At 53.3% G+C, this 114213-nt stretch carries 105 protein-coding genes and 1 pseudogene (1 of these 106 running past the window's edge); 45 read left to right on the plus strand and 61 right to left on the minus strand.

Features of this window, described 5'->3' with window-relative positions:
* The 7 genes from ampG to OGX94_RS10375 form a co-directional block, all read left to right on the plus strand.
* A protein-coding gene (ampG, locus tag OGX94_RS10345) for a muropeptide MFS transporter AmpG (protein ID WP_257661417.1) crosses the window boundary here: on the plus strand, positions 1–988 show its 3' portion. 488 nt of this gene lie to the left of the window's left edge; the window shows 988 of its 1476 coding nt (coding positions 489–1476); its start codon lies off the left edge, out of view; it ends in the stop codon at positions 986–988.
* A gap of 460 nt (positions 989–1448) precedes the next feature.
* Positions 1449–2396: a cytochrome o ubiquinol oxidase subunit II gene (gene cyoA / locus OGX94_RS10350; protein ID WP_003831009.1), complete on the plus strand. Its 948-nt coding sequence runs from the start codon at positions 1449–1451 to the stop codon at positions 2394–2396.
* 19 nt (positions 2397–2415) lie between these two features.
* Positions 2416–4407: a cytochrome o ubiquinol oxidase subunit I gene (gene cyoB / locus OGX94_RS10355; RefSeq protein ID WP_003831008.1), complete on the plus strand. Its 1992-nt coding sequence runs from the start codon at positions 2416–2418 to the stop codon at positions 4405–4407.
* Complete coding sequence (locus tag OGX94_RS10360; protein WP_003831007.1) at positions 4397–5011, plus strand: cytochrome o ubiquinol oxidase subunit III; 615 nt, start codon at positions 4397–4399, stop codon at positions 5009–5011. Before cyoB ends, OGX94_RS10360 begins: the two co-directional genes overlap by 11 nt.
* The gene (locus OGX94_RS10365; RefSeq protein ID WP_003831006.1) at positions 5011–5340 is read left to right on the plus strand and encodes a cytochrome o ubiquinol oxidase subunit IV; all 330 of its coding nucleotides are present in this window, start codon (positions 5011–5013) and stop codon (positions 5338–5340) included. The genes OGX94_RS10360 and OGX94_RS10365 overlap by 1 nt, the downstream gene beginning before the upstream one ends.
* Positions 5341–5351: 11 nt before the next feature.
* The gene (gene cyoE / locus OGX94_RS10370) at positions 5352–6242 is read left to right on the plus strand and encodes a heme o synthase (RefSeq protein ID WP_003831005.1); all 891 of its coding nucleotides are present in this window, start codon (positions 5352–5354) and stop codon (positions 6240–6242) included.
* 221 nt (positions 6243–6463) lie between these two features.
* Positions 6464–7828, plus strand: coding sequence for an MFS transporter (locus OGX94_RS10375; RefSeq protein ID WP_003831003.1), 1365 nt, complete (start codon positions 6464–6466; stop codon positions 7826–7828).
* 94 nt (positions 7829–7922) lie between these two features.
* On the opposite strand, the gene OGX94_RS10380 is transcribed toward OGX94_RS10375, so the two are convergent.
* On the minus strand, positions 7923–8414 hold the full coding sequence (locus OGX94_RS10380; protein ID WP_003831002.1) for a YajQ family cyclic di-GMP-binding protein: 492 nt from the start codon (positions 8412–8414) through the stop codon (positions 7923–7925).
* Between the two features lie 174 nt (positions 8415–8588).
* On the opposite strand from OGX94_RS10380, the gene panE reads away from it, so the two are divergent.
* From panE to OGX94_RS10395, 3 genes are read left to right on the plus strand one after another with little or no spacing between them, the layout of a single operon-like run.
* The gene (panE, locus tag OGX94_RS10385) at positions 8589–9500 is read left to right on the plus strand and encodes a 2-dehydropantoate 2-reductase (RefSeq protein ID WP_003831001.1); all 912 of its coding nucleotides are present in this window, start codon (positions 8589–8591) and stop codon (positions 9498–9500) included.
* On the plus strand, positions 9463–10053 hold the full coding sequence (yajL, locus tag OGX94_RS10390; RefSeq protein ID WP_257661416.1) for a protein deglycase YajL: 591 nt from the start codon (positions 9463–9465) through the stop codon (positions 10051–10053). The genes panE and yajL overlap by 38 nt, the downstream gene beginning before the upstream one ends.
* 32 nt (positions 10054–10085) lie before the next feature.
* Positions 10086–11168, plus strand: a complete 1083-nt coding sequence (locus OGX94_RS10395; RefSeq protein WP_257661415.1) for a hypothetical protein — start codon at positions 10086–10088, stop codon at positions 11166–11168.
* A gap of 65 nt (positions 11169–11233) precedes the next feature.
* Here OGX94_RS10395 and thiI read toward each other — a convergent pair whose 3' ends face one another.
* On the minus strand, positions 11234–12682 hold the full coding sequence (gene thiI / locus OGX94_RS10400) for a tRNA uracil 4-sulfurtransferase ThiI (protein WP_286569162.1): 1449 nt from the start codon (positions 12680–12682) through the stop codon (positions 11234–11236).
* Between the two features lie 196 nt (positions 12683–12878).
* Between thiI and xseB the strand changes: the two genes are divergently transcribed.
* From xseB to yajO, 4 genes are read left to right on the plus strand one after another with little or no spacing between them, the layout of a single operon-like run.
* Positions 12879–13121, plus strand: a complete 243-nt coding sequence (gene xseB, locus OGX94_RS10405; protein WP_003021586.1) for an exodeoxyribonuclease VII small subunit — start codon at positions 12879–12881, stop codon at positions 13119–13121.
* On the plus strand, positions 13122–14021 hold the full coding sequence (ispA, locus tag OGX94_RS10410; protein ID WP_003830997.1) for a (2E,6E)-farnesyl diphosphate synthase: 900 nt from the start codon (positions 13122–13124) through the stop codon (positions 14019–14021). It abuts the gene before it with no gap.
* A gap of 24 nt (positions 14022–14045) precedes the next feature.
* Positions 14046–15908: a 1-deoxy-D-xylulose-5-phosphate synthase gene (gene dxs, locus OGX94_RS10415; protein ID WP_079938385.1), complete on the plus strand. Its 1863-nt coding sequence runs from the start codon at positions 14046–14048 to the stop codon at positions 15906–15908.
* A 56-nt stretch (positions 15909–15964) separates the two neighbouring features.
* Positions 15965–16939, plus strand: a complete 975-nt coding sequence (yajO, locus tag OGX94_RS10420) for a 1-deoxyxylulose-5-phosphate synthase YajO (RefSeq protein WP_008783931.1) — start codon at positions 15965–15967, stop codon at positions 16937–16939.
* 99 nt (positions 16940–17038) lie between these two features.
* Here yajO and pgpA read toward each other — a convergent pair whose 3' ends face one another.
* The 6 genes from pgpA to nrdR form a co-directional block, all read right to left on the minus strand.
* Complete coding sequence (gene pgpA, locus OGX94_RS10425; RefSeq protein ID WP_003021578.1) at positions 17039–17557, minus strand: phosphatidylglycerophosphatase A; 519 nt, start codon at positions 17555–17557, stop codon at positions 17039–17041.
* Positions 17535–18512 (minus strand): thiamine-phosphate kinase, encoded by a 978-nt coding sequence (gene thiL, locus OGX94_RS10430; RefSeq protein WP_126319044.1) that lies wholly within the window; start codon positions 18510–18512, stop codon positions 17535–17537. The genes pgpA and thiL overlap by 23 nt, the downstream gene beginning before the upstream one ends.
* Before the next feature lie 77 nt (positions 18513–18589).
* Positions 18590–19009 carry a transcription antitermination factor NusB gene (gene nusB / locus OGX94_RS10435; RefSeq protein ID WP_000801129.1) on the minus strand — a complete coding sequence of 140 codons (420 nt, stop codon included), beginning with the start codon at positions 19007–19009 and terminating at the stop codon, positions 18590–18592.
* Positions 19010–19028: 19 nt separating this feature from the next.
* The gene (ribH, locus tag OGX94_RS10440; RefSeq protein WP_003021575.1) at positions 19029–19499 is read right to left on the minus strand and encodes a 6,7-dimethyl-8-ribityllumazine synthase; all 471 of its coding nucleotides are present in this window, start codon (positions 19497–19499) and stop codon (positions 19029–19031) included.
* A 90-nt stretch (positions 19500–19589) separates the two neighbouring features.
* Positions 19590–20693, minus strand: a complete 1104-nt coding sequence (gene ribD, locus OGX94_RS10445; RefSeq protein ID WP_149334986.1) for a bifunctional diaminohydroxyphosphoribosylaminopyrimidine deaminase/5-amino-6-(5-phosphoribosylamino)uracil reductase RibD — start codon at positions 20691–20693, stop codon at positions 19590–19592.
* A gap of 3 nt (positions 20694–20696) precedes the next feature.
* Positions 20697–21146 (minus strand): transcriptional regulator NrdR, encoded by a 450-nt coding sequence (gene nrdR / locus OGX94_RS10450; protein WP_003021571.1) that lies wholly within the window; start codon positions 21144–21146, stop codon positions 20697–20699.
* A 153-nt stretch (positions 21147–21299) separates the two neighbouring features.
* Here nrdR and OGX94_RS10455 point away from each other — a divergent pair, with 153 nt between their 5' ends.
* Positions 21300–21839 carry a SadB/YajI family lipoprotein gene (locus tag OGX94_RS10455; protein ID WP_003830983.1) on the plus strand — a complete coding sequence of 180 codons (540 nt, stop codon included), beginning with the start codon at positions 21300–21302 and terminating at the stop codon, positions 21837–21839.
* Between the two features lie 298 nt (positions 21840–22137).
* A complete protein-coding gene (locus tag OGX94_RS10460) occupies positions 22138–23001 on the plus strand; it encodes a nucleoside-specific channel-forming protein Tsx (RefSeq protein WP_003021561.1) in 864 nt (287 codons plus the stop codon).
* Between the two features lie 45 nt (positions 23002–23046).
* Here OGX94_RS10460 and OGX94_RS10465 read toward each other — a convergent pair whose 3' ends face one another.
* The 7 genes from OGX94_RS10465 to queA form a co-directional block, all read right to left on the minus strand.
* A complete protein-coding gene (locus OGX94_RS10465; RefSeq protein WP_126955927.1) occupies positions 23047–23739 on the minus strand; it encodes a helix-turn-helix transcriptional regulator in 693 nt (230 codons plus the stop codon).
* A 1-nt stretch (position 23740) separates the two neighbouring features.
* The gene (locus tag OGX94_RS10470; protein ID WP_257661414.1) at positions 23741–24127 is read right to left on the minus strand and encodes a VOC family protein; all 387 of its coding nucleotides are present in this window, start codon (positions 24125–24127) and stop codon (positions 23741–23743) included.
* A gap of 170 nt (positions 24128–24297) precedes the next feature.
* Positions 24298–25269 carry a protein translocase subunit SecF gene (secF, locus tag OGX94_RS10475; RefSeq protein ID WP_003021550.1) on the minus strand — a complete coding sequence of 324 codons (972 nt, stop codon included), beginning with the start codon at positions 25267–25269 and terminating at the stop codon, positions 24298–24300.
* Positions 25270–25279: 10 nt separating this feature from the next.
* The gene (gene secD, locus OGX94_RS10480) at positions 25280–27127 is read right to left on the minus strand and encodes a protein translocase subunit SecD (protein WP_003021547.1); all 1848 of its coding nucleotides are present in this window, start codon (positions 27125–27127) and stop codon (positions 25280–25282) included.
* A 27-nt stretch (positions 27128–27154) separates the two neighbouring features.
* A complete protein-coding gene (gene yajC / locus OGX94_RS10485; RefSeq protein WP_003021544.1) occupies positions 27155–27487 on the minus strand; it encodes a preprotein translocase subunit YajC in 333 nt (110 codons plus the stop codon).
* 22 nt (positions 27488–27509) lie between these two features.
* Positions 27510–28637: a tRNA guanosine(34) transglycosylase Tgt gene (tgt, locus tag OGX94_RS10490; RefSeq protein WP_003021535.1), complete on the minus strand. Its 1128-nt coding sequence runs from the start codon at positions 28635–28637 to the stop codon at positions 27510–27512.
* 208 nt (positions 28638–28845) lie between these two features.
* Positions 28846–29910, minus strand: coding sequence for a tRNA preQ1(34) S-adenosylmethionine ribosyltransferase-isomerase QueA (gene queA / locus OGX94_RS10495; protein WP_032942525.1), 1065 nt, complete (start codon positions 29908–29910; stop codon positions 28846–28848).
* Positions 29911–30000: 90 nt separating this feature from the next.
* Here queA and acpH point away from each other — a divergent pair, with 90 nt between their 5' ends.
* Both acpH and OGX94_RS10505 read left to right on the plus strand, forming a co-directional pair.
* The gene (acpH, locus tag OGX94_RS10500; RefSeq protein ID WP_003830978.1) at positions 30001–30582 is read left to right on the plus strand and encodes an ACP phosphodiesterase; all 582 of its coding nucleotides are present in this window, start codon (positions 30001–30003) and stop codon (positions 30580–30582) included.
* Between the two features lie 168 nt (positions 30583–30750).
* A complete protein-coding gene (locus OGX94_RS10505) occupies positions 30751–31353 on the plus strand; it encodes a peroxiredoxin (protein WP_003021524.1) in 603 nt (200 codons plus the stop codon).
* A gap of 121 nt (positions 31354–31474) precedes the next feature.
* Here the strand turns inward: OGX94_RS10505 and OGX94_RS10510 are convergent, their stop codons facing one another.
* The 3 genes from OGX94_RS10510 to OGX94_RS10520 all read right to left on the minus strand — a co-directional run bounded on the left by OGX94_RS10510 (position 31475) and on the right by OGX94_RS10520 (position 34725).
* On the minus strand, positions 31475–33343 hold the full coding sequence (locus tag OGX94_RS10510) for an amidohydrolase (RefSeq protein WP_257661413.1): 1869 nt from the start codon (positions 33341–33343) through the stop codon (positions 31475–31477).
* Between the two features lie 21 nt (positions 33344–33364).
* The gene (locus OGX94_RS10515) at positions 33365–33910 is read right to left on the minus strand and encodes an antibiotic biosynthesis monooxygenase (protein WP_003830975.1); all 546 of its coding nucleotides are present in this window, start codon (positions 33908–33910) and stop codon (positions 33365–33367) included.
* 173 nt (positions 33911–34083) lie between these two features.
* The gene (locus OGX94_RS10520; RefSeq protein WP_003830974.1) at positions 34084–34725 is read right to left on the minus strand and encodes a hydrolase; all 642 of its coding nucleotides are present in this window, start codon (positions 34723–34725) and stop codon (positions 34084–34086) included.
* Positions 34726–34998: 273 nt separating this feature from the next.
* Between OGX94_RS10520 and OGX94_RS10525 the strand changes: the two genes are divergently transcribed.
* Entirely contained in the window at positions 34999–35901 is a 903-nt protein-coding gene (locus tag OGX94_RS10525) for a LysR family transcriptional regulator (RefSeq protein WP_003830973.1), read from the plus strand.
* On the opposite strand, the gene malZ is transcribed toward OGX94_RS10525, so the two are convergent.
* The 5 genes from malZ to phoB all read right to left on the minus strand — a co-directional run bounded on the left by malZ (position 35895) and on the right by phoB (position 43066).
* Positions 35895–37712, minus strand: a complete 1818-nt coding sequence (malZ, locus tag OGX94_RS10530; RefSeq protein ID WP_257661411.1) for a maltodextrin glucosidase — start codon at positions 37710–37712, stop codon at positions 35895–35897. The two genes, OGX94_RS10525 and malZ, sit on opposite strands and share 7 nt — an antisense overlap.
* Before the next feature lie 138 nt (positions 37713–37850).
* Positions 37851–39224, minus strand: coding sequence for a proline-specific permease ProY (gene proY / locus OGX94_RS10535; protein ID WP_003021504.1), 1374 nt, complete (start codon positions 39222–39224; stop codon positions 37851–37853).
* A gap of 81 nt (positions 39225–39305) precedes the next feature.
* Positions 39306–40625 carry a branched-chain amino acid transporter carrier protein BrnQ gene (gene brnQ, locus OGX94_RS10540; protein ID WP_003021501.1) on the minus strand — a complete coding sequence of 440 codons (1320 nt, stop codon included), beginning with the start codon at positions 40623–40625 and terminating at the stop codon, positions 39306–39308.
* A 405-nt stretch (positions 40626–41030) separates the two neighbouring features.
* Positions 41031–42326, minus strand: coding sequence for a phosphate regulon sensor histidine kinase PhoR (phoR, locus tag OGX94_RS10545; RefSeq protein ID WP_003830971.1), 1296 nt, complete (start codon positions 42324–42326; stop codon positions 41031–41033).
* 50 nt (positions 42327–42376) lie between these two features.
* On the minus strand, positions 42377–43066 hold the full coding sequence (gene phoB, locus OGX94_RS10550; protein ID WP_003830970.1) for a phosphate response regulator transcription factor PhoB: 690 nt from the start codon (positions 43064–43066) through the stop codon (positions 42377–42379).
* A gap of 190 nt (positions 43067–43256) precedes the next feature.
* On the opposite strand from phoB, the gene sbcD reads away from it, so the two are divergent.
* The 3 genes from sbcD to araJ all read left to right on the plus strand — a co-directional run bounded on the left by sbcD (position 43257) and on the right by araJ (position 48964).
* On the plus strand, positions 43257–44459 hold the full coding sequence (gene sbcD, locus OGX94_RS10555; RefSeq protein ID WP_257661410.1) for an exonuclease subunit SbcD: 1203 nt from the start codon (positions 43257–43259) through the stop codon (positions 44457–44459).
* On the plus strand, positions 44456–47599 hold the full coding sequence (sbcC, locus tag OGX94_RS10560; protein WP_200920731.1) for an exonuclease subunit SbcC: 3144 nt from the start codon (positions 44456–44458) through the stop codon (positions 47597–47599). The genes sbcD and sbcC overlap by 4 nt, the downstream gene beginning before the upstream one ends.
* Before the next feature lie 192 nt (positions 47600–47791).
* Complete coding sequence (araJ, locus tag OGX94_RS10565) at positions 47792–48964, plus strand: MFS transporter AraJ (protein WP_257661730.1); 1173 nt, start codon at positions 47792–47794, stop codon at positions 48962–48964.
* 27 nt (positions 48965–48991) lie between these two features.
* On the opposite strand, the gene mak is transcribed toward araJ, so the two are convergent.
* Complete coding sequence (gene mak / locus OGX94_RS10570) at positions 48992–49900, minus strand: fructokinase (protein WP_257661409.1); 909 nt, start codon at positions 49898–49900, stop codon at positions 48992–48994.
* A 91-nt stretch (positions 49901–49991) separates the two neighbouring features.
* Here mak and rdgC point away from each other — a divergent pair, with 91 nt between their 5' ends.
* Positions 49992–50903, plus strand: a complete 912-nt coding sequence (rdgC, locus tag OGX94_RS10575) for a recombination-associated protein RdgC (protein WP_003021479.1) — start codon at positions 49992–49994, stop codon at positions 50901–50903.
* A gap of 50 nt (positions 50904–50953) precedes the next feature.
* Here rdgC and ppnP read toward each other — a convergent pair whose 3' ends face one another.
* The 5 genes from ppnP to OGX94_RS10600 all read right to left on the minus strand — a co-directional run bounded on the left by ppnP (position 50954) and on the right by OGX94_RS10600 (position 53639).
* Positions 50954–51238, minus strand: a complete 285-nt coding sequence (gene ppnP, locus OGX94_RS10580) for a pyrimidine/purine nucleoside phosphorylase (RefSeq protein ID WP_003021477.1) — start codon at positions 51236–51238, stop codon at positions 50954–50956.
* Positions 51239–51309: 71 nt separating this feature from the next.
* Entirely contained in the window at positions 51310–51987 is a 678-nt protein-coding gene (locus OGX94_RS10585; RefSeq protein ID WP_003830963.1) for an AroM family protein, read from the minus strand.
* A gap of 246 nt (positions 51988–52233) precedes the next feature.
* A complete protein-coding gene (gene yaiA / locus OGX94_RS10590; RefSeq protein WP_003021472.1) occupies positions 52234–52425 on the minus strand; it encodes a protein YaiA in 192 nt (63 codons plus the stop codon).
* Between the two features lie 26 nt (positions 52426–52451).
* Entirely contained in the window at positions 52452–52997 is a 546-nt protein-coding gene (gene aroL, locus OGX94_RS10595) for a shikimate kinase AroL (RefSeq protein WP_003830960.1), read from the minus strand.
* Between the two features lie 186 nt (positions 52998–53183).
* The gene (locus OGX94_RS10600; RefSeq protein ID WP_003830959.1) at positions 53184–53639 is read right to left on the minus strand and encodes a YaiI/YqxD family protein; all 456 of its coding nucleotides are present in this window, start codon (positions 53637–53639) and stop codon (positions 53184–53186) included.
* Between the two features lie 189 nt (positions 53640–53828).
* Between OGX94_RS10600 and proC the strand changes: the two genes are divergently transcribed.
* Entirely contained in the window at positions 53829–54638 is an 810-nt protein-coding gene (gene proC, locus OGX94_RS10605; RefSeq protein WP_003021462.1) for a pyrroline-5-carboxylate reductase, read from the plus strand.
* A gap of 17 nt (positions 54639–54655) precedes the next feature.
* Here the strand turns inward: proC and adrA are convergent, their stop codons facing one another.
* The 5 genes from adrA to OGX94_RS10630 all read right to left on the minus strand — a co-directional run bounded on the left by adrA (position 54656) and on the right by OGX94_RS10630 (position 59488).
* On the minus strand, positions 54656–55771 hold the full coding sequence (adrA, locus tag OGX94_RS10610; RefSeq protein WP_122973925.1) for a diguanylate cyclase AdrA: 1116 nt from the start codon (positions 55769–55771) through the stop codon (positions 54656–54658).
* 91 nt (positions 55772–55862) lie between these two features.
* Complete coding sequence (gene psiF / locus OGX94_RS10615; protein WP_003830956.1) at positions 55863–56183, minus strand: phosphate starvation-inducible protein PsiF; 321 nt, start codon at positions 56181–56183, stop codon at positions 55863–55865.
* A gap of 97 nt (positions 56184–56280) precedes the next feature.
* Positions 56281–57696, minus strand: coding sequence for an alkaline phosphatase (gene phoA / locus OGX94_RS10620; protein ID WP_286569169.1), 1416 nt, complete (start codon positions 57694–57696; stop codon positions 56281–56283).
* Between the two features lie 104 nt (positions 57697–57800).
* Positions 57801–58043, minus strand: coding sequence for a sigma-S stabilization anti-adapter protein IraP (locus OGX94_RS10625; protein ID WP_003830953.1), 243 nt, complete (start codon positions 58041–58043; stop codon positions 57801–57803).
* A 248-nt stretch (positions 58044–58291) separates the two neighbouring features.
* Entirely contained in the window at positions 58292–59488 is a 1197-nt protein-coding gene (locus OGX94_RS10630; RefSeq protein ID WP_003830951.1) for a multidrug efflux MFS transporter, read from the minus strand.
* A 301-nt stretch (positions 59489–59789) separates the two neighbouring features.
* Here OGX94_RS10630 and ddlA point away from each other — a divergent pair, with 301 nt between their 5' ends.
* Positions 59790–60884, plus strand: coding sequence for a D-alanine--D-alanine ligase (gene ddlA, locus OGX94_RS10635; RefSeq protein WP_032934537.1), 1095 nt, complete (start codon positions 59790–59792; stop codon positions 60882–60884).
* 23 nt (positions 60885–60907) lie between these two features.
* On the opposite strand, the gene OGX94_RS10640 is transcribed toward ddlA, so the two are convergent.
* Entirely contained in the window at positions 60908–61126 is a 219-nt protein-coding gene (locus OGX94_RS10640; protein ID WP_003830949.1) for a DUF2754 domain-containing protein, read from the minus strand.
* 264 nt (positions 61127–61390) lie between these two features.
* On the opposite strand from OGX94_RS10640, the gene OGX94_RS10645 reads away from it, so the two are divergent.
* On the plus strand, positions 61391–61714 hold the full coding sequence (locus tag OGX94_RS10645) for a DUF2755 family protein (protein WP_003830948.1): 324 nt from the start codon (positions 61391–61393) through the stop codon (positions 61712–61714).
* On the opposite strand, the gene OGX94_RS10650 is transcribed toward OGX94_RS10645, so the two are convergent.
* Together OGX94_RS10650 and sbmA are read right to left on the minus strand one after the other, a co-directional pair.
* Positions 61699–62802 carry a DUF1615 domain-containing protein gene (locus tag OGX94_RS10650; RefSeq protein ID WP_126955935.1) on the minus strand — a complete coding sequence of 368 codons (1104 nt, stop codon included), beginning with the start codon at positions 62800–62802 and terminating at the stop codon, positions 61699–61701. The two genes, OGX94_RS10645 and OGX94_RS10650, sit on opposite strands and share 16 nt — an antisense overlap.
* A 15-nt stretch (positions 62803–62817) precedes the next feature.
* Positions 62818–64038, minus strand: a complete 1221-nt coding sequence (gene sbmA / locus OGX94_RS10655; protein ID WP_003021430.1) for a peptide antibiotic transporter SbmA — start codon at positions 64036–64038, stop codon at positions 62818–62820.
* A 384-nt stretch (positions 64039–64422) separates the two neighbouring features.
* Here sbmA and ampH point away from each other — a divergent pair, with 384 nt between their 5' ends.
* Positions 64423–65580, plus strand: a complete 1158-nt coding sequence (gene ampH / locus OGX94_RS10660) for a D-alanyl-D-alanine-carboxypeptidase/endopeptidase AmpH (RefSeq protein WP_003830945.1) — start codon at positions 64423–64425, stop codon at positions 65578–65580.
* 1 nt (position 65581) lies between these two features.
* Here the strand turns inward: ampH and iprA are convergent, their stop codons facing one another.
* Together iprA and ehaB are read right to left on the minus strand one after the other, a co-directional pair.
* Positions 65582–66205 (minus strand): hydrogen peroxide resistance inhibitor IprA, encoded by a 624-nt coding sequence (iprA, locus tag OGX94_RS10665; RefSeq protein ID WP_003830944.1) that lies wholly within the window; start codon positions 66203–66205, stop codon positions 65582–65584.
* Between the two features lie 89 nt (positions 66206–66294).
* Entirely contained in the window at positions 66295–69219 is a 2925-nt protein-coding gene (ehaB, locus tag OGX94_RS10670; protein ID WP_257661408.1) for an autotransporter adhesin EhaB, read from the minus strand.
* 500 nt (positions 69220–69719) lie between these two features.
* Between ehaB and hemB the strand changes: the two genes are divergently transcribed.
* Positions 69720–70694: a porphobilinogen synthase gene (gene hemB, locus OGX94_RS10675; RefSeq protein ID WP_257661407.1), complete on the plus strand. Its 975-nt coding sequence runs from the start codon at positions 69720–69722 to the stop codon at positions 70692–70694.
* Between the two features lie 78 nt (positions 70695–70772).
* Here the strand turns inward: hemB and tauD are convergent, their stop codons facing one another.
* From tauD to tauA, 4 genes are read right to left on the minus strand one after another with little or no spacing between them, the layout of a single operon-like run.
* Positions 70773–71624, minus strand: coding sequence for a taurine dioxygenase (gene tauD / locus OGX94_RS10680; RefSeq protein WP_257661406.1), 852 nt, complete (start codon positions 71622–71624; stop codon positions 70773–70775).
* On the minus strand, positions 71621–72451 hold the full coding sequence (tauC, locus tag OGX94_RS10685) for a taurine ABC transporter permease TauC (RefSeq protein WP_257661405.1): 831 nt from the start codon (positions 72449–72451) through the stop codon (positions 71621–71623). Before tauC ends, tauD begins: the two co-directional genes overlap by 4 nt.
* On the minus strand, positions 72448–73215 hold the full coding sequence (gene tauB / locus OGX94_RS10690; RefSeq protein WP_003830938.1) for a taurine ABC transporter ATP-binding subunit: 768 nt from the start codon (positions 73213–73215) through the stop codon (positions 72448–72450). Before tauB ends, tauC begins: the two co-directional genes overlap by 4 nt.
* Positions 73216–73229: 14 nt before the next feature.
* Positions 73230–74192 carry a taurine ABC transporter substrate-binding protein gene (gene tauA, locus OGX94_RS10695; protein ID WP_003830936.1) on the minus strand — a complete coding sequence of 321 codons (963 nt, stop codon included), beginning with the start codon at positions 74190–74192 and terminating at the stop codon, positions 73230–73232.
* Between the two features lie 323 nt (positions 74193–74515).
* Between tauA and OGX94_RS10700 the strand changes: the two genes are divergently transcribed.
* The 6 genes from OGX94_RS10700 (at position 74516) to fbpC (ending at position 82309) form a co-directional block, all read left to right on the plus strand.
* Positions 74516–75145: a response regulator transcription factor gene (locus OGX94_RS10700; RefSeq protein ID WP_149384183.1), complete on the plus strand. Its 630-nt coding sequence runs from the start codon at positions 74516–74518 to the stop codon at positions 75143–75145.
* A complete protein-coding gene (locus OGX94_RS10705) occupies positions 75145–76686 on the plus strand; it encodes an MASE1 domain-containing sensor histidine kinase (RefSeq protein ID WP_003830934.1) in 1542 nt (513 codons plus the stop codon). The genes OGX94_RS10700 and OGX94_RS10705 overlap by 1 nt, the downstream gene beginning before the upstream one ends.
* Positions 76687–76771: 85 nt before the next feature.
* The gene (gene uhpC / locus OGX94_RS10710; RefSeq protein WP_286569175.1) at positions 76772–78076 is read left to right on the plus strand and encodes an MFS transporter family glucose-6-phosphate receptor UhpC; all 1305 of its coding nucleotides are present in this window, start codon (positions 76772–76774) and stop codon (positions 78074–78076) included.
* The gene (locus OGX94_RS10715) at positions 78073–79104 is read left to right on the plus strand and encodes an ABC transporter substrate-binding protein (RefSeq protein ID WP_003830932.1); all 1032 of its coding nucleotides are present in this window, start codon (positions 78073–78075) and stop codon (positions 79102–79104) included. Before uhpC ends, OGX94_RS10715 begins: the two co-directional genes overlap by 4 nt.
* A 68-nt stretch (positions 79105–79172) precedes the next feature.
* Positions 79173–81251: an ABC transporter permease gene (locus OGX94_RS10720; RefSeq protein WP_063941285.1), complete on the plus strand. Its 2079-nt coding sequence runs from the start codon at positions 79173–79175 to the stop codon at positions 81249–81251.
* Between the two features lie 11 nt (positions 81252–81262).
* Positions 81263–82309 carry a ferric ABC transporter ATP-binding protein gene (fbpC, locus tag OGX94_RS10725; RefSeq protein WP_003830930.1) on the plus strand — a complete coding sequence of 349 codons (1047 nt, stop codon included), beginning with the start codon at positions 81263–81265 and terminating at the stop codon, positions 82307–82309.
* Between the two features lie 108 nt (positions 82310–82417).
* Here fbpC and mmuM read toward each other — a convergent pair whose 3' ends face one another.
* The 9 genes from mmuM to OGX94_RS10770 form a co-directional block, all read right to left on the minus strand.
* Entirely contained in the window at positions 82418–83350 is a 933-nt protein-coding gene (gene mmuM, locus OGX94_RS10730; protein WP_257661403.1) for a homocysteine S-methyltransferase, read from the minus strand.
* On the minus strand, positions 83337–84740 hold the full coding sequence (gene mmuP / locus OGX94_RS10735) for an S-methylmethionine permease (RefSeq protein ID WP_001373486.1): 1404 nt from the start codon (positions 84738–84740) through the stop codon (positions 83337–83339). Before mmuP ends, mmuM begins: the two co-directional genes overlap by 14 nt.
* Before the next feature lie 274 nt (positions 84741–85014).
* The gene (gene mhpT / locus OGX94_RS10740; RefSeq protein ID WP_257661402.1) at positions 85015–86226 is read right to left on the minus strand and encodes a 3-(3-hydroxy-phenyl)propionate transporter MhpT; all 1212 of its coding nucleotides are present in this window, start codon (positions 86224–86226) and stop codon (positions 85015–85017) included.
* A 69-nt stretch (positions 86227–86295) separates the two neighbouring features.
* Complete coding sequence (mhpE, locus tag OGX94_RS10745; protein WP_286569180.1) at positions 86296–87309, minus strand: 4-hydroxy-2-oxovalerate aldolase; 1014 nt, start codon at positions 87307–87309, stop codon at positions 86296–86298.
* On the minus strand, positions 87306–88256 hold the full coding sequence (mhpF, locus tag OGX94_RS10750) for an acetaldehyde dehydrogenase (RefSeq protein ID WP_003830924.1): 951 nt from the start codon (positions 88254–88256) through the stop codon (positions 87306–87308). Before mhpF ends, mhpE begins: the two co-directional genes overlap by 4 nt.
* Positions 88253–89062 carry a 2-keto-4-pentenoate hydratase gene (mhpD, locus tag OGX94_RS10755; protein WP_164563065.1) on the minus strand — a complete coding sequence of 270 codons (810 nt, stop codon included), beginning with the start codon at positions 89060–89062 and terminating at the stop codon, positions 88253–88255. The genes mhpF and mhpD overlap by 4 nt, the downstream gene beginning before the upstream one ends.
* A 9-nt stretch (positions 89063–89071) precedes the next feature.
* The gene (mhpC, locus tag OGX94_RS10760; RefSeq protein WP_126955948.1) at positions 89072–89938 is read right to left on the minus strand and encodes a 2-hydroxy-6-oxonona-2,4-dienedioate hydrolase; all 867 of its coding nucleotides are present in this window, start codon (positions 89936–89938) and stop codon (positions 89072–89074) included.
* A gap of 17 nt (positions 89939–89955) precedes the next feature.
* Entirely contained in the window at positions 89956–90900 is a 945-nt protein-coding gene (gene mhpB, locus OGX94_RS10765; protein ID WP_063941281.1) for a 2,3-dihydroxyphenylpropionate/2,3-dihydroxicinnamic acid 1,2-dioxygenase, read from the minus strand.
* Between the two features lies 1 nt (position 90901).
* Positions 90902–92566: a bifunctional 3-(3-hydroxy-phenyl)propionate/3-hydroxycinnamic acid hydroxylase gene (locus tag OGX94_RS10770; RefSeq protein WP_257661401.1), complete on the minus strand. Its 1665-nt coding sequence runs from the start codon at positions 92564–92566 to the stop codon at positions 90902–90904.
* 191 nt (positions 92567–92757) lie between these two features.
* Here OGX94_RS10770 and OGX94_RS10775 point away from each other — a divergent pair, with 191 nt between their 5' ends.
* The gene (locus OGX94_RS10775) at positions 92758–93570 is read left to right on the plus strand and encodes a DNA-binding transcriptional regulator (protein WP_050542092.1); all 813 of its coding nucleotides are present in this window, start codon (positions 92758–92760) and stop codon (positions 93568–93570) included.
* 135 nt (positions 93571–93705) lie between these two features.
* Positions 93706–94008, plus strand: a complete 303-nt coding sequence (locus tag OGX94_RS10780; protein ID WP_003830918.1) for a putative quinol monooxygenase — start codon at positions 93706–93708, stop codon at positions 94006–94008.
* A gap of 191 nt (positions 94009–94199) precedes the next feature.
* Here OGX94_RS10780 and OGX94_RS10785 read toward each other — a convergent pair whose 3' ends face one another.
* From OGX94_RS10785 to OGX94_RS10795, 3 genes are all read right to left on the minus strand, one after another.
* Positions 94200–94757, minus strand: a complete 558-nt coding sequence (locus tag OGX94_RS10785) for a hypothetical protein (protein ID WP_257661400.1) — start codon at positions 94755–94757, stop codon at positions 94200–94202.
* A gap of 239 nt (positions 94758–94996) precedes the next feature.
* Positions 94997–95473 (minus strand): cold-shock protein, encoded by a 477-nt coding sequence (locus tag OGX94_RS10790; RefSeq protein WP_003830914.1) that lies wholly within the window; start codon positions 95471–95473, stop codon positions 94997–94999.
* Positions 95474–95559: 86 nt separating this feature from the next.
* Positions 95560–95805: a YmjA family protein gene (locus tag OGX94_RS10795; protein ID WP_003021350.1), complete on the minus strand. Its 246-nt coding sequence runs from the start codon at positions 95803–95805 to the stop codon at positions 95560–95562.
* Between the two features lie 376 nt (positions 95806–96181).
* Between OGX94_RS10795 and OGX94_RS10800 the strand changes: the two genes are divergently transcribed.
* Both OGX94_RS10800 and OGX94_RS10805 read left to right on the plus strand, forming a co-directional pair.
* Positions 96182–96958 carry an MBL fold metallo-hydrolase gene (locus OGX94_RS10800; protein WP_257661399.1) on the plus strand — a complete coding sequence of 259 codons (777 nt, stop codon included), beginning with the start codon at positions 96182–96184 and terminating at the stop codon, positions 96956–96958.
* Between the two features lie 18 nt (positions 96959–96976).
* Complete coding sequence (locus OGX94_RS10805; RefSeq protein WP_063941275.1) at positions 96977–97927, plus strand: GlxA family transcriptional regulator; 951 nt, start codon at positions 96977–96979, stop codon at positions 97925–97927.
* On the opposite strand, the gene OGX94_RS10810 is transcribed toward OGX94_RS10805, so the two are convergent.
* Complete coding sequence (locus OGX94_RS10810; protein WP_373371596.1) at positions 97924–98532, minus strand: class I SAM-dependent DNA methyltransferase; 609 nt, start codon at positions 98530–98532, stop codon at positions 97924–97926. The genes OGX94_RS10805 and OGX94_RS10810 overlap by 4 nt on opposite strands.
* 156 nt (positions 98533–98688) lie before the next feature.
* On the opposite strand from OGX94_RS10810, the gene OGX94_RS10815 reads away from it, so the two are divergent.
* The 4 genes from OGX94_RS10815 (at position 98689) to lacA (ending at position 104930) form a co-directional block, all read left to right on the plus strand.
* Positions 98689–99780, plus strand: coding sequence for a LacI family DNA-binding transcriptional regulator (locus OGX94_RS10815; protein ID WP_122973924.1), 1092 nt, complete (start codon positions 98689–98691; stop codon positions 99778–99780).
* A 121-nt stretch (positions 99781–99901) separates the two neighbouring features.
* A complete protein-coding gene (locus OGX94_RS10820; RefSeq protein ID WP_257661397.1) occupies positions 99902–102985 on the plus strand; it encodes a beta-galactosidase in 3084 nt (1027 codons plus the stop codon).
* 51 nt (positions 102986–103036) lie between these two features.
* Positions 103037–104290: an MFS transporter gene (locus tag OGX94_RS10825; RefSeq protein WP_111466016.1), complete on the plus strand. Its 1254-nt coding sequence runs from the start codon at positions 103037–103039 to the stop codon at positions 104288–104290.
* A 28-nt stretch (positions 104291–104318) separates the two neighbouring features.
* A complete protein-coding gene (gene lacA, locus OGX94_RS10830) occupies positions 104319–104930 on the plus strand; it encodes a galactoside O-acetyltransferase (protein WP_257661396.1) in 612 nt (203 codons plus the stop codon).
* Positions 104931–105022: 92 nt separating this feature from the next.
* On the opposite strand, the gene prpE is transcribed toward lacA, so the two are convergent.
* The 4 genes from prpE to prpB all read right to left on the minus strand — a co-directional run bounded on the left by prpE (position 105023) and on the right by prpB (position 110571).
* Complete coding sequence (gene prpE, locus OGX94_RS10835) at positions 105023–106909, minus strand: propionate--CoA ligase (protein ID WP_197385247.1); 1887 nt, start codon at positions 106907–106909, stop codon at positions 105023–105025.
* A gap of 39 nt (positions 106910–106948) precedes the next feature.
* A complete protein-coding gene (locus OGX94_RS10840) occupies positions 106949–108400 on the minus strand; it encodes a bifunctional 2-methylcitrate dehydratase/aconitate hydratase (protein WP_286569186.1) in 1452 nt (483 codons plus the stop codon).
* Between the two features lie 39 nt (positions 108401–108439).
* Positions 108440–109609 (minus strand): bifunctional 2-methylcitrate synthase/citrate synthase, encoded by a 1170-nt coding sequence (prpC, locus tag OGX94_RS10845; protein ID WP_003830904.1) that lies wholly within the window; start codon positions 109607–109609, stop codon positions 108440–108442.
* Positions 109610–109689: 80 nt separating this feature from the next.
* Positions 109690–110571 carry a methylisocitrate lyase gene (gene prpB, locus OGX94_RS10850; protein WP_003830903.1) on the minus strand — a complete coding sequence of 294 codons (882 nt, stop codon included), beginning with the start codon at positions 110569–110571 and terminating at the stop codon, positions 109690–109692.
* A gap of 253 nt (positions 110572–110824) precedes the next feature.
* Between prpB and prpR the strand changes: the two genes are divergently transcribed.
* Entirely contained in the window at positions 110825–112435 is a 1611-nt protein-coding gene (gene prpR, locus OGX94_RS10855) for a propionate catabolism operon regulatory protein PrpR (protein WP_063941270.1), read from the plus strand.
* A gap of 32 nt (positions 112436–112467) precedes the next feature.
* Here the strand turns inward: prpR and yahO are convergent, their stop codons facing one another.
* Entirely contained in the window at positions 112468–112743 is a 276-nt protein-coding gene (gene yahO / locus OGX94_RS10860; RefSeq protein WP_003830901.1) for a DUF1471 family periplasmic protein YahO, read from the minus strand.
* Positions 112744–113009: 266 nt separating this feature from the next.
* On the opposite strand from yahO, the pseudogene OGX94_RS10865 reads away from it, so the two are divergent.
* Positions 113010–113159, plus strand: a pseudogene (locus OGX94_RS10865) (LysE family transporter); the annotation flags it as partial.
* A gap of 30 nt (positions 113160–113189) precedes the next feature.
* Entirely contained in the window at positions 113190–114158 is a 969-nt protein-coding gene (locus OGX94_RS10870; protein WP_000654811.1) for an IS5 family transposase, read from the plus strand.
* Positions 114159–114213 lie beyond the last annotated feature (55 nt).

Here is a 114213-nt window from a genome sequence, read left to right on the forward strand (position 1 = left end):
CCTGTGGATGGCCGATCGCTGGCTGGGCTGGCAAGGGATGTACTGGCTGATGGCTGCGCTGTTGATTCCCTGTATCATCGCCACCCTGTTAGCGCCCGAACCGACTGACACCATTCCGGTGCCTAAAACGCTGGAACAAGCGGTTGCGGCTCCACTGCGCGACTTCTTTGGTCGTAATAACGCCTGGCTGATCCTACTGCTTATTGTGCTGTATAAGCTCGGGGATGCCTTCGCCATGAGCCTGACCACCACCTTTTTAATCCGTGGCGTTGGGTTTGATGCGGGTGAAGTTGGCGTGGTGAATAAGACACTGGGGCTACTGGCCACCATTGTTGGCGCGCTGTACGGTGGGATCCTGATGCAGCGCCTTTCTCTGTTCCGCGCATTGCTTATTTTCGGCATCCTGCAAGGGGCGTCGAATGCGGGCTACTGGCTACTGTCCATCACTGACAAACACATGTTCAGCATGGCGGCGGCCGTCTTCTTTGAAAACCTGTGCGGCGGAATGGGCACGGCGGCATTTGTCGCCTTATTAATGACGCTGTGCAATAAGTCCTTCTCAGCGACCCAGTTCGCCCTGCTCTCCGCGCTTTCAGCCGTTGGTCGCGTTTACGTTGGCCCGGTAGCGGGTTGGTTTGTCGAAGCACACGGCTGGCCGACGTTTTATCTGTTCTCCGTGTTTGCCGCGATCCCCGGTCTGATACTGCTGCTGGTATGTCGCAAGACCCTGGAACATAGCTGGCAAAATGAAAGCTTTATTCCGCGTACGGAATTTCGTGGAGCGTACAGTCTGGCATTAATGACGTTGGTAGTGGGCTGCTGCCTGCTGCTGGTTTGGCTGCTGCTGTTAACCATGAACGCGTTGGATTACACCAACTTCTCCTTCCTGCCAGAACTGCTTGAAGTCTCAGTGGTGGTCGCGGTCTGCGGGGTCGTTTTTGGTGGATTGCTGGATTATCTGGCACTGCGAAAAACACGTCTGGCGTAAAAAACCCGCATTAATATCGCCGTTGTAATCACCCTACGTAATTATAACGGCGAAATAAGCAACAACTGCTAAAAATAATATTTGTTATTTTGTGCGCCAAAGAATTTGGAAATTATTGACGCCTTTTATATATACTATTTTCCTTACTCGATTCAGCCACGAAAGATTTATTTTTTGTTCCTCAATTGTCCCTTTATTGATAATCAATTGTTAAACAATTGTTTTATTTTCGTATTGGTTATACCAATTGCCCTCAGTACGCCCCCCACCTGCCCGCTTTCGTTATAACGTGATGTTGCAACAGGTTCTTAAAGCCAAAGCGACATATATTGCAACATATGTGACATGCACGGCAGAACCCAGTAACACAGATCTAGAGATGTTTACAGTAATGTAACCTTCCCGTAAAATGCCCTCACACTTTAAACGCCACCCGGTCCCGTGGAATTGAGGTCGTTAAATGAGACTCAGGAAATACAATAAAAGTTTGGGATGGTTGTCATTAATTGCAGGCACTGCATTACTCAGTGGCTGTAATTCTGCGCTGCTTGACCCTAAAGGACAGATTGGACTGGAACAACGGTCATTGATACTGACGGCATTTGGCCTGATGTTGATTGTCGTTATTCCCGCCATCTTGATGGCTGTTGGTTTTGCCTGGAAGTATCGTGCAAGCAATAAAGATGCGAAGTACAGCCCGAACTGGTCACACTCCAATAAAGTGGAAGCTGTGGTCTGGACGGTGCCGATCTTAATCATCATTTTCCTTGCCGTCCTGACCTGGAAAACCACTCACGCTCTTGAGCCAAGCAAACCGCTGGCGCATGACGAGAAGCCCATTACCATCGAAGTGGTTTCCATGGACTGGAAATGGTTCTTCATCTATCCGGAACAGGGTATCGCTACCGTGAATGAAATCGCCTTCCCGGCGAATACTCCGGTTGAATTCAAAGTGACTTCCAACTCCGTGATGAACTCCTTCTTTATCCCGCGTCTGGGTAGCCAGATTTATGCCATGGCCGGTATGCAGACTCGACTGCATCTGATCGCCAACGAAGTCGGTACTTATGATGGTATCTCCGCAAGTTATAGCGGACCAGGCTTCTCCGGTATGAAGTTCAAGGCTATCGCAACAAAGGACCGCGCCGAATTCGACCAATGGGTTGCTAAAGCTAAACAGTCCACGAACACCATGAGCGACATGGCAGCGTTCGAGAAAGTGGCTGCGCCAAGCGAATACAACCAGGTGGAATACTTCTCCAACGTGAAACCGGATTTGTTTAAAGACGTTATTAACAAATTTATGGCTCACGGTAAGAGCATGGACATGTCCCAACCCGAAGGTGAGCACAGCGCACACGAAGGAATGGAAGGCATGGACATGAGCCACGCGGAATCCGCTCACTAAGGGGCCGAGGAAGAATACGATGTTCGGAAAATTGACGCTGGATGCAGTTCCGTTCCATGAACCTATTGTCATGGTTACGATTGCTGCCATTATCATCGGTGGTGCGGCCTTACTGGGCCTTATCACTTACTTCGGTAAGTGGACCTACCTGTGGAAAGAGTGGCTAACCTCGGTTGACCACAAACGCCTTGGCATCATGTATGTCATCGTCGCAATCGTCATGTTGATTCGTGGCTTTGCCGACGCCATCATGATGCGTAGTCAGCAAGCGCTGGCTTCTGCAGGTGAAGCGGGCTTCCTGCCTCCTCACCACTACGACCAGATCTTCACGGCTCACGGCGTGATTATGATCTTCTTCGTGGCAATGCCATTTGTTATCGGTCTGATGAACCTGGTGGTTCCGCTGCAGATCGGCGCACGTGACGTTGCATTCCCGTTCCTGAACAACCTGAGCTTCTGGTTCACCGTTGTCGGCGTAATCCTGGTTAACCTTTCTCTGGGCGTGGGTGAATTCGCGCAGACCGGTTGGCTGGCGTATCCGCCACTTTCGGGAATAGAGTACAGTCCAAGCGTCGGGGTCGACTATTGGATATGGGCAGTCCAGTTGTCCGGTATTGGTACAACCCTGACCGGTATCAACTTCTTTGTGACCATCATTAAGATGCGTGCACCAGGAATGACCATGTTCAAGATGCCGGTGTTTAGCTGGGCATCTCTGTGTGCAAACATCCTGATTATCGCTTCTTTCCCAATCCTGACGGTTACCGTCGCGTTGCTAACCCTGGATCGCTATCTGGGCACCCATTTCTTTACCAACGATATGGGCGGCAACATGATGATGTACATCAACCTGATTTGGGCCTGGGGCCATCCGGAAGTGTACATTCTGGTTCTGCCAGTCTTCGGTGTGTTCTCCGAAATCGCGGCAACCTTCTCGCGTAAACGTCTGTTTGGTTACACCTCGCTGGTGTGGGCAACCGTGTGTATCACCGTTCTGTCGTTCGTTGTTTGGCTGCACCACTTCTTCACCATGGGTGCAGGCGCTAACGTAAACGCCTTCTTCGGTATCACCACCATGATTATCGCCATCCCGACCGGGGTGAAGATCTTCAACTGGCTGTTCACCATGTATCAGGGCCGTATCGTATTCCACTCAGCAATGCTGTGGACGATTGGCTTTATCGTCACCTTCTCAGTCGGCGGCATGACCGGTGTACTGCTGGCGGTGCCGGGTGCGGACTTCGTTCTGCACAACAGTCTGTTCCTGATCGCGCACTTCCATAACGTTATCATCGGCGGTGTCGTATTTGGATGCTTCGCTGGTATGACCTACTGGTGGCCAAAAGCGTTTGGCTTCACGCTGAACGAAACCTGGGGTAAACGCGCATTCTGGTTCTGGATCATCGGCTTCTTCGTAGCATTTATGCCACTGTACGTGCTGGGCTTCATGGGTATGACCCGTCGCCTCAGCCAGCAGATTGATCCACAGTTCCATCCGATGCTGGTCGTTGCCGCCTGCGGCGCCGCGCTGATTGCACTGGGCATCCTGTGCCAGCTGATTCAGATCTTCGTTTCTATTCGCGACCGCGAGCAGAACCGTGACCTGACCGGTGACCCATGGGGTGGTCGTACGCTGGAGTGGGCAACCTCTTCCCCGCCTCCGTTCTATAACTTTGCCGTTGTGCCGCACGTTCACGAGCGTGATGCCTTCTGGGAAATGAAAGAAAAAGGTGAAGCGTACAAGCAGCCTGCGCACTATGAAGAAATTCATATGCCGAAGAACAGCGGTGCCGGTATCGTCATTACCGCCTTCGCAACACTGTTTGGTTTCGCCATGATCTGGCATATCTGGTGGCTGGCAATTGCAAGCTTCGCAGGCATGATCATCAGCTGGATTGTGAAAAGCTTTGATGAAGACGTGGATTACTACGTGCCGGTCCCGGAAGTCGAAAAACTGGAAAACCAGCATTTCGATGAGATTACTAAGGCAGGGCTGAAAAATGGCAACTGATACTTTAACGCACGCGACTGCCCACGCGCACGAACACGGGCACCACGATGCAGGCCAGACCAAGATCTTCGGATTCTGGGTCTACCTGATGAGCGACTGCATTCTGTTCTCTATTCTGTTTGCAACCTATGCCGTTCTGGTGAACGGCACCGCAGGTGGCCCGACAGGTAAGGACATTTTTGAACTGCCGTTCGTTCTGGTTGAAACATTCCTGCTGTTATTCAGCTCCATTACTTACGGCATGGCAGCGATTGCCATGTACAAGAACAACAAGAGCCAGGTTATCTCCTGGCTGGCGTTGACCTTCTTGTTCGGTGCCGGATTCATCGGGATGGAACTCTATGAATTCCATCACCTGATTGTTAACGGTATGGGCCCGGATCGCAGTGGCTTCCTGTCTGCGTTCTTCGCGCTGGTCGGCACGCACGGTCTGCACGTCACCTCCGGTCTTATCTGGATGGCAGTGCTGATGGTGCAAGTTGCTCGTCGCGGCCTGACCAGTACTAACCGTACCCGCATCATGTGCCTGAGCCTGTTCTGGCACTTCCTGGATGTGGTGTGGATCTGTGTGTTCACTGTTGTTTATCTGATGGGGGCGATGTAATGAGTCATTCTAACGAGAGCGGCGGCGCATCCCATGGCAGCGTAAAAACCTACATGACAGGTTTTATCCTGTCGATCATCCTGACGGTCATTCCGTTCTGGATGGTGATGACAGGTTCTGCCTCACCGGCCGTCATTCTGGGAACTATTCTGGCAATGGCAGTGGTACAGATTCTGGTGCACCTGGTGTGCTTCCTGCACATGAATAGCAAATCTGATGAAGGTTGGAACATGACGGCCTTTGTCTTTACTGTGCTAATCATCGCCATCCTGGTTGTGGGCTCCATCTGGATTATGTGGAACCTTAACTACAACATGATGATGCACTAAGAGCGGCGATTATGATGTTTAAGCAATACCTGCAAGTAACGAAACCAGGCATCATCTTTGGCAACCTGATCTCGGTGATTGGGGGATTCCTGCTGGCCTCGAAAGGCAGCATTGATTATCCCCTGTTTATCTACACGCTGGTTGGGGTGTCACTGGTTGTGGCGTCGGGTTGTGTATTTAACAACTACATCGACAGGGATATCGACAGGAAGATGGAGAGGACCAAAAACCGCGTGTTGGTTAAAGGTCTGATTTCCCCTGCGGTCTCGCTGGTATACGCCACCCTGCTGGGTATTGCTGGCTTTATGCTGCTGTGGTTTGGCGCGAACCCTTTGGCCTGCTGGCTGGGGGTAATGGGCTTCGTGGTCTATGTGGGCGTTTATAGCCTGTACATGAAGCGCCATTCCGTTTACGGCACGCTGATTGGCTCACTCTCCGGCGCTGCGCCGCCGGTGATTGGCTACTGTGCCGTAACCGGTGAGTTCGATAGCGGTGCGTTGATTCTGCTGGCTATTTTCAGCCTGTGGCAGATGCCGCACTCGTACGCGATTGCGATTTTCCGCTTCAAGGATTATCAGGCTGCCAACATCCCGGTACTGCCGGTGGTGAAAGGTATTTCGGTCGCGAAGAACCATATCACGCTGTACATCGTGGCATTTGCTATTGCCACGCTGATGCTAACCCTGGGCGGCTATGCAGGTTATAAATACCTGATTGTTGCAGCGGCGGTGAGCGTCTGGTGGTTGGGCATGGCGCTGCGCGGTTATAAAGTGGAAGATGACAGAGTCTGGGCGCGCAAGCTGTTCGGTTTCTCCATCATCGCCATTACCGCGCTTTCCGTGATGATGTCCGTCGACTTTATGGTGCCAAACTCGCAGAACCTGCTGACTTACGTCTGGTAAGTTAATCGTCACACCTTCTATGCCGGATGGCGGCTGACGCCTTATCCGGCCTACAAAAAAGCACATAGCTTGTAGGCCGGATAAGTTACGTTCAGATCGCTATCCGGCATTTTCGTCTCCAGCCGACGCCCCTCACAACCCCAACATTTGTTAATAAAGCGCATATTTACCCAGCCTGCTTAGCGCTTTACACTAGGCGCGAAATTAATACAGAGGTGGGAATGAACGATTACAAAATGACGCCCGGTGAGTTGCGCGCCACCTGGGGTTTAGGGACCGTATTCTCGTTGCGCATGCTTGGCATGTTTATGGTCCTGCCGGTTCTGACCACATACGGTATGGCGCTACAGGGTGCCAGTGAAGCGCTGATTGGCCTTGCCATCGGCATATATGGTCTGGCACAAGCCGTTTTCCAAATCCCCTTTGGCCTACTCTCTGACCGCATCGGTCGTAAGCCACTTATTGTCGGCGGGCTGGCGGTATTTGTTCTCGGCAGCATAATTGCTGCTCTCTCAGATTCAATCTGGGGAATTATTCTTGGCCGGGCTTTGCAAGGCTCTGGCGCGATTGCTGCTGCCGTAATGGCGCTACTTTCCGACTTAACCCGTGAGCAAAACCGTACCAAAGCGATGGCGTTTATCGGCGTCAGCTTCGGTATCACCTTCGCCATTGCGATGGTGCTGGGACCAATAGTTACCCATGCGCTGGGGCTACACGCGCTGTTCTGGATGATTGCAGCTCTTGCTACCACGGGTATTGTGCTAACCATTTGGGTCGTTCCCAATAGCACTACCCACGTGTTGAACCGCGAGTCGGGCATGGTAAAAGGCAGCTTCAGCAAAGTGCTGGCGGAGCCAAAACTGCTGAAGCTCAATTTTGGCATCATGTGCCTGCACATTTTGCTGATGTCCACATTCGTCGCCTTACCAGGCCAACTGGCGAAAGCGGGCTTCCCCGCCGCAGAGCACTGGAAAATTTATCTGGTGACGATGCTGCTGTCCTTTGTTTCCGTAGTGCCGTTCATCATTTACGCCGAAGTGAAGCGCAAGATGAAACGTGTGTTCCTCGCCTGCGTGTTACTGATACTTATTGCAGAGATTGTATTATGGAGCGCTAACATTCGTTTCTGGGGGCTGATTGCGGGCGTGCAGATATTCTTCCTCGCCTTCAACCTGATGGAAGCCCTCCTCCCCTCACTTATCAGTAAAGAGTCTCCGGCTGGCTATAAAGGCACGGCGATGGGCGTTTACTCCACCAGCCAGTTTCTTGGCGTGGCGATTGGCGGTTCGCTCGGCGGTTGGGTGGTTGAAATGTTTGATGGTCAGGCCGTATTCCTGGCCGGCGCGCTTCTGGCAGCAGTTTGGTTAGTTGTGGCAAGTACAATGAAAGAGCCGCCGTATGTCAGCAGCCTGCGTGTGGAAATCCCACCGGAGATTGCCGCCGATGACACGTTAAAGCAGCGCCTGCTGGCAAAAGAAGGAATAAGCGAAGTGTTAATTGTGGCAAAAGAGCATTCGGCCTACGTGAAAATCGACAGCAAAGTCACCAATCGATTTGAGGTTGAGCAGGCCATCAGTCAGGCGTGATGATTGCCGAATGGCGACTATCGTCTTATCCGGCCTACAAATAACGAGTGCTACCTGTAGGCCTGATAAGCGTCGCGCCATCAGGCATTACGACTTAATCGCGGAAGTTCTTAAACTGGAACGGCTGGCCGAGGTCGCCACCGCGAACCAGTGCCATGACGGATTGCAGGTCGTCACGCGCCTTGCCGGTTACACGGATTTCTTCGCCCTGAATCTGCGCCTGCACCTTCAGTTTGCTGTCTTTGATCAGCTTAACGATCTTCTTTTGCACTGCGCTTTCAATGCCTTGTTTCAGCTTAGCTTCAACAAACCAGGTTTTACCGCTGTGCACGAAGGTTTCTGGTACGTCCAGCGACGTGCCTTCAATACCGCGTTTGAGCAGCTTGGCACGCAGAATATCCAGCAACTGATTGACCTGAAAATCAGACTCGCTCAGCACCTTAATCGTCTTATTTGACTCATTCAGCTCAAAAGTCGCTTCAACGCCACGAAAATCAAAGCGTGACTCCACTTCGCGGCTGGCGTTATCTACCGCGTTACGGGCTTCCTGAAGATCAACTTCAGAGACAATATCGAAAGATGGCATCTTTTCCTCTCCCTTCATTTTTGATGCGAAGCATAATACCTGCAAAGTTACCCAACAGACAGCGCTATACTAGGCTGTATCCTTTAATTGTACGTGGTACTGATACCTGCGAACAATAATGGGGTACGGCCGATATGGATTAACACCTGGTGCTGTTGCAGGTGAGGAGGAAGAATGAAAATTACCGTACTGGGATGTGGAGCGCTAGGACAGCTTTGGCTTACCACGCTATGCAAACATGGACATGAGGTGCAAGGGTGGCTACGCGTACCGCAACCCTATTGCAGCGTAAACCTGATCGACACGGATGGGTCAGTTTTTAATGAATCCCTGACGGCAAACGACCCCGACTTTTTGGCAAAAAGCGACCTGCTGCTGGTCACCCTTAAAGCCTGGCAGGTTTCTGATGCGGTAAAAGGCCTGGCCGCAATTCTGCCTGAAACCACCCCGATTCTGCTGATTCACAACGGTATGGGGACGATTGAAGAGCTGCATAGCATTAAGCAACCTCTGCTGATGGGCACCACCACCCACGCGGCACGCCGTGACGGGAACGTCATCATTCATGTCGCTCAGGGAACAACGCGCATTGGTCCGGCGCGTGAACAAGACGGTGATTTCAGTTATCTGGCTGAAGTCCTGCAAGAGGTGCTACCGGACGTCGCCTGGCACGACACTATTCGCGCCGAGCTGTGGCGCAAACTGGCCGTCAACTGTGTCATTAACCCGCTGACCGCATTATGGGATTGCCCAAACGGCGAGTTACGCCATCATCCTGAAAAAATAGCACTCATCTGCGAGGAAGTGGCCGCGGTCATTGAACGCGAAGGCCACCACACATCTGTGGATGATTTACGCTATTATGTCGAGCAAGTGATTGACAGTACGGCGGAAAATATCTCATCGATGCTGCAAGACATACGTGCCCTGCGCCATACTGAGATCGACTACATTACCGGTTATTTGTTAAAACGCGCCCGCGCGCACGGCATCGCCGTTCCGGAAAATGCCCACCTGTTTGAAATGGTTAAGAGAAAGGAAAGTGAGTATGAGCGCTCAAGCACTGGTATGTCTCGCCCCTGGTAGTGAAGAGACCGAAGCGGTCACCACTATCGATCTGCTGGTTCGCGGCGGAATTAAGGTCACAACCGCCAGCGTCGCCAGCGATGGCGGCCTGACTATTGTGTGCTCACGCGGAGTAAAGCTGCTGGCGGATGCACCATTAGTCGAAGTTGCTGACGGCGATTTCGACATTATCGTGCTACCGGGCGGTATTAAAGGCGCCGAGTGTTTTCGCGACAGCCCGCTGCTTATCGAAACCGTGAAACAGTTTCATCGTTCCGGGCGCATTGTCGCGGCAATTTGCGCCTCGGCCGCCACCGTACTCGTCCCACACGATATTTTCCCCATCGGTAACATGACCGGTTTTCCGGCGCTGAAAGACCAAATTCCCGCTAACCAGTGGCAGGACAAGCGCGTCGTATGGGATCCGCGCGTCAATCTGTTAACCAGCCAGGGACCGGGAACCTCAATCGATTTCGGTTTAAAAATCATTGATCTGCTGGTAAGTCGCGAAAAAGCTCACGAGGTGGCGTCACAGCTGGTGATGGCCGCGGGAATCTATAACTACTACGAGTAAATCTTCGAGCCACTCCCTTATAAGGAATCATAATGAAAGGATATCTGAGTGGAGTGGCTTTACTGCTCCTTTCCGGTTATGCCACAGCGACGCAACTCGAAATAAAGAGTATTGAATATTGCTATCCCGGAAGCACTGAAATGCAGTATCGCGTGCCATGGTTTTCCTCGACGGATAACCCCAAAGTTGCAAAACGCATTAACGATTATATTTTCGCAAGCTTTATCAATCAGCTACCGGGCAATACTCCACAGGCCACAGTAAATCAGTTTGCGAAATCAGCCATGAATCCCACCGCAAACCTTGACTACACGGTTGAGTATCGCGACGCAAAAATCCTGACGCTCAACATGTTTATCGAAGGTTGCGGGGCGTATTGCGAGTCGTACAATGTGCCGATCAGCTTCGATTTAGCCAGCGGTGCGGCAATTACCCTTAACGATCTCTTTTCCCGGGCTACAATCGCCGAATTAAACACCCGCATCAGAAAAAATATCCGCGGCCAAATCGATACCTTTGTTACGGCACATAATTCGCAAACACCAGAACAAATAAAAGAAGAGAAAGGTGAAGATTTTAACTATGCCGAATTCTACGCATCGTGCGCAACCTACACCGACGGTTTGTACTACATCGACAAATTCTCCCTGCAAAAAGACCATCTGGCTTTCCTGAACGGACGCTGTAGCAACCACGCCAGCCGTGCGCTCGACGAGTTGGGTGATTTCACAACGAAAATCCCAACCGCGGAACTGCAAAATCGACTCACACCGTACGGCCAATATCTGACTACCGCAAAGAGTACAACACCAGTTTTGCCAGCGCCCGGCATTGACGGCAAAGTCATGTACGGCACGCTGGGAAAAAGCATGCGTATTGTGTTGAAGGTGGACTGCAAATACGGTGATTTTTTTGAAGGGGCTTACTTTTACCAAAAATTTGGCGCACCGATTGAATTGACCGGCAAATGCGACACAGCCGACAATCAACATTATGAACTGAAGACATCTGCGGCTGAACAAACGCAAGAGAAGATAACGCTAGAGTTAAAAGACGGTGTCTATCAGGGGCTCTGGGAGTCGAACGGGAAGACGCTTCCCGTGCGGTTTGAATAATATCGTTATATTGCCGGATGGCGGCGTAACCGCCTTATCCGGCCTACAACACGGTGTTTACTCAATTACGGGCGATACACCTTCACGTTCTCAAAGCCCTGCTCGCGCAGATAAAGCGCCTGCAGACGGCTCATCACTCCGCGTTCACACCACAGCAGCCAGGTTTTACTCTGGTCCAGATCGCCGAATTTAGTGCTCAGCTTGTAGAATGGCAGAGAAACGACGTCCACACCTTCAATCTTCAGCGGTTTATCATCCTGTTCATCCACAGAACGGATATCAAGGATTACGTCATTCGGGCCGAAACCGCTCACGGTTTCCACTTCTACCACGGTCTGCTGCGTCTGCTGGGCGATATCGCGAATATCGATATTGTTCGCTTCTTCAACCACTTTATCGAGGATAGAGAAATCGAAGTTTTCTTCTTCGGCCTCAATCTTCGCTTTGATCGCTTTCACCGTCGGGCTTTTTGAAATCACACCGCAGTATTCCGGCATGGTACGGGCAAAGTCCTCGGTACCAATTTCACGCGCCAGATTGATGATGTGCTCTTTATCATGGGAGATAAGCGGGCGCAGGATCAGGGTGTCGGATACGTTATCGATCAGACGCAGGTTGGTCAGCGTCTGGCTGGACACCTGGCCCAGTGCTTCACCGGTTACCAGCGCCTGTACGCCGTAGCGCTCAGCGACTTTCGACGCCGCGCGAACCATCATACGTTTGAGAACCACGCCCATCTGGCCGTCATCAACTTTCTCCAGGATCTCACCGACCACCGGTTCAAAGTTGATAGCAACAAAACGCACGCGATGCGAACTACCGAAGCGATTCCACAGATAATGCGCCACCTGGCGAACGCCGATTTCATGCGCTGCGCCGCCAAGGTTAAAGAAACAATAGTGCACACGGCAGCCGCGACGCATCAGCATATAGCTGGACACACCGGAGTCGAAACCGCCGGAAATCAGCGACAGTACGTCTTCCTGCGTCCCAATCGGGAAACCACCAATACCTTCATAGCGGCCTTTAACCAGCAGCAGACGGTCGTTTTCGATTTCAAGATTAACGGTCACATCCGGCTTCGTCAGCTTCACGCGTGCAGATTCAATATGTTGGTTCAGTCCACCGCCAACATAACGTTCCACCTCAATGGAGCTAAACTCATGCTTCCCGCGACGCTTAACGCGTACACAGAAGGTTTTACCTTCCAGTTGATCGCGATACTGCACCAGTGCCTTCTCAAAAATATCGTGCATATCGGTAAACGGCACGTCTTCTACTTCGAGAATGTGGTGGATACCCGGAATACGGATCAGCGCGTCGCGAATATCCAGGCGCTGGCTTTCATCTTTAGCGCGAACCTCAACGTGATCCCAGTGACGGACAACGGCAAGGTCTTCATCATAGTGCTTTAAAACGTTACGAATGTTCCCTGTCAGAATTTTTATAAAGCGCAAACGCACAGATTGGCTTTTGATGGTGATTTCTGGGAACAATTTAATGATAAACTTCATGGCGGCAATGGTTCTTAGGCAAGTCTGAATGACTTGTAATGGAAAAAAATACAGCAGCCCATACCCGCGACTGCATCCAGGCGCGCAAGTATATCACCATCACGCGGCTACTGTGCACATTGCGCGTTATTTGCTTATCAGTGCGAGTCCGTTACCATAGTCTTGTGCTGCCAATACAGAGAGTCAGACATTCATTATGCCGAAGAAAAATGAAGCGCCCGCCAGTTTTGAAACCGCGCTGAGCGAGCTGGAACAAATTGTTACCCGTCTGGAAGGCGGCGACCTGCCGTTAGAAGAAGCGTTGAACGAATTCGAACGTGGCGTACAGTTGGCGCGTCAGGGACAGGTCAAATTACAACAGGCTGAACAGCGCGTACAAATCCTGCTGTCAGATACTGAAGACGCCGCCCTTACGCCTTTTACACCGGATAATGAGTAAATGGATTTTACGCAGCAGCTACAGGCTTGCGTTGAGCAGGCAAACCAGGCACTGAGCCGTTTTATCGCGCCACTGCCCTTTCAGAACACTCCCGTGGTAGAAACCATGCAATATGGCGCATTATTAGGCGGTAAACGTCTGCGCCCGTTCCTGGTGTATGCGACCGGTCAGATGTTTGGTGTCAGCCTGAGTACGCTTGATGCTCCCGCTGCCGCCGTCGAATGCATTCATGCCTATTCGCTGATGCACGATGATTTGCCCGCGATGGATGACGATGACCTGCGACGCGGTCTGCCGACTTGCCACGTAAAATTTGGCGAGGCAAATGCGATCCTGGCCGGAGATGCGCTACAAACGCTGGCATTCTCCATTATCAGCGACGCCCCAATGCCGGAAGTCACTGACCGTGACCGCATCGCGATGATCTCTGAACTGGCTCAGGCCAGCGGCATTGCCGGTATGTGCGGCGGCCAGGCACTGGATCTGGAAGCTGAAGGTCATCAGGTTGAGCTGGGTGCACTGGAGCGGATTCACCGCCATAAAACCGGAGCATTGATTCGCGCCGCCGTGCGTTTGGGGGCGTTAAGTGCTGGCGATAAAGGGCGAGAATGCCTGCCAATACTCGACAAATACGCAGAAAGCATCGGTCTGGCTTTCCAGGTTCAGGATGACATCCTGGATGTGGTAGGCGATACTGCAACATTGGGTAAACGTCAGGGTGCTGACCAGCAGCTTGGCAAAAGTACCTATCCTGCACTTCTGGGTCTTGAGCAAGCCCAGAATAAAGCCCGGGATTTAATCGAGGACGCCCGCCAGTCGCTAAGTCTGCTGGCCGCACAGTCACTCGATACCTCGGCACTGGAAGCGCTAGCGGACTACATAATCCAGCGTGATAAATAAACCAACATATCCCATGAGCTTGCGATGAGTTTTGATATAGCCAAATACCCGACCCTGGCGCTGGTCGACTCCACCCAGGAGTTACGTCTGCTGCCAAAAGAGAGCCTGCCAAAGCTTTGCGACGAACTGCGCCGCTATTTGCTCGACAGCGTAAGCCGTTCCAGCGGGCACTTCGCCTCTGGTCTGGGCACGGTGGAACTCACCGTCGCGCTGCACTATGTCTACAACACCCCGTTTGACCAGTTAATCTGGGATGTGGGACATCAGGCTTATCCGCACAAAATTCTGACTGGTCGCCGCGATAAAATCGGCACCATTCGTCAGAAAGGCGGCCTGCATCCGTTCCCATGGCGCGGTGAAAGCGAGTATGACGTACTGAGCGTTGGGCACTCTTCAACCTCCATCAGCGCAGGTATCGGTATTGCCGTTGCCGCCGAGAAAGAAGGTAAAGAGCGCCGTACCGTGTGTGTGATTGGTGATGGAGCCATCACCGCAGGGATGGCGTTTGAAGCGATGAACCACGCGGGCGATATTAGGCCCGACATGCTGGTTATCCTCAACGACAACGAAATGTCGATTTCAGAGAACGTTGGCGCGCTGAACAATCATCTGGCACAGCTGCTCTCTGGCAAACTCTACTCCTCGCTGCGCGAAGGCGGGAAGAAAGTCTTTTCCGGCGTGCCGCCGATTAAAGAACTGCTCAAACGTACTGAAGAACACATTAAAGGTATGGTTGTGCCGGGGACTCTGTTTGAAGAACTGGGCTTTAACTATATCGGTCCGGTGGACGGTCACGACGTGCTGGGGCTTATTACTACGCTCAAAAACATGCGCGATCTGAAAGGCCCGCAGTTCCTGCACATCATGACCAAAAAGGGTCGTGGCTACGAGCCTGCGGAAAAAGATCCGATAACCTTCCACGCGGTACCCAAATTCGATCCGTCCAGCGGATGCCTGCCGAAAAGCAGTGGCGGCCTGCCGAGCTATTCAAAAATTTTCGGTGACTGGCTGTGCGAGACCGCAGCGAAAGACAATAAGCTGATGGCAATCACCCCGGCGATGCGCGAAGGTTCCGGAATGGTGGAGTTTTCACGTAAGTTCCCGGACCGCTATTTCGATGTGGCGATTGCCGAGCAGCACGCTGTGACGTTTGCTGCCGGTCTGGCGATTGGCGGCTACAAGCCGGTGGTAGCCATTTACTCGACTTTCCTGCAACGCGCCTACGATCAGGTGCTGCACGATGTAGCCATCCAGAAACTGCCGGTCCTGTTCGCCGTTGACCGGGCAGGGATTGTTGGCGCAGATGGACAAACCCATCAGGGGGCTTTCGATCTCTCCTTCCTGCGCTGCATCCCGGAAATGGTCATCATGACCCCGAGTGATGAAAACGAATGCCGCCAGATGCTGTTCACCGGTTATCACTACAACGACGGCCCAACGGTCGTGCGCTACCCTCGTGGCAACGCGGTGGGCGTTGAGCTGACCCCGCTGGAACAACTGCCAATTGGTAAAGGCATCGTGAAACGTCGCGGGGAAAAAGTGGCGATTCTCAACTTCGGCACCCTGATGCCGGAAGCCGCTCAGGTCGCAGAGTCTCTGAACGCCACTCTGGTCGATATGCGTTTTGTGAAACCACTGGATGAAACGTTGATCCTTGAAATGGCTGCCCAACACGAGGTGCTGGTTACCATTGAAGAGAACGCCATTATGGGTGGTGCTGGCAGCGGCGTAAACGAAGTGCTGATGGCCCATCGTAAGCCCGTCCCGGTGCTGAACATTGGCCTGCCTGACTTTTTCATCCCGCAGGGAACTCAGGATGAAGCTCGAGCCGATCTGGGTCTGAATGCCGCCGGAATTGAGGCCAAAATCAAGGCCTGGCTGGCATAATCCCCTCCCCGCTCCTGCTATGCTTAATTCATCACGAGCTAAGCAGGAGTGGATTGATGAAATACAACATCTTAGGAAAAACCGACCTACGGGTCTCCCGCCTTTGCCTGGGTTGCATGACGTTTGGCGAACCCAATCGCGGCAATCACGCCTGGACGCTACCTGAAGAAAGCAGCCGCCCAATAATCAAACACGCCCTTGAGGGCGGCATTAACTTTTTCGATACCGCCAACAGCTACTCCGCTGGCAGTAGCGAAGAGATTGTCGGTCGCGCGCTGCGTGATTTCGCCCGCCGCGAAGATGTCGTGGTCGCTACCAAGGTTTTTCATCAGGTTGATGATTTAGCGGAAGGATTATCCCGCGCACAAATCCTGCGCTCGATTGATGACAGTCTCCGACGCCTGGGTATGGACTATGTGGACATCCTGCAAATTCACCGCTGGGATTACAACACGCCGATCGAAGAAACGCTGGAGGCCCTCAACGACGTCGTAAAAGCCGGTAAAGCTCGCTATATTGGCGCCTCATCCATGCACGCTTCGCAGTTTGCCCAGGCACTGGCCTTACAAAAGCAACACGGCTGGGCGCAGTTCGTCAGCATGCAGGATCACTACAACCTAATCTACCGCGAAGAAGAACGCGAAATGCTGCCGCTTTGCTATCAGGAAGGCGTGGCCGTCATCCCATGGAGCCCGCTGGCGCGCGGTCGCCTGACGCGTCCCTGGGGAGAAACGACCGCACGTCTGGTTTCCGATGAAGTCGGTAAAAATTTGTACAACGAGAGCGATGAAAACGACGCGCAAATCGCCGCACGACTGACCGGTGTCAGTGAGGAGTTGGGTGTAACGCGGGCACAGGTTGCGCTGGCCTGGCTGCTGAGCAAACCCGGCGTGGCAGCGCCAATTATTGGCTCTTCGCGTGAGGAACAGCTGGATGAGTTGCTCAACGCGGTAGATTTAACGTTGAAGCCGGAGCAAATTGCCGAGCTGGAAACGCCGTACAAACAGCATCCGGTGGTGGGATTTAAATAAGCGCGGTTGAAGATTGTAGGCCGGATAAGCATAGCGCATCCGGCACTGATCGCCCGATGTCTCGGCGTTTATCGGGCCTACAATAGCCCCTGAAAAGGGTTAAATGATACCTACCGGCCAGTGATGACCGATAAAATACAAAATTCCGGCAGAGAGTATTCCAGCCACAATATCGTCGATCATGATTCCCGTCCCGCCATGCACGTTGCGATCGAACCAACGAATCGGCCACGGCTTCCACATATCCAGAATACGGAAAATCACAAATCCGGCGGCAACCCACTGCCAGTCGTTTGTCGGCAGCGCCATCAGGGTAATCCACATCCCGACAAACTCGTCCCAGACTATGCTACCGTGATCGTGCACGCCCATATCTTTCGCCGTTTGATGGCACAGATAAACGCCGATACAGATAGATAACATCACCACCAGCGAATACAGCTGCCACGGCAGAAAGGTCATTAAATACCAAAAAGGGATCGCCGCCAGCGATCCCATCGTGCCAGGAACAATTGGGCTCAGCCCGCTGCCAAAACCGGTGGCTAACAGGTGCCACGGATTGCGCATACTCAGGCGGCTTTTGGCGACATCTTTTTTAAGGCGCGGCAAAATGGTCATATCCTTTCCAGTCAAACGTGACGGGTTTTCCATCACGCGTAAAGTGAATGCCTTCCACGTCCGCGCTCATCTGCCCAATGCAGGTAAACGCTGCGCCGAGATTTCCCAGCGCCACGTCCAGCGCACCACGATTAATTTCCGGTACGGTAAAGCATAACTCATAATCTTCACCGCCTGAGAGCGCCCAGCGCAGGGCCTGTTCCGGCTCAACGTGCTGTGACAATGCCGTGGAGTATGGCAGCACATCAACGTTAACCCGTGCGCCACAGCCGCTGGCATTAACGATGTGCCCCAAATCGGAAATCAAACCGTCGGAAATATCGATAGCCGCACTGGCCAGATCGCGCAGGGCTTGTCCCTGCAAAATACGCGGCGTGGGACGCAGATGGCGTTTCAGCAGATAGTCCGCGTCTGTTGCATCTGCAACCTGCAATCGGTTCTGCAAAATCGCCAGCCCGGCCGCACTGTCACCCGGCGTGCCGGTAACATAAATCCAGTCACCCGGTTTCGCGCCAGAGCGTTTTAAGGCCCGCCCAACGGGGACGTAGCCATGGATACCCAGCGTCATCGACAGCGGCCCACGCGTGGTGTCACCGCCAATCAGCTGCATATCATAGTAATTGAGGAGTTCAAACAGGCCATCGCTGAAGGCTTCCAGCCAGGCTTCATCGACGTCAGGTAACGTGAGCGCCAGCGTCAGCCACGCAGGATCCGCCCCCATCGCCGCCAGATCGCTCAAATTCACCGCCAGCGCTTTCCACGCGAGATCGGTCGGATCAATGTCGGGGAGGAAGTGGTTACCTGCCACCAGCGTATCGGTACTGATCGCCAGCGTTTGTTTTTCAGGGATGTTCAGAAGTGCGCAGTCGTCACCAATACCGGTTTCGACATCAAGACGAGAAGTTCTTACGCGGTCAAAATAACGGGCAATCAGGGAAAACTCGCCACATGCCATACGTTATGCCTCAGCAGAAAAAAAAGAAAAAGCCGGGGATAGCGGAAACAGGTTCCACCATCCAGCCGGCCTCGGGATTACTTTTTGTTGGGGCGAATCACAGGTGCTGCTTTATCCAGTACGCCGTTCACGAATTTGTGGCTATCTTCGGCGCCGAAGGTTTTTGCCAGTTCAATCGCTTCGTTGATGGCCACTTTGTACGGCACATCACTACGTTTAGACAATTCAAACAGCGCAATACGCAGTACAGCTTTTTCTACCTGACCCAGCTCTTCCAACAGACGAGACAGGTAAGGCTTCATTAATCCATCCAGGTACGCGCTGTTAGTCGCCACCCCGGACAGCAGTTCACGGAAATACAGAACGTCGACATCTTTAACGTCCTGTTCCGCCAGGAACTGGTATTCAACATCAGCGATGTCGTTCTGGGACAACTGCCAGGAGTAGAGCGCCTGGACGGCACACTCACGGGCGCGGCGACGAGCAGCAGGTTTCACGGATTTCCCCTTACAAAAATCAGGCCTTGATGGCTTTCAATACATTAATCATTTCAAGCGCAGTCAGTGCAGCTTCTGCGCCTTTGTTACCGGCTTTAGTGCCAGCACGTTCGATGGCTTGTTCAATACTTTCGGTGGTCAGAACACCGAAGGCTACCGGAATGCCACTGTCCTGAGCGACATGCGCCAGGCCATTGCTTGCACCGCCAGCCACATATTCGAAGTGCGCGGTACCGCCACGGATCACCGTACCGAGCGCAATCACCGCGTCGTATTTACCGGTTTTTGCCAGTGCGTCGGCCGCCAGTGGCAGCTCATATGCACCTGGAACCCAAACAACGGTAATGTTTTCATCTTTAACCTGGCCAATACGTTTCAGGGCGTCGATAGCACCTTCCAGCAGGCTGTCATTGATAAAGTTGTTGAAACGCGCAATGGTGATGGCGACGCGAGCGTCCGGGGTAGCAACGTTAGCTTCAATAATGTTCATATTCTTCCTTCGGGTTCGATTTATGGCCCCGTAAGGGGGGCGGATTTTATCATAATATTCTGTGCGCTGCTTCCTCTAAATCAGAAAGCCTCACGCAGTCGTTAAATGCAGGCAAACGTCCGGGCCCACCTGGCGTATCTCATTGAATTTGAAATGGGGTGCGTCAGCCAGTTTCTCAAGGCCTGGAAGCACACATAATCCTCTCGCATCGCTGCCTAACAGTTTAGGCGCAACATAAACGATTAGCTCATCGACCAAACCGGCCTGTAATAATGCCCCTGCGAGCGTTGGGCCTGCTTCAACCCAAATGCTGTTAATTTGCTGTTTGCCCAGTTGCATCATTAGCACCACCAGATCCAGATGCCCGTTATGTTCCGGCACCTTCAGGCTGCGCACCGTCTCCGGCCAGCTACGAGGGTCGTCTTCAGTCCGGACAATCCAGGTTTCTCCTGGCTGTTGCACAATTTGGTGCTCCGGTGTGACCTGATTCTGGCTATCAAGAACAATGCGGATTGGCTGGCGCAGCTCTTCCTGCGGGTAACTCGCCTGAGTTGACTCCCCTAGCTCCGACCAACGCACAGTAAGCTGAGGGTCGTCTGCCAGCACCGTAGAACTGCTGGTTAAAATGGCATGGCTTTGCGCGCGCAAGCGTTGCACATCGCGGCGCGCCTGTGGCGAGGTAATCCACTGGCTTTCACCGCTGGCCATCGCCGTACGGCCATCAAGCGACGCGCCAAGCTTAAGCTGAAGATACGGGAATCCCGTACGCATGCGCTTGAGGAAGCCTTTATTCAGTTTCTCAACTTCGCTCATCATCAGCCCGTGGCTGACGTCGATGCCCGCCTGCTGTAAACGGTAGAGCCCACGTCCTGCGACCTGCGGATTGGGATCCTGCATCGCCGCAACCACACGCGACACCCCCGCCGCAATCAGCGCATCGCAACACGGCGGCGTGCGACCATGATGACTGCAGGGTTCGAGCGTCACGTAGGCAGTTGCCCCCTGCGCTTTTTCTCCGGCCATCCGCAGAGCATGAACTTCGGCATGCGGTTCGCCCGCACGGTGATGATATCCTTCACCGACGATCTCCCCATCTTTCACAATCACGCAGCCCACGTTGGGGTTGGGGTGAGTGGTAAAACGTCCGCGCGCAGCAAGCTTCAGCGCGCGCGCCATGTACAATTCATCCTGCATGGCTTAGTCCTGTAGGCGAGCAATCTCTTCGCCAAATTCTTTGATATCTTCGAAACTCCGGTAGACAGAGGCAAAGCGGATGTAGGCGACTTTATCGAGCTTTTTCAACTGCTCCATCACCAGGTTGCCAATCATCTTACTCGGCACCTCACGCTCGCCCGTCGCACGCAGCTGTGATTTGATATGGTTTAACGCCATTTCGACGTCATCTGCGCTGACAGGCCGTTTCTCAAGCGCTCTGAGCATGCCGCTGCGCAGCTTTTCTTCATTAAAGGGTTCACGCACATCGTTGCTTTTCACAACGCGCGGCATGACAAGTTCAGCCACTTCAAAAGTGGTGAAACGTTCGTTACAAACCAGACACTGCCGACGGCGGCGTACCGAGGAGCCCTCGCCTACAAGACGAGAGTCAATTACCTTAGTGTCTACGGCGAAACAGAATGGGCAATGCATACGGCGTCCTGTACCTCAGTGGTTAACAGAATCTATTTTACCCTGAACTGCCGTGACAACAAAGGCGCTGCGCTTTTGAGACAAAGGATCGATGCCTTCGTGCTCAGTCCACACTACCATTATGCTATCGCGACAATGAAGGAAGTAATCACAATGACAAGACGTTACCTAAGAATTCTCCTGGTGGGAAGTCTCTTTAGTCTTAGTGCCTGCGCACAGCAAAGCGAAGTACGCCAGATGCATCAAAGCGTTAGCACGTTGAATAAAGAGATGACGCAGCTTAATCAGGAAACAGTAAAAATTACGCAACAAAATATGTTGAATGCAAAATCAACCAGCGGCGTCTATCTGCTACCGGGTTCCAAAACCCCGGCACGACTGGACAGCCAAATTGGCACCTTACGCATGTCACTGGTGAACATTGCACCGAACGCCGATGGTACGCGCCTGACGCTACGGATTCAGGGTGAATCCAACACGCCTTTACCCGCTTTTAGCGCCACCGTTGAGTACGGGCAAATTCAGGGCACCACGGACAATTATCAGGAAGTGAACGTTCACAACCAGTTGGTCAACGCTCCGGCGAGTATTCTTGCTCCCAGCGACGTAGACATTCCGTTGCAGATAAATGGCCTCACTCCAGATCAGTTAGGATTTGTTCGCATCCACGACGTCCAGCCTGTTAGCCAATAAACTTTTTTGCGGAACGTTTTGTGCGTTCCGCAACATCATCCCAGTCCATTTTGTTACTCCTCTGACATCACCGATATTTCTGGTAAAACTTGGCAACATTCATGGGAGCCAGTACAATTCGCCGCCTAAAGTACGCAAACGTGAACGCAATCGATTACGTAAATGATAGAACTGTGAAACAAGACATATTTTTGTGAACAATGATTTTTATAATAGGCTCCGAAGAATTACGAAATATTTAGAAACGCAAATTGCGCATTTTTCACTCCCGAAAGGGATTTCAAACAGTGGCATACATATGAAAAAAACATTACTTGCAGCCGGTGCAGTGCTGGCGCTCTCCTCGTCTTTTACTGCCAACGCAGCAGAAAATGACAAACCGCAATATCTGTCCGACTGGTGGCACCAGAGCGTTAACGTGGTGGGTAGCTATCACACCCGTTTCTCCCCGAAACTGAACAACGACGTGTATCTGGAATACGAAGCGTTTGCTAAAAAAGACTGGTTTGACTTCTATGGCTACATCGATATTCCGAAAACCTTCGACTGGGGTAACGGCAACGATAAAGGTATCTGGTCTGACGGTTCCCCGCTGTTTATGGAAATCGAACCGCGTTTCTCCATCGACAAACTGACCGGCGCTGACCTGAGCTTTGGTCCGTTCAAAGAATGGTATTTCGCCAACAACTACATCTACGATATGGGTGATAACAAAGCCAGCCGCCAGAGCACCTGGTATATGGGTCTGGGTACCGATATCGATACCGGTCTGCCGATGGGTCTGTCTTTGAACGTGTATGCTAAATACCAGTGGCAGAACTATGGCGCATCCAACGAAAACGAGTGGGATGGCTACCGTTTCAAAGTGAAATACTTTGTGCCGATCACCCAGGTTTGGGGCGGTCAGTTGACCTACATCGGCTTCACCAACTTCGACTGGGGCTCAGATTTGGGTGATGATCCGAACCGCACCAGCAACTCTATCGCGTCCAGCCACGTCCTGGCGCTGAACTACGATCACTGGCATTACTCCGTCGTAGCGCGTTACTTCCATAACGGCGGCCAGTGGAAAGGTGGAGATACCCTGAACTGGGGCGAAGGCGATTTCAGCGCGAAATCTACCGGTTGGGGTGGTTACCTGGTCGTAGGTTACAACTTCTAATCCAGACAATGTTTCGCAGACAAGCCAGCTTAACCGCTGGCTTTTTTATGGCTGGTCTTCACAGCGTACTTTACGCAAAAAGTCACTTAGCGAGCGATCTGTCGATTCGCGAAAATGCCTGTCGAGTGGCGTAATCTTCAGACATCGATCAACGCGAAAGCAACGATAATCGTCACGCTTCTCGCACCAGCCAACCAGCAGCCAGTGCTCGCCCCAGAAAAATAATCCCAGCGGCTGAACGTCGCGCCAGGAGAGGTTCCCGGACTCATCGCGATAATGCAGCGCCAGCACCTGCTGTGCTGAAACCGCGCGATGTATGAGATCGAAGGCACTACGTGAATGCGGCTGATTACCAAAATCTGGCGCGAAAATCCGCGTTTGCTCGGCTCTGCGCCGACTCTCTGGCGGCAATATCGCCAACACTTTTTCCTGCGCGGATTCCAACGCCTGTGAGAGTGAATCCCCACCCCATGTTTTCAGCAACCGAATCGCTACCATCAATGCTTCTGATTCGTGATGCGTTAACATCAAGGGCGGTAGATCAAACCCGGCCATTAAGCGGTATCCGCTGCCCACTTCGCCTTCAATAGGCACGCCGGATAAAGAGAGATCGCGGATATCGCGATAAATCGTCCGTTCAGAAACCTCAAGACGCTCTGCCAGCAGCGCCGCCGTTGTCACTCGCCTGCCACGCAGGATTTGCACAATCTGAAACAAGCGGTCGGCGCGTCTGCTCATTTTAATCCTCAGTGCTGAAAATATTACGCGGTTGATGTAAACCAACACGATTGCCTTCGCTGTCAGTAAATAGCGCAATCGTACCAATGTCCTGCCCCAGTTCGAGTGGGCCAAACACACACTGACCGCCAGCAGTGGCGACGCGTTCAAGCGTTGCAGCCAAATCGTCCGTATGCAGATAAATAATAGCGCCCTGCGCTGAAGGCGTAATACCATCAAATTTAGCCAGCGCCCCGCCGGGAGCGGGATCCTGATGCGGAAATACGGCGAGCTCAGCGCAGTCCATGTTCTCCCTACGCAAAGAAACCTGCATCACTGGCTCATAAAAAGCGATGGCGCGATCCATTTGTGCCACGGGGATTTCAAACCAATTAATTACGTTGCTCATACTTCCTCCTGCCTGTGTGGGTAATCTCAGGAGGACTATAAGACAGGGCTACTGACAGCATACTGTCAGTAGTGTGGCGACAGGAAAAGATAATTACCTGTCGCTAATTCACAGGCAAAAAAAATCCCGACCTTGCGATCGGGATTCCAGTATCTTCACTCCTGGATGGGTTAAGGCAGAATCGACGGTTGATCCGCCCCTTCTTTCTCGACCTTCTGCTGCAGCATGTGCTCACGCTTCATACCCAGCTTCAGCGCCAGCGCCGAAGCCACGTAGATAGAAGACGCAGTACCGATGGAAACACCGATCAGCATCGTCAGTGAGAATCCTTCCAGTACCGGACCACCGAACAGGAACAGCATCAGAATAACCATCAACGTTGTACCGGACGTAATCAACGTACGGTGCAGCGTTTGAGTCAGTGACACGTTAAAGATTTCGTAAGGCGTACCGCGACGAATTTTGCGGAAGTTTTCACGAATACGGTCAGATACAACGATACTGTCGTTCAGCGAGTAACCGATTACCGACATCAGTGATGCGACGATAGTCAGGTCAATCTCGATATGGAACAACGACAGGATCCCAAGTGTGATAATCACGTCGTGCGCCAGCGCGATAACTACCCCTGCCGCCAGTCGCCACTCAAAACGGAAACCGACGTACACCAGGATGGAGATCAACGCCGCCATCAGCGCCATCGCACCGGTTTGTGCCAGGTCTGCACCCACGCTCGGACCCACGAATTCAATTCGCTTCACCGCGGCGTTTTGGTTGGTGGATTCGTTAATCACACTCAACACTTTACTACCCAGCACCTGACCGCCGTCTGCACCTTCAGTTGGCGGCATACGTACCATAATGTCGTGGCTGCTGCCGAAGTTCTGCAGAAGCGGATCAACGAAGCCCGCTTTCTCCAGCGCATCGCGCATCACGTCCATATCGGCCGGTTTTTCCAGCGTGATTTCAATAACCGTACCACCGGTGAAATCGAGACCCCAGTTAAACCCGCGTACGCCCATCACCACGATGGCCGCAATCAGCAGGAAACCTGAAATGCCGAAAGCCCAGTAGTCCCAGCGCATAAAGTCCCAGACTTTACGGCCGTGGTTCAATTGTTCAACAGTATATTCCTGTGCCACTTCGCACTCCTCAGATTGACAGCTTTTTGACGCGCTTGCCGCCATACAGCAGGTTTACGATGGCACGTGTACCGACAATCGCGGTAAACATCGACGTCGCCACACCAATACCGGTAGTAATCGCGAACCCTTTAATTGCCCCGGTGCCCACTGCGTACAGGATGATGACCTTGATCAGCGTCGTAATGTTCGCATCAAAGATGGAGCTAAATGCGCCCGCATAACCTTCATTGATGGCCTGCTGCACCGAACGCCCGTTACTCAACTCTTCTTTGATACGTTCGTTGATCAGTACGTTCGCATCGACCGCGACAGCAAGGGTTAAGACGATCCCCGCAATCCCCGGCATACTCAGCGTAGCACCCGGCAGCAACGACATAATACCGACAATCAGCACCAGGTTAGCAATCAGCGCACTGGTCGCAATCAGACCGAACTTCTTATAGAAGAAGATCATGAACAGGATAGACACCACCAGACCGGCCAGACATGCTTCCAGACCCTGTTTAATGTTCTGCATACCCAGGGTTGGGCCGATGGTACGTTCTTCAACAATCTGAATTGGCGCAATCAACGCACCGGCACGTAACAGCAGGGAAAGCTGGCGTGCTTCGTTCGGGTTGTTGATACCGGTGATACGGAAGCTGTTACCCAGACGAGACTGGATATTGGCGATGTTAATCACCTCTTCCTGTTTCACCAGTACTGCACGACCGTTAGCATCTTTCTTACCGCTGTCTTTGTACTCCACAAACAGGGTCGCCATCGGCTTACCGATGTTGTCCTTGGTGAAGTTGGACATGATGTTACCACCTGCGCTATCCAGCGAGATGTTAACCTGCGGCTGATTGTATTCGTCCTGGCTGGAAGTAGAGTCGGTGATATGGTCACCGGTCAGGATCACGCGCTTGTACAGCACAACCGGCTGACCTTCACGAGACTGTTTCACTTCCGAGTCACCCGGTACACGCCCGGATGCCGCAGCGGACTGGTCAACGTTGGTATTTACCAGACGGAATTCCAGCGTCGCGGTTGCGCCCAGAATTTCTTTCGCACGCGCGGTATCCTGAATACCCGGCAGTTCGACCACAATGCGGTCAGCACCCTGACGTTGTACCACCGGCTCAGCAACACCCAGTTGGTTAACACGATTACGCAGAATGTTGATGTTCTGCTGTACCGCGTATTCACGGGCTTCGCTCAGGCGCGCATCGGTCATTACCGCACGCAGAGCATTGCTGCCCTGGCTGGAAATAACCAGATCCTGGTGACGTTTGCTCAAGTAAGAGATAGCTTCATCACGGGCGCTGCTATCACGGAAAGTGATGCTCAGACCGTAGTTATCTTCTTTGCGAACAGTAGTATAAGGAATGCCTTTTTCACGCAGATCGCTGCGCAGGCTATCGATATTTTGTTCCTGCAACTTACTCAGCGCGGTGTCCATATCCACTTCCATCAGGAAGTGAACGCCGCCACGCAGGTCAAGACCGAGTTTCATCGGTTCTGCGTGAATGGCAGCCAGCCAGCGTGGGGTTGCCGGAGCAAGGTTAAGCGCCACGACGTACTGATCGCCCAGTACGCCCATTAATACTTCACGTGCGCGCAGTTGGGTATCAGTGGAGTCGAAGCGCGCGAGAATAGCACCCTCTTCCAGAGCCACAGACTTAGGTGTGATTTTATCTTCTTGTAACGTTTTCTGGACCTGGATCAGCGTTTGCTCACTGGCGGCGGCACCGCGCACGCCAGTGATTTGAACAGCCGGATCCTCACCATACAGGTTGGGAAGCGCATAGAGCAGACCGACGACAATAACGACGATCAGCATGACATACTTCCACAAAGGATAACGGTTTAACACGGCAGTTCCCTTTGGGAAAACAATAAATTACAGCGCCTTCATGGTGCCTTTCGGCAGAACGGCAGCTACGAAATCACGTTTGATAACCACTTCAGTGGTGTCGTTCAGCGCGATAGCGATGTAGCCAGATTCTGCTACTTTAGTCACGCGACCCACCAGACCACCGTTAGTCAGTACTTCATCGCCTTTCGCAATGGAGTTCATCAGGTTCTTGTGTTCTTTGGTACGCTTTTGCTGTGGGCGCAGGATCATAAAATAGAAAATCAGACCAAACACCACCAGCATCAGAATCAGAGACATCGGGCTGCCCTGCGCCGGAGCACCTGTTGCCGCTACCGCATCAGAAATAAAAAAGCTCATTCAAATTCCCTCATTATTAAAATTAATCAACGTTCACAGGTGGAACTGGTCTACCCTGACGTTGGTAAAAATCGGTCACGAAGCTCTCTAATTTACCCTCTTCAATAGCCTTGCGTAAACCCGCCATCAAACGCTGGTAGTAGCGAAGGTTATGAATCGTGTTGAGTCGCGCGCCCAATATTTCGTTGCAACGGTCGAGATGATGCAAGTAAGCGCGCGAATAATTGCGACAGGTGTAACAATCACACTCAGCATCGAGCGGACTGGTGTCGCTTTTATGTTTCGCGTTACGAATTTTTACCACGCCGTCAGTCACAAACAAATGACCATTACGGGCATTTCGCGTTGGCATCACGCAGTCAAACATATCGATACCGCGACGCACGCCTTCAACCAGATCTTCTGGTTTGCCGACGCCCATCAGGTAACGCGGTTTATCTGCCGGAATCTGCGGGCAAACATGTTCCAGAATGCGGTGCATATCTTCCTTCGGCTCACCGACAGCCAAACCGCCGACAGCGTAGCCATCAAAGCCGATATCTACCAGACCTTTGACGGAGATATCACGTAAATCTTCGTAAACACTGCCCTGAATGATGCCAAAAAGCGCATTTTTGTTGCCGAGGCTATCAAAACGGTCACGGCTGCGCTTCGCCCAACGCAAAGACATCTCCATTGAGCGTTTAGCATAGTCCCAGTCGGCCGGATACGGTGTACATTCGTCGAAGATCATCACGATATCGGAACCGAGATCGTATTGAATCTCCATCGACTTCTCGGGATCGAGGAAAATCGGATCGCCGTTGATCGGGTTACGGAAATGCACGCCCTGCTCGGTTATCTTACGGATATCGCCCAGGCTGAACACCTGGAAGCCGCCGGAATCGGTAAGGATTGGCCCTTTCCACTGCATGAAATCGTGCAGATCGCCGTGCAGTTTCATGATTTCCTGACCCGGGCGCAGCCACAGGTGGAAAGTGTTGCCGAGGATGATCTGCGCGCCGGTCGCTTCAACTTCTTCCGGCGTCATGCCTTTTACTGTGCCGTAAGTACCGACCGGCATAAAAGCAGGCGTTTCTACTACGCCACGATCAAAAACCAGGCGGCCACGGCGAGCGCGACCGTCTGTGGTATCCAGTTCAAATTTCATTTTTTCTCCTGCATCAGAGAGACAGTCTGATGATTAAACTTTCCCCACGGAATCACTCCACGGAGTAAAAATATATTAACCCACTGGCGAAGGCGCAATCGGCGCAGCCAGTTTGGGGGCGACCAGCGCACAGCCACCGGAGCGTACACGCAGTACGTGAGGATGGCGAGCACTGCCCGACATCAAAATGGCAAGTGAGATAGCCTTCTCACGGTCGCTCAGAAATAGCCTGCGGATTGTACGTGATAAACATGGCATCCCCGTAACTAAAAAAGCGATATTCCGCTTTTACCGCTTCATGATAGGCGTGCATGGTGTTTTTATAACCAGCAAATGCGGAAACCAGCATAATCAGCGTCGATTCCGGCAGGTGGAAGTTGGTGACCAGAGCATCAATCACCTGATATTTATAGCCTGGATAAATAAAGATTTGTGTATCGCCGAAGAACGGCTCGATGAGATCGTTTTTGGCCGCCTGCGCCGCACTTTCCAGTGAGCGAACGGACGTTGTTCCCACGGCTATCACGCGATTACCGCGCGCTTTCGCCGCCAGCACCGCGTCCACCACATCCTGCGGCACTTCCGCATATTCAGAATGCATAATGTGGTCTTCGATGGTGTCTACGCGCACCGGCTGGAAAGTACCCGCGCCAACGTGCAGGGTGACGAACGCCATTTCAATGCCTTTATCGCGCAGTTTAGCCAGCAGCGGATCGTCAAAATGCAGACCCGCGGTCGGCGCAGCGACGGCACCCGGTTTTTCGCTGTACACGGTCTGGTACAGCTCGCGGTCGGCGTCTTCATCCGGACGGTCGATATACGGCGGCAACGGCATATGGCCGATGGCGTTGAGGATATCCAGCACGCTGCGTTCGTCGTTAAACTCAACTTCAAACAGCGCGTCATGGCGGGCGACCATCGTCGCTTTAATACTTTCGTCGTCGCCCAGCAGCAGCTCGGCACCCGGTTTCGGCGCTTTCGAGGCACGAATATGCGCCAGAATACGTTTGTCATCCAGCATACGCTCGACCAGCACTTCAATCTTGCCGCCGCTGGCTTTACGACCAAACAGACGCGCAGGAATGACGCGGGTGTTGTTAAAGACCAGCAAGTCTCCAGGGTTGAGCTTGTCGAGCAAATCGGTGAAAGTACCGTGCGTCAGCGCGCCCGTCGGCCCGTCCAAAGACAGCAAGCGGCAGCTACTGCGCTCAGCTTGCGGATAGTGGGCAATCAGGGATTCGGGTAGTTCAAAGGTGAAATCGGTAACGCGCATGACACTGACTCAGACTAAAATAAGAGGCGGGTAGTCTAGTGCCGGGGCGTTCTCCCTGCAACCTTTACCCCTCTGGATAAACGTTTAACTATGAATTTTCTTGCACATTTGCATCTCGCTCACCTTGCCGATAGCTCGCTTTCCGGCAATCTGCTGGCCGATTTTGTCCGGGGTAATCCGGAAACGCACTACTCGCCTGATGTGGTAGCAGGCATCTTTATGCATCGTCGTATCGATGTGATGACCGATAACTTACCGCAGGTGCGTGAAGCCAAAGAGTGGTTTCGTAGCGAAACGCGCCGCGTCGCGCCGATTACGCTGGACGTTATGTGGGATCATTTTCTGTCGCGCCATTGGTCGGAAATCTCACCTGACTTCCCGCTGACGGACTTTGTGCGCTATGCCCGTACCCAGGTAACCACTATTTTGCCGGAATCGCCGCCGCGCTTTATCAATCTGAACAACTATATATGGTCAGAGAAATGGCTTGAGCGCTACCGGGACATGGATTTTATCCAGAACGTCCTGAACGGCATGGCCAGCCGCCGTCCACGGCTCGATGCCCTACGCGACTCATGGTATGACCTCGATACGCATTACGATGCGTTAGAAGAACGATTCTGGCAGTTTTATCCGCAAATGATGGAACAGGCGCGGTGCAAAACCCTTTGATCGCAGCCCGTATTCCCCGCCGGATAAGCAGTAGCCACCGTCCGGCAAAAGATTGATAGACAAAACCTGTCTCATTGATTGCCAGCGCCTCTTTGTCTTATTCCCGAACACTCTCTATACTGGCCCGCGTTGCGTTCCAAAAACCCCTTAACTTTGCAGGAGAATTATATGGTACTGGTAACTCGTCAGGCTCCGGATTTCACAGCAGCTGCGGTACTGGGTAGCGGTGAGATCGTTGAAAACTTCAACTTCAAACAGCATACCAACGGTAAAACCACCGTTCTGTTCTTCTGGCCGATGGACTTCACCTTCGTTTGCCCGTCTGAACTGATCGCATTCGACAAACGTTACGAAGAATTCCAGAAGCGCGGCGTTGAAGTTGTTGGCGTTTCCTTCGACTCTGAATTTGTCCACAACGCATGGCGTAACACCCCTGTCGACAAAGGCGGCATCGGTGCAGTGAAATACGCAATGGTTGCTGACATTAAACGCGAAATCCAGAAAGCCTACGGCATTGAGCACCCGGAAGCGGGCGTTGCGCTGCGCGGTTCTTTCCTGATCGACGCTAACGGCGTTGTTCGCCACCAGGTGGTTAACGATCTGCCGCTGGGTCGTAACATCGACGAAATGCTGCGCATGGTTGACGCGCTGCAGTTCCACGAAGAGCACGGCGACGTTTGCCCGGCACAGTGGGAAAAAGGTAAAGAAGGTATGAACGCGTCTCCGGACGGCGTGGCAAAATACCTGACCGAGAACGTTTCCAGCCTGTAATTGGCATGAATCGACGAAAGGCCCGCAAATGCGGGCCTTTTTTATTGTTCGCAGATCAGATAAGCGATTGCGTCACTTTCCGTTAGTATCGCCAGTGACGATACGCTTATCCAAACCACAATTAAAACGCGAAGCAGGAGCAGCCAAGCGCGCCCCAGAAAGCCCGGTCATCTGACACCGGAATCCCCGATTTCCGCGCAATATCATGCTGGTGACCGTGTACACCGCAGCTACCGCAGCACTGGTGCATCTGCACCATTGCGCCAATTTTCGCCGCAGCAGTTGGCGCTGAGCGATAGTGCCCCGGCACCTTCACTACCGGCGACCAGTCCGGCACAACCGGAATAGCAGGTGGTGCCAGCGGGGTGAAATGCCCGGCGGCGTAAACCACTTTGCCATCAACAATGGTCATTACCGACTCAATACCTTTAATCTCTTCTTCCGGCACGCTGAAGTAATCTTTGGACAGCACCACCAGGTCGGCCAGTTGATCTTTCTCGATGCGCCCTTTCTTACCCTGTTCGCTGGAGAACCAGGCGCTACCGGCCGTCCACAGTTCCAGTGCCACATCGCGTGGCAGGCGATTGTTATCATCATACATCGCCATACCACCAACGGTACGGCCCGAAACCAGCCAGTAGAGCGCGGTCCACGGGTTGTAGCTGGCCACGCGTGTGGCGTCAGTCCCCAGTCCGACCGGAACGTCAGCCGCCAGCATTTTCGCCACCGGCGGTGTATGTTTGACCGCATCTTTACCGTAGCGATCGACAAAATATTCGCCCTGGAACGCCATGCGGTGCTGAACCGCTATCCCGCCCCCCAGCGCTTTTACACGCTCGATATTCCGTTCGGTAATCGTTTCGGCGTGATCGAAGAACCAGTGCAGACCATTGAACGGGATATCACGATTTACCTTCTCAAACACGTCCAGCATTCGGCTGATGGATTCATCGTAGGTAGCATGCAAGCGGAACGGCCAGCGGTGCTCAACCAGGTGTCGCACCACGCGCTCCAGCTCATCTTCCATACCTTCCGGCAGATCCGGGCGTGGCTGGAGGAAGTCTTCAAAATCCGCGGCCGAGAAAACCAGCATTTCCCCTGCCCCATTGGCACGATAGAAGTCGGTTCCCTGCCCTGGCTTGAGCATATCAGTCCAGCGTTCAAAGTCTTCCAGTTCCTGCTTCGGACGCTGGGTAAACAGGTTGTAGGCAATACGCACCGTCATCTGTTTGTTGGCGTGTAACTGCTCAATGATCTCGTAATCTTCCGGGTAGTTCTGGAACCCGCCGCCCGCATCGATGGCGCTGGTCAGTCCCAGACGGTTCAGCTCGCGCATAAACTGACGGGTCGAGTTAACCTGCATTTCCAGCGGCAGTTTTGGTCCCTTTGCCAGCGTCGAGTAAAGGATCATCGCGTTCGGTTTAGCGATCAGCATTCCGGTCGGGTTGCCGTTGCTATCACGCACAATCTCACCGCCCGCCGGATCCGGCGTCGCTTTGGTATAGCCAACCGCTTTCAGCGCGGCGCGGTTGAGCAAAGCCCGGTCGTAGAGATGCAGAACAAAAACCGGAGTATCAGGAGCGGCTTCATTCAGTTCTTCGAGGGTTGGCATGCGACGTTCGGCAAACTGGAATTCACTCCAGCCGCCCACCACGCGTACCCATTGTGGCGACGGCGTTCTGTCAGCCTGGTCTTTGAGCATGCGTAGCGCGTCCGCCAGTGACGGCACACCCTCCCAACGCAATTCCAGGTTGTAATTCAGTCCACCACGAATAAGGTGCAGGTGCGAATCGTTCAGGCCAGGGATCACCGTATGCCCTTGCAGATCGACAACCTGCGTCCCTTCAGCGGTAAAGCTCATTACCCGTTCGTGGCTACCGGTCGCCAGAATTTTTCCGTTGGCGATCGCCACCGCCTCGACCTGAGGACTTTGTCTATCGAGAGTATGAATTTTTCCGTGAGTCAGAATCAGTGTGGCAGTTTGAGACATAACAATCTCCTGAGATACCGGTCAGGCTTTTTTCAGCCATCCGGCAAACAGACGGGTTACGATGGGCATCCAGAACCAGACCACCAGCGCAACCACAAAGGCATCATTGATGAGATGCAGGAGTAACGAGCCCTTCATTGCAGGCAGCACAATGCCGGTCAACCACGGCACCAGATTGGTGCTTGGAAATATCACCAGCAGGGTTATCAGAAACTGTTTCCAGCGTTTGGGCTGTCGTACATGGGGCGCGGGCGGCGTAAACCAGAATGCTGCTTCGGTGCGAATTTCGGTTTTGTCACCTTCAGCCAGCAGTGGAGCAATCTCTTCGACCAACACGCGGCGCGTATCGGACTGGGTCCAGCTATACAGATGCTCAAGCGTGTCGAAGCGGATAATGATGTTCCACAGGTTGTTGCCATCTGCCGGGCGAATCACGTTCGCCCCGAGATGACCGGGAAATTCAGCCGCTACAGGCATGATTTTCCCCAGCCACTGCTCATACCGCTGCGCCTGCTCAGGTAGCAGAGTGTGAGTAATTACCAACGTCACATGTTTGTTCTGCGCCATGAAGGGTTCCTTGTTGACAGGAAACAGGCCGCTTAGGCCCGGAAAGTAATACACAAAATCATTCATGGTGCATCGAGGCGGCAAGGTTGTGGATCCCCGGGAGCTTACATAAGTAAGTGACCGGGGGACGCAAACGAAGCCAACAAAGATGCAACATGAAGGATGACGTGTATTTAAGCTTTACGTTCCGGCGCGCCATGCACCATGGTATAGGCATAATCCACGCCCATACCGTAGGCACCGCTGTGCTCGCGTACCAGATCCATTACGGCGTCGTAGGTTTCTTTGCGGGACCAGTCGCGCTGGTACTCGAGAAGAACCTGTTGCCAGGTTACGGGTACGGCACCAGCCTGTACCATGCGGTCGATAGAACGCTCATGAGCATCTACGGACGTGCCGCCGGAGGTATCCGTTACCACATAAACTTCATAGCCTGCCTCCAGTGCCATCAGCGCTGGAAAAGTCAGGCATACTTCGGTCCACAGCGCGGAGATAATCAGTTTTTTACGCCCGGTCGCTTCCACCGCTTTCACAAACGCCGTATCTTCCCAGGAGTTCATTGAGGTGCGTTCAATGGGTTTGACATCAGGATGAACCGCTAACAATTCCGGCCAGATATATCCGCTAAAACTTTTAGTTTCTACAGAAGTATAAATCACCGGAACATTGAATATTTTCCCGGTTTTCGCTAATGCCACGGTATTATTTTTTAAAGTCTGGCGATCAATATTCGCCACACCGAATGACATTTGCGGCTGATGATCAATAAAAATAAGCGTAGAGTTTTGAGGGTCAATCAGTTCCCGAATAGACATAGCACACCTTCTTAATCAATAAGTTAAAAGGCAACGGTCTGTATCTGCCGTCAGCAGCAGGATCCTGAATCAGAAAGCTTGTTGAGTATAGCGGGAAATTTCTAACGAGTTATTAAAGAAAACTTACCATCCAGTGAAACTATTAATTTTGTGTTGCGATATATCCTAAACAACATCAAAAAAATGCGCATGACTCATCTAATTTATTCACTGGCATTGTTTTTCTTCATTCGGTACAACAGAAGGGTTTAATTTTCAGGATATTTTCTGCTTATGCGCATTAATCTGGATGTTTTGCTTATTCTCGACGCTCTCGACAAACAGGGTTCATTTGCCGCAGCGGCCGAGTCGCTGTTTAAAACCCCTGCCGCACTCAGCTATATGATTCAGAAGCTGGAAAGCGATTTGAATATCGAGCTGCTTGACCGTTCCGGGCACCGGGCAAAATTTACCGATACCGGACAGATGATGCTGGAAAAAGGGCGTTTGCTGCTGAATGCGGCAAAAGATCTCGAAAAACAGGCGGTACAGCTGAGTTCAGGCTGGGAAAAAGAGCTGGCAATTGCGCTGGACGACTCCTTCCCTTTCGCTGCGCTGTTACCCATTATCGATGAATTTCATGCGCTGAATAAGCAAACTCGCCTCAGTTTTACCCACCATACGCTGGCGGGCTCCTGGGAGGAACTGACCCATAATGGAGCCGATATTATTCTGGGGGCAATTAATGAACCGCCAACGTCTGCAGCCTGGTCCTATAAAATGCTCGGCACGTTGGACAATGTGTTTGTCGTTGCGCCTGAGCATCCGCTGGCCGCAGCAGCAGACGGCCTGACCAACGAACAGTTATGCCTGCATCGCGCGATTGTTATCAGCGACAGCGCCCGCTTCTGCCATCCGTTACAAACCAATCTGATGGAGGAACAGGCGCAAATCCGCGTCGATGACTTCCACAGTAAGGTGATGCTACTGCGGGCCGGTATGGGCTGCGGATTTCTCCCCCGCCATATTGCCAGCCCGTGGCTTACCACGGGCGAGCTGGTGGAAAAAACGGTTATCTCATTTCGCCAAAAAGACGTGGCTTATATGGCATGGCGCAATAACCGCGATGGGCTGGCACAGCGCTGGTGGCGGGAAACGCTGCTGGCAAGCCCGGAGATTGCGCGCTTATATCAATGACCTATCCATACCGAGGCGGAAATCGCCGGCAGCGTCAGGATATCGTCGGTAAGCATACCGTTGCCCTCTTTGTGCTGCCATTGACTCACGCTCAGTAATGGCGAGGCTGGCAGGACCACTTCACAAGCGTGGCCACGGTTAATCGCCACCAGTACGCGCTGTCGGTTTAGCACGCGAACAAACACCACCACGTTATCCTCGGCGTAAATCACCTGGCAACCACCGTGGCGAAGCGCCTGATTCTGGTGGCGTAATTTTGCCAGCCGCTGATACAACGCCAGCAGAGTAGCGTCCTGTTTTTCAGGCTGCCACGGGAACGGTTTGCGACAAAACGGATCGTTGTTCCCGTCCAGCCCCACTTCGTCACCGTAGTAAATACAGGGCACGCCAGGCCAGGTAAACAGCCATACCACCGCTAGCGGTAACCGTGCGACGTCTTTACCGAGCAGAGATTTAAAGCGGGCGGTATCGTGGCTGTCGAGCTGATTAAACATCCGCAGCTGTTGCTGATGCGACAACCCCGCGCGGTAGTTATCCATCCACGCCATACAGGTCTGGGCATCAATGGATTGCGGGTCGTATGAGATATCGGTATTGGCGAGGAATCCCCAGAGGGGGAAAGTAAAGCCGCGATAGTTCATGGCGGCATCTTCTGCATCAGCCTGCAACCACTGGCGCGCATCGCCAAAATGCTCACCCACCACATACGCCTCTGGCTGGGTTTCTTTTGCCGCCTGCGTAATTCCGGCCACATGTTGTAGGTTGTTACGTGCGCCTCCGGCCTCTCCCAGCATGTGCACCACATCAAGACGCCAGCCGTCCATACTCCACGGCACTTTCAGCCAGTGGCGGACGATACTGTCTTCACCACGATAAATTTCATTCACCAGGCTTTCCGAAGAAAAGTCCAGCTTGGGCAGGCTGGAATATCCCAGCCAGTCGAGCGCAACGCCGTCGGCTGAGAAATGATACCAGTCGCGCCAGGGGGATTCTGGATTATGGCACGCCCCGTCCGTCCCCCGATTATGTCGGTCAAACCAGGCGTGCGAATCGCCGCTATGGTTAAAGACGCCGTCGAGAATCAGACGCATGCCCTGCTGTTGGGTGTTGTGCCGCAGACGCAGTAGCGCCCTGTCGCCGCCAAATTGCGGATCAACATGACGGTAATCTTCGGTATCGTATTTATGCACGCTCGGGGCGGTAAATACAGGATTCAGGTACAGCGCCGTGACCCCTAACGTTTTCAGGTACGGTAGCTTTTCGCTGATGCCGTCCAAATCACCGCCATAGAACGTGGAGCCACCGGCCTGAGCCGTAAGCGGTTCATCCCATTCGCGCCGTAAGATGTCGTGTCCGGCGGCGTGGTGGTAATAGACGTTATCCTGGCCCGCTTCACGCGACTGGCTGCGGGCAAAACGGTCCGGGAAAATTTGATAGAAAATCTGATCGGCAACCCACTGCGGACCGTTATCCGGCACATCAACCGCAAACTGCTCCAGACGCGCAGGCGGAAAACGGCCGAATCCCTGCGGGGTGAACCACAGCTGACGATCGGGCCAAAGTAATTTAAAGCTATAGCGTCGACGAGGCTGCCCGCTGGAGAGATCGATCGCCGCTCGCCACGCGGTCACGCCCGGCTGCGGCTGGCTGCGCTGCTTGTGCATAGCCAGCGAAATCTCTTCGTTATCGTTTTCTGCGCGTAGCGTCACCCGCTGGGGTGGATTTTCCCCCGCCAACCATAATGTAATCGTCAGTTGATCTTTGTTTTGCTTAACAAATGGGGCAACCGGAAGGTGCCAGGCGTTCAACATCACGTATCCCCTTTGATGATAATGACGTCACCTTGCCATAGCGAAGTGCAGGATCACTCATCATCTTAACGTTTATTGGGGGAGGAGTTCGGGGGAGGAGAAAATTGCCGGGTAACGCAAAGCTACCCGGCAAAAATATTACTGTGCTTCAGCCAGTTGGCGCTCGCGACGGCGCTTGAATCCCCAGCCGACCAGCAGCAGAACAATCCACGCAAAGCCGACGTACAGCGAAATGCGGGTATCCGGATGATAGCCGATGAGCGCGATGATAAAGACCAGGAAAATTAGGCCAACAACAGTCGTCGTTACCCCACCCGGTACTTTAAATTTCAGCGCTTTGACCTCTTCCGGCGGCAGACGACGACGGAAAGCAATCTGCGACAACAGGATCATAATCCACACCCATACCGTGGCGAAAGTCGCCAAAGAGGCGATCACCAGGAAGACGTTTTCCGGCATGATGTAGTTAAGATACACCGCAAACAGCAGCGCGATAGTCATCACCATTACCGTCACCCATGGCACGCCACGACGCGACGTCTTGGCGAACATTTTCGGGGCACTGCCCTGCTCCGCCATGCCGTGCAGCATACGCCCCACACCGAAGACGTCAGAGTTAATAGCCGACAGCGACGCAGTCAGAACCACAAAGTTGAGGATTCCGGCAGCAAAGGTAATACCCATATGCTGGAACGTCATAACGAACGGGCTACCGTCGGTACCCACCTGGTTCCACGGGTAGATAGACATAATGACGAACAGCGTCCCCACATAAAACACCAGGATACGCATTGGTACGGAATTGATGGCGCGCGGAATAGATTTTTCCGGATCTTTGGCTTCGCCTGCGGTAATCCCGATAATCTCGATCCCGCCATAGGCAAACATCACCATTTGCAGCGACATCACCATGCCGAGCCAGCCGTTGCTGAAGAAGCCACCGTTGCTCCATAAGTTATGGATACCGGTTGGTTGTCCGCCGTTGCCAATCCCCCAAATGATGATACCGAAACCGGCAACAATCATGATGATAATGGTGGCGACTTTGAAGAACGAGAACCAGAACTCCAGCTCACCAAACACCTTCACGCTCATCAGGTTGATGGCGCAGATAATCAGCACCACGCTGAGTACCCAAATCCAGTGCGGTACCGCCGGGAACCAGACGCCCATGTATATGCCGAAGGCTGTCACGTCGGCAATGGCGACAATCAGGATTTCAAAACAGTAGGTCCAGCCGGTAATGTAGCCTGCCAGCGGTCCGAGGTTTTCCTGCGCATAGCGCGAGAAGGAGCTGGCTGCCGGGTTATGAACAGACATTTCGCCCAGCGCACGCATAATAATGTACGCTGCGACACCGCCGATAATATAGGCCAGCAACACGCTTGGCCCCGCCATTTTGATGGCGTCGGCCGAGCCGTAAAACAGCCCGGTACCAATTGCTGAACCTAATGCCATAAAGCGGATGTGCCGGGTGCTCAGCCCACGCTTTAGCTTGTTATTACTTTCCATCGATTCCTAACCTGTTAACACAATAAAAAAACCACGGGGCCATGTTAATAGCCCCGTGGTTAAAACTTATTGTCAGTGATATTAGTGTGCGCTGGAGGTCACTTGTCGACCCGCGGCGCGATCCCAGATAACTGCCAGGACCACCATCACGACTGTTGGCATCAACCACGCCAGCCCCTGCTCCGCCAGCGGTAAACGCTGGGTCCAGGCCGGTAACACGTCGCCAATTGCAGAAGCTTTAATGCCATCAAGGATACCAAAAATCAGGCTGATAAACATCGCAGGTGCAATGACGCGGGAAGAATTATGCCACCATGAGCGGGTAAAGCTTAATACAACCAGTGCGATACATGGCGGATAGATAGCCGTCAGCACCGGAATAGAGATCTGAATCAGATGGCTCAGACCCAGGTTAGAAACCACCATCGAGAAGCCGCCGAGGATAAATACCAGCGTACGATAAGACAGTGGAACGTACTGGGCAAAGAACTCTGCGCAGGCGCAGGTCAGGCCAACCGCGGTGACCAGACAGGCGATGAAAATCAGCGCCGCCAGCAGGAAGCTTCCTGCACCGCCAAAGGTGTGCTGAACATACGCATGCAGAATCGCCGCGCCGTTAGCAGACTGATCGACCAGAATCGCGCTATCTGAACCCAGACGGAACAGCGCGAGATACAGCAGCGTTAAGCCCACACCCGCCATTAAACCCGCCCAAACGGTGTAACGGGTCAGCAGACGCGCTTCAGTAACACCACGCGAGCGAGCGGCGTTAACGATAACAATACCAAACACCATCGCGCCCAGCGTATCCATGGTCAGATACCCGTTCACGAAGCCATTAGAAAACGCCGCAGTTTGATAGGCTTCCATCGCATTACTGATCGGGCCTGCAGGCCAGACGATTGCAGCGACAGACAGGACCACCAGCGCCAGGATTTTCAGCGGTGCCAGGAAATTACCCACCGTATCCAGCAGTTTGCCTGGATAAAGCGAAACCAGAATGACAATCGCGAAATAGATAACACTATAGATAAACAGCGGCAGCGCAGAGTCACCAGTCAGCGGTGCAATCCCGACTTCGAAAGAGACCGTCGCGGTACGCGGGGTAGCAAATAACGGCCCAACGGCCAGATAGCAAACGGTCGCCAGCAGCAGACCGGCAACTTTACCGATAGGCGTGCTCAGTCGGTCCACACCACCGCCGACTTTCGCCAGCGCGACAACGGTAAGTACCGGCAGGCCAACGGCGGTAATCAAAAAGCCAAAAGCCGCAGTCCAGACGTGTTCACCTGCCTGCAAACCAACCATTGGGGGGAAGATGATGTTACCTGCACCAACGAACAGTGCAAATGTCATAAATCCCAAAGCGATAATATCGCGCGATTTTAACTGATGGGTCATAAAGTCTTACTGCCTGTGGATGTGGTGTTGAAAATAGTAAATTTTTGCCTTTCCCTGGGGGACAATACAGCGGCATTTTTGCTCAATTCCAGCGGGAAACACTCCCGACCTGGCGCGGCGAAGAATAGTTTTTCGATTTACCGCGTAAATGCAGTCGGTATGACAGCACCTGGAGCGCAATTTAAACGCTTATAACGTTTTAAAGCAAGGTGGGATCCAAAAACCAGAACAATATAGCGATATGAAAAATAGGGTTAGCACAAAAAACCATTTCATGGAAAAAGGTATGGGTAATAATTCGAACAAAAAACAATCAAACGTCGTAAAATTCAGGAGGCATCTATTGACCACATAAAAAAAACCAGCTTGCGCTGGCTTTTGGAAAGATTATCTTACGAATACGTCTTAGCCGTTACTTTTGGCAATGAAACGTTCCGGGATCATGAAACTAAATCGCGTCCCTTTGCCTGGTTCGCTTTCGATGTTCAAACGGCTGTCGTGATGATGCAGCGCATGTTTCACGATAGCCAGACCCAGCCCGCTACCGCCCGTTTGTCGCGATCTCGCCTTATCCACACGATAAAAACGCTCGGTCAAACGTGGTATATGCTCGGGGGCAATGCCCGGACCGTTGTCTTCCACGCAAAACTCCGCCCCCGACGCCACATGCTGCCAGCGTACGGTAATGTGCGTTCCCGCTGGTGTGTGGTTAACCGCGTTGTACACGAGATTCGAGATAGCGCTACGCAACTGCTCCTCGTTGCCTCGTACGTTCAGGCTGTTATCGACATCAAAGGTAAACGTATGTTTATGCTGGCTCAGGGTTTGCGCTTCGTGCTCGATCACGCGCAGCATCATGGGCACATCGACTTTCTCATTCAGCTGCAACGTCGGCGCAGCTTCAATTTTTGACAGCGTCAGCAGCTGTTTCACCAGACCTTCCATACGGTACGTTTGTTCACGCATGGTATGCAGCGCTTTTTCGCGCGTTGTCCCTTCCAGCGGATGCTCCTGCATCATTTCCAGGTAGCCTTGCAGCACCGTCAGCGGTGTGCGCAGCTCATGGCTGGCGTTGGCGAAAAAGTTACGCCGTGAACCTTCCAGTTGGTGCATCTGGGTAACGTCGCGCGCCACCATCAACAATTGCTTATCGGTATAGGGCATCACGCGGATTTCCAGATGCCGTCCGGTATTGAGCACCAGATTGATTGGCCGGCTAAAATCGCGCGTTTTCAGATATTGTGTGAATTCCGGGTAGCGCAGCAGGTTAAGAATATTTTGCCCGCTATCGTCCGGCCAACGCAGTCCCAGAACCTGCTGAGCCAGTCCGTTACACCAGAAGATACCGCCTTCTTCGGTGGTCAACACCACCGCGTCGGGTAGGGATTCCGCCCCGCTGCGAAAACGTTTAATCAGGTTACCCAGTTCTCGACGGCGCTTTTTGTTGCGAAGCTGCATTTGATGCAGCCCATATAACAACGGCTCCCAACTGCCTCGCCCCGGTGGGGGCGTCATACTTCTGTCGACCCATAACCACCAGGATAAACGTAATAAATTCCAGAAATGCCAGATAAGCAGGCCCGTTACCGACGCCAGTAAAAACCAGGGCAGGTAACCGAAAAAAGCGCTAAGTATAAATGCCGGTATGCAGCACAGGATCAGCTCCAGTACCAACCTTTTCCATGACAATCGTTCTAGCAAACGTCTTACTCCATAAACGGCCTAATCCATCAGGCCCTGATTCTTGTCAGTCAGAAGCGGGTCGAAAAACGATATCCCGTCCCGCGAACTGTCTGCACCATTCGATCGTGTCCGCTGTGCTCCAGCGCTTTACGTAAGCGGCGGATATGCACATCCACTGTCCGGTCTTCCACGTAGACATTGGTTCCCCAGACATGATTGAGGAGTTGTTCACGGCTGTAGACGCGCTCGGGGTGAGTCATAAAGAAGTGCAACAGTTTGAATTCGGTCGGCCCCATATCCAGCGGTTCTTCGCCGGTCATCACGCGATGCGAAGTGGGATCAAGACTCAGCCCCTGCATCTCAATAACCTCTTCCACCGCCATGGGGGAAATACGACGCAGCACAGCTTTAATACGCGCCACCAGCTCCTTGGGAGAAAACGGCTTGGTAATATAATCATCCGCACCGGTTTCCAGACCCCGGACGCGATCTTCCTCTTCTCCCCTCGCCGTCAGCATCATCACGGGGATGTCCCGTGTCATGGCTTCGCGCTTGAGATGCTTAATAAACTGTAGACCCGAGCCGCCGGGAAGCATCCAGTCAAGCAGGACGAGATCCGGCCAGGGTTCATTGAGTTGGTTCACAGCACTGTCATAGTCTTCGGCTTCTACGGGTTGAAAACCGTTTTGCTCGAGCACGAAGCAGACCATTTCACGAATTGGAGCTTCATCTTCTACGACCAGAATACGTCTCGCCATGATTTGCCCTGTTTATAATTAAATCGTTTGCCATCAATACGGTGCCATTATGCGTCAGTTTTATGACAGATTTATGAAAAGATAGTCCAGGTTTAACGCAGCCAGACGAATTATGACAGCCCGGAGACAAGATATTACCGTCCCTGAAAGGTTATAATCCCCGCCACTGTTTTATCGTCATGGAACTCTTATGCGCATCCTTCACACGTCTGACTGGCATCTGGGCCAAAATTTCTACAGCAAGAGCCGCGCCGCTGAACATCAGGCCTTTCTCGACTGGCTGCTGGAGACGGCACAATCCCAGCAGGTGGATGCCATTATTGTGGCTGGCGATATTTTCGATACCGGCTCACCGCCAAGCTACGCCCGTGAGCTGTATAACCGTTTTGTCGTCAATCTGCAGCAAACTGGCTGTCATCTGGTGGTGCTGGCAGGCAACCACGATTCCGTCGCCACGCTCAATGAATCCCGCGATATTCTGGCGTTTCTCAACACCACGGTCGTTGCCAGCGCCGGCCATGCACCGCAGGTGCTGCCGCAACGTGATGGCACGCCGGGAGCGATCCTGTGTCCGGTTCCTTTCTTACGACCACGTGACATCATTACCAGCCAGGCCGGGCTAACCGGACAAGAAAAACAGCAGCATCTGCTGGGGGCGATCACCGACTATTACCAGCAGCAGTATCAGGACGCCTGCACGCTGCGTGGCGATCGAAACCTGCCCATCATTGCGACCGGGCATTTGACCACCGTTGGCGCCAGTAAAAGTGACGCCGTACGTGACATTTATATCGGTACGCTGGACGCCTTTCCGGCGCAAAACTTTCCACCCGCGGACTACATCGCACTGGGGCATATTCACCGGGCGCAGGTTATCGGCGGGACGGAGCATATTCGCTACTGCGGTTCACCGATTGCCCTCTGTTTTGACGAGTGCGGCAAAAACAAATGTGTACATCTGGTGAGCTTTGAAGCGGGGAAACTCAGCGCCGTTGAAAATCTCACAGTACCGGTCACCCAGCCGCTTGCGGTACTGAAAGGCGATTTAGCTGCCATTACCACCCAGCTTGAACAGTGGCGTAACGTACCACAAGAGCCGCCGATATGGCTGGATATTGAAATCACCACCGACGACTATCTGCATGACATGCAACGTAAGATCCAGGCCTTAACCGAAGATTTACCGGTCGAGGTGTTATTGGTGCGCCGCAGTCGGGAACAACGTGAACGTATTATGGCCAGTGAACGACGCGAAACGTTAAGCGAGCTAAGCGTAACGGAAGTTTTTGACCGCCGCCTGGCGCTGGAAGAGCTCGAAGAGCCTCAGCGCGAGCGGTTGAATCAGCTGTTTAGCGCAACCTTACACACGCTTGCAGGGGAGAGTGAAGCATGAAAATTCTCAGCCTGCGCCTGAAGAACCTCAACTCCCTGAAGGGAGAATGGAAAGTCGATTTCACGGCAGAACCTTTTGCCAGCAACGGGTTGTTCGCCATCACCGGGCCAACGGGCGCGGGGAAAACTACCCTGCTGGACGCGATTTGCCTCGCCCTGTACCACGAAACGCCACGCCTGAATACCGTGTCACAGTCGCAAAATGACCTGATGACCCGCGACACCGCGGAGTGTCTGGCCGAGGTCGAGTTTGAGGTGCGCGGCGAAGCCTACCGCGCATTCTGGAGTCAGAACCGGGCACGCAACCAGCCTGAGGGCAACCTGCAGGTCCCGCGCGTAGAGCTGGCCCGCTGCGCCGACGGTAAAATCCTCGCCGATAAAGTCAAAGACAAGCTGGAGATGACAGCCGAGCTTACCGGGCTGGATTACGGGCGTTTTACCCGTTCGATGCTGCTGTCTCAGGGGCAGTTTGCCGCCTTTCTTAATGCCAAACCGAAAGAGCGCGCCGAGCTGCTGGAAGAGTTAACCGGTACTGAGATCTACGGCCAAATCTCCGCCATGGTGTTTGAAAAGCACAAGTCAGCGCGTACAGAACTGGAAAAACTGCAGGCCCAGGCCAGCGGCGTTGCGCTGTTAGCACCAGAGCAGGTGCAGTCCCTGACAGAAAGTTTGCAGGTACTTACTGACGAAGAAAAACAATACCTTACCAGCCAACAAATCCAGCAACAGCACCTCAACTGGCTTATTCGGCAAAATGAACTTCAAACGGACATAAACCGCCACCAGCAGGCATTACAGGCAGCACTTCAGGTGCAAGAAGACGCGCAGCCGCAGCTGGCAGCGCTGAGCCTGGCGCAGCCAGCCAGAGCATTACGCCCACACTGGGAGCGAATCCAGGAACAAACGGCTACTATCGAGCGCACGCGCCAGAAGATTCAGGAAGTGAATACTCGCTTACAAAGCAGCTTAGCGCTGCGCGGGCGCATCCGTCAGCAGGCGCACACGCAATCGACCGCGATACTCGCCGAACAACAGACGTTAACCGACTGGCTGAACGAACATGACCGCTTCCGCTTATGGAGTAGCGAACTGGCAGGATGGAAAGCGCTTCTGGCGCAACAGTCCGACGCCAGCGCCCAGCTACGCCAGTGGCAGCAGTTGCGGGAGAACGACACCCGTAAGCTCAATGCACTAACGCTTCCCGCGCTGACCCTTTCGCCGCAGGAGGTAACGGATGCGTTGGCACAACATGTGCAGCTTCGTCCGCTACGCCAGCGGCTGAGCAATCTACACGGGCAAATCGCCCCGAAGCAAAAGCAACTGGCACAGTTACGCGCCACGCTTGTACAGCGTCAGCAAGAGCTAACTCAGCGCAACGCGGTGCTTGCCGAAAAACGTCAGCGCTATAAAGATAAAAATCAGCAACTTACCGATGTAAAAGTCATTTGCGAGCAGGAAGCCCGCATCAAAGATCTGGAAAGCCAACGGGCATTATTGCAATCCGGCATGCCTTGCCCGCTATGCGGCTCCACCGCACATCCGGCGATTGAACGCTATCAAACGCTCGAACTGAGCGTGAATCAGACGCGGCGTGAAGCGCTGGAAAAAGAGGTCAAAACACTGGCCGATGAAGGTTCCACGTTACGCGGCCAGCTTGAGGCGATCACGCAGCAACTTCAGCGGGATGAACGCGAAGCACAGACGCTTTCTCAGGAGGAGCAAGCACTTACTCAAGAGTGGCTGACCGTCACCGCCAGCCTCAACGTCACGCTACAACCGCAGGATGACATTGCCCCGTGGCTGGCCGCTCAGGAAGAGCACGAACAACAGCTTCACCAGTTGAGCCTGCGTCATACCCTGCAGGCGCAAATCGCAGCCCATACCGAGCAGATTACCCAGCTCCAGCAGCATATTGACCAGCGCCAGGCGATGCTAACCGTCGAGCTGGCCCGTCATGGTCTGGCCCTTCCGCCAGAGGATAACGTTGCCTCATGGCTAAGCGAACGGGCGAACGAAGCGCAAATGTGGCAACAGCGCCAGAATGAACTGACCGAGTTACAGGCCCGGATTGCCCAGCTTGCGCCGCTGCTGGAAACGCTGCCAGAAACCGAGGCGCTTTCTGAAGACATTGAGGATTTGTCGCTGGAAAACTGGCGGCAGGTGCACGACGATTGCCTCTCTTTACAGGGACAGTGGCAAACCTTGCAACAGCAGGAGGCGCAGGACGTTCAGCGCGCCGCAGACATTCAGGCGCAGTTTGATTCCGCATTGCAGGCCAGCATCTTTGACAATCGTGACGCCTTTATTGCCGCCCTGCTGGATGAAGAGACTTTCAACCGTCTTGAGCAGTTGAAGCAATCGCTGGAAAGCCAGCAACAACAGGCGCAAACGCTGCTTAATCAGGCCCAGCAGGCGCTGACGACTCATCAACAGCAGCAACCAACCGGGGTAGATCTCTCGCTTACCGCACAACATCTACACGACGCGCTGGCGCAGCTCACCCAGCTGCTACGCGATAACACGACTCGTCAGGGCGAAATTCGCCAGCAGCTTAAGCAAGATGCTGAAAACCGCCAGCAGCAGCAGGCGCTGATGCAGGAGATTGAAAAAGTCGCACAGCAGGTCGAAGACTGGGGGTATTTGAATGCGCTGATCGGCTCGAAAGAGGGAGATAAGTTCCGCAAATTTGCCCAGGGGCTGACGCTGGATAACCTCGTCTGGCTTGCCAACAACCAGTTAACCCGTCTGCACGGTCGCTATTTGTTGCAGCGCAAGGCCAGCGAAGCGTTAGAGCTGGAAGTGGTTGATACCTGGCAGGCCGATGCGGTGCGTGACACGCGTACGCTTTCCGGCGGCGAGAGCTTCCTGGTGAGTCTGGCGCTGGCGCTGGCATTATCCGATCTGGTCAGCCACAAAACACGAATTGACTCCCTGTTCCTCGACGAAGGCTTCGGCACGCTGGACAGTGAAACGCTGGATACCGCTCTGGACGCGCTGGATGCGCTCAACGCTACCGGTAAAACCATTGGCGTCATCAGCCACGTCGAAGCAATGAAAGAACGCATTCCGGTGCAGATCAAGGTGAAAAAAATCAACGGTCTGGGCTACAGCAAACTCGACAAGATGTTTGCGGTGGAGTAATCGACCAGCGGATGTGGTGTCACAGGCCGGATAAGCGCTAGCGCCATCCGGCACTCTATGTAGCACAATATTGCATACTCAGGGACGGATATGAAATGGCATTCCACTTCGCTTATCCGCAAGCTATCGCTATTGGCGGCGAACGTTCGCCGCTATGACGCACATCCTGCGTCTTTCTTGTTGGCAGGTGGTATGAAAAAAGTCATTTTCTCTTTAGCGCTGGGAACATTTGGGCTGGGCATGGCCGAGTTTGGCATTATGGGCGTTCTCACCGAGCTGGCGCAGGACGTGGGAATTTCTATTCCTGCCGCTGGCCATATGATCTCGTTTTACGCCTTTGGCGTGGTGCTGGGCGCCCCCATTATTGCGCTCTTTTCCAGCCGTTTTTCACTCAAGCATATTCTGCTGTTTCTGGTCACACTGTGTGTGATTGGCAACGCCATCTTCACCCTCTCCTCCTCCTATTTTATGCTGGCGGTAGGCAGGCTGGTCTCCGGCTTCCCGCATGGTGCGTTTTTTGGCGTTGGCGCAATAATCCTGTCGAAGCTCGCCCGTCCGGGAAAAGTCACCGCCGCCGTCGCGGGTATGATTTCGGGGATGACCGTTGCCAATCTGGTTGGCATTCCTTTCGGCACCTGGCTGAGTCAGGAATTTAGCTGGCGCTATACGTTCCTGCTGATTGCCGTCTTTAATATCGCCGTGATGGTCTCGGTCGCTTTTTGGGTACCCAACATCAGCGATGAAACAAAAGGAAAACTGCGCGAACAATTTCACTTTTTGAAAAGCCCCGCCCCGTGGCTCATTTTCTCCGCCACCATGTTCGGTAACGCCGGGGTTTTCGCCTGGTTCAGCTACGTCAAACCGTACATGATGTATATCTCCGGCTTCTCCGAAGCGCTGATGACCTTCATCATGATGCTGGTAGGATTAGGAATGGTGTTGGGAAATCTGCTGAGCGGTCGGCTGTCTGGTCGCTATACGCCGCTGCGCATTGCGGTGATAACCGACTTCGTGATTGTGCTGGCTCTGCTGTTGCTCTTTGCCTTTGGCGGGATCAAAGTCGCGTCGCTGACCTTCGCCTTTATTTGCTGCGCGGGCCTGTTTGCCCTGTCGGCGCCGCTGCAAATTTTACTGCTGCAAAATGCTAAAGGAGGAGAGCTGCTGGGTGCGGCTGGCGGGCAAATTGCCTTTAACCTCGGCAGCGCGATTGGCGCTTATTGCGGTGGCATGATGCTGACGCTGGGCTTTGCCTACAACTACGTGACACTGCCGGCGGCACTGCTGTCATTTTCTGCGATGTCGTCACTGTTGCTGTACGGTCGCCTGAAGCGCGCAGTCCCCCTGATGACACACGCTGCCGGATAGCATCTGCGCTACCCGGCTACGCGAACATTACTCCTGCGGCCACAGCCAGGCCGCACCGCGTACACCGCTGGAATCCCCGTGTAGCGCCTTGCGTAGAGGCGTTTCGCACTCGCCACCAAAGACAAACTGCTTAATCAACGTCGGAACGTTTTGATACAGTCGGTCGACATTGCTCATTCCGCCACCCAGCACAATGACGTCCGGATCGAGAATATTCACCACATGTGCCAATGATTTCGCCAGACGACGCTCATAGCGGCTCAACGCCTGCTCCGCAAGAGCATCCTGCGCAGTAACAAGGCTGATAATTTCACTGCCTTTGAGCGGCTTACCGCTCAAACGCTGGTAGTCAGTGGCAAAGCCGGTCCCGGAAATGAAGGTTTCAATGCAGCCTTGCTTGCCACAATAACAGGGGACTTCCTGTCGAAAACGCAGCTCATCTTCGTCCATCCACGGCAGCGGATTATGCCCCCACTCCCCTGCGGTACCGTTGCCGCCGGTGTGCGCCCGACCATTCAGTGCCACGCCTGCGCCACATCCAGTGCCGATAATCACCGCAAACACGGTTTGCGCCCCCGCCGCCGCACCATCCACCGCTTCTGAAACCGCCAGACAGTTGGCATCATTTGCCAACCGCACTTCGCGATTCAGACGCGAACTCAGGTCTTGGTCAAAAGGTTGTCCGTTAAGCCAGGTCGAGTTGGCATTCTTTACCACCCCGGTGTAGGGCGAGATTGAACCTGGAATGCCCATTCCCACGGTTCCCGTCTGCCCGGTGGCGTTTTCCGCCATCTCCACCAGCGTGGCGATGGTTTCTATCGTTTGCCGATAATCATCACGCGGCGTGGGCAGGCGATGGCGAAAAAGCTGCTCGCCCGCATCGCCAAGCGCAATAACTTCCGTTTTCGTACCGCCCAAATCGATACCTATACGCACTGTTTGCTCCTCTTCCCGATTAACAATGCAAGCATAGCGACAATTCGCTATCATGCCCGCTGGATTTAACGACAAGGCCGTGGAAATTATCATGCTGTGGTTCAAAAATTTAATGGTTTACCGTCTTAGCCGCGATGTTTCTTTGCGAGCCGAAGAGATGGAAAAACAGCTGGCATCAATGACGTTCACCCCTTGCGGTAGCCAGGATATGGCAAAAATGGGCTGGGTTCCGCCGATGGGATCGCACAGCGATGCATTAACGCATACCGCCAATGGCCAAATTATTATCTGCGCCCGCAAAGAAGAAAAAATTCTGCCGTCGCCGGTTATCAAACAGGCGCTGGAAGCAAAAATATTCAAACTGGAAGCTGAGCAAGGTCGCAAACTTAAGAAGACCGAAAAAGACTCGCTGAAAGATGAAGTTCTGCACTCATTGCTGCCGCGCGCCTTTAGCCGCTTCAGCCAGACAATGATGTGGATCGATACCGTCAACGATCTGATCATGGTTGATTGTGCGAGCGCGAAAAAAGCCGAAGATACGCTAGCGCTGCTGCGTAAGAGTCTCGGTTCGCTGCCGGTCGTTCCGTTGACGATGGAAAACCCTATTGAGCTGACGCTGACCGAATGGGTTCGCTCCGGCACCACGGCGCAGGGCTTCCAACTGCTGGATGAAGCTGAACTGAAAGCGATCCTTGAAGACGGCGGTGTGATCCGCGCGAAAAAGCAGGATCTGGTCTGCGACGAAATCGCCGTGCATATCGAAGCGGGCAAACTGGTCACCAAGCTGGCCCTCGACTGGCAGCAGCGCATTCAGTTCGTTATGTGTGACGACGGCTCCATTAAGCGCCTGAAGTTCAGCGACGAGCTGCGCGATCAGAATGAAGATATCGACCGCGAAGATTATGCTCAGCGTTTTGATGCCGATTTCATCCTGATGACAGGTGAACTGGCGGCGCTGATTAAAAGTCTGGTGGAAGGATTAGGCGGCGAAGCGCAACGTTAAGCCGTGTTTAGCGAATGGCGACTCAATATCGCCATTCGTCATTTTTACGCTTACAGGTAACGGCAAAGATAGGATGTTGGCTCTGCTACCTGCAGATGAAACTCGCTGTTGCCCGGTACGTTAAACACGTCTCCTGCGGCATACACTTTCCACTCGGTTTCCCCTGGCAGCAGCACGTTCAGTGCGCCACTAACTACCGTCATCTCTTCAGGCGCCGCAGTACCAAAGGTATATTCACCTTCAGCCATCACACCTACACTGGCGCGGCCAGTACTGCTGCTGGTAAAACCGATCGATTTTACTTTGCCGGAAAAGTATTCATTACTTTGAAGCATACAACTGGCCCTATCTCGTGATTAAGTTAGGAACCAATATAGGGGGCTGACGTTCCACCTGTCACGCAAAATTACGCCAGCAATTCCGAAGCCAGTCGAGCAATCAACACATTGGACAGCAGAACCGGGACATCCAGCGACTTTTGCAGTAAATCACGATGACGTTGATGAAACCCCAGGCAGTCCAGCATAAGAACATCAGCACCTTGCTCAAGGAGATATTTCCCGGCATCAATCAGCTGTTGTTCGGAACCTTCTACTGGATTCGCCACGGCGTACACTGGCGGAGTTTGTAACACCTGCCACTTTTGTGTCTGGGCTTTGAGCAATTCAGCAACAGGTACAATGACCCCAACCTGATGCCCTTCGACAATTGAAGCCACTAACGGGGGAATAATGCGTATGGGTTCCAACAAGATACTATTGCGGGCGGTCAGACGGGTGATTGAGGCGGTACTCATCAGCAGGATCACATCAAATCCCTGATTATCGAGAACCTCCACAATGCTTTGCAGCGAGCGTTCCACTTTCTGACGTGAGACATGAGCAAGTTGGTGGTCGCTAAGCAGTGTTAATAACAGCTCGTCACCGGGTGAAGCCCCGTACTCGGCCATCACATCTTCTCGCTGCATCTGCCCCAGCAGACTGTGGTGAGTAATGTGCTGTTCATCAATATATTCCGTCAGGAGCGGTAACATCTCACACATCGGCACAACGCCAATCGTGAGGATAGCCAACGACGTACTCATTTGTTGCTCCACCGTCTTCTTACTTTGCTGTGAAATCCCGGATAAGTGCCGGGCGCTGACCTGTGCTACAAATGCTCAAAAGCGTAGCAGTAGATCGGCGGTGTATTGTGTAAAGATTCCAGATCATTCCAGTACTGGATTGTTATTGTTTAATTTTCAATTTTTACTGTATACGGCGAAATTTAAAATAATGTGATGCACGCCCGGACTGGCACTTTTAAGACTCGTGCCAGAGCGGTCTTCATATCAGGTTTTATCGGGGTCTTCGTAGCGTTTTTTAGCATCCATCGCTTCCTGAGCTGAAGGATGCTCACTGATCAACGAATTCGGTTTAGGGTGATCGGCACGAAGTTGATACCAGGTTACCGTCTGGCCTGGCGTCCCTTTTTCAACCGTAACAATGGTCGCTTGACGTGGGTAAGGTGGTTGTGTCGGCATAGTTCTTCCTTTTCACTGGATGAACATTAAGTATAGACACCGCCCTGCAACCGTGGCGCTGCCTGCGCCAGTATTCCAAGAATGTCTTCCACTACCTGCGAAGGCGGATTGGTGGCATCAACGATATAGTGCGCAGCCTCGCGATACAAAACATCGCGCTGGGCGAGCACTTCCTGAACCTCTTCGGTCAACGGCTTGCCGGTTAGAGTCGGTCGTAATCCTTCTTCAGGCGTGGCCTCCAGACGATCAACCAGTACCGATACCGGTGCGCTTAGATAGATAACCACGCCGTGGCTGCGCATGTAGCGGCGATTAAATTCGGTAAGAATGATACCGCCGCCGGTCGCAACAACCGTGGCAGGAGCTGTGACAGCCTGCAGAGCGGTCGTTTCCTGGGCACGAAACCCTTCCCATCCTTCTCTTTCGACGATTTCCGCCACGGTCATTTGCACGTGCGATTGCAACCAGCGATCGGTATCAACGAACTGGAAATCAATAGCCTTTGCCAGCGCCATACCGGTTGTCGTCTTACCACACCCCCGGGGGCCAACAAGAAAAAGAGGTTGCGTCATCACAGAATTTCCCCAGAGAGCCGCCAACAAGCGGGATCTGATGCGGTTAAAAATATAATCATATCATCAAACTAGTACACCGCCAAAACTGTAAATAAAAAATTACAGAAGAAATGGCGAGGTGAGTTAACCCCTACTATAACAAGAATTCACAATGAATAAAGTGTAAATAATAAATTACACACTCTATTTTCTACGCTGAACTTCCAGCCACCACTTATCCAGTTCAGCCGCAAAATGCTGTCTGTCGCGGGGCGAAAGGCTATCCGGCCCCCCGGTCTGAATACCGCTGGCACGCAGTGTATCCATAAAATCACGCATCATCAGACGCTCACGGATCGTCGCGTCGGTATAACGTTCACCACGCGGGTTAAGCGCCGCCGCACCCTTTTCAATCACTTCAGCCGCCAGCGGAATATCTGCCGTTATCACTAAATCACCGGCGCTGCACTGACGCACAATCTCGTTATCAGCCACGTCAAAGCCCGCAGGCACACGTAATGTGCTGATGAAACGCGAAGGCGGGACGCGCAGGCTTTGATTGGCCACTAAAACAAGCGGCATTTGCATGCGCTCAGAGGCGCGGTACAAAATGTCTTTAATCACATTCGGACACGCATCGGCATCCACCCATATTGTCATAACTTCTCCCCACTGGTGTGCTGTCGCACATTGTCGCGTGCTTTTACTTTCAGGCAAAGTGCTGTTTCTCCTTCTGCACATATTCATTCCGCGCTAAGCTTACCTTTCCCAGATTTACCCTAAATACTTCAAGTAACTTGAAGTATTTAGGGTATAAAACAATGAATATCATCCATAGGGAGTGACAAGATGGACAAGAAAATTGGTTTTATCGGCTGCGGTAATATGGGCAAAGCCATTCTTGGCGGCATGATCGCCAGCGGTCAGGTTCTCCCCGGACAAATCTGGGTCTACACCCCTTCCCCCGATAAGGTCGCCGCACTACACGACCAGTACGGCATTAATGCGGCGCAGTCTGCACAAGAAGTCGCGCAGATCGCTGATATTGTTTTTGGGGCCGTAAAGCCAGGCATTATGATTAAGGTGCTGAGCGAAATTACCTCCAGCCTGAACAAAGACTCCCTTGTCGTTTCGATTGCCGCGGGCGTCACCCTCGATCAGCTCGCTCGCGCGCTGGGTCATGACCGTAAAATCATTCGCGCGATGCCAAACACGCCATCGCTGGTGAACGCCGGAATGACCTCCGTCACGCCAAACGCCTTAGTCACGCCGGAAGATACGGCCGACGTGCTCAATATCTTCCGCTGCTTTGGCGAAGCTGAAGTCATTGCGGAGGCAATGATTCATCCGGTCGTTGGCGTCAGCGGTTCAGCACCGGCCTATGTATTTATGTTTATCGAAGCGATGGCAGATGCCGCCGTTCAGGGGGGGATGCCCCGCGCGCAGGCTTATAAATTTGCAGCACAAGCGGTAATGGGTTCGGCGAAGATGGTTCTGGAAACGGGTAAACATCCAGGCGAATTAAAGGATATGGTGTGCTCGCCGGGTGGAACCACCATTGAGGCGGTACGCGTCCTGGAAGAACGCGGTTTCCGTTCATCGGTGATTGAAGCGATGATTAAGTGCATGGAGCAGTCGGAAAAACTCAGCCGCTCCTGAGTTAACACCGCCGGACGTCAGGCCGCAGCTTCAGTGCGGTTACGTCCGGAATTCTTTGCTTTGTAGAGAGCCATATCTGCTGATTTTAACCATTCTCGATAGTGTTCAGTTTCAGACGTCAGCGGCGCAACACCCACGCTAATGCGCAGGTCAACCTGCGGCGCGCAGGATAAACGCAGTTGGGTAAGCCGTTCGTGAACACGTGACATCGCTGCAATCGCGCTGCTCGCTGACGTGCCACACATGATTACCGCAAACTCATCACCGCCAAAGCGACCAATCACATCGCTACCGCGTAAGGTCATCTGTAACTGGCGGGTCAGTGCAACAATGGCCTGATCCCCGACGTCATGGCCCCAGGTATCATTGATACTCTTAAAATGGTCAATATCGATGATAAGGAGCGTGGCGTCACGCTGATGGCGGCGGCAATTATCAAATTCATTTCGCAGCAACAGTTCCCAATGACGTCGGTTATAAACCCCGGTCATCCCATCTCGCGTACTCATAACCTGTAAGCGGCGTTTATGTTCTGCCAGCCTGATGAGTGTCTGGTAACTCACCCAGGCAAACAGCAACGGGTAAACCACTAACACCGGCAGCGACAGCAGCACGCCCAGTTGCGTACTGCTAAAAGCCACGGGGATATCCGTTAACTGTAACGTCACCAGGCATGAAACCACCATCAACACGGCACCTGCGATGAAGACACGCATCCCCCCTGCGCCCATCAGGTTGATACAGATAATCATCAACAGCGCCGTGGATGGCAGCAAGTTTATCCCCATAATCCCCATCCACATCCCGGCGAGGATGGCATCGGCTTTTAAGTTGGTATATTCGCTATGCAGTGGATCGATAGCTTTACTTGCCAATTGCCATGCCAGATGCGGCCAGACAAACGCCCATCCCACCAGCAAAAGCCACCAGCCTCCGGTTATTGGCTGAGAAACTAATACCGACGCGATAGGGAAAAACATTCCCCCCAGTCCCACCGCTCGCGGCAGCCTGATTCGTCGGGCAAATCGCAGACCGGAACGTTGGTGGTCATTTTGATGAAGCAATATAAATGCTTCATTCGGGACGACCTTCTTTTGATAAAAGTTTTCATCATTCATCGTATTTGGGAATATTCTGAAACAAATTTCCCAAATTATAGGAAGGGGTCTGGTGGCGGAAGTATGATATTTCGGGTGAGCGATTTTACCTGCTCACCCGGAAGTGCTAAGCAGATTTTTTCAGGCAAGCGCTCATAAACTTATTACGATCATCGCCTTTCAGCGACTGTTCCGTCGCCTTGACGTTGCATTCACGCATTTTCTGCTGCTGCGGCGTCAGGCTCTTTTCCTCAGGCGCAGATTTACTGTTTTTCAGGCAATCACTCATGTAGGTCTTACGCGCATCCCCTTTTAAGGTCTGCGCCGTTGCCTGCTGATTGCAGGTGGTCATACGCTGTTGTTGCGGGGTTAACGTCTTCTCGGCAGCACCGACTGTAGTTAAAAAAATAAGGCCAAAGAGTAACGTCATTAATAATGTAATTTTCATAGCACCATCCTTTTCTGAACGACGACACACAGGTAAGTTTGGCTGCTAACGATAAAAATACCACCCAACGGCAAAAGTATTGCCGTCGGGTGTCAGCTTATTTCAGTCCTAACGCCGCTTTCATGGTGTAAAACAGATCGGTTTGATCGATCAGGCCAACCACATTCGCCGCATGAGGGCCATAGGCTGCAATACGCAGTTGGCTGCCGGTGTGCTCCTGGGACTCTTCTTCAGAGTTGCCATAGCTAATGACCATCACCGCGCCATCTTTGGTGTTCAGCGCTTGCGTTAAACCGGGTGCTTTGGTATCCGGTGCGACGATCTGGCTGGCATGCGCGTGGTCAGCGGTTACCACAACCAGGGTGTTGCCATCTTTCTTAGCAAAAGCAAGAGCACGCTGCACCGCTTCATCCAGATCGACCGTTTCACCAATTTGTCCACACGGGTTAGCGGCATGATCTTGTTTGTCGATTGACGCGCCTTCTACTTGCAGGAAGAAACCTTTCTCATTCTTGCTTAACAGCTCAATCGCTTTATCCGTCATCTGCGCCAGCGTTGGCACGCTGTCGTTACGTTTTGGATTTGGCGTACAGGTCACTACCGGCTTATCCAGATTCCCGTGATAAGACGCTTTCGGCCCTTCCCAACGCACTGGCATATTGCCGTCTGAGAACAGACCCAACAGCGGTTTATCCTGATTCGCTTCGGTAATCGCCGCCAGCGTCGCGGCATCACTGACCATCTGGTAACCACGGGCCTGTGCTTGCTCACGCAGCGTTTTACCCTGCCACTCACCTGCCGTAGCGGTTTCAGTAAATGTTTTTGCTCCGCCGCCTAACGTAACATCCGCACGGGCATTCAATAATTGTTCGGTAATCGACCCTTTACCGCCTTTTTCCAGCGCGTTCGTCGGGCATTTTTCAGCCGTCACGCTCGGGCCATAGCATTTACGCGAAGTGACATGGGCAACCAGTGCGGCCGGGGTGGCATCCTGCAATTCAGCCGTGGAAACGTTGCCTGTCGCCAGACCTGCCGCTTTGGCCATTTCCAGAATAGTGGCGTGATCTTTTTCACGAATATCAACGCCCAGAGCACCATTGTAAGTTTTAACGCCGGTCGTCCACGCCGTCGCGGATGCTGCTGAATCTGTCACATAATCAGGTTTCCCTGTTTTCTTATCCAACGCATAATGCGTGTATTGCCCGGTCAGCGGTAAAGCATCAATACCTTTAAAAAAGCCGCCCGCGCCTTCAGCATAATTTCGCGCTGCCGTTATTTCGGAATCGCCCATCCCATCGCCAATCAGCAAAATAATATTTTTGGCTGGTTTATCGTTCAGGGATTCGCGCAGAGCCGCCGTTTGATCGGCAGACAATCGGCGAGCGCCACCCGGCGTGGTGATATCACCTTGAGCGGCACGATTATCCATAACCGCTACAGTAGATGTTTCTGCATTAATAACCGGGGTAAACAGCAAAGGTAACAGGGCAATAGCGAGTGCACTTTGTTTCACTTTATATTCTCCATGTATAAATACGGTAAAATTAAAACAAAGCGACTATAAGTATTTGATGTGACACTTTTATGATAATTTGTGGGTGTCCCGCCACAGAGGGTTCAAAACGCTTTTTGTACGCCCTCGCAAGCGCTATGTATGTTCGTCAGAAACGCGGGCATGTGGTTTACATCAGCCAGCGCCCCCTCAATTTGACGAATAAATATTTGCCGATCGTTCCACGCCATATTGCGCAGCATTTCGATGATTACCCGTTCCAACGTTTCGACCTGTGCCGCCAGATCTTGCGACTCTTCTTCTTTTTGCGCGAGCTTAAGTAACAACTCAGTGACGAGGTTTTTCATTTGCCTATTCCCTTAACAAAATATGGGCCACGTTATCATTAAGGCTCACAACTGCCTAGAGGATGAAAGTTGTATTTTTATAAGGAATAAAAAGATTTGCGAAAACAATCACAACACAAAATAAGGGTAAATGCGTCTGGATGCAGAATGATTCAATATAAAAAGGTAAGAAAATTAATAATCACACAAATATATAATACGCAATTATGGATTAACAACGCTGACAGGCAGCGTTGTTAATCAGGAACTCAACGAACCCCGCGCCGACGTCGTAACGCGATAGCTAGTTGCCAGATATTTATAAGCACAATGCTTGCTGTAGCAATGAACACCCAACGGAACCCCGCCATTGCCGAAACCGTCGCCCCCATTAATGGCCCGGCGACGTTGCCGAGATACATAAATGACTGGTTATAGCCAAAGATGCGCCCGGTTATCTGGTCGCTGGAGTATTTCACCAGCAGCGTCTGCACCGCCGGCAACATCGCGCCGTCGGCAAATCCAAGCAGAAAACGTAGTACTCCCAACTGCAACGGCGTGGTGACCCACGACATGGCGAAAAACAGCACCACCGCAAAGATTAACGTCGCCATTAAAATCCGCTCAGTACCAATACGGTCGCCTAATTTACCCAGTCGAGGCGCGGAAATCAGAGCAGAAATGCCCGGTACTGAAGCTATCAGCCCGCTGAGAAAGGCAATATTCGAACTATCTGGGACCATCGATTTGATAAACAGCGCCAGAATCGGCCCAATTGAACCGTTACACAGTTGAATCACCATGGTGGTAAAAAACAGGCTGATCACCAACGCCGGATGCGAAAGCGAGGCAAACACGGCCTTCCCACTCAGACGTTCACTTTTTTTAACCGTCGGGCGAACGCCCTCTTTGATCAAGAACAGTGTGACCAGAAAACTCACCACCAGCAAGGCGGCGGTAATACAGAATACCGCCCGTAAGCCAACATGATCGGCGATAAAGCCTCCCATCAGCGGTCCGCCAATGACGCCGCTAATTTGCGCCGTAGAGAGCGTACTCAGCGCCCAGCCGCTGCGCTCGCGTGGAACCTGTGACGCAACCAGCGCCATCGCATTAGGAATATATCCGGAGGTTAACCCCATCACCCCGCGCAGCAGAAAAAGCTGCCAGACATTAGTGGCAAATGCCTGGAGCAAAATCGCAATGGCCATCCCCAGTGAGGCCCGCAGCAGCATCAGCTTGCGTCCTTTGCGGTCGGCTAGACTGCCCCACATCGGAGAAACAATGGCTGAAATCAGGAAGGTGACGCTGAACGTTAATCCGGACCACATTGATAGCGCTTCATGCGAGGTCACGCCCAGTTGGGAGATATAGAGTGGTAAAAAAGGCAAGATTTGGCTAATCGCCAGTCCGGTAAAAAAGCACCCGAACCAAACGGAAATAAGGTTAACTCTCCAGGATTCCATAAGGACTCATAACGATAAGTAGCTGAAAACTGCGAGCAGCTTAACAAATTACTTAGCCGAATAAGGGTCTACAGGTGCGATAAATCACAGTTTAGGATTTTATCTTCCCGCTCATCATATTTGTGATATAGCTCACATCAAACCCATAATACAAACAGGGGATTGTGCTTCCCGCGCGATCTGCGTGTATGTCCCCTTCTAATCCCCTGTCATTCGCCAAAACAATCTGCCAGAAGCCGAGGAAACCTGCGTTTTGTCGTGGTAATGTATGTGCTTTGCATTCATGGAATGGGTTTTTAAGATGGCAAAGTTGCGGGTAGGAATCGTATTTGGTGGTAAATCAGCGGAACATGAAGTGTCATTGCAATCGGCAAAAAATATTGTCGATGCCATCGACAAGACTCGCTTTGACGTTGTGCTGTTAGGTATTGATAAACAAGGGCAATGGCACGTCAGCGATGCCAGTAGCTATCTGCTCAATTCAGACGATCCGGCGCATATTGCGCTGCGGCCTTCTGAAACCAGCCTGGCGCAGGTACCCGGTAAACAAGAGCACCAGTTGATCGATGCACAAAACGGTCAACCACTGCCGACGGTCGATGTTATTTTCCCAATCGTACACGGTACTTTGGGTGAAGATGGCTCTCTGCAGGGCATGCTGCGCGTGGCGAACCTGCCGTTTGTCGGTTCTGATGTGCTGGGTTCTGCTGCCTGTATGGATAAAGACGTGACCAAACGTCTGCTGCGTGATGCCGGGTTAAACATCGCGCCATTTATTACGCTCACTCGCGCGAATCGCAACAGCATCAGCTTTGCCGAAGTAGAATCCCGCCTGGGTCTGCCGCTGTTTGTAAAACCGGCCAACCAGGGATCGTCCGTTGGCGTCAGTAAAGTAACCAGCGAAGCCCAATACGATCAGGCCGTCGCGCTGGCATTTGAATTCGATCATAAAGTCGTTGTGGAGCAAGGGATCAAAGGCCGCGAGATCGAATGTGCGGTACTGGGCAACGATCATCCGCAGGCCAGTACCTGTGGTGAGATCGTGCTGAACAGCGATTTTTACGCTTACGACACTAAATACATTGACGATAACGGTGCCAAAGTTGTCGTTCCGGCAGCAATTGCGCCAGAGATTAACGATAAGATCCGCGAAATCGCCATTCAGGCATACCAGACTCTGGGCTGTGCCGGCATGGCGCGCGTGGACGTCTTCTTAACTGCTGAAAACGACGTTGTGATCAATGAGATCAACACGCTGCCTGGCTTTACCAACATCAGTATGTATCCGAAACTGTGGCAGGCGAGCGGTTTAGGCTATACCGATTTGATCACTCGCCTGATCGAACTGGCACTGGAACGCCATGCTGCAGATAGCGCGCTGAAAACCAGTATGTAAACCCGTCAGGATGCCTGATAGAGCTATTGGGCATCCTTTGCTTCATCATCTTCAACGCGGCGACGGATGATTAATCCGGCCAGCCAAAAGCTAATCACCCAGGTCACCAGCCCCACCGCATAGGTTTGCCATCCCTGCGCTTCAAAACCTAATAACCCCACCACGCCATTCAGAATAAAGATAAGCCCAATAGCGAAAGCATAGTAGTGCCAGTCTCGGCGGATTTTTACAGGCAGGTTCATAACAGCTCCGGTGAAAATACAACACAGGGAGGCATCCTCGCACATTTCCCCGAGGGCGTCTGTGGTCTGTGCGGAATTTCTTAAATGTAACTCAGTTTCACTTAAGGTTACATAATTGTGACCATCAACAAAAAACCGAAATCCAGGAATAATCTCTACCTGAAATTACCATCATTCTGATATTGACATTGCCGATCACCTGTCAGACTCACTCTCAGTTCCAGGCATTACGTCAAAAAAAGCGGGTTATTTCCGGAGGTCTTTATGGCTGATTTTACGCTCTCAAAATCCCTGTTTAAGGGCAAGCATCGGGATCCCTCCTCCCTGCCCGGCAACATTGCGTATGCCGTATTTGTGCTGTTTTGCTTCTGGGCGGGTGCACAGATTTTAAATCTGTTGGCCCACGCACCCGGCATCTATGAAGAACTGATGCAGCTGCAAATGCAAGAGACAGGACGCCCGCGGGTCGAAATCGGTTTAGGCGTCGGTACTCTCTTTGGACTGATCCCCTTCCTGGTAGGAAGCCTGATTCTTGGTGCCATCGCGGCGATCATGCGCTGGCGTCACCGTCATCATAAAGATGACTGATTCATACACTTCGCCCGACGATCGTCCACGCGTTTAGCAAACCATGCGGTAGTCAGATTACGCGTGATCTTCGGGCTTTCCAGTTGAATGCCCGGCAGCATTTCACGAGGAAGCGCTTTCCCGGTCTTTGCTTCCGCCAGCTTGTAGACCTTCTCGTACAGTGCGGTCTCTTCAAAGGCCTGGCTGTCACCTTTTTGCAGTTGACGGCGGATCTCACTCTCGCTCATCCCTAGCTTCCCGGCCAGTTTACGTACCGCCAGCTCCGTTTTGCCCGGCTCACTGCTGCCATAGAGAATCAGATCCCCATCCATCGCCAGCTTCACTCCGCTGGCTTTACTGACCGCATTCTGGAAAGCTGCATTGCGGCTCGCATACCATCCGGCATTAAAATCGGCGAAGCGGAAGATTGGCGCACTGTAATTCGCCGGGTAATTGAGCAGATGATATGTACCAAACCACAGCCCACCACGGCGGCTAAACACTTCCTGACGTACCGTCCCCGCCATTTTCCACGGATACCCGCTGGTGTGCTGCTCAGCAAACGCGATACTGACCTGCATTGGACCACCGGTATGTACCGGATTAAGCGATCCAAACAATGTCTGCCCCATCGGCACCATGTTGATGAAATCATCAAAGATAGCGCTAAGCTGTTTTTCCGTCTTCACCGTATCCAGACGCTCGCTGTAGCTTTTCCCCGTTGGCGAGTTAATCTTTAGCGCGGTATGCACGACAAACAGCGGGATATGCATGCGTTCTGCGCGACGATCAATCTCTTTCCAGGCTATTTTGCTTAAACCAGGAACAGCCGGATCGGCCTGGAAGTTTGACTCCTGCTGCGCTACCGCCAGCACCGAACAGATGTTTTCAACCGTCGGTGCCAGCTTCTGGCTTTCAAAGGTCTTTGCCAAATCCTGCGCCCACGCGTCCCGGTCTTTCACGCTGGCGGGCATTTTCTGGCGCACCACGCTCGCCACATCGACGGCTTTCTCCCCCTTTTTTAGCGGCTGCGCGGGTTGGCTACTACATCCCACCAGCACCAGTGCTGCCAGACCAGACAAGGGGTAAAGACGGGAAACCGTCGACATAGCATCTCCTTATTATTAACTCAGCGTATGGGTAACTTCCTGAATATCCTGACCATCAAGCTCTCGTTCAAAGCTGCGCAGACGCTTATAAATAGACATCAGTTCCACTAACGTTGTCCAGGAGTTAATCAGATACTGGAACGAGCCGCGCACCTGGCCAAACACGTTGGTGATTTGCGTCATCAAACCGAGCGTAATCGTACCGGCAACAATTGACGGAAACAGCAGGAACAAACCGAAAACGTTATCAACCTGCAGGTAAAGAATACGGGCGATATTGAAGTACATATAGTGAAAATAGAGGCGGAAGTAGTTTTGCCGTACCGCATGGAACAGTTCACGCACCGTCGGTGGCGTCGCACGGTTGCCATCATCTTCGCCATACACCAATTCTTTACGATAGGCCGCTTCCACGCGCTGGTTTTTAAACTCCAGCCCGGGAAGTTTTATCCCGACCACGGCCAGTAAACCGGTTCCCATCAGCGACCAGACAATCGCGGCAATCACCAGGCCATAAGGCACATGTCCAACAATCGGCAGGTCAGGAACATGGGCAGAGAGCGTAACCAGTACAGGCAGGAAGGCAATCAGCGTCATAATCGCGTTGATAAAGCTGACGCCCATATCTTCCAGCGTAGAAGCAAAACGCATGGTGTCTTCCTGCACACGCTGCGCTGCGCCTTCGATGTGACGCAAATGCTGCCAGTGCGCCATATAGTGTTCGTTCATCGCGGTACGCCAGCGGAACACATAGTGGCTGACGAAGAAGTTGTTCATCACGCCAATGACTACGGCTATCAGCGCAATACCGAGAAAAATGCCCACTTCATGATAGAACTGCTCAATCTTCACCTTGTGTGGTGCGCTGAGCGCAGTTTGAATCAGGTCATAAAATGGCGCATACCAGGCGTTGACAGCGACACCGACTTCAACCAGAAACCAAGTCACAAAAATAATCAGCGATGTGCCAAGAATAGACCAGTACTGCCAGCGGTGTGGGCTGTAGAGAAACCAGAACAGCGCGAACACCCCGACACAAAGAATGTAGTACGCATAAAAAATCAGGTAATCCAACGACCAGAAACGCGCTGCGCTAATAGGTACGTCTCCCGACGCGCCGGTAATATGTGCAACCCAGGCTCCCCCACCTGCTTGCCAGAATACAACGGCGACGAGTGCCCAAATAAATGCCGAAATAAAGAACGGCCCCGGCTTTGGGAAAAAAGACTTAAACATAGTGCTCTCCTGCTAACTTCTTATCGTTATGACGACTGCTGTGCATTTGCCACCGTAGAGTGCGGAGGCCAGACGGCTTACGCCCAAAAACACAAGCTGAAACCGACAATTGTGACCAAAACCGAGGCACTTAGTTCGCACCTCGGTTATGAAGAATTGTTTCTGTGGTTTTCACACTCGACAACGTTCCAGTATGTGCAGATTATCACAGCGTGAGATCACAAAAGCGAACATCCGCAATCCAGGAAACTCCTGTGTTTACTCATCGTTACGTTTTTCCCACTATTATTGGTTGATAAGCGCTTTGCAATACGCCGATGAGTAGTATAAATACGCATACGCACGACATCCTTTTTCACTTTCTCTAACTCATGGACACCACCGTTGAAACGTAGTCTGCTTTTTTCTGCCGCGCTGTGTGCGGCGTCATTGACATCTGTCCAGGCGGCACAGCCTATAACCGATCCGGTCTTCGCCTCTGATATCGTTGATCGTTATGCCGACCATATATTTTACGGCAGTGGTGCTACGGGGATGGCGCTCGTGGTGATTGATGGTAATCAGCGTGTATTTCGCAGTTTTGGTGAAACACGCCCCGGCAATAATGTTCACCCGCAACTGGATTCCGTAATCCGCATTGCCTCAATTACCAAATTAATGACCAGCGAAATGCTGGTGAAATTACTCGATCAAGGCACGGTCAAACTCAACGATCCATTGAGTAAATATGCACCACCTGGTGCACGCGTACCCACTTATCAAGGAACACCAATTACGCTGGTGAATCTGGCGACACATACCAGCGCACTACCGCGCGAACAGCCAGGCGGGGCAGCCAAACGGCCGGTGTTTGTCTGGCCAACCCGCGAGCAGCGCTGGAGCTATCTCTCAACGGCTACGCTTAAAGCCGCGCCAGGATCGCAGGCTTCTTATTCCAACCTGGCGTTTGATCTGCTGGCCGATGCGCTGGGTACCGCGTCAGGTAAGCCTTATCCGCAGCTGTTTGAAGAAAAAATCACCCGTCCGCTGGGGATGAAAGACACCACCTTTACGCCATCACCCGATCAGTGCCGACGCCTGATGGTCGCGGAAAAAGGTGCCAGCCCTTGTAACAATACGCTGGCAGCGATGGGTAGCGGCGGCGTTTATTCAACGCCTGGCGATATGATGCGCTGGATGCAGCAGTATCTCTCTTCTGACTTTTATCATCGTAGCCAGCAGGCCGACCGGATGCAGACGCTGATTTACCAGCGTACGCAGTTAACTAAAGTGGTGGGAATGGACGTTCCAGGCAGAGCCGATGCGCTTGGTTTGGGCTGGGTCTACATGGCGCCGAAGAATGGCAGACCGGGAATTATTCAAAAAACCGGTGGCGGCGGTGGCTTCATTACCTATATGGCGATGATCCCACAGCAAAACGTTGGGGCATTTGTCGTAGTGACGCGCTCTCCGCTGACCCGTTTTACCAATATGAGCGACGGTATCAACGAACTGGTTGCAGAATTGAGCGGGTACAAGCCACAGGTCATTCCTGCATCCTGATTCAATACTCAAAAGGCAAACGGTTAATGCACACCAGTTTGCCTTTATTCATTTCAATGTAACCGCCTTTGCGCAATGCCGCGAGAACCTCAGCGACAACCGAGCGTGAAATTCGTGTGCGTTGGTGAATATAGTTCATAACTCCAATGCGTGAACGAAGGGCTTCATCCCATTTCGTCATAGAGATCAATGTCGCGCGGATCTGATCGTAGGAGTTGTTGCCGATCAACTGCAGATCGCGTAATTCAAGCATGGAGTTTTGCCATGCCAACCAACAAAAAGCTTCACGCCAAAGCTGGCACTCTTCAATTATATTAATTGTTTGCGAGGCAGGTAGATGGTATCCCGTACAATCGCTTTCTGTGATTAATCTGTATTGTATATCTGTTTTTATCACACCATCTGAAAGCCCCATAATAAATGGTGCCTGCGCAATACCGACCAGCACATTCTCCCCTCGCCTCAGGGAAATTACACCATTTAAAATGATAAAGGTATCGTCACTGTTTATATCACTGGAATAAATTATTTCTTTATCGTTATCACACTCAAAGTGTTTGCCATATTTTGACAAACATTTATCAAGCTTACCAAATTCCACAAGCGGTTTATTTGCAGACAACATTTGGGCATTCCTTGCAATAAATGCCCGTCAAATCCGTGACGGGCATTTTTCTGAGTTAGATTATCTTTTCTTTAACAACAAGAGATGTCTTACCAGGTATATTTAACACCAACATTTGCAGACCAGTCTTGATCAACATCGCCACCACCGAGGTAGTTAGCATCGGTGTATGCGCTGAAGTTTTTGGTAAAGCTGAACTGAGTACCCAGTCCAACACGTACCGCAGAACCTTCTACACCGTTGTCGATAGAGTCGCCGTTTACGTCAGAATCGTTGTTAGAGTCATCGTAAACGTAGGCCAGTTTGAAGTACGGGGTCAGCGCCTGGTCGTCGCTGTAGGCGAAGGTATAACCTGCATCTACACCGAGTTCATAGCGCATGCTGTCATAAGACTGACCGTCAACTTTCATGTCGTTGCTCAGCTTATAATCATCACCAGACTGGAACAGACCGGATACGCTGCCGTATGGCGTTACGTAACCTGCGTCACCCAGCTTCAGGTCATAACCCAGTTTCAGGCCAAAGCCCCAGGCGTCAGATGAGGTGCTGCCATCAACATACTGACCGTTGCTCATGTTAGCAGTCAAATCGTTGTTGAAGTGAGAGTAGCTTAAGTTACCGTCAACAAAGATGTTGTTGGCAAAGTGAGCAGAAGAGTAGATGTAGGCAGTCTGGCTATCCTGATCCACTTGACCGGTACGGTCGCTCATATCACCTTTCGCGAAGCCTGCTGCAGCACCGACAATCCACTTAGCGTTGTTACCATCAATTTTGGAATCAACACCGACCATGATGCCGTTAACATCCTGATCGTAGTTAATGGTGCCATTATCTGCATCGAAGCTACCACCGAAGTAGCTAACCCATGCACCACCGTTATCAACCAGACCATGACGCGCGTTAGTCAGACGAGTACCAACGGTATCTTGTTCCAGGTTCCAGATATTGGTGTTAGCAGACGGAATGCTCAGCGCCATGTTCGCGTAGTCTGTCAGTTCCATCTGCTGTAGAACAACGGTGTTACCCTGCTGCTGTGCCTGATAGGTGTAAGCACCCAGGTCAGCTTTGTTGGCTGCAGAGAAGGTCGCAGTGCTGTTCGCGTCGTTAACGTAGACCAGCTCTTTTCCTTTGTAATCAGCAACAGAACCTGCGCCAGTCGCGTTGTCGATGCGGACTTTGTAGTTACCGGTTGCCGCCGCTACATGGTCACCATAGTTATCAACTTCAGACTGATCGCCTGAGGTGTCGGAATCGCCGTTACCGTTGATAGTCAGATGACCATCAGAGTTCATCGCGATCACGCCATAACCGTAGTTAGACTGAGATTCATCGTTAGTGCGATCGTTGGTCAAGTCAGCATCCAGCACATAGTTGTTGCTGTTGATGTCGAAAACACCCGCGTTAACATGGTTATAAGCGTCGGTGTAGCTGGTCAGATTCAGGGTATCAACCTGCAGCGCATTACCGGTACTGTTACCCACATCCAGAACGCCGTTGTTGGTGACGTTAATGGTGTTTGCATACAGCGCAGCACTACCTACACTCCAGCCAGCAGATACGTCGTCAGCAATCGTTACAGTACTGTTGTCGATAGACAGAGTATCTGTTGCAACATGACCATCTTCGTTGATGTTCAGTGCAGAACCACCGGTCAGGCCAATAGTGTCGGAGATCAGGATAGAATCACCCACGTTGACAACCGAACCGCTGTTAATGCTCAGGGTGTCGATCAGAGATGTTTTGGTGGTATCCCACTGTGAACCCGTATTCAGGGTCACATTGAACAGGCCGCTCTGATAAACCTCGTTACCTACCACATGACCATTTTCGTCATAAGAGGTCGTGTCGCTATCGATTCCGTAGGTTGAATCCGGCCACAGGCTGTTAGCGGTGATGTCGATCAGAGTAGCGGTGGCTTCAGTGCCTGCAGCGTAGCTGTCATAAACTCCGTCACCATCGGTGTCAACCTGGTGCACAGACATTGCCGCACCGACCCACTTACTGCCATTGTTCAGGGTCAGATCCAGACGGTCAGTACCGTCCCAACCATTGGTATCCAGGTCAGCATCGGTATCACGATAAGTGTCAGCACCGTTCGGGAAGAAGTTCTCATCGAAGTTGCTGGAGAACAGCACGTCCCCCATCAGCGTGGAATTATCAAACGTGGCAGTGGTCTGCATCGCGTTATCCGCATCCGGATGTGCAATAACCGCTAATGCAATATCGTCAGCGTTCCAGCCATTACCGTTGTAGTCGCTTGCATTGCTGGTGTTACCAAACCAGCCGGTGGTACCTTCGTCAGACCATGAGCCAGAGGTCACGGTAGAATCGCTGACAGCGATAGTGTTGTTAAATACTTCACTGCTGTTTACGCCAGTGCTGACGGTATTATCGTCAATATCTGCCCACTCGTAACCCTGAGTCAGGGTAATGCCAGCGACGTGAGAGTTGGCGGAGATAGACAGATCAACTTCTTGATCCAGTGTGATAGCCGTACCCAGGTTATAAACGTCGACAACGTGCGTGTCAGCTGCGTCATTATACGTACCGTTGTAGGTATAATGTTCGTAGTTGTCATCGATAGTTGAGTTGATGACGTTCATCGCCAGGCGATCGTAGTAATAGTCAGTACCCGTACGGTTAGTACAATCCGTGGTCATACATTCGGATGTCACCATACCGTGAATGGTGCTGTTTTTAATGGTCAGGCTGTTGTTATTGGTGTTAGTAGACAGCCCATCATCCAGATAATAAGTAGAAATAACGCCGTTGACAGTGGCGTTATTGATTACCGGATAAATATCACCGTTATAAATACTATCGGTATCGTAATTGTTCCAACCGACATATCCATCATAATAGACGCCATCCGCATAAGATGCGTCATTATAATGAGCAAACGTTGTGTAGGTGGTCCCAGAGATATCAGTTGAAGCATTCGCCTGAGAAGTGATTGCCAAAGTGCAGGCTAATGCTAATTGTGATACTACAAGCTTCTTTTTCCAAGTGTGCATTTGTCATCCCTCCTCAGGGACGTAATATAGTTGATCCATCAATTATCAATGCAAAGAAAACATTTTATGTTTCGCGGGAAGGATTATGCGGTTTCACAAAGGAAAGGTTCAATTATTCTTTGGCTTAAGTCCGATTACGGACAATAGATATGCAAATTATTCGAAACAGCAAACAAACGTAAAAATCATTTCTATTTTAGATAGTTACATGCAAAGACACTGGCAAAACAATATATTAAATTTATGATTAACTTAAAAATCAAACGTCAGCAAATAAATGCCGTTAAATCCCGCCACTTAATTAAAAATTAAATTAAACTAAATTCACCATAAAACTAATCACTATTTAAAATAGTCATAATTGCAAAAATAGAGATAATACATAATACCAAGCATTGGTAACATCACCATAACCTCGGCATAACGCCAACTTTCGTAAACCCCTCGCCCTCAGGTTCGGGTATACTACGGCCTTCGATTCCACAAACATCAGGCATACCATGACAGACCTAATCCAACGCCCTCGTCGCCTGCGCAAATCCCCTGCGCTGCGCGCTATGTTTGAAGAGACAACACTCAGCTTAAATGACCTGGTGTTGCCGATCTTTGTTGAAGAAGAACTCGACGATTACAAAGCTATCGACGCCATGCCCGGCGTGATGCGCATTCCAGAGAAACACCTGGCGCGCGAAATCGAACGTATTGCTAATGCCGGTATCCGCTCGGTCATGACCTTCGGGATTTCTCATCACACCGATGAGACCGGCAGCGATGCCTGGAAAGAAGACGGTCTGGTGGCGCGCATGTCGCGTATCTGTAAGCAGACCGTACCAGAAATGATCGTCATGTCCGACACCTGTTTCTGTGAATACACCTCGCACGGTCACTGCGGCGTATTATGCGAACACGGCGTTGATAACGACTTAACCCTTGCTAACCTCGGCAAACAGGCAGTCGTTGCCGCAGCAGCGGGCGCAGATTTCATCGCCCCTTCCGCCGCAATGGACGGCCAGGTACAGGCGATTCGCCAGGCGCTGGACGCCGCGGGCTTCACCGATACTGCGATCATGTCCTACTCCACCAAGTTTGCCTCTTCTTTCTACGGCCCGTTCCGTGAAGCCGCAGGCACGGCGCTGAAAGGCGATCGTAAAACGTATCAAATGAACCCGATGAATCGCCGTGAAGCGATTCGCGAATCGCTGCTGGATGAAGCCCAGGGAGCAGACTGCCTGATGGTGAAACCGGCAGGCGCGTATCTCGATATTCTGCGTGATATCCGCGAGCGCACCGAGCTTCCGATTGGCGCTTATCAGGTCAGCGGTGAATACGCGATGATCAAATTTGCGGCGATGGCAGGTGCAATAGATGAAGAGAATGTGGTTCTGGAAAGCTTAGGCTCGATCAAACGCGCTGGCGCGGATCTGATCTTCAGCTACTTCGCACTGGATCTGGCTGAGAAAAAAATCCTGCGCTAATCACATTGTTGCCGGATGGCGGTTTCGCTTTATCCGGCCTACAGATCGTAGGCCCGGTAAGTCAATCGCCGCCGGCAATCATCCCGCCCGATAAAACGGCTTGTCTCCCAAAATTGTCGCCCGGTGCATAATGCGCCTCTGTGGCAGATAATCCGCATTGGCATAATGTTGCGTGACGCGATTATCCCAAATCGCCACATCGTCGGGCTGCCAACGCCAGCGCACCTGAAACTCCGGTTTGGTGATATGCGCGAATAAAAAGCTTAGTAACGCCTCGCTCTCTTTTTCCGTCACATCGACAATTCGCGTAGTAAATCCCTCATTCACAAACAGTGCCTGTTTACCGCTTACCGGGTGCGTGCGCACCACCGGATGTAGCAATGGCGGATGTTTCGCCACCGCATCCAGCCAGCGCTGATGCTCTTCTGGTGTCTTGCGGTATTTATATTCCTGGAACGATTTACGGAAATCATGCTCTGCCCGCAGGCCACTCAGCAACTGACGAAACGGCTCAGACAATGCGTCATAAGCAGCAATTCCGCTGGTCCATAGAGTGTCTCCCCCGGCGGATGGCAGCTCTTTTGCTGCCAGAATCGCCCCGGCAGGCGGCGTGTCGATAAAGGTCACATCGGTGTGCCAGTTATCGTTATCCGGCGGATTATCGTTATGGGTATCCAGCACGATAATTTCCTCTACCCCTTCGGAATGTGGATAGACCGGATGAATATGCAGATCGCCGAAACGCAGCGCCAGCGCCCGCTGCTGTTGCGGCGTAATCACCTGCTCACGCAGAAACACCACCTGGTGACGCAGTACCGCGTGATAAAGCTGTTCAAACTGATTATCGCTCAGCGGACGCGTTAAATCCGCACCAGTGATTTGTGCGCCAATATACGGCCCCAGCGGGGTAATGCTCAAACGTTCACTCATTGTACTTCTCCATGCCAGGGCGTCAGGCGACGCTGAATCGCGCGCAGACCCAGTTCTAAAATAAATGCGATAACGGCAATGACCGCGATCCCTGCCAGCACCACATCCGTTGCCAGAAACTCACCGGCTGACTGCACCATAAATCCTAACCCTCGCGTGGCCGCGATCAGTTCAGCTGCCACCAGCGTCGACCAACCCACGCCAAGCCCAATGCGTAACCCGGTGAGGATCTCCGGTAATGCCCCCGGCAAAATAACAAACCACAGCACCTGCTTACGGCTGGCCCCCAGCGACTGCGCGGCGCGCACTCTCACCTGCTGCGCACTTTTCACCCCCGCCAGCGCCGACATCGCCACAGGGGCGAAAATCGCCAGATAGATCAGCAGGATCTTGGAGGTTTCACCGATGCCAAACCAAATGACCATCAGCGGTAAATAGGCCAGGGGAGGAACCGGACGATACAGTTCAATGATCGGATCGAGAATGCCGCGCATCGTAGGACTCAGCCCCATCGCGATCCCAACCGGAACGCCCAGCAGCACCGCCGCCAGCAGCGCGATAACAATACGCGTCAGACTCGCCGCCAGATGCTGCCACAGCGTGGCATCCATAAACCCTTGCGGCCCGGCAATGACGAGCAGCTTTTGTAAAACCTGTCCCGGTGGCGGTAAAAACAACGGACTGATTAACTGCAGCGCCGCCACCGTCCACCACACCTCCAGAATGACGGCCAGCGTACCGAGGCTTAAGGTAATCTGTCGCGAAAACGGCCAACGCCAGTTCAGCACCCGCTGGCGACGGGGTTTATCATTAATCACCACGCTCATGAGAATGCCTCCCGTTGTTCAAAGACACGACCTAACACGTACTCGCGCATGGCGATAAACTGCGGATCGGACTTAATGCTGCGGCTCGACTCTCCGGCCACAAAGCGACGGGCGAAATTGAGCGGCAGACGTTCCAGTACCCGGCCAGGGCCTGGGGACAGCAATACCAGTTCTGTCGCCATAAATACTGCTTCTTCAATATCGTGGGTAATCAGCAGCACCTGTTTGCCGGTCTCATGCCACAGCTTCAGCAGCAGGGTTTGCATCTGCTCGCGAGTAAAGGCGTCGAGCGCGCCAAAAGGTTCATCCAGCAGCAACAGCTGCGGATTGGCCGCCAGCGCCCGCGCAATGCCGACGCGCTGACGTTGCCCACCGGAAAGTTGCCAGATAAAGCGTTTTCCCGCGCCCTCCAGCCCGACTTTCTGCAACATATCCAGGGCAATACGCTGGCGCAGCTGCTTGTCCACGCCCGCCAGTTGCAGACCAAAAGCCACGTTGTCCTGCACGTTACGCCAGGGCAGCAGACCTTCATTCTGGAAAACGACCCCGCGATCTGCCCCCGGACCGTCAACACTGTTACCCGCCAGCGTGATGCTGCCATGCTGATACGGCACAAACCCGGCAATCAGATTTAACAGCGTGGTTTTCCCGCAACCGGAAGGCCCGAGTACCACCAGCAGTTCACCACTATCGAGCGTCAGGTTGATATCCTCCAGCGCCGGTTTTCCACCGTAGCTGGCGGCAAGATGAGAGATTTGCAGCATCATCGCCTCCTTATTTATTGCACGAAGCGATCGGTAACGTACTGGCTGTAATCTGTCGCGACAGCGGGGACTTTGCCCTGCTCTTTAAGGAACTGCGCGGTGTCGATAATCGCTTTGTTCACCGGGCCGGTTAGCTCAGCGGTTTGCTGTTGCGGTGTCAGGTAAGTGTTACCTTTCACCAGCCCCGGTACATCCGCCTCCGGTACGCCGCTCAAACGCGACAGTTTGCTGATATTCTCCGGCTGCTTCAGCCATTCATCAGGATTAGCGATATAAGGCTGCTGGGCATCGATAGCGCTTTTGGCAAAGGCTTTCACCACCTCAGGATGCTTCTCGGCAAAATCTTTGCGCACCACCCACACGTCAAGCGTCGGTGCTCCCCACTCGCCAACCTGTGAGGAGTCCGTTAACACCTTACCGTCTTTTTCCAACGCATTGACCGCAGGTGCCCAGACATACGCACCATCAATATCTCCGCGCTGCCATGCGGCAATAATCGCCGGTGGTTGCAGGTTCACAATCTCCACCTGGCCGGGTTTAATCCCCCAATGTTTCAACGCCGCCAGCAGGCTGTAATGGGTGGTGGAAATAAACGGCACGGCAATGCGTTTGCCAATCAAATCTTCCGGTTTACTGATGTTTTTCTTCACCACCAGCGCTTCAGAATTGCCGAGCTTTGATGCCAGTAGGAAAACCTCAATAGGCACCTGCTGGCTGGCAGCGACCGCCAGCGGGCTGGAGCCGAGATTACCGATCTGCACGTCGCCGGACGCCAGCGCACGAACGATGCTCGCGCCGCTGTCGAATTTGCGCCAGTCAACGGTCGCCCCGCTCTCTTTGGCAAAGGTGTTGTCCGCCTGCGCCACTTTGGCAGGTTCGGCGGAGGTCTGATAAGCAACGGTGACGTTCACCGCCTGCGCCTGAAATGCGATGAATGCCAGTGCGGCAAGAAGTGCGTTACGCGATGAAATAGCCATGATTGTCTGCTCCCCTGTCTTGTTATGGAGGCAGTATTTCGTTGCGGCACAATTTGATAAAGGAATTAAAAATTCTGGTTAATAGCGATCTGTTTTTAGAAAAAAAGCGGCAATAGTTAGCTATTTCGCTCATTACGGAATGTAGGCCGGATAAGGCGATTGCGCCGCCATCCGGCAATCAATGCCTGATGCGCTTATCAGGCCTACACTCGCTGTAAATTATTGCGATTTTGTTACATTCGTTACATATCCGCGCCACGGTGATTGCCAGCGCGGTGCTGGCAGGCATCATAGAGACCATTGTCAGGCAAGAGAGCAATATCATGATTCATGTTGTGCTGGTGGATGACCATGTGGTGGTGCGTTCCGGCTTTGCGCAATTACTCAGTCTCGAAGACGATCTTAACGTTACCGGTCAGTACAGCAGCGCAGCGGAGGCCTGGTCTGCACTTCTGCATGATGACGTCAGCGTCGCGGTAATGGATATCGCCATGCCGGATGAAAATGGTCTGAGCCTGTTAAAACGACTGCGGGCGCTAAAGCCCGGTTTTCGCGCCATCATTCTCAGCATTTATGACTCGCCCACGTTTGTGCAAAGCGCGCTGGACGCTGGTGCCAGCGGTTACCTGACCAAACGCTGCGGCCCGGAAGAACTGGTGCAGGCAGTACGCTCGGTAGGTATGGGCGGTCATTACCTGTGCGCCGATGCTTTACGGGCACTACGCGGCGGCGAGCAGCCCGCGCAGGTCCTGGAAGTTCTGACCCCGCGCGAGCGTGAAGTGTTTGATCTGTTGGTCAAAGGCGACAGCGTAAAAGAGATCGCCTTCAAGCTCGACCTCAGCCACAAGACGGTGCACGTTCATCGGGCGAACGTGCTGGGCAAACTGCAATGCCACAGCACCATCGATCTGGTGCATTTTGCCCTCGACCACCAGCTATTAACGGGGCATTAATGTCGCGTAACCTTCGGCATTGGGTTATTTCTCTGTTTATTCTGCTGGCCTGGGGATCGGGCTGGCTGATGCTGTGGACGCTGGGGTTTTACCTGACCCACAACGGCCAGCAGGCGGCGCTATTTCTGCCGCACGGCGTCTATCTCGCGCTGTTAATTCTGCTTTCTCGCCGTTACTGGCCCGCACTGGTGCTGCCCCCCCTGCTAATGTTGTTCTGGCTGCACAGCGAGCAATTACTGAATGGCTATATCCTGCTGGCTGCGCCGTTAATTAGCCTGATTCCGGCGAGCATCGGCCAGTCATACTGGCACCGCTTTCCCCTTTACTGGCAACGCTTAACGCTGCTGCTGGCCGCCGTAACGCTCACCTCATTGCTCAATACCGCCCTGCTTTCACCGTTTATCCAGAGCCCGGCGACGTTAATAGGTCTGGCGTCGTTTACCGGCGGCGTGCTGCTGACGCCGTTTGTCTATCTGATCTATGAATTTTTGCGCCAGCAGCACCGCTATCATCTGCTCGGGCTGGATACCACCAATCCCCCACTGCGCACCTCGCTTATCATCTGGTGTAGCCTGTTTTTTATTATTGGCATCGGTACTCAGATGGTGCTGTCGCCGGAGATCGAGCGCCTGTTGCTGATCGTGGTGTTCTTACCGAACGTGGTGATGGCTTGGAAATTTGGCTGGCAGGGCGGCGTGTTGTCAGGATTGCTCGGCAGTATGATGATCACCATCGCCCGGCAAATCGGCGTCGGGTTCAGTAATTTACTGGAGCTGGAGATTTTCCTCGCTACCCAGGCGCTGCTCGGCATCGGGCTGGGGATCGCCATCAGCCGCCAGCAGCATCTGGCGCAAAATTTGCACCATTATCGCCAGCGTCTGGAAACCGAACTGGCGGCGCGTCGCGCGCTGACCGAACAGCTGATCCGCACCGAAGAAAACACGCGCAAAAGCCTGGCGCGGGAACTGCACGACGAAATTGGTCAGAACATCACCGCCATTCAAATTCAGTCGCAACTGGTCAAACGCGCGCCAGGCCCTGAGCAAACGCTCGAAGCAGCAAATCAGATCAACAACCTGGCCCGGCGTATTCACCATTCGACCCGCCAGCTACTTCGTCAGCTGCGCCCACCCGCGCTCGATGAACTGTCTTTTAAAGATGCACTACATCATCTGGTGAATGAATTTGCTTTTGCTGAGCGGGGTATTCGCTGCCGCTTTGATTATCAGCTAGAGAATACGCCAGAAAACGAAACGGTGCGCTTCACGCTGTATCGCCTGTTGCAGGAGTTACTCAATAACGTATGCAAACATGCCGATGCCAGCGATGTGTCGATTACGCTGCGCCAGCGGGAACATTGCTTGTTTCTGGACGTCGCTGACAACGGCGTTGGTATTCTGCCAGAAAAAATCCCCGGTTTCGGTATCCAGGGGATGCGTGAACGGGTGAGCGCCCTTGGCGGTGAACTGACGCTCGAATCAAACAACGGCACGCGGGTAATTGTTAACCTGCCCACAAATTTGCAACAAACCAGCCGCTAACCAGGAAAAAGTCTTAGTCACTGCGGACTTTCTCTCATCCCCTTTTGCTTTCACTTTCCTATAGTCAGCACAAACGGAGACTGCTATGCATACACGCTCAGCCAGCGAAACAGACCAACAATACCGGGCGCTACGCCCCCGGCTGCTGATGTGTATGGTAATTGGTTACGCCGCGTTTTATCTGACGCGCAAAAGCGTTAACTACGTCCTCCCGGCGCTGCAAACGGATCTGGGTCTGGATAAAGGCGATATCGGCCTGCTTGGGTCACTGTTTTATCTGACCTATGGTTTGTCGAAATTTACCGCTGGGCTGTGGCACGACAGCCACGGACAGCGCGCATTTATGGGAATTGGCCTGTTTGCTACCGGCGTTTTAAACGTGCTGTTCGCCTTTGGGGAATCGCTGACGCTGCTGCTGGTGGTCTGGACGCTGAACGGATTTTTTCAGGGCTGGGGCTGGCCGCCCTGTGCCCGACTACTGACCCACTGGTACTCGCGCAACGAACGTGGCTTCTGGTGGGGCTGCTGGAATATGTCGATCAATATCGGTGGCGCCATTATCCCGCTGATTAGCGCTTTTGCCGCCCACTGGTGGGGCTGGCAGGCAGCCATGCTGGCACCGGGGATAATCAGCATGGCATTGGGAATCTGGCTCACCCTGCAATTGAAAGGCACGCCCCAGGAAGAAGGATTACCCACGGTTGGGGAATGGCGGCATGACCCGCTGGAGCTACGCCAGGAGCAGCAAAGCCCGCCGATGGGGCTGTGGCAAATGTTGCGCACCACCATGCTGAAAAACCCGATGATCTGGTTGCTCGGCGTGTCGTATGTATTGGTCTACTTGATCCGCATTGCGCTCAACGACTGGGGCAACATCTGGCTGACGGAAAGCCACGGCGTGAATCTGCTCAGCGCCAATGCCACGGTGATGCTGTTTGAAGTTGGCGGCTTGCTGGGGGCGCTGTTTGCCGGATGGGGATCGGATCTGCTGTTCAGCGGTCAACGTGCGCCGATGATTTTGCTGTTCACGCTGGGGCTGATGGTTTCCGTCGCCGCACTGTGGCTGGCACCAGTGCACCACTACGCGTTACTGGCAGTGTGTTTCTTTACCGTGGGCTTTTTTGTGTTTGGCCCACAGATGCTAATTGGCCTCGCAGCCGTTGAATGCGGACACAAAGCGGCGGCAGGTTCAATTACCGGTTTTCTCGGGCTTTTCGCCTATCTGGGGGCCGCGCTGGCGGGTTGGCCGCTGTCGTTGGTCATAGAACATTACGGCTGGTCGGGAATGTTCAGTTTGCTCTCGGTTGCCGCTGTCTTTATGGGTTTATTGCTGATGCCGTTGCTCATTGCGGGCATTCCCCCTTCTCTCAGTCAAAGGATAAAACAATGAAACTGACGCTTACCTCTACCCTGATTGCTTCCGCTCTGACGCTGGCGGCCTTCAGCAACGCAGCCCAGGCGCAGGGCCGCCTGGTGGTGTATTGCAGCGCCACCAACGAGATGTGCGAAACCGAAACCAAAGCCTTCGGTGAAAAATATGATGTGAAAACCTCATTCATTCGCAACGGCTCGGGCAGTACGCTGGCGAAAGTGGATGCAGAGAAGAAAAACCCGCAGGCGGATGTGTGGTACGGCGGTACGCTGGATCCACAATCTCAGGCCGGTGAAATGGGTCTGCTACAGCCGTATAAATCACCAAACCTCGAACAGATCATGGAGAAATTCCGCGATCCCGCAAAGGTCAAAGGTAACCTCTCTTCGGCGGTTTACGTCGGTATTCTGGGCTTTGGCGTTAATACCCAGCGCCTGAAAGAGAAAAACCTGCCAGTGCCAAAATGCTGGAAGGATCTGACCAAACCGGAATACAAGGGCGAAATCCAGATTGCTGACCCGCAAAGCTCCGGTACCGCCTACACCGCGCTGGCGACCTTTGCTCAACTGTGGGGCGAAGATCAGGCCTTTGATTACCTGAAACAGCTCAACGCCAACGTCTCTCAATACACCAAATCCGGCATTGCCCCGGCGCGTAACGCTGCCCGCGGTGAAACGGCTATCGGCATCGGCTTCCTGCACGACTACTCGCTGGAAAAAGAACAGGGCGCACCGCTGGAACTGATTTCTCCATGCGAAGGCACCGGTTATGAAATCGGCGGCGTCAGCATCCTGAAAGGTGCGCGCAACGTCGACAATGCCAAACTGTTCGTTGACTGGGTGCTGTCAAAAGACGCGCAGGAGCTGGCGTGGAAGAAAGGCAAATCCTATCAGATCCTGACCAACACCACCGCCGAGACCTCCCCTAACTCGCTGAAGCTCGACGACCTGAAGCTTATCAATTACGACATGGATAAGTACGGCTCGACTGACGTACGTAAGGCGTTGATCAATAAGTGGGTTAGCGAAGTTAAGATGGGTAAATAAGCCCACGTTGCGTTCATTTGCCGGGTGCGGCGTAAACGCCTTACCCGGCCTACATTACCGGAAACGCTATGTCACACACACTTGCACTCCATCCCGTGAAAAAACGGGATGCGATATTTCTTTGGGTTTTGCTCGGCTGGCTGGCGTTTGCCCTGCTGCCGAGCTGGAGCCTGGACTACGGTCTGCTGGAGTCAACGCGCGAAGAAATACTCGCCGCCTACGGCTGGTCGCAGTTCAATATCAGTTGGCTGTGGTATCTGCTGCCAAGTCTGCTGCTGGTGCGCCCATTCCATGAAGCCGGGCGCGAACAGCGCAGCCGCCATTATCTTGACGCGGGTTGGGCATTTTTCTGTATGGCCTTTATTGTCGCCAGCGCCACCCTTGAGGGTCGCGGCTTAGGCTATGCCACCATCGTGCTGTTTGTGGCGCTTGGCGCAATCATGACCCTGGCGCTCACCCGCCTCGAATGGCTGGGCGGTGACCGTTTCGTCATCGGCTCGCTTACCGCGATTGTCGCTCTGATCGGTATTTTTATCGTCTGGCCGAGCATCGCCATTTTCATTCCGATGTTCACCAACGACGCCGGGGAATTTGCCCCGCTGGCATTTATGAATGTGCTGTCGCAGGCGCATATCATTCAGGTGATCCTCAACTCGATTATGCTGTCGATTGCCGTCGGCGTCGGCTGTACCTTCTTTGGTCTGGTACTGGCTATCTACACCACCCGTATCGCCAGACGCAGCGCCATAATCGGACGTATCTTCTCGATTTTGCCGATCGTCACTCCGCCGTTTGTCGTCGGTTTAGGCGTCACGCTGATGATGGGACGCTCCGGTTACATCACCGAGTTTATGGTCGAATGGTTTGGTTTAACCAACACCAACTGGCTGTATGGCTTTACCGGCATCTGGCTGGCACAGGTTCTGGCCTTTACGCCGATGGCGTTTATGATCCTCGACGGCGCAATCAAAACTATTCATCCGTCGCTGGAAGAAGCGTCATACACCCTGCGTGCCAGCCGCTGGCAGACCTTTAACGGCGTGTTTGTCCCGCTGCTGAAACCCGCACTGGCGAACGCTTTTTTAATCGTAGTGGTGCAGTCACTGGCCGACTTTAGTAACCCGCTGGTGCTCGGCGGTAACTTCGACGTGCTGGCAACGCAAATCTACTTCTACATCACCGGTTCGCAGCTCGACTACCAGGCCGCCAGTACGTTGGGAGCCTTCCTGCTGCTGTTCTCGCTGCTGGTATTCTGCGTGCAGTATATGTGGATTGGTAAACGCTCATACGTCACCGTTTCCGGCAAATCCTACCGGGGCGACGTACAGCCGTTGCCTGTGACGCTGGTATGGAGCGTGGTCGCACTGCTGGCAGTGTGGATTGCCTTTAACGCCCTGCTCTACGGCAGCATTTTCTACGGCAGTTTCACCGTCAACTGGGGCGTGGACTACACCCTGACGCTGGCGAACTTTACCAAACTGTTCGGTCAGGGGATGAGCGACGGCGCGTGGCCTTCACTGCTCGACACCCTGCTCTACGCCGGGATTGCCGCGCCGATCACCGCGATCTTCGGCCTGCTGATCGCATGGATCGTGGTGCGCCAGCAGTTTAAAGGCAAGAAGACCATCGAGTTCACCACCATGCTGTGCTTTGCCGTTCCGGGCACCGTCGCGGGCGTGTCGTACATTCTGGCCTTTAACAGCGCTCCGGTGTACCTCACCGGCACCGCAGCCATCGTCATTATCTCAATGGTGATGCGTAACGTCCCGGTCGGTATCCGCGCAGGCATCGCGGGCTTAGGCCAAATCGATAAATCGCTCGATGAAGCCTCGCTCAGCCTGCGCGCCGGTTCGCTGCGGACCATTACGCATATCCTGCTGCCGCTGCTGCGCCCGGCGATCCTTTCGGCGCTGATTTACAGCTTTGTGCGCGCCATTACCACCGTCAGCGCCATTGTGTTCCTCGTCACGCCGGATACCCGCGTAGCGACGGCCTACATCCTGAACCGCGTGGAAGATGGCGAATACGGTGTAGCGATTGCCTACGGTTCCATTCTGATCGTGGTGATGCTGGCGATTATTTTCATCTTTGACTGGCTGATCGGCGAATCACGTACCTCCCGTTCAAAAGCCAAAAACCAGGCGTAATGGAGCGCACTATGACTCAGAAAAATTTCGTTGAACTGCGCAACGTCACCAAACGATTTGGCAGTAATACGGTAATCGACAATATCAACCTCACCATCCCGCAGGGGCAAATGGTAACCCTGCTCGGCCCGTCCGGCTGCGGCAAAACCACCATTTTGCGCCTGGTTGCCGGGCTGGAAAAACCGAGCGAAGGGCAAATTTTCATTGATGGCGAAGACGTCACCCATCGCTCTATTCAGCAGCGCGATATCTGCATGGTGTTTCAGTCCTATGCCCTGTTCCCGCATATGTCGCTGGGAGAGAACGTCGGTTATGGCCTGAAAATGCTCGGCGTACCGCGCGCAGAGCTGAAAGCCCGCGTCAAAGAGGCGCTGGCGATGGTGGATCTGGAAGGATTCGAAGACCGCTTTGTCGACCAGATCTCCGGCGGTCAGCAGCAGCGCGTAGCGCTGGCCCGCGCGCTGATCCTCAAGCCGAAAGTGCTGCTGTTTGATGAGCCGTTGAGTAACCTCGACGCCAACCTGCGTCGCAGCATGCGCGACAAGATCCGCGAGCTGCAAAAGCAGTTTGATATCACCTCGCTGTACGTCACCCACGATCAGAGCGAAGCCTTTGCGGTTTCTGATACAGTGCTGGTGATGAACAAGGGACACATCATGCAGATCGGCTCACCGCAGGATCTTTACCGCCAGCCCGCCTCCCGCTTTATGGCGAGCTTTATGGGCGATGCCAACCTGTTCCCGGCTACCTTCAGCGACAGATACGTTGATATCTACGGCTATCATCTGCCGCGCCCGCTGCACTTTGGTACACAGGGTGAAGGGATGGTCGGTGTGCGCCCGGAAGCGATCACGCTCAGCGATCGCGGCGAGGAGAGCCAGCGCTGCGTGATCCGCCACGTCGCCTATATGGGGCCGCAGTATGAAGTGACGGTGGAATGGCACGGGCAGGAGATTTTATTGCAGGTCAACGCTACGCGCCTGCAACCGGACGTCGGCGAACAGTATTATCTCGAAATCCATCCGTACGGCATGTTTGTTCTGGCGGATGCGGCATAACGTTTTGTGGCTTTGTAAGCCGGATAAGGCGCTTGTGCCGCCATCCGGCAATGCCTGATGCGCTGCGCTTATCAGGCCTACAATGAACGAAGTAGGCCCGATAAACTCTCAGCTTCGCGCTTTTAGCGCGGCGATATCCGCAGGCGTGGTGCGACAGCACCCGCCAATTAACCGTGCGCCAGCGGCCTGCCACTGCGGCAGATAATCCGCCAGTTGCGCGCAATGCTCACCGTGATGATGCCAAGTTTTGCTCACCGCATCGTACTGCTCGCCCGAGTTCGGATACACCACCAGCGGCAGCGCCGTTAAACCGTGTAAATGCTGCAACGCAGCGGTGGTGTTTTCCAGCGCAATGCAGTTAATGCCTAGCGCCACCACCTGCGGATAACCCGCCAGCAACGCAACCACGTCACGCAGCAGCGTACCGTCGCTCAGGTGCTCGCTGTCGCGCAGGGTAAATGAGAACCACGCCCGCGCACGCGGATATGCGGTCAACAGCTCAGCCAACGCCTCAATCTCGGAAAAATTCGGCAGGGTTTCGCAGGCCAGCAGATCGGCCCCGGCATCCAGCAAGGCTTCCACGCGCGGGCGATGAAACGCCTGGAACGCCTCAACGCTACAATGATAATCGCCACGGTATTCAGAGCCATCCGCCAGATACGCGCCGTAAGGCCCAACGGATCCCGCCACCAGCAGCGTTCCTGCCTGCGGGTTCTCTGCCAGATACGCTTCACGGGCTTTACGCGCCAGCTCCACGCTTTTGCCAATCAGCGCTTTCGACTGCGCTGCATCCAGACCTCGCGCGGCGAAGCCCGCCGGCGTCGCCTGATAGCTGGCAGTGATCGCGCATTGCGCCCCCGCCCGATAGTAATCAAGATGCACTTCGCGGATAAGCTCGGGGTTTTCTACCAGCACTTTGGCTGACCACAGGCTGTCGGCTAAGTTACACCCTCGCGCTTCCAGCTCCGTCGCCATCGCGCCATCCAGCAGCAGGATATCCTGTTTATCAAGGAGAGCGCGTAACGGATTATTCTGCGACATGTTCTGGCTCCTGTTTTGCGTTTCGGGGTTGAGTAAGGAAATAAGCACCATAGCACAACGCAACAAACGGTAACCCGCACCACAACGCAATTCTCTGCGCTGGATCGAATGCCAGCCCTACACAGGCCACCAGGCACAGCACAAAACCTAATACCGGCACCAGCGGATACCACGGCGCGCGATAATGTAATTCACTCAATGCCTTACCTTGTTGCAGATGACGGCGACGAAAAACAAAATGCGAGGCACAGATGCTCAGCCACACCGCCACCACCGCAAACCCGGAGATTGCCGACAGCGCAACAAATACCGTGTCCGGGGCCACCACGCTGGAAAATAGCGCCAGCACACCACCGAGCATACTGACCGACAGCGCCGTCAGCGGTACACCGTTTTTCGTTACTCGCGCAAAACAGGCAGGTAGCGTACGTTCATTCGACAGCGACCACAGCATGCGCCCGGAAGCATACAAACCGGAGTTCGCTGCAGAAAGAATAGCTGTCAGGATCACGAAGTTAAAAATATCAGCGGCGTACGGGATCCCTACTTTCTCAAATACCAGCACAAACGGGCTTTTCTCCACGCCCGCCTGCTGCATCGGGATCAGCGCCGCCAGCACAAACACGGTGCCAATGAAGAAAATAATCAGCCGCGCAATGGTGGTACGAATCGCCACGGGGATAACCTTGCGCGGGTTTTCCGTTTCACCGGCGGCAATGCCGATAAGCTCGGTCCCCGAAAAAGCAAAGTTCACTGCCACCATAGTCATCAGGATCGGTAAGCCACCGTGCGGGAACCAGCCTTCCGCCGTGATATTACTCAGCCCCGGTGCGGGCGAGCCATCCTGCATCGGAATAAAGCCGAAAATCGCCGCCCCACCGAGGATGATAAAGGCGATGATAGTGACCACTTTGACCAGCGAGAACCAGAACTCCCCTTCGGCAAAAAAGCGTGTGGAGATAACATTCAGACCAAAAATAATCGCGCAGAACACCACGCACCAGACCCATACCGGCACCTGTGGAAACCAGTACTGCATACAGAATCCAGCGGCGGTAAAGCTCGAACCCAGCGCCACGGTCCAGGTCAGCCAGTAGAGCCAGGCCACGGTATACCCAGTAGCCGGACCAAGATAGCGCGCGGCATAAACGTGAAACGCCCCGGTCTCCGGCATCGCGACCGACAGCTCGCCCAGACACTGCATGACCAGCCAGACCACCAGCGCGCCAATCAGATAGGCCAGTAGCGTTCCCGCCGCTCCGGTGGTGGAAATGATGTACCCGGTATTGAAGAATAACCCTGTGCCAATCACGCCACCCAAGGAAAGCATAATCAGGTGACGCGTTTTCATTGTGCGCTTCAGTGGCGCATTTTGTTGTGTTGTTTGCATATAACCTTCTAAACGTATGGACATCTAAACATCCAAAGAAGGTTTGTTATACCGTGTTTGTTAACAGAATGCAAAGTCAACCCTGCACCAGACGCAGATGACCGCGCCGGGCGCTTAATAGCGGGTGGGGATTAATAATCAGATACAAAAAGGGCCGCCAGCTCATAACGCCTCCGTTGCCATGTTTTATCTAAACTTTGGCAACACAGTTGACTGACGGCGTTCACCCGGAAGTGGGAATCAAATCTCCCCACTCCCACAACCGGATGAGTGCTTAAGCACCGCTGACCGGGAACGGCATCTGCGATTTGCGGCTCATCAGAATAAATACCGCCAGGCCTGCCAGCAAAATGCCCGGCGCAGAAGCCGCCATCACCCCTACCGTTCCGGTACCGAGCGCTAACATTTTCCCTGCCAGCAGCGGGCCGCTCATCGCCCCCAGACGCCCGACTGCGACGGCGGTTCCCACGCCTGTGGCGCGGATCTGCGTGCTGTAAAACAGCGGCGCCAGCGCATACAACACGCTTTGCCCGCCGGTGGCGAACATCCCCGCCACAAATCCCGCCATTAGCATGCCGCTCAATGACGACACCGTACCCAGCGCCAGCAGTGAAGCCAACATCCCAGTGTAGATCAGCAGCGACATCACCACCGGGCGCAGTTTATCCATTAACGCCCCGAGAATTAACGTGCCGCTGGCCGCGCCAATTTGCAGAGCAAACATTACGCCTGCCGCCTGCGATGGCCGAAAGCCCTGCTCCACCAGCAGCATTGGCAGCCAGTTGATCAGCATATACACCACCAGCAGGGTGAAGAAATAGCACAACCACAGCAGCAGTGTGGCACTCGCCGTCGCTGGCGCAAACAGGGCCCGCAGCGGTGCGACGGCCACTTGCGTTTGTTGGGTATAAACCTGTGATTCCGGCAGCCAGCGCATCAACAGCGGCACCAGCAGCAGCGGGATCACCCCGCCTACCCAAAACACCGTTTGCCAGGCGGAGGCAAGACCGCTAAACCCGAGCGCTGCCGCCAGCGCCGCGCCAATCGGCACACCACAGTACATCAGACTCACCGCCGTACCTCGAAAACGCGGGCCCGCCGCCTCGGAGGTCAGCGCGATCAGGTTCGGCAACGCCGCGCCCAGCCCGACACCGGTCATCAGACGGGCAAATACCAGCGATGAGAAATCCCAGGAAATCGCCGTCGCCAGCGAGAACAGGCCGAACAGCGCCACAGAGGCAATGAGAATACGCTTGCGGCCGTAGCGGTCAGCCAGCATGCCACCCACCAACGCGCCGGGCAGTAGCCCGAGAATGCCTGCGCTGAAGATCCAACCCATCTGCATTTTATCCAGCGCAAACGCGTGGGCGATACCGACGGCAGCGATACCGGCGGCCTGTAAATCCAGCCCTTCCATCAGGGCAACTAAAAAGCAAAGCCCAACGGTCAACGTCAGGCGGTAAGATGCGGAGGTACGGGTCGTCATAAGATGTCCCTCTGAGGTCACGATGCAGGTGAATCGCGGCTGATACGTTGCCAGCCGCGTAATCATTTTTTATTTGCGGTTGCGCAGGTCCAGCGCCACGTCGACGATCATATCTTCCTGGCCGCCCACCATCCGACGTTTGCCCAGTTCCACCAGAATATCTACTGCGCTCAGGCCATAGCGTGCTGCTGCCACTTCGCAATGACGCAGGAAGCTGGAGTACACCCCGGCATAGCCCAGCGCCAGCGTTTCACGCTCCACCCGCACCGGGCGGTCTTGTAGTGGACGCACTAAATCGTCGGCGGCGTCCATCAGTGCGTAGAGATCGGTTCCATGCTGCCAGCCGAGTTTTTCCGCAGCGGCGATAAACACTTCCAATGGCGCGTTGCCCGCGCCTGCGCCCATCCCGGCCAGGCTAGCGTCGATACGGTCACACCCCTCTTCTACCGCGGCAATGGAGTTCGCCACGCCAAGACTCAGGTTGTGATGCGCATGCATTCCGGTTTCCGTCTCCGGCTTCAGCACCGCTTTCAGTGCGCGGAAGCGGGCGCGAATATCGCTCATGTTCATTGCGCCGCCGGAATCGACCACATAAATACAGGTCGCGCCGTAGTTTTCCATCAGCTTCGCCTGCTGTGCCAGGTTCTCCGGTGTGGTCATATGGCTCATCATCAGAAAGCCGACGGTATCCATGCCAAGCTCACGCGCATACTGAATATGCTGGGCCGACACGTCTGCTTCAGTGCAGTGGGTCGCCACGCGCACTACCCGTGCGCCGGCCTGATATGCATTTTTCAGATCATGAATAGTGCCGATACCCGGCAGCAACAGCGTGGCAATTTTGGCATGCTTCACCACGTCCGCCGCCGCTTCAATCCACTCCAGATCGCTGTGCGCACCAAAGCCGTAGTTAAAGCTGGAACCTTGTAAACCGTCGCCGTGGGCCACTTCAATAGAATCAACCCGTGCGTCGTCCAGCGCTTTGGCTATCTGGCGCACATTCTCCAGCGAATATTGATGACGAATAGCGTGCATACCGTCGCGCAGGGTCACGTCAGAGATATAGAGTTTTTTACTGTTCATGCTGCTTCTCCTGCCTGACGAGCGAGGGACTGCGCCATCTTCTCAGCGGTCGCCAGCGCGCTGGAGGTCATAATGTCGAGGTTGCCCGCGTAGGCTGGTAAATAGTGCGCCGCGCCTTCCACTTCCAGATACACCGCAGTTTTCAGCCCAGAGAACTGGCCGATACCCGGCAGATTCACCGGTTTATCTTCCGGGATGACTTCAAACTGGACACGCTGTTTCAGGCGATAGCCCGGCACGTAGGCCTGCACCGCCGCCGCCATCTCATTAATAGACGCTTCAACTTCAACCTCAGAGGCCGCTTCGCTCAGCACATACACCGTGTCACGCATCATCAGCGGCGGCTCGGCCGGGTTAAGGACAATAATGGCTTTGCCTTTTGCCGCGCCGCCGACCACTTCAATCGCCTTCGAGGTAGTTTCGGTAAACTCGTCGATATTGGCGCGGGTACCCGGCCCCGCCGATTTACTGGCGATCGAGGCGATAATCTCGGCGTAATGGACTTTTGCAACGCGAGAAACTGCCGCCACCATTGGGATGGTTGCCTGTCCGCCGCAGGTCACCATATTGACGTTCTGCTGATCAACGTTGGCTGCCAGATTCACCACCGGCACGCAGTAAGGACCGATTGCCGCGGGCGTCAGATCGATCAGGCGGATGCCTGGTTTAACGGCACGTAGCGCGGCATCGTTCTTCACATGCGCGCCTGCGCTGGTGGCGTCAAACACGATGTCGATATCGGCGAATTCCGGCATTGCGATAAGCCCTGTCACCCCTTCATGGGTGGTGGCAACGCCCATGCGTCGGGCACGCGCCAGGCCATCAGATTCTGGATCGATACCGACCATCACCGCCATTTCCAGATGCACGCCGTGACGCAGAATTTTTATCATCAAATCGGTACCGATGTTGCCGGAGCCGATAATGGCGACTTTACGCTTACTCATGACTGACTTCCTTTTGTATCCGCCGCTGAAAAGGTGGCGGCGACTGAACCAATACCGTCGATATGGGCTTCAAAACAATCGCCCGCATTCACCGCCACCATCGGGCCTAACGCTCCGGTGAGAATAATGTCTCCGGCACGCAGCGGCTCGCCGAGGCTGGCCATTTTGCGCGCCAGCCAGACGGCGGCGTTGATCGGATGTCCCAGGCATTCGCTGCCGCGCCCGCTGGAGACCTCTTCGTTGTTGCGCGTCATTTTCATCGCGCAGTTTTTCAGATCTAATCCTGCCGGACGCTGGGCCGGACCGCCGACCACATACACGCCACAGGAGGCGTTATCCGCCACGGTATCAACAAATTTGATCGACCAGTCGCGGATACGGCTGCCGACCACTTCCAGCGCGGGAAGTACCCACTCTATGGCGTTGTAAAGCTCGTCAAAAGTGGTGTCGGTATTGGGCAGATCGCGGTTCAGCACCAGCGCAATTTCGGCTTCAATACGCGGTTGCAGCACACGGGAAAACGGGATGGTTTCGTTATCGCCATAACACATATCAGCAAACAGCGTACCGAAGTCCGGTTGATCGACACCCAGCTGTTGCTGCACTTTCGGGTGCGTCAGCCCCACTTTGCGCCCGACCACGCGACGCCCGCGCGCCACGTCGTACTGCACGTTGATGCGCTGAATGGCGTAGGCCGCTTCGGCGTTATCCACACCAATCAATTCACGCAGTGGGGCGATGGCTTCCCCTTTTTCTTCAGCCTGACGTAAATCGGCGGCTAGCTGCTCAAGATTACGATTCGTCATGTCCGTTCCTTAAGGGCGTGTGAGGAAATTCAGCACCAGCTGGTTAAAGGCATCCGCATGCTCCCACTGCGCCCAGTGTCCGCAGTCGCGGTAGATATGCAGCTCAGAACCGGCAATTCCGGAGAGCAGGCGCAGACCGGCATCCATCGGTACGAAGCGGTCATTGCGTCCCCAGACAATCAGGGTCTGGGCTTTGATTTCACCCAGACGCGGGCTGAAATCCGGGAACTGTTTCGGGTTGGCCTCCAGACTCTGGACAAAGTTTTCCAGGTGATCGCGGCGCGACAGCATGTTATTCAGCCGCGCCTCAAACAACGCCTCGGTCAGGTCGCTGGTGTCGAAGACAAAGATCTCCATCATCAGCTTCAGGTTCTCGATGGTCGGCTCACGATACAGCTGATTCAGGCGCTTGATACCTTCGGTCGGCATCGGGGTAAACAGGCTCATGCCGCCCGTTCCGCCGCCCATTAGCACCAGTTTGCCCACACGCTCCGGCCAGCTCAGGGTAAACGCCACAGCACTGTGACCGCCCATCGAGTTACCCAGCAGGTGGACTGTTTGAATATCCAACTGATCGACCACGCTTTTCAGGATTCGAGCGTTGAGATCGGATCGCGAACCGCGGTTAACGATCCCATCGCTTTTGCCCCAGCCAGGACAATCCAACAGGATCACTCGGTATCCGGCCTGTACCAGCGGATCGATATTTCGGCTGAAGTTTGCCCAGCCCGTCGCGCCAGGACCGGATCCGTGCAGCAGCACGACGGTCTCTTCGCCCTGCCCACAGTCATTGAAATGCACGCGTAGGGTTTCGCCTGCTTCCTGCACCTCCAGAAAACGACTGGTAGCGGCTTCGGTTTGCGATTGGTAAGTCATGATGTTCTCCTGCATATTTAGTTCTGCGTAGTGGCGCTCAGGGAGCCGAATCCGGCGATCCACTCCGGGATCGGGCGGTAATAACGGCCTTCGCTGCGCCAGTTGCCAAAGGCAGAAATGGCGGCAAAGGCGGCAACCCAGGTTTTAACTTCGTGCGTTGATTTGCCCGCCATCGCGGACAACTCTTCGTTACTGACCGCGTCCAGCTCCTGCAAACGCCCCTGCTCAAGCAGCGTCATAAAACGGTTATCCCAGACGGGGTTAAGCGGGTGCAGCGTGTTTTGATCGACCACAAACTTCTCGGCGGCGCTGATCACCCGCTGCTGGCGCAGCTCACGCTCGTTTTCAGGCAACTGTTTGCCGCTACCGAGCAGGCGGTCGCGCATATGGGCATCGGCCTTCGCCAGTTCCGGTACCGGCGGCTGATGCGACAGACCACCGGAGCCTAAAAACAGCACGCGCTTATTCAGCGAGCTGGCGAAACGGCCAATCGCTTCACCGAGCATGCGGGTGCGCTGAAAGCCCGGCAGCGGCGCGGCGACGCCGTTAATAAACACTGGCAGCACCGGCACCTTATCCAGGCCGCCGAGCAAAAACTCCAGCGGCTGCGCGAAGCCATGATCGACCTGCATGTTGTAGGACACGGCGAGATCGATACCGCTTTTCATTACCGCGTGGGCGCAGGCTTCAGCCAGATCTGTCGGAACCGGCAATTCCCCCGCCGCGCTACCAAAATCGCCGATCGCCGTAGCGCCAACGCCTAAACAGAACGGCGGCATCACGTCGTAGAAAAATCCGTTGTAGTGATCGGGGGCAAACAGCACGACCAGTTCAGGTTCGAACGCCGCAATACGTGCCCGAGCGCTGGCGATCACGCCGTTAACCTCGTCGAGCACAGCCTGTGCCGGGTCGACATAGCCCACCAGCGGCGAGTGGGAAAGACAGTGAAGATAAGCGTGCATATCAGGCAACCTTTTCAACAGGAATGTCGGCAGTAGCGCGAGTGAGCGTCATCACCGACGCCAGTTTATTCAGGGTGCTGCCCAGGGTTTGCGGAATGGCGATGGCGGCCACGAAGCGGTCCGGGCGCATGACTACCAGCGCGGCGTTGTGCTGGGCAAACCACGCGCGCAGGCGGTTTTGCGTATCGCCTATGCGGGTAACGCCGTCGTGGTTATCCTGATCGGTATGTATCTGCGTATCCGGCACGACCTGGATAAAACGCGTCCCCAGCGCCTGCCACTGTTGGATCTGCGCCTCGCTCATGCCCCATAGTGGGTTACAGCCCCAGCCAATCACCGCGAAATTCGGTCCGATGACGTTGTCGAGCAACGTCACTTCGCCCGATTCCAGCGTCACCTTCGGCTGGATAAACATCTTGCCGACCGGTGAAGTTTTCGCGTTGCCTTCACGCACCAGCGCCCCGGCGTGGTACTGCGGCATCGGCTTAAAGCGCATTTCAAGGAAGTAGCGTTTGACCGGCGGAATATAGTTCAGCAGCCAGGAAACCCCATCGCGCACCGCACCATGCCAGCGTTTGGGCGGCGCAAGTACGTTGCCAGCGGTCACGGAGAGGTCGATCATCGCTTTGGCGTGGTCGCGGCGTTCCTGCTGGTAGGTATCCAACAGCGCATCGCCGGCTTTACCGTTAATCACCAGCGCCAGTTTCCATGCCAGGTTGAAAGCATCGCGCATGCCGCTGTTGTATCCCTGACCCTGCCAGACCGGCATAATGTGCGCCGCATCGCCCGCCAGCAGCACGCGGTCAATACGAAAACGTTCGGCCAGACGGGCGTTATGGGTATACACGCGCTGGCGGATCAGCTCGACGTTGTCCGGGTTCGGCAGCACTTTGCTCAAGAGCTGACGCATATTCTGCGGCTCGCTAAGCTGCGCTTCAGTTTCCCCCGGCATCACCATAAATTCGAAACGGCGCACCGCGTGCGGCAGTGCGGCGGAGACGTACGGGCGCACCGGATCGCAGCACAGATACACATGCGGCGTGCTGAGCGGATCGTTGGCGATATCCACTACAATCCACTGATTCGGCGCGGTTTTACCTTCAAACGGCACGTTCAGCGAGCGTCTGACGTTGCTGCCACCGCCGTCACAGGCCACCAGCCACTGGGCCTTCACCGTTTCACGTTGATCGTCCGGCGCTTTCAGATTTAGCGTCACTTCGCCGTTTTGCTGGCTGAAGGCCTCCAGTTCGCGGGAGAACAGGCAGCGCACGTTGGGAAAACGCGACAACCCTTCCAGCATCACCGCGTCCACCTGTGGCTGAATAAACGCATTGCGGCGCGACCAGCCAAATTCGTCGGTCATCGGCTGGATATCAGCAAAGCAGCGGCCTTTCGGGGTGAGAAAACGCATTGCGTGCCACGGCGTGGTGTGCGGCAAAACGCGCTCGACCAGCCCCACAGACTGCATAGTGCGCAGCGCTTCATCGTCAATGCCGATGGCGCGAGGATAGTCGATCAGCGTGTCGAGCTTCTCCACTACCAACACCTCAATGCCCATCTGGCCAAGATAGTTGGCCATCATCAGCCCTACCGGACCAGCGCCGGCAATCGCCACCTGCGCGGTATGCTGCACAGCGGGTTGGATATCCGGGTTTTTTGTTGTCATTTCAGAACCTCACGACTCGGACAAAACGCAATTGCAGACCCTGGTGAGGCGCAATCTGTTTTGTTAAAAATATGTGAATAATTTTTTGTTGTGCGGTCAGTATAGAAGCGAGTTTTTGCGCTACAATCAAAACATGCCAGGATGTGCACTAAGTGCACAACGTTGTTTTACCTGTAGATTTGTCAATGAATATGAAAAATGACGAGAGCACTGAGTACAAAACCGTACGCGGATTAACGCGCGGATTAATGTTATTAAATATGTTAAACCGGCTCGATGGTGGGGCCAGTGTTGGCTTACTTGCTGAGTTAAGCGGCCTGCATCGCACCACGGTCAGACGGCTGCTGGAAACCCTGCAGGATGAGGGTTACGTCCGGCGCAGCCTGTCCGATGACAGCTTTCGCTTAACCATTAAAGTCCGCCAGCTCAGCGAGGGGTTTCGTGACGAGCAGTGGATTTCTGCACTCGCCGCCCCGCTGCTGGGGGATTTGCTGCGCGAGGTCATCTGGCCGACCGACGTTTCCACGCTGGATGTGGACGCGATGGTGGTACGTGAAACCACCCACCGTTTCAGCCGCCTGTCGTTTCACCGGGCGATGGTAGGGCGTCGTTTGCCACTGCTGAAAACCGCATCCGGCCTGACCTGGCTGGCATTTTGTCCGGAGAATGAACGGCAGGAACTGATTGAAATGCTGGCCTCCCGACCGGGAGAAGAGTTTCAGCTTGCGCGCGAACCGCTGAAGCTCAATGCCATTTTGTCCCGCGCGCGAAAAGACGGTTTTGGCCAGAACTTTCGCGGTTGGGATCAGGAAGAGAAAATCGCTTCTATCGCCGTCCCCATCCGCAGCGAACAGCGGGTGATCGGCTGCCTGAATCTGGTGTATATGGCCAGCGCCATGACCATCGAACAGGCTGCGGAAAAGCATCTTCCGGCCTTACAAAAGGTGGCGAAACAAATAGAGGACGGCGTCGAGTCGCAGGAGATTTTGGTTGCCGGGAGGTGAGATGGATCACAGTTATGCGGATTATCTGATTGATAGCTGGCATAACTCACTATCCGGCCGATAAAACTCTGTGACCTCTTGCCCAAAAAATATCTTCATTACATAGTGTGCATTCGTTTTCTGCCAGGAGGCTGCATGTTAAAGGTCATTGCTGAGGATTTCATCAAACCTGAGTATATTGAAACCGTTCTCCCGTTGTATCGGGAGCTAATATCGGCAACGAAGAAAGAACCGCACTGCATTGCTTACGACCTCTATATTGATGAAAAAGATCCGGGGCATTTTATTTTTATCGAAGAATGGCCAAACCACGCGGCTCTCGATGAACATTGTGCCAGTGAGCATTTCCAGCGACTTGTACCATTAATCGATCAATACACGCGCCAGGAAGCACGTTACATACTGATGGATGACGTGGTAAATCCGGCAGTCTCGTGATAATGAAGAAAGTAGTTGGAATACTGTTAATTATGTTTTTGGCAGAATGCTCAACACCAGGAAAGACAGTCTTTTACTTCCCTGGTCGCTGAGGGCTTAAAGCCTCTTCAAAAGAGGCTTTAAGCTTTGCAACAATGCATCCCACGGATTACAAAACGGAATCATCACTGTTCCAGATATTAAGCGCATTTTTACGAGGCCATTTTCATCGCGGCACCAATAACTGCCATACACATACTGCTCGCAAGTAAAACAATAAACCAATATATATAATTATTAAACTTTGTAAATAACCAGATAAATCTAAGCAATGACAATGCAGCAATAGAAATAGAAGACACAAACATTGTAAATATATAAATACCAGAAATTATCCATCCTGCTTCTTCGTAAATACTCTTCATTGTAAAAATAAGGATAGATAAGTAAAATGCTGATAAAGCAAGCCCGCTCAGAAAATCATAATAATCGATGTATGTGATGTTTTTATCTTTCTGCGGAAGAGCTATAAACTTTTCAAGTTTCTCATTGTCTACTCGTGACAAAAACCGATTAATTAGCGGAGTAAACATCACTAAAATCATCACCAAATGAATGAATAGTAAAGAAAGTTTAATTCTGTCATCAACCGATTCATTCTGTGGCCAGATAGATATTATTTCATAATCCATTTTTGCAAGGAGAAAAAAGCAAATGGCCGATGGTGTATATTCAGAAGATATAGCTTTCCATATTTTTTTAAAAATCACTTATATTACCCCATTAGTTATACCGGTGAATCACTATTAGTTAACCGCGCTACTAATCTGCAAATAGTTGGCGATCATATTTATTTAATACGGATAATATATATCTATTCAGAAACGGATTGCTACCTACTAATTTTATCACTACATACCTGAATCACGTAAATTACACATATCAAAAAAAAACCGAAACCCGCCCCTGAAAAGAGCAGCGTTCCGGTTTTTATTCAGTCCGAAGGGTTTCAGACTTTAAGCAGTTTCACCGTCGCATCGATGTCGATTTCATCTTCCGAGAAGATCAGCGTCGTGCCCTGGAAGGTGGTAATAGCCAGCTTTTTCAGCGTGCGCATTTCACCAGGCTTGACGTCTGATTTCGGTCGGATGCTGTTCATCAGCACGCCGACAGACAGCACAGCATTTTCTTTGTCGATACGGGTCTCTACAGGGACTTCTTCGCTGTAGACCAGGAATGACTTGATCGAGGTGAGCTTCAGACGCTCGCCTGCGATATAGATGTACTTGCTGTCTGGTATGACTTTTACCGCGTAGGCAGACAAGCCTTTGTTGTTGGTGGTGGGTTCAAAAGTCACCGCCGCGTCTTTCTTGATCAGCTCAGGATTAGCAACCTTAATCACATGAAAATAGCGGTTGTCGCCGTTTTCATCTTTGATAAATCCAAAGCCTTTATCTTTAAACCACGTTGTGATTGTTCCGTTCATTGCTGTTTCCGCCTGATTAAACCTATTACTCGTAGAGTATACCTACTCAATTTGCGCGCAGTGTAAAACACAGGCCATGTCTTTGGCTACTCGTTACCCCAACGATTGAGGAACTCCGCGATATCATCGATACGCTGAGCGTCGACACCTGCCACGGTTGCCATCTCCTGCTGTGCTTCTTCGCTGATCTCTTCGTTGTTCATCAAACGGGTGATCAACTGCTGGAAGTAGTGCGCCAGCGCGTCACGTTCTGTGTCGCTCACCGGCTTTGCGGCCTCGGTCGCGTACTCGTCGGCGATATCATAATATTTTAGCGGAATGTCGTTGTTCATCAGTTGCTCCGGGGTAAATGCGTGTGCCAGCAGTTGCCTGCCGCGTCTGATGTGAATGATAGCATTCTTATTTCATGGTTCGCGATCTGTTTTATTGGCCACTATGATTTACATATATCAATAATGTTTTCTGGCGCCACTTCGTATTTAATAAATCTTTCCGTATTTAAATAACAGCATTCTTATTCAGTTCGATATAATGGCTGCGAATTAAATAACGAGCCACAAAGGGAATATTAAATTACTTTAATTACATAATTGATATCTGTCATCTGCAGTTGGCCCAATCTCATCGCTAGTCGCCCATTTGCCCACATTCATCTTCTGGACAACACTCTACGATGACACCACTGACCCAACACGTGGAGCAAACACCATGAACATCACGCAAATCCGTAACGCCACGCAGCACATCACCTTTGGTGGCAAAACCTTTCTGATCGACCCTATGCTGGCGGCAAAAGGTACTTATCCGGGCTTTGCCGGTACGGCACGCGACGAGATCCGCAACCCGACCGTTGATCTGCCTGTCGATATCGACACCCTGCTCAACGTTGATGCGCTGATCGTGACCCATCTGCATGAAGACCACTGGGATGAAGCCGCGGCTCGTGTCGTACCGAAAGACAAACCGATTTATGTGCAAAACGATCGCGATGCGCAGGTACTGCGGGAACAAGGTTTCACGCAACTGACCGTACTGACGCAAAACACTGCGCTTGGTGATATCACCCTGCGTAAAACCGGCGGCCAGCACGGTTCGGATCGCGCTTACGCCATCCAGCAAATGGCTGAGCGTCTGGGTGATGCCTGCGGAGTTATCTTCCAGCATCCGGCGGAAAAAACGCTGTATCTGGTCGGGGACACCATCTGGCGCGACGAGGTGGAAACCAACATGCGGACTTTCCAGCCAGGCGTGGTCATTGTGAATGCAGGCTTTGCCCACGTTATCGGGTTTGGCCCAATTATCATGGGCGCGGAAGATGTGCTAAAAACCCACTTCACGCTGCCCGAAGCACAAATTGTGGCGACCCACATGGAGGCGATTAACCACTGTCTGCTGACCCGCGCGGCCTTGAAAGAGTACGCCTGCAACAACCAGATTGCGCAATTTGTTAACGTGCCGGAAGATGGCGAAACCCTGACGTTTTAAAATCCACAGAGGACTCGTATGCAACCGCTTAACGTCGCCATTGTTGCCGTGGAAGATTTCAGCCCGTTCCACTTCTCGGTGCCGTGCATTATTTTCAGTGACAAAGTGGCGGCGAAAAAGCGTTTTGAGGTGCAACTGTGCGCCGAACAGCCGGGCATTGTTTCCTCGCAGGATGGCTTCTCCATCAACGCAGCCTACGGCTATGAAGCGGTGGAGGCCGCCGATATTGTGGTGATCCCCTGGTGGGGCACCACAGCACATCGGCCACCACAAAGCCTGCTTGATGCGCTCAATCGTGCGCGACAAAACGGCGCGCAGATTGTTGGATTATGCCTGGGTGCGTTTGTCCTCGGCTACGCCGGTCTGCTGGATGGCAAACGGGCGGCTACGCACTGGGAGTTCGAGCAGGATTTTCAGGCCCGCTTTCCGGCAGCTCATCTGGATATCAACGCGCTGTATGTGGATGACGACGGTATTATTACCTCGGCAGGCACCGCCGCCGCACTGGATTGCTGCCTGTACGTCATCCGCCAGCGTTTTGGCAGCACGGTGGCGAATCAGATTGCCCGACGGATGATTGTGCCGCCACATCGCGAGGGCGGCCAGGCACAGTTTATCGAGCAACCGGTGGCGAAAAATACCAAAGATCAGCGCATCAACGTCCTGCTCGACTATTTGCGCCAGCATCTCCATGAACCGCATAATCTCGACGAGCTGGCGCAACGGGTGATGATGAGTCGTCGCACCCTCACCCGTCATTTTATGAAGGCTACAGGGTCAAGCGTGGCCGAATGGTTGATTGCCGAGCGCCTGCGCCGTAGCCAGACGTTGCTGGAGTCCAGCCAGTTACCCGTTGAACGCATCGCCGAACAGGTTGGTTTTCAGTCGCCCGTCACCTGGCGCCAGCATTTTAAATCCCACTTTGGCGTTAGCCCGGCTGAATGGCGTAAAACCTTTCGCGGTGATTAGCTTCTTTTTTGCGCCAGCCAGATGGTGTGCCCGGCGCAGTGCGGATCTTCCATCACCATCCCGACCACCGCAAAACCGTGTGCTGACAGCAGTGCCCGATATTCATCCGGGGCGAGGCTGGCGTGAAACAGCGGCTCACCTTCAAATTGCCCCATCGCGATACCGTTGTCCGTACCGCTGGTGAACATCAGCGCGCTGCCGGGATGGCTGAGGCGGTCAAAAATCGGGAACATCTTTTGCTGGTCCTGCTGAGTTAAATGGAAAAAGCTGTCCCAGGCGATCAGACCATCGAAAGTCTCATTGAGTGCCAGCTCGCGCATATCCTGTTCCAGCCAGCGCTGTGCGGGAAAAGTGTTTCGGGCCCGCGCCAGCATCGCCGGGGAACCATCAACGCCGGTAAGCTGAAAACCCTGCTGGATAAAATAACCGGCGATCGGCTGGCCGTTGCCGCAGCCAATATCCACAATGCTGCCCTGCCCCCCCATCACGGAAATGAATTTATCGAGCCAGCTTTTCTCGAACAAGGTGCGCGAGCGCTGGCTGGCAAAAGCATCCGCATGGCGTCGGTAGATGGACAGAATATTTTTTGCCGCAGAATCGCTCACAATGTCCTCACTTTTTTCTTCTGTTAGGTATAACGGCGATAAATCCTTCAGCACGCTATCCTCAAACCCTGGAATGCGCCTCGCAGAACCCATGCGCAAATACCCCAAAACCGCCCCGCTGTGGCATCATAGCGCACAGATAACGTCATTACAGGGGTGATAAACGTGAAACCGGTAACGCTATACGATGTGGCAGACCATGCAGGCGTCTCTTACCAGACCGTCTCTCGCGTCGTGAACCAGGCCAGCCACGTTTCCGCAAAAACCCGACAGAAAGTTGAGGCCGCGATGGCGGAACTCAATTACATTCCTAACCGCGTTGCACAGCAGTTGGCTGGCAAACAGACGCCACTGATTGGCGTTGTGACAGCAAACCTTGCCCTGCATGCCCCCTCACAAATCGTTGCTGCCATAAAATCCCGCGCCGACCAGTCCGGTGCCAGCGTGGTGATCGCCATGGTCGAGCGCAGCGGCGTTGAGTCCTGTAAAGCCGCGGTCCACAATCTGCTTTCTCAACGCGTAACCGGGCTTATCATCAACTATCCGCTGGATGAAGAAGATGCCATTGCCGTGGCCGCTGCCTGCGGTACGGTGCCGGTGCTGTTTCTCGATGTCTCTGACCTGACGCCAATTAACAGCGTGATTTTCTCTCATGACGACGGCGCGCGCCTTGGCGTTGAACATCTGGTGCAGCACGGACATCAACGGATCGCCTTGCTGAGCGGGCCGCACACCTCCGTTTCGGCAAGGCTTCGGCATGCGGGCTGGCACAAGTATCTGGCACATTACCAGCTACAACCCGTAGCGGAGCTGGAAGGCGACTGGAGCGCGATGTCTGGTTTTCAGCAAACGATGCACATGCTGAATAACGGTAACCTTCCTACCGCCATGCTGGTCGCTAACGATCAAATGGCGCTGGGCGCGATGCGGGCAATCAGCGAGTTCGGTCTGCGGGTTGCGGTGGATATATCGGTAATTGGCTACGATGACACCGAAGACAGCGCCTGTTACATCCCACCGCTGACCACCATCAGGCAGGATTTTCCGTTACTGGGTGAAACCAGCGTCGACAGGCTGCTGCAACTCCCACGTGGCGAATCAACCGTGGGTAACCAACTGCTGCCTGTCACCCTGGTCAAGCGCAAAACGGTTCTGCCTCCCGATACGCAAACCACCACTCCCCAGGCGCTGGCTGATTCCCTGATCCAGCTGGCACGGCAAGTTTCTCAGCTCACACCCAAATTGTGAACGCATAACAATTGTGTGAGTCAGCTCACTTATTGAACGCCCCATCCTTTACAGAAAGGAGCGCTTGTTCGTATTTTGATTGAAATTGTGAGCGAGTAACAAATTTAAACAGGATACCGTTATGAACCTGAACACAGATTCACTCTCCGCTGTTCTGGCCCGCCGCGACTGGGAAAATCCCGGCGTCACGCAGCTCAACCGCCTGGAGGCGCACCCGCCTTTTTGTAGCTGGCGCTCAGCGGATGATGCACGTACCAATCAGCATTCGAGTCAGTTACGCTCGCTGAATGGCCAGTGGCAATTTTCCTGGTTTGCCGCACCGGAGGCAGTACCGGAAAGCTGGCTGACAAGCGATCTGCCACAGGCAGACATCATCAACGTCCCTTCTAACTGGCAGATGGACGGTTACGATGCGCCAATTTATACCAACGTCACCTACCCAATCCCGGTGAATCCTCCGTACGTTCCGGCACAGAACCCCACAGGATGTTACTCGCTCACATTTAATATCGAAGACGCGTGGTTAGAGGAAGGTCAGACGCGCATTATTTTTGACGGGGTCAATTCCGCGTTTCATCTGTGGTGCAACGGTCGCTGGGTCGGTTACGGTCAGGACAGCCGTCTGCCGTCTGAGTTTGATCTTAGCGATTATCTGCTGCGCGGCGAAAACCGTCTGGCTGTGATGGTGCTGCGCTGGAGCGACGGCAGCTATCTGGAAGACCAGGACATGTGGCGCATGAGCGGTATTTTTCGCGATGTCTCCCTGCTGCATAAGCCCACTACGCAAATCCGTGACCTGCGCATTAATACCCGTTTTAATGACGACTTCAGCCGCGCCACGCTGGAAGCGGAAGTCAGAGTGGGTGGCAACGAGAACGAAGATTTACGCGTCACCCTGCAATTGTGGGAAGGTGAAACGCTCAGCCACGAAACGACCTCACCGCTCGGCAGCGAGATCATTGATGAACGCGGCGCTTATCATGACCGGGTGACTCTGCGTCTGAACGTCGAAAAACCGGCGCTGTGGAGTGCCGAAACACCCAATCTGTACCGCGCCGTTGTGCAGTTACACACCGCGGGCGGAGTGCTGATTGAAGCGGAAGCCTGTGACGTTGGTTTTCGTCAGGTTTGTATCGAAAACGGCCTGTTGCTGTTAAACGGCAAGCCGCTGTTGATTCGCGGTACCAACCGTCATGAGCACCATCCGGTCAACGGCCAGGTGATGGACGAGGCGACGATGGTGCAGGATATTCTGCTGATGAAGCAGAATAACTTTAACGCCGTGCGCTGCTCACATTACCCGAACCATCCGTTGTGGTACACCCTGTGCGATCGCTACGGTCTGTATGTCGTCGACGAAGCCAACATTGAAACCCATGGCATGGTGCCGATGAACCGCCTCACCGACGATCCCGCCTGGTTGCCTGCCATGAGCCAGCGCGTCACGCGCATGGTACAACGCGATCGCAACCATCCGAGCATTATCATCTGGTCACTGGGCAATGAATCCGGCCATGGCGTCAATCACGACGCACTCTACCGCTGGATAAAATCAGAAGACCCGTCACGCCCGGTACAATATGAAGGCGGCGGCGCAAATACCGCGGCGACCGACATTATTTGCCCGATGTACGCCCGCGTCGATCAGGATCAGCCCTTCCCCGCAGTCCCCAAATGGTCGATTAAAAAGTGGCTGTCGATGCCCGGCGAGCAGCGTCCGCTGATCCTTTGTGAATACGCCCACGCCATGGGCAACAGTTTTGGCGGCTTCGCCAAATACTGGCAAGCGTTCCGCCAGTATCCGCGCCTGCAGGGCGGGTTTGTCTGGGACTGGGTGGATCAGTCGTTGATTAAATATGATGATAACGGCAAGGCATGGTCAGCCTACGGTGGCGACTTTGGCGACACGCCTAACGATCGTCAGTTTTGCATGAACGGACTGGTGTTCGCCGATCGCACTCCGCATCCGGCGTTATACGAGGCCAAACATGAACAGCAGTTCTTCCAGTTCACGTTACTGCCGGGCGCTGAACGCCAGATTGAAGTGACCAGCGAATATCTGTTCCGCCGCAGCGATAACGAAGTTCTGCACTGGTCGATTGCTCAGGACGGCAATCCGCTGGCCGCCGGAGAAATCGTTCTGGATATCGCTCCACAGGGCCGCCAGGTGATTACCCTGCCGAACGTTCCGATGCCGGACACCGCAGGCCAGCTGTGGTTGACGGTACGCGTAGAGCAGCCTCAGGCGACCGCATGGTCAGAAGCCGGGCATATCAGCGCCTGGCAACAGTGGAAGTTGGAAGAGAAGCTCAGCCTGGTACGTCTATCACCCGTCAGCAGCGCACCACAGCTGGATGTTAGTGAGAGCAATTTTACCGTGGCGGCCAACAACACACGCTGGCAATTCGATCGTCAGTCCGGTCTGCTAACACAATACTGGATTAGCGATGAAGCCCAGTTGGTAAGCCCGCTTACTGACCAGTTCACCCGCGCGCCGCTGGACAACGACATCGGCGTGAGCGAGTCAACCCGCATCGACCCTAACGCCTGGGTTGAACGCTGGAAGGCCGCCGGTCACTATCAGGCTGAAGCAACGTTACTGTACTGTGCTGCCGATACGCTGAGCAGTGCGGTACTGATCACCACCGAACATGCGTGGCAGTATCAGGGCGAAACGCTGTTCGTCAGCCGAAAAAGCTATCGTATTGACGGCAATGGTGAAATGCAGATAACGGTGGATGTCGACGTTGCCAGCAGTACGCCGCATCCGGCCCGCATCGGCCTGAGCTGCCAGCTGGCGCAGGTTGCGGAGCGAGTGAACTGGTTAGGTCTCGGCCCGCATGAGAACTACCCGGACCGTCTGGGCGCCGCCTGTTTCGATCGCTGGGATCTGTCGCTTGATGAGATGTACACCCCGTATGTTTTCCCGAGCGAAAACGGTCTGCGCTGCGGTACGCGCGAACTGTACTACGGTGCGCACCAGTGGCGCGGAGACTTCCTGTTCAACATCAGCCGCTTTAGCCAGCAGCAACTGATGGAAACCAGCCACCGCCATCTGCTGCAACCTGAGGCGGGCACCTGGCTCAATATTGATGGCTTCCATATGGGCGTCGGCGGCGATGATTCGTGGAGTCCTTCAGTGTCGCCGGAATTCCAGCTAAGCGCAGGACGCTACCACTTCCAGTTCGTCTGGGGCCAAAAATAATAATATAAGCAGGGCAGGTTGATACCTGCCCGCATTTATAGGAAGTCTGTTATGTATTATTTAAAAAACACTAACTTTTGGATGTTCGGCTTTTTCTTCTTCTTTTACTTTTTTATTATGGGTGCCTATTTCCCCTTCTTCCCTATCTGGTTACACGATGTAAACCATATCAGTAAAGGCGACACCGGCATCATCTTCGCCTGTATCTCACTGTTTTCTTTGTTATTCCAGCCAATTTTCGGACTACTGTCCGATAAGCTTGGTCTGCGTAAACATCTGCTGTGGGTAATTACCGGCATGCTGGTAATGTTTGCCCCGTTTTTTATTTACGTATTTGGCCCATTATTGCAGGTTAATATTTTACTGGGTTCAATTGTCGGCGGGATTTACCTTGGCTTTATTTACAATGCCGGTGCCCCAGCGATTGAAGCCTATATTGAAAAAGCCAGCCGCAGAAGCAACTTTGAATTTGGTCGCGCGCGCATGTTTGGCTGCGTGGGCTGGGCGCTGTGCGCCTCGATTGCCGGCATTATGTTTACCATCAATAACCAATTCGTCTTCTGGTTAGGTTCTGGCTGTGCGGTCATTCTGGCATTGCTGCTGTTATTTTCAAAAACAGATGCCCCCTCTTCTGCAAAAGTCGCGGATGCGGTAGGCGCCAATAACTCGGCATTTAGCCTGAAGCTGGCGCTGGAGTTATTCAAACAACCGAAACTCTGGTTCCTCTCCCTGTACGTGGTCGGCGTTTCCTGCACTTATGACGTATTTGACCAGCAGTTCGCCAACTTCTTTACCTCGTTCTTTGCCACCGGCGAACAGGGCACCCGCGTGTTTGGCTACGTCACGACGATGGGAGAATTACTCAACGCCTCGATCATGTTCTTTGCGCCGCTGATTGTCAACCGCATCGGCGGAAAGAACGCCCTGCTGCTGGCCGGTACGATCATGTCGGTGCGGATCATTGGTTCATCATTCGCCACCACTGCGCTGGAGGTCGTTATTCTCAAAACGCTGCATATGTTTGAGATACCGTTCCTGATCGTCGGTTGCTTCAAATACATCACCAGCCAGTTCGAAGTACGTTTCTCAGCCACGATTTATCTGGTGTGTTTCTGTTTCTTCAAACAGTTAGCAATGATTTTCATGTCAGTTCTGGCCGGAAAAATGTATGAGAGCATTGGTTTCCAGGGAGCTTATCTGGTGCTGGGGATTATTGCGCTGAGCTTCACGCTGATTTCCGTATTTACCCTTAGCGGGCCAGGGCCGTTTTCCCGCGTTTTCACCCCGGCAAGTAAACAAGTCTGAAGACAAATAACAAGAAGGAATATCTTCGATGAGCATGTCTATGAGAGACAGAATGAAAGCAGGCAAGCTGTTTACTGATATGTGCGAGGGGCTGCCAGAAGAGAGACTGCGCGGAAAGGAGTTAATGTATGAGTTTAACCACACGCGTCCATCTGAGATTAAAAAGAGGGAAAAACTGATTCGCGAAATATTTGCCTCCATAGGAGAAAATGCGTGGATTGAGCCCCCCATTTATTTCTCTTACGGCAGCAATATTCACATTGGCAAAAACTTCTACGCCAATTTTAACTTTACCATTGTGGATGATTACACGGTCACCATCGGCGATAACGTTTTAATTGCACCAAACGTCACGATCACGGTAACAGGTCACCCTGTGCACCATGAATTAAGGAAATCCGGAGAGATGTTTTCCTTTCCAGTCACCATCGGCAATAACGTATGGATTGGCAGTAACGTAGTGATCAATCCCGGCATAACGATTGGCGATAATTCCGTTATCGGCGCGGGGAGTATAGTCACAAAAGACATTCCGGCAGATGTCGTGGCCGTGGGGGTTCCCTGTCGAGTTCTCAGAACCATTAATGAACGAGATAAAGAGTACTATTACCAAAATTTTAAAGTGGATCCGTTACTTTAAGTCGTCATGCCGGATGCACCACTCACGTGGTTTATCCGGCCTACAATACTAAAAGGCCCGGTAAGCATTGCGCCGCCGGGCATCACACGATGTTACTCTTCAATCGCCTGACGGATTTGCTGCAACGACGCGGGATCGTCAATGGTCGTTAGATCGCCAGGATCGCGGCCTTCACAGATCGCCTGGATCGTCCGTCTGAGCATTTTGCCAGAGCGCGTTTTCGGCAACTGCGACACAAACCAGACGTGCGCCGGACGGCCAAAATTACCAATCTGACTGTCCACCAGCGCCATAATCGCCTTCTCTTCCGAATGTGCGATGTCGCGATCTTCAAGGCTGTCGCTCTGTTTCGGAATGACAAACGCGACCGCGACCTGCCCCTTCAGCGCGTCCTTCACGCCGACCACAGCCACTTCGGCAACGTTCGGATAGCTGGAAATACTCTCCTCTATCTCACGCGTCCCCAACCGATGCCCGGCCACGTTGATGACATCATCCGTACGGCCAAGGATGAAGTAATAGCCGTCCGCATCGCGAATACCCCAGTCAAAGGTGGCGTACACCTGGCGAGAAAACAGCGACCAGTAGGTATTCACAAACCGCGCGTCATCACCCCAGATAGTCTGGATACAGCCCGGCGGCAGCGGCCCTTCAATCACCAGCATGCCCTTTTCATTCGCTTCGCAGGGCTCACCGGTCACCTCATTGAGCAACTGCACGTTATATCCGTACATCGGCACGCCTGGGCTACCCAGCCGCGACGGGCGGTCGTCCAGCCCGCGAGCGATCGCCATAATCGGCCAACCGGATTCAGTCTGCCAGTAGTTGTCGATAACCGGGACGCCCAGCGTTTCCGTTACCCAACTGGCGGTCGGTTCATCCAGCGGCTCACCCGCCAGATACAGCACCTCCAGCGAGGAGAGATCGTGATTGCGGATTTGCGCGGTCGGGAATTTCTTCAGCACGCGGATGGCGGTTGGGGCAGAGAACATCCGGCTGACCTGATACTTCTCAACAATTTTCCACCATACGCCACAGTCTGGATACGTTGGCAACCCTTCGTAAACCACCGTCGCCATCCCCGCCAGCAGTGGGGCATACACGATATACGAATGCCCAACCACCCAGCCGATATCCGATGCGCAGAAGAACACGCCGCCCGCTTTACCGCCGAAAATTGTGTCCATCGAGGTCGCCAGCGCGACCGCGTAGCCGCCAACGTCGCGCTGCACGCCTTTCGGTTTACCGGTTGTCCCGGAGGTGTAGAGAATGCAGGACGTTTCGTTCGACTCCAGCCAGGCAACCGGCACCCGCGCGCCGAGATGCTGTTGGCGCAGCGCGGCAAAGTCGAGGTCTCGCCCCTCTACCCGCGCCATTTTCGCCAGACCGCGATCGACCAATACCACATGACGCGGCTGGTGCTGCGCCTGGTTGATCGCATCATCGAGCAGCTTTTTATACGGCAGGACTTTGCCGCCGCGCGCCCCGGCATCCGCCGACACGATAACCACCGGTCGGGCGTCGTCGATACGCGCCGCTACGCTGTGCGAGGCGAAACCACCGAACACCACCGAATGGATCGCCCCAATGCGCGCGCAGGCCAGCAGCGTAATGTGCGCCTCGGCGATCATCGGCATATAAACCAGTACCCGATCGCCACGCTGTACGCCCAGCGACAACAACATCGCCGCCGCGACGTTCACTTCGTCATACAGCTGACGAAAGGTAAACGTGCGTTCTTCTTCGGTTTCTGATGACACAGCAATCAGCGCCAGCGCGTCAGGCTGTTTCTCCAGCCAGCGGTCGATGGCGTTGTGGCACAGATTGGTCGTGCCGCCGCAAAACCAGCGGGCAAACGGCGGATTACTGTGGTCCAGCACCTGCGTATACGGCTGCTGCCAGTCAATACGCTGGGCCTGCTCGGCCCAGAACGACTCCGGCTGTGTAATAGAACGTTGATAAAACTCGCTATAAGACATAATGCTCTCCTGTTGAACTTACGCCTGATGAGTCGGGTTTTAGATAATGAACAAATCCAGATACTCATTGACCGGCATCTGCTCCAGACAAGTTCTGTCCAGGGAGACATCCAGGATGCGCTGCTGCTGACGGGTCGGGAACTGACGCGCCAGGTTAATTTTGAACTTCTCGACCAGCTTCGGCATACCGTCGTTACGACGGCGCGCGTGGCCAATTGGGTATTCCACTACCACTTCTTCAAAGCGTGAGCCGTCGGTGAATTCAAGCGTGATGGCATTCGCGATGGCGCGTTTTTCAGGGTCGTGGTAATCGGCAGTAAAGGCCGGATCTTCGAAGCAGTTAATCTTTTCACGCAGTGCATCAATGCGTTTATCCTGCGCCACGCCGTCTTCGTAATCTGCCGCCGTTAAGCGTCCGAACAGCAGCGGGATAGCCACCATGTACTGGATGCAGTGGTCACGATCCGCCGGGTTATTCAACGGGCCTTTTTTATCGATGATGCGGATACAGGCTTCGTGCGTACGAATGGTCACTTTTTCGATATCGGCAGCGGTCTTACCTGCAGCCTGTAACTGCTCGTACAGCGTCATCGCCGCTTCTACCGCGGTCTGCGAGTGGAACTCTGCCGGGAAGGAAATTTTAAACAACACGTTTTCCATCACGTACGAACCGTACGGGCGCTGGAAGCGGAAAGATTCGCCTTTGAAAGAGACATCATAGAAGCCCCAGGTTTTTGCCGTCAGTGCGGACGGGTATCCCATTTCACCGGTTTTCGCCATCAGCGCCAGACGTACAGCACGTGAGGTGGCATCGCCAGCCGCCCAGGATTTACGCGTGCCGGTATTCGGCGCATGACGATAGGTACGCAGCGACTGACCGTCGACCCACGCCAACGAGACGGCGTTGAGAATTTCATCGCGGTTCAGGCCGAGCATCTCGGCAACCACCGCCGTGGAGGCGACTTTTACCAGCAGGACGTGATCCAGACCGACGCGGTTGAAGGAGTTTTCCAGCGCGATACAGCCCTGAATTTCATGGGCTTTAATCATTCCGGTTAACACTTTTTTCATGGTTAACGGCGCTTTACCCACCGCCACCGCATTGCGCGACAGCCAGTCAGCCGTCGCCAGAATACCGCCGAGGTTATCGGAAGGATGACCCCATTCTGCGGCCAGCCAGGTGTCGTTAAAGTCCAGCCAGCGGATCATCGCACCGATGTTAAACGCCGCCTGCACCGGATCGAGCTGGAACTGGGTACCTGGTACGCGCACACCGTTCGGGACGACGGTACCCGGTACAACCGGCCCCAGCAGTTTTTTACAGGCCGGATATTCCAGCGCTTCCAGGCCACAGCCAAGGGTATCAAGCAGGCAATAATGCGCGGTGTCATACGCCACCTTCGAGGTGATCTCGTAGTTCATGACATAATCAACGATATCAACGATTTCACGGTCAAATTCAGGGCGGACGTTCGAAATATGTGCAGACATAGGGTACATTTCCTGTTTTTTATCTTTAGAGGTTTTGCATTAGCAACGTTTTTCAATCGGGACAAATACGCGATCTTCCGGGCCGGTATAGTTGGCGGAAGGACGGATAATTTTGTTGTCCTGGCGCTGTTCGATGATGTGCGCCGCCCAGCCAGTGACGCGGGCGATAACGAACAGCGGTGTGAACATTTCAGTGGGGACGCCCATCATGTTGTAAGAGACTGCCGAGAACCAGTCGAGGTTGGGGAACATCTTTTTCGTTTCCCACATCACCTCTTCCAGACGGTCGGCGATGTTGTACATTTTCAGCGAACCGCCTTCCTGAGAAAGCTGTTTCGCCACGCTCTTGATCACCTGGTGGCGCGGGTCAGCGATGGTGTAAACCGGGTGACCAAAGCCAATCACCACTTCTTTATTTTCAACGCGTTTACGGATATCCGCTTCGGCTTCATCCGGCGTTTCATAGCGTTGCTGGATCTCCAGCGATACTTCATTCGCTCCGCCGTGTTTCGGCCCACGCAGTGCGCCAATCGCACCGATAATCGCGGAGTACATATCAGAGCCAGTTCCCGCAATCACACGCCCCGTGAAGGTAGAAGCGTTAAACTCGTGTTCGGCGTACAGCACCAGCGAAATGTGCATCGCCTTTTCCCAGCTTTGTGATGGCTTTTCACCATGCAGCAAATGCAAGAAGTGACCGCCAATAGAATCATCATCGGTCTCCGGCTGAATGCGCTCGCCGTTATGGCTGTAGTGATACCAGTACAGGAGGATAGAACTGAGCGATGCCAGCAGTTTGTCGGCAATATCGCGTGCGCCGGAGACGGTATGTCCTTCTTTTTCTGGCAGAGTACAACCCAGCGCGGAAACACCAGTGCGCATCACGTCCATCGGATGCGAGGCGGCAGGCAGCGCTTCCAGTACGGTGCGCACGTTAGCGGGCAATCCGCGCAGCGCTTTCAGTTTGCTTTTATAGGCGGTGAGCTCATCGCGGGTGGGTAATTTCCCGTGAATCAGCAGATGCGCAACTTCTTCAAATTCGCACTGTTGTGCCAGGTCAAGAATATCGTAGCCACGATAGTGTAGATCGTTACCGCTTTTACCCACGGTACATAAGGCAGTATTTCCGGCAGCGACGCCTGACAGCGCAACCGATTTTTTGGGTTTAATGACATGGGTACTATTTTGCAGGATCGTTGTGTCGCTCATGTTGTCCTCGTCATTATTGTAATATGTAGGGTACTAATTTATTGCCGGATGGCGGCTACGCCTTATCCGACCTACGACGGTTACTTTTTTGTGTACAACGCGTCGAGTTTCTCTTCGAACTGGTAGTAATTGATGCTTTCGTACAGCTCGTTGCGCGTCTGCATAATGTCGATAACGTTCTTTTGCGTACCTTCCTGACGCAGCACGTTGTAAACCTTCTCCGCCGCGCGGTTCATGGCGCGGAAAGCTGACAGCGGGTATAGCGCCATCGCAACGTTCGCGCTGCGCAGTTCATCGGTGGTAAACAGCGGTGTGGCGCCAAATTCAGTAATGTTGGCGAGAATTGGTACCTGTACCGCATCGGCAAACTGGCGGTACATCGCAAGTTCGGTAATGGCTTCCGGGAACAGCATGTCAGCGCCCGCTTCGACATACGCCTGGGCACGATCGATGGCAGCCTCTAACCCTTCCACCGCCAGTGCATCGGTTCGCGCCATAATCACAAAGTTGGGATCGGTGCGCGCATCAACGGCTGCGCGGATCCTGTCGACCATCTCTTCTTTCGAGACGATCGCCTTGTTCGGGCGATGACCGCAGCGCTTGGCGCCGATCTGATCTTCAATATGCAGCGCAGCAGCACCCGCTTTGGAAATCGACTTGACGGTACGCGCCACGTTGAATGCAGACGATCCAAAACCAATATCCGCATCCACCAGCAATGGCAGCGGGCAAACATCCGTAATGCGACGAATATCAGTCAGCACATCATCAAGGGTAGAAATACCGAGATCCGGCAGCCCCAGCGAGCCCGCAGCGACGCCACCGCCGGAGAGATAAATCGCCTGATACCCGGCGCGTTGAGCCAGCAGAGCGTGGTTGGCATTGATGGTGCCAACGATTTGTAATGGGTTTTCTTTGGTAAGCGCAGCGCGAAACGCCAGCCCTGGGGAGTGTAGAGACATATCCCGTCCTCTTGTTATCAACTTGTTATCGTTCGTTGATATTTCTAAAGCAAGGGGTATGCCAGGGAGCTTATTTTCTCTTCAATTTAATTTTTTATCTTTTAAAACAATATATTAAATCCAATACTTCTATTTTTGTTGCACAAAAGCGTGTCAGCTATCGTTTCATGAAACGTTCCTTCACGTTTCATTGCAACATTTATGAAACACAACTAAACCCTACTACTCGGTTCCTTAATTTTTGGGGTTAGTTATGGCAGATACGTATCTACCGCCGCGAGTGAACGACGATAAACCGGTTATCTGGACAGTCTCGGTCACCCGCCTGTTTGAACTGTTTCGCGACATCAGTCTGGAGTTCGACCACCTGGCGACCATCACCCCCATTCAGCTTGGTTTCGAAAAAGCGGTGGCCTATATCCGTAAGAAGCTGGCTACCGAGCGTTGCGATGCCATCATTGCGGCGGGCTCCAACGGGGCATATCTGAAAAGCCGTTTATCGATTCCGGTGATCCTGATTAAACCCAGCGGATTCGACGTGCTACAGGCGCTGGCAAAAGCGGGAAAACTCACCTCGTCGATTGGCGTCATTACCTATCAGGAAACCATTCCTGCGCTTCTCGCGTTTCAAAAAACCTTCAATTTGCAGCTTGAACAGCGCAGCTATATCACCGAGGAAGATGCCCGTGGGCAAATCAACGAACTGAAGGCCGGTGGTACGCAGGCAGTGGTTGGTGCGGGATTGATTACCGATCTGGCAGAAGAAGCAGGTATGACCGGCATCTTTATCTATTCGGCGGCCACCGTGCGCCAGGCCTTTGTCGATGCGCTGGATATGACTCGCCTGACGCTGCGCAGAAACGGTCAGTACGCCTCTGGCGATACGTTGCGCACCCGCTACGCACTGGGAGATATGCGCGGTCACTCTGCGCAGATGGAACAGGTGCGGCACACGATTATGCTCTACGCCCGCTCGCGTGCGCCGGTCCTCATTCAGGGCGAAACAGGAACGGGTAAAGAGCTGGCCGCACAGGCCATTCACCGTGAGTTTTTCACCCGTCAGGAGAATCGACGCGGTAAACCCTCGCCGCCGTTTGTTGCCGTCAACTGCGGGGCAATCACCGAGTCATTGCTGGAAGCGGAGCTGTTCGGCTATGAGGACGGCGCCTTTACCGGCTCTCGCCGAGGGGGGCGCGCGGGCCTGTTTGAAATCGCCCACGGCGGAACGCTGTTTCTTGATGAAATAGGCGAGATGCCGCTGCCGTTACAAACCCGACTGCTGCGCGTGCTGGAAGAAAAAGAGGTTACCCGGGTCGGTGGACATCAGCCGATTCCGGTCGATGTCCGGGTGATTAGCGCCACACACTGTAATCTGGAGCAGGAGATGAAACAGGGGGAATTTCGTACCGATCTGTTTTATCGCCTGAGCATTTTACGCCTCAAGCTACCGCCGCTACGCGAGCGGTTGCCCGATATCCTGCCGCTGGCGGAAAGCTTTTTAAAACAATCGCTGGCGGAACTGGACGTGCCGTTTTCTGAGCCAGTACGCAAGGGGCTGGGATTAAGTCAGCCGACGCTGCTGAATTATGGCTGGCCGGGGAATATCCGCGAACTGCGTAATATGATGGAGCGCCTGGCGCTATTTTTAAGCGTCGAGCCGCAGCCGGAGCTGAATATGGATTTTTTACAACAGCTATTACCGGAACTGGCCATTGCTGCTGACTCACCGCAAGCATCTTCATTGCTGACGCCGCAGCAGGTGTTGGCACAATTCAATGGTGATAAAACCGCGGCTGCACGCTATCTCGGAATTAGCAGAACCACGTTCTGGCGCAGATTAAAAGAAAACCCGCCGGTGCAATGACCGACGGGTGGCGTATTTTTTACAGCAGCGTGTTATTTTTTCTTGTAAATATTAGCTGTGCCATGGATTTTGTTATCCGTTTGGCCGGAGGTTAATACCACCACATCAGCGCCTTTCTCTTCAGCTTTCTTCAGCAGCTCTTCTTTAGCATCTGCAACAGAAACTTCATTACTCGTTGAAATATCACCGATTTTTGTGTACTGCGACTCAACCTTTTCAAACTCAAGTTTTGTCATAAATTCCGCAGCATAGGCGTTGGAAAAAACTAAAGCTAACGCACCAATAAGTACTTTATATCCAGTTTTCATATAAAAGCTCCAGGTTTTGTTATATATGCCATCATCGCCCCCTGAACATTCGACACGCGAGTCAAGGATGATTAATAAGTAGTTCAGGCTGATAAAAAGATCCAGAGCAGGCGGAAATATAAAGATATTTTGCTAATCGTTAAATACGCAAAACGCAGCGGCGCTGCGTTTTCAACGCGCAGTGTGAGTGAATACGCAGAATGACGTGCGCACTAAAATTATAGTGTTAGCTGTCTTTCCCGTGTTTACTAATGGAAACGTTGTCTATGGAACCTTTGCACGCCGTTGTACTCACCGTCAGCCTGTTTGTTTTAACCTTTTTTAACCCCGGCGCAAATCTGTTCGTGGTGGTACAAACTAGCCTGGCATCCGGACGACGCGCAGGTGTGATGACCGGTCTGGGTGTTGCCTTAGGGCTTTGTTGAATAAATCGAACTTTTGCTGAGTTGAAGGATCAGATCACGCATCCTCCCGACAACACAGACCATTCCGTGGCAAAGCAAAAGTTCAGAATCACCAACTGGTCCACCTACAACAAAGCTCTCATCAACCGTGGCTCCCTCACTTTCTGGCTGGATGATGAGGCGATTCAGGCCTGGTATGAGTCGGCAACGCCTTCATCACGAGGAAGGCCCCAGCGCTATTCTGATCTCGCCATCACCACCGTTCTGGTGATTAAACGCGTATTCCGGCTGACCCTGCGGGCTGCGCAGGGTTTTATTGATTCCATTTTTGCCCTGATGAACGTTCCGTTGCGCTGCCCGGATTACACCAGTGTCAGTAAGCGGGCAAAGTCGGTTAATGTCAGTTTCAAAACGTCCACCCGGGGTGAAATCGCACACCTGGTGATTGATTCCACCGGGCTGAAGGTCTTTGGTGAAGGCGAATGGAAAGTCAGAAAGCACGGCAAAGAGCGCCGTCGTATCTGGCGAAAGTTGCATCTTGCTGTTGACAGCAACACACATGAAGTTGTCTGTGCAGACCTGTCGCTGAATAACGTCACGGACTCAGAAGCCTTCCCGGGCCTTATCCGGCAGACTCACAGAAAAATCAGGGCAGCCGCGGCAGACGGGGCTTACGATACCCGGCTCTGTCACGATGAACTGCGCCGCAAAAAAATCAGCGCGCTTATTCCTCCCCGAAAAGGAGCAGGTTACTGGCCCGGTGAGTACGCAGACCGCAACCGTGCCGTTGCTAATCAGCGGCTGAGCGGAAGCAATGCACGGTGGAAATGGACAACGGAATATAACCGTCGCTCGATAGCGGAAACGGCAATGTACAGAATGAAGCAGTTGTTGGGAGATTCACTGACGCTGCGTGACTACGATGGTCAGGTAGCGGAAGCTATGGCCATGGTGCGTGCGTTGAACAGGATGACAAAGGCTGGGATGCCAGAAAGCGTGCGTATTGCCTGAAAATCCAGCCAGCTACAGGGTCGTTCGCACGAAATCTTATTTATTCAACAAAGCC

Origin of the sequence: Citrobacter sp. Cpo037, from assembly GCF_030332945.1 — a bacterium.
GTDB lineage: Bacteria > Pseudomonadota > Gammaproteobacteria > Enterobacterales > Enterobacteriaceae > Citrobacter > Citrobacter portucalensis.

Coding starts and splice junctions, on each gene's coding strand:
- ppnP (WP_003021477.1), bottom strand. CDS start 51,238: ATGCTTCAAAGTAATGAATACTTTTCCGGCAAAGTAAAATCGATCGGT.
- OGX94_RS10630 (WP_003830951.1), bottom strand. CDS start 59,488: ATGGAATCCTGGAGAGTTAACCTTATTTCCGTTTGGTTCGGGTGCTTT.
- tauA (WP_003830936.1), bottom strand. CDS start 74,192: ATGGCTATTTCATCGCGTAACGCACTTCTTGCCGCACTGGCATTCATC.
- OGX94_RS10770 (WP_257661401.1), bottom strand. CDS start 92,566: ATGACAACAAAAAACCCGGATATCCAACCCGCTGTGCAGCATACCGCG.
- queA (WP_032942525.1), bottom strand. CDS start 29,910: ATGCGCGTTACCGATTTCACCTTTGAACTACCCGAATCCCTGATTGCC.
- OGX94_RS10705 (WP_003830934.1), top strand. CDS start 75,145: ATGTCGCGTAACCTTCGGCATTGGGTTATTTCTCTGTTTATTCTGCTG.
- ribD (WP_149334986.1), bottom strand. CDS start 20,693: ATGCAGGATGAATTGTACATGGCGCGCGCGCTGAAGCTTGCTGCGCGC.
- yajC (WP_003021544.1), bottom strand. CDS start 27,487: ATGAGCTTTTTTATTTCTGATGCGGTAGCGGCAACAGGTGCTCCGGCG.
- yajO (WP_008783931.1), top strand. CDS start 15,965: ATGAAATACAACATCTTAGGAAAAACCGACCTACGGGTCTCCCGCCTT.
- ddlA (WP_032934537.1), top strand. CDS start 59,790: ATGGCAAAGTTGCGGGTAGGAATCGTATTTGGTGGTAAATCAGCGGAA.
- OGX94_RS10360 (WP_003831007.1), top strand. CDS start 4,397: ATGGCAACTGATACTTTAACGCACGCGACTGCCCACGCGCACGAACAC.
- mhpT (WP_257661402.1), bottom strand. CDS start 86,226: ATGACGACCCGTACCTCCGCATCTTACCGCCTGACGTTGACCGTTGGG.
- fbpC (WP_003830930.1), top strand. CDS start 81,263: ATGACTCAGAAAAATTTCGTTGAACTGCGCAACGTCACCAAACGATTT.
- OGX94_RS10525 (WP_003830973.1), top strand. CDS start 34,999: ATGCGCATTAATCTGGATGTTTTGCTTATTCTCGACGCTCTCGACAAA.
- cyoE (WP_003831005.1), top strand. CDS start 5,352: ATGATGTTTAAGCAATACCTGCAAGTAACGAAACCAGGCATCATCTTT.
- OGX94_RS10465 (WP_126955927.1), bottom strand. CDS start 23,739: ATGAGCAGACGCGCCGACCGCTTGTTTCAGATTGTGCAAATCCTGCGT.
- rdgC (WP_003021479.1), top strand. CDS start 49,992: ATGCTGTGGTTCAAAAATTTAATGGTTTACCGTCTTAGCCGCGATGTT.
- sbcD (WP_257661410.1), top strand. CDS start 43,257: ATGCGCATCCTTCACACGTCTGACTGGCATCTGGGCCAAAATTTCTAC.
- iprA (WP_003830944.1), bottom strand. CDS start 66,205: ATGTTGTCTGCAAATAAACCGCTTGTGGAATTTGGTAAGCTTGATAAA.
- OGX94_RS10510 (WP_257661413.1), bottom strand. CDS start 33,343: ATGTCTCAAACTGCCACACTGATTCTGACTCACGGAAAAATTCATACT.
- mhpD (WP_164563065.1), bottom strand. CDS start 89,062: ATGACGAATCGTAATCTTGAGCAGCTAGCCGCCGATTTACGTCAGGCT.
- mmuP (WP_001373486.1), bottom strand. CDS start 84,740: ATGCAAACAACACAACAAAATGCGCCACTGAAGCGCACAATGAAAACG.
- yahO (WP_003830901.1), bottom strand. CDS start 112,743: ATGAAAACTGGATATAAAGTACTTATTGGTGCGTTAGCTTTAGTTTTT.
- OGX94_RS10775 (WP_050542092.1), top strand. CDS start 92,758: ATGAAAAATGACGAGAGCACTGAGTACAAAACCGTACGCGGATTAACG.
- psiF (WP_003830956.1), bottom strand. CDS start 56,183: ATGAAAATTACATTATTAATGACGTTACTCTTTGGCCTTATTTTTTTA.
- mhpF (WP_003830924.1), bottom strand. CDS start 88,256: ATGAGTAAGCGTAAAGTCGCCATTATCGGCTCCGGCAACATCGGTACC.
- xseB (WP_003021586.1), top strand. CDS start 12,879: ATGCCGAAGAAAAATGAAGCGCCCGCCAGTTTTGAAACCGCGCTGAGC.
- hemB (WP_257661407.1), top strand. CDS start 69,720: ATGACAGACCTAATCCAACGCCCTCGTCGCCTGCGCAAATCCCCTGCG.
- prpR (WP_063941270.1), top strand. CDS start 110,825: ATGGCAGATACGTATCTACCGCCGCGAGTGAACGACGATAAACCGGTT.
- OGX94_RS10640 (WP_003830949.1), bottom strand. CDS start 61,126: ATGAACCTGCCTGTAAAAATCCGCCGAGACTGGCACTACTATGCTTTC.
- mhpB (WP_063941281.1), bottom strand. CDS start 90,900: ATGCACGCTTATCTTCACTGTCTTTCCCACTCGCCGCTGGTGGGCTAT.
- yajL (WP_257661416.1), top strand. CDS start 9,463: ATGAGCGCTCAAGCACTGGTATGTCTCGCCCCTGGTAGTGAAGAGACC.
- aroL (WP_003830960.1), bottom strand. CDS start 52,997: ATGACGCAACCTCTTTTTCTTGTTGGCCCCCGGGGGTGTGGTAAGACG.
- OGX94_RS10700 (WP_149384183.1), top strand. CDS start 74,516: ATGATTCATGTTGTGCTGGTGGATGACCATGTGGTGGTGCGTTCCGGC.
- tauD (WP_257661406.1), bottom strand. CDS start 71,624: ATGAGTGAACGTTTGAGCATTACCCCGCTGGGGCCGTATATTGGCGCA.
- OGX94_RS10460 (WP_003021561.1), top strand. CDS start 22,138: ATGAAAAAAACATTACTTGCAGCCGGTGCAGTGCTGGCGCTCTCCTCG.
- thiL (WP_126319044.1), bottom strand. CDS start 18,512: ATGGCATGTGGCGAGTTTTCCCTGATTGCCCGTTATTTTGACCGCGTA.
- OGX94_RS10795 (WP_003021350.1), bottom strand. CDS start 95,805: ATGAACAACGACATTCCGCTAAAATATTATGATATCGCCGACGAGTAC.
- OGX94_RS10825 (WP_111466016.1), top strand. CDS start 103,037: ATGTATTATTTAAAAAACACTAACTTTTGGATGTTCGGCTTTTTCTTC.
- OGX94_RS10820 (WP_257661397.1), top strand. CDS start 99,902: ATGAACCTGAACACAGATTCACTCTCCGCTGTTCTGGCCCGCCGCGAC.
- OGX94_RS10805 (WP_063941275.1), top strand. CDS start 96,977: ATGCAACCGCTTAACGTCGCCATTGTTGCCGTGGAAGATTTCAGCCCG.
- sbmA (WP_003021430.1), bottom strand. CDS start 64,038: ATGTTTAAGTCTTTTTTCCCAAAGCCGGGGCCGTTCTTTATTTCGGCA.
- lacA (WP_257661396.1), top strand. CDS start 104,319: ATGAGCATGTCTATGAGAGACAGAATGAAAGCAGGCAAGCTGTTTACT.
- OGX94_RS10585 (WP_003830963.1), bottom strand. CDS start 51,987: ATGAGTACGTCGTTGGCTATCCTCACGATTGGCGTTGTGCCGATGTGT.
- prpE (WP_197385247.1), bottom strand. CDS start 106,909: ATGTCTTATAGCGAGTTTTATCAACGTTCTATTACACAGCCGGAGTCG.
- proC (WP_003021462.1), top strand. CDS start 53,829: ATGGACAAGAAAATTGGTTTTATCGGCTGCGGTAATATGGGCAAAGCC.
- OGX94_RS10515 (WP_003830975.1), bottom strand. CDS start 33,910: ATGGCGCAGAACAAACATGTGACGTTGGTAATTACTCACACTCTGCTA.
- yaiA (WP_003021472.1), bottom strand. CDS start 52,425: ATGCCGACACAACCACCTTACCCACGTCAAGCGACCATTGTTACGGTT.
- OGX94_RS10520 (WP_003830974.1), bottom strand. CDS start 34,725: ATGTCTATTCGGGAACTGATTGACCCTCAAAACTCTACGCTTATTTTT.
- malZ (WP_257661411.1), bottom strand. CDS start 37,712: ATGTTGAACGCCTGGCACCTTCCGGTTGCCCCATTTGTTAAGCAAAAC.
- OGX94_RS10600 (WP_003830959.1), bottom strand. CDS start 53,639: ATGACAATATGGGTGGATGCCGATGCGTGTCCGAATGTGATTAAAGAC.
- panE (WP_003831001.1), top strand. CDS start 8,589: ATGAAAATTACCGTACTGGGATGTGGAGCGCTAGGACAGCTTTGGCTT.
- thiI (WP_286569162.1), bottom strand. CDS start 12,682: ATGAAGTTTATCATTAAATTGTTCCCAGAAATCACCATCAAAAGCCAA.
- araJ (WP_257661730.1), top strand. CDS start 47,792: ATGAAAAAAGTCATTTTCTCTTTAGCGCTGGGAACATTTGGGCTGGGC.
- OGX94_RS10375 (WP_003831003.1), top strand. CDS start 6,464: ATGAACGATTACAAAATGACGCCCGGTGAGTTGCGCGCCACCTGGGGT.
- ribH (WP_003021575.1), bottom strand. CDS start 19,499: ATGAACATTATTGAAGCTAACGTTGCTACCCCGGACGCTCGCGTCGCC.
- OGX94_RS10780 (WP_003830918.1), top strand. CDS start 93,706: ATGTTAAAGGTCATTGCTGAGGATTTCATCAAACCTGAGTATATTGAA.
- OGX94_RS10645 (WP_003830948.1), top strand. CDS start 61,391: ATGGCTGATTTTACGCTCTCAAAATCCCTGTTTAAGGGCAAGCATCGG.
- mhpE (WP_286569180.1), bottom strand. CDS start 87,309: ATGAACAGTAAAAAACTCTATATCTCTGACGTGACCCTGCGCGACGGT.
- OGX94_RS10840 (WP_286569186.1), bottom strand. CDS start 108,400: ATGTCTGCACATATTTCGAACGTCCGCCCTGAATTTGACCGTGAAATC.
- phoB (WP_003830970.1), bottom strand. CDS start 43,066: ATGGCGAGACGTATTCTGGTCGTAGAAGATGAAGCTCCAATTCGTGAA.
- ispA (WP_003830997.1), top strand. CDS start 13,122: ATGGATTTTACGCAGCAGCTACAGGCTTGCGTTGAGCAGGCAAACCAG.
- tgt (WP_003021535.1), bottom strand. CDS start 28,637: ATGAAATTTGAACTGGATACCACAGACGGTCGCGCTCGCCGTGGCCGC.
- OGX94_RS10790 (WP_003830914.1), bottom strand. CDS start 95,473: ATGAACGGAACAATCACAACGTGGTTTAAAGATAAAGGCTTTGGATTT.
- mmuM (WP_257661403.1), bottom strand. CDS start 83,350: ATGTCGCAGAATAATCCGTTACGCGCTCTCCTTGATAAACAGGATATC.
- OGX94_RS10395 (WP_257661415.1), top strand. CDS start 10,086: ATGAAAGGATATCTGAGTGGAGTGGCTTTACTGCTCCTTTCCGGTTAT.
- OGX94_RS10505 (WP_003021524.1), top strand. CDS start 30,751: ATGGTACTGGTAACTCGTCAGGCTCCGGATTTCACAGCAGCTGCGGTA.
- OGX94_RS10470 (WP_257661414.1), bottom strand. CDS start 24,127: ATGAGCAACGTAATTAATTGGTTTGAAATCCCCGTGGCACAAATGGAT.
- OGX94_RS10365 (WP_003831006.1), top strand. CDS start 5,011: ATGAGTCATTCTAACGAGAGCGGCGGCGCATCCCATGGCAGCGTAAAA.
- prpB (WP_003830903.1), bottom strand. CDS start 110,571: ATGTCTCTACACTCCCCAGGGCTGGCGTTTCGCGCTGCGCTTACCAAA.
- proY (WP_003021504.1), bottom strand. CDS start 39,224: ATGGAAAGTAATAACAAGCTAAAGCGTGGGCTGAGCACCCGGCACATC.
- OGX94_RS10720 (WP_063941285.1), top strand. CDS start 79,173: ATGTCACACACACTTGCACTCCATCCCGTGAAAAAACGGGATGCGATA.
- cyoA (WP_003831009.1), top strand. CDS start 1,449: ATGAGACTCAGGAAATACAATAAAAGTTTGGGATGGTTGTCATTAATT.
- pgpA (WP_003021578.1), bottom strand. CDS start 17,557: ATGACCATTTTGCCGCGCCTTAAAAAAGATGTCGCCAAAAGCCGCCTG.
- brnQ (WP_003021501.1), bottom strand. CDS start 40,625: ATGACCCATCAGTTAAAATCGCGCGATATTATCGCTTTGGGATTTATG.
- tauC (WP_257661405.1), bottom strand. CDS start 72,451: ATGAGCGTGGTGATTAATGATAAACCCCGTCGCCAGCGGGTGCTGAAC.
- acpH (WP_003830978.1), top strand. CDS start 30,001: ATGAATTTTCTTGCACATTTGCATCTCGCTCACCTTGCCGATAGCTCG.
- uhpC (WP_286569175.1), top strand. CDS start 76,772: ATGCATACACGCTCAGCCAGCGAAACAGACCAACAATACCGGGCGCTA.
- OGX94_RS10380 (WP_003831002.1), bottom strand. CDS start 8,414: ATGCCATCTTTCGATATTGTCTCTGAAGTTGATCTTCAGGAAGCCCGT.
- nrdR (WP_003021571.1), bottom strand. CDS start 21,146: ATGCATTGCCCATTCTGTTTCGCCGTAGACACTAAGGTAATTGACTCT.
- ehaB (WP_257661408.1), bottom strand. CDS start 69,219: ATGCACACTTGGAAAAAGAAGCTTGTAGTATCACAATTAGCATTAGCC.
- tauB (WP_003830938.1), bottom strand. CDS start 73,215: ATGCTGCAAATCTCTCATCTTGCCGCCAGCTACGGTGGAAAACCGGCG.
- OGX94_RS10800 (WP_257661399.1), top strand. CDS start 96,182: ATGAACATCACGCAAATCCGTAACGCCACGCAGCACATCACCTTTGGT.
- dxs (WP_079938385.1), top strand. CDS start 14,046: ATGAGTTTTGATATAGCCAAATACCCGACCCTGGCGCTGGTCGACTCC.
- OGX94_RS10455 (WP_003830983.1), top strand. CDS start 21,300: ATGACAAGACGTTACCTAAGAATTCTCCTGGTGGGAAGTCTCTTTAGT.
- sbcC (WP_200920731.1), top strand. CDS start 44,456: ATGAAAATTCTCAGCCTGCGCCTGAAGAACCTCAACTCCCTGAAGGGA.
- OGX94_RS10715 (WP_003830932.1), top strand. CDS start 78,073: ATGAAACTGACGCTTACCTCTACCCTGATTGCTTCCGCTCTGACGCTG.
- OGX94_RS10625 (WP_003830953.1), bottom strand. CDS start 58,043: ATGAAAAACCTCGTCACTGAGTTGTTACTTAAGCTCGCGCAAAAAGAA.
- cyoB (WP_003831008.1), top strand. CDS start 2,416: ATGTTCGGAAAATTGACGCTGGATGCAGTTCCGTTCCATGAACCTATT.
- prpC (WP_003830904.1), bottom strand. CDS start 109,609: ATGAGCGACACAACGATCCTGCAAAATAGTACCCATGTCATTAAACCC.
- OGX94_RS10650 (WP_126955935.1), bottom strand. CDS start 62,802: ATGTCGACGGTTTCCCGTCTTTACCCCTTGTCTGGTCTGGCAGCACTG.
- mhpC (WP_126955948.1), bottom strand. CDS start 89,938: ATGACTTACCAATCGCAAACCGAAGCCGCTACCAGTCGTTTTCTGGAG.